The following is a 115,343-nucleotide window of genomic DNA, read 5'->3' on the forward strand; positions in this document are numbered from 1 at the left end:
TAATTGTTTTTAACCGTGCATCTTATTTCATGAAGTTAGTGTGGAAGTGCTAGTTGACATAAAAAATTACACAGGTAAAACAAAATCTAAATTAATTAGCACAACGTGTTAATTTAACCATATGGTTGGTGCCAGTTCCGGAATGGGATCACCCTCTGATTTTTGCACGATATTTTCAAATAGAACATCATTTGATGATTTCACTTCCGGAGTGAGCACATTCTTTTCAGTTTTCCTGAATACATTTAAAGTGTTTTTACCGTCACTTTCCTTATATGCAAAAACAATCTCATTACCAGCTTTGTTAAGCAAAATTTTAGGTTTTGTTGAGCCTACCGGTGCATTAAAAAGATTTTCCGCTAAAATTTTATTCATTTCATCAATTAAGTCTTTGTCGGTATATCCTTCTAACTTACCGCTCAAGAATTGGTTCAGTTTACCAATATCCAAATCTATGTAATCATTTTCATTTATGTTATGAGTTTTCTTTATATCCTGCCAAACCGTATTTAGTCTTGTTTCTACTTTTATCTTATTTTCAGCTTTTTCAGATGATACTGTGCTATTAGAATCCGTACTTTCATTAACGGCAGTTGAAGCATAAACACCGGTTAAGGATAATGTTATTGCCAAAGAAAATAACATTATTAAATTCTTCCTGTTTTTCACGATAAAATCCACCTTTCATATGATTATATTCATGAAATGGATAAATTCCATACTATATATCCTTTTCAGCTATTTTAGCACAAATTTAAAGTAGTGTAAATATTTTCAAATTACCCCAGGCAATATGATTGAACGTTTACGCAATAATATGTAATATAGTATCATGAAATCATTTTAACCATTTACTTAATATGAGATGTCCTGTATAATATCTTATTTGGAAGACAATGTTCTTATTTTTGTACAAATCTGTTTTCAAGTGCCATACATGATAACAACATTGACACAGTGAATTACGGAGGTAAAACTATGTATGACGTAGCAATTATTGGTTGTGGTATTTCCGGTATCTTTGCCGGCTATGAGTTAACAAAAAAGAATCCTGATTTAAAAGTTGTAATGATAGAACAGGGCAATGATATCTTTGGAAGAAATTGTCCTATAATTGCAAATAAAATAAAGGATTGCATACGTTGCAAAACTTGTGATATCATGCGGGGTTTCGGCGGTGCAGGTGCTTTTTCGGACGGTAAGTTTAATTTTACAACTGAATTCGGTGGATGGCTGAATGACTATCTTGATGATAAGGAAGTAATGGACCTGATTAACTACGTGGACAGTGTTAATGTCGATTTCGGTGCAACCAAAGAGATGTTTTCAACCTACACACCTGAAGCCAAGGCTATTGAAAAGAGAGCTCTTGAAAACGATCTGCATTTGCTTCAGGCGGCAGTAAAGCACCTTGGAACAGAGAACAACCTGGAAATACTGAAACGCCTTTACAAATATTTGCTGGAACGCCTTGAAATGCTTTGCAACACACAGGTATTAAATATTACGCCCTCAGAGAATGGTTATACAATAGAGCTTCACAATGAAAAAACCATAGAGTGCAAATATCTTATAGTTGCTCCCGGAAGATCGGGTGCCGAATGGTTTTCCAAGCAGTGCAAGCAGCTCAAGCTGGATATGATCAATAACCAGGTCGATATCGGTGTAAGAGTTGAGCTCCCTGCAAAGGTATTTGAGCACATTACCGATGTTGTATACGAATCAAAGCTTGTATACAGAACCAAACAGTATGGTGACCTGGTGCGTACATTCTGCATGAATCCTTACGGCCATGTGGTCTCGGAAAACGTTGACGGCATTGTAACTGTCAATGGACACAGCTATACGGATCCCAGCCTGAGAAGTGAAAATACCAATTTTGCGCTTTTAGTCAGCAACAGGTTTACCCATCCGTTTAATGAGCCCTATCAGTACGGTAAGAGGATAGCATCGCTGTCAAACATGCTGGGCGGAGGTGTGCTTGTCCAAAGGTTCGGGGACTTGATAAAAGGTGCCAGAACCAATGCCCACAGGCTTGGTCAAAGCTTTACACACCCCACATTGAATGCCACTCCCGGTGATCTCAGCCTTGTTCTTACCAAGAGACATCTGGATAATATTATTGAAATGATATACGCTCTGGACAAAATTGCTCCGGGTACTGCAAACTACGATACCTTGCTCTACGGCGTCGAAGTTAAGTTCTACAGCTCAAGACTGGAGCTCACCAACGAGCTGGAGACAAAACTTCCGAACATGTTTGCCATAGGTGACGGAGCAGGTGTCACACGCGGTCTGTCACAGGCCAGCGCCAGCGGGGTTCACGTTGCAAGAACCATCTCCGACAGAATAAGCAAATCATAAGTTGATAAATATATGAAGGGGCTGCTGCACAATGAATACATTTTATTTACCTTGGCAGCAGTTCCTCCTTTATCGTTAAAATGGTAAAACCTTACTGGTGCGCAAGGCCGGTATCCATCAATAGAGGCCTGAATAGAAGGAGTCGAAGAAAATTTTATAGTATTGCTGAAAATGGGCAAACTCCTCTTCTTCAGTTTTTATCAGCTCTTTGGAGTTTATGTATTCTTTGGCTTTTTTAAAAGCCAGATCACGCTTAGCTTTTGGAATGGAATAAAATATCTGCGGATCCACATAATCAAAAAACTTGGGAGCTATGAACCAGTTTCCCGCGGCAGAGCGGTTTAAAACCCTCCCTGAATCAAACAGTAAAGCCCTGATATTTTTACTCATTTTGCCCTCCTATGTAAGAATCATCCTTTCAGTTATATATAATTATAACCCTTACAATCTGCTAAAAGCATTAAAAAATAAACTGAATCAAAAGCATATATGACGCCGTGCCTGCAAATATACTCAGGAGAGTGTTCTTCTTCCACACATGCAGTACGGCTATTATCAGTATTGATATGAACTCAGGCAAACCGAAAGGACTTGAGGTAAATGATACACCCTTCAGACAGTACACTACCAGTAACCCTATAACGGCATAGGGCAATACCCTGCTCAGCCTTTGAACGTACTGGGGTGTCGCCCTGTCGGCCCTGAAAAATATAAACGGCAGGAACCGGGTGCACATGGTACCTAACATTAGCATTATAATTGTAATAAAGGTTTGAAATGGACTTAAAATCACAGGTTTTCTCCTTTATAAATCTTTTTATTTGAGAAAGTAAATATAATTAAAATCAGAATCATGGCTGGTATGATAAATTTATCAGGCCCAAAGATCAGCAGACAGGCAGCAGAACTCAACACCCCCACAACAGCCGGAAAATGATTTTTCTGTTCCTGCCACTGGTTTATAAAAATAACAACGAATAGTGCGGTTAATGCAAAATCCAGGCCTTTTGTGTTAAACTTTATGTAATTCCCCAGAAGAGCTCCCAATACAGAACCGGTGATCCAGTACCATCTGTTCAGAAATACTATAAAGAACATAAACCAGTTTTTGTCCACATCCTTCTCAGGTTTTGCAGAGCATAATATTGAAAAAGATTCGTCACACATGGCAAAAATCAGGTAGGGTTTAAATCTTCCTGTATTTTTGAACTTTTCCAGCATTGATATGCCATAGAAAATATGCCTTGCATTTACCATCAGGGTTATAAAAAGAGCATACAGGGGATTAAAGGTAGCCGTTAACAAGGTAATTCCAACGTATTGCATTGAACCTGCAAATACCAGGAAGCTCATCAAAAAAGTCCAGCCCGCCCCGTAACCGATAGATTTCATTAAAATCCCATAGGCTACTCCCAGAAACAAAAATCCTGCCAGAACCGGTAATGTATGCGGGAATGCAGCCTTTAGTGCTTTTACTTTTATATTCATTGTGCCCCCTTACATAATAGTATTTCTTATTTTAAAATTATGATCGGCTTTTGTCAATTGAACGTAGTGCAATCTAAATGGTGCAATCCACTTGCTGGCTGAAAATTCAAAAATAAAAGAGTAAATCCCCCCTAGCCGACTGCACAGAAAATAAGCTTCAATTCAACACAGCTCTTCCACGCAAGGCACCAGGTAAAATTTACTCCGATTAAATAATTAAATCTAATGGTTAAAATTTATTCCTATAAATTTGTTATTTTTCAAATATGGCTCTCAGCTTTTGAATTTCGGCCTTTGGCTTACGGTCGGCCGTGAGAAGTCCGTTGGTTTCCTGCTCTACATCAGTGAGCTGGGTATAGCAGTAACCTGCTGTATACTCCAGTTTTTCAATAGCTTTTACAAGTCCGTCCACTCTTTTCAGGAACTGCTCTTCACCCGCCACCTTGCCGTTATAGCCCCAGGATTTGTCGTTGCCGTCCTCAAAGGCAACTCCTCCGAATTCTGAAATTATAACCGGCTGTCCTTCATAGCGATGACCCCTGCTGTACAACATCTTACCCACGGCAGTCCAGGCCAGCAGTTCATCCTTGTTCAGGTATTTGTCATACAGCTTCCCGCCGTCTCCGACATAGTCATGAATACCGCAAATATCCGAGGTGACCATCTCCCAACCGTCATTGGTACTGACCAGCCTGGTTTTGTCCAGGGCCTTTGTAATATAATAAAGTGACCGGGCAAATGCCTGCTGCTCCTTATTATGTAAGATATCCCGTACTCCCCAGCTTTCATTGAAAGGAACCCATGTAATTATACAGGGATGATTATAGTCCCTTTCCACCGCTTCAATCCATTCCGGAATAAGGTTACCGATCTCCACATCGTCAAACTTGTATGCCGAAGGCATTTCCTCCCAAACCAGAAGCCCCAGAACATCGGCATAATAATAGAACTTTGCCGACTCGATTTTCTGATGTTTCCTTGCACCGTTAAACCCAAGAGCCTTTATAAGTTCAATGTCTTCAATTATTGCCTCATCCGAAGGAGGCGTCAGCAGTGTATCCGGCCAGTAGCCCTGATCCAGGACCAGCCTCTGGTATAAGGGAAGATTGTTCAGGAGTATTTTATCTCCCTGTACTTCTATCTTTCGCATTCCAAAGTAGGTCAAGACTTTATCCTGCTGCCTGCCGTCGGCACTCAGGCTTATTTCCAGGTCATACAAATTTGGATTTTCACAGCTCCAGAGGCGAAGATTATTATTAATGGGGTCCTCTTCTTCAACATCAATTGTAAACAGGGCAGACTTGCCTTTTACCGATATGGCTCCCTCTCTGATACAGCGGTTGCTGAACTTAAGGTTCCAGTCTATCCGCCCGCATGGGATATCCCCATCCATAAACAATTCCACATGGGCCTGCTTAAGATCAATATCAGGTGTAATCTTTACCCTGTTGATCCTTATTCCATCGACGGCTTCCAGCCAAACATCCTGCCATATGCCGGTCGTAGCGGTATACCAGCACCGATCTGTGGCAATGTTCCAGTGCTGCTTGCCCCTGGGGATATTTACATCATAAGGATCAAAGGCCCTTACCGCAATTGCCGCAGTCTGGCGGCCATCCTTCAAAGCAGCGGTATCCGTTTCCAGGTAATCGGTAATTTGGACCTGAAACGGGGTATGTCCCCCTTTGTGCTTAACAGCGAACTTTCCATTTATCCAAACAGTCGCTTCATAATCAACCGCACCGAAACAAAGCCAGAGATTCTTTCCCAGCATTTTTTCGGGAATTTCTACCGTACGCTTATACCACACTACAGGATGGGCCGAAATATCCCCTATTCCGCTGGCTTTGCTCTGATAGCAGAAGGGTACGTTTATTCTTTTCTCAAAGTGTTCTTTCAGCTGCCAATCCTCTTTCAAGCCCACAGCTTTGTCATCAAATGCAAATTCCCACTCTCCGTTAAGCAAAATAAAATTGTCTCTATAGAAATCAGGCCTTGGCCCTTTTGCATTTATTCCGGCACTGTATGCCATGCTTTCATTTTTCATTCCGACCTCCATAGCTTTCAGACTAAAGCCCTAAGCGGCCTCCAGCCCGATCTAATTGTATTTTTTAAAACTCAGGCACTCTAATAAGGATGGCCCCGAAATCTTCCCTTTTTCGGCAGCAGAGCACCATTTCTTTAATCAATAATATAAGATTAATATACTAATTTATATACTAGATCTATATTGTTTTGTGGAAACTTAAGTATTCGAATGATATCATTATTGTTTTATTCTCTTTCGGGTATGCCGCTTGTAATCCATGACCGTCATAATATATAATCATATTTAAAATGGCTTATTAATTATATGTTAACTTTTATACTATATTTAGGATATATATTTGGTATTTAATAAATAAAAAATAGAGGTGCGTTTATGAAAGGTCAACCTTTATATCTGCAAATTTCAAACGATATTATTAATGAAATATGTAACGGAAATATCAAGCCCGGTGAAAGAATCATGTCGGAAAGTGAACTGTCGGATAAATACAGGGTCAGCAGCATTACTGCCAAAAATGCTTTTATTCACCTTTGCAACCAGGGCTATATTGTCCGCATCAAGGGAAAGGGATCTTTTGTCAACACCGCCGAAAATCTGAATAAGCTCTCAAAATTCAGAAATTCCAGGCATGACAGGATAAGAGCCAGTATTAAAGCCGTGGGACTGATACTTCCCACAATGAAAACAGGGGTTGACCAGCAGCTTTTAAATGCCATTGAATATGAGATAGCCAGAACAGACTACATGCTGCTTGTGAAGATAACAAGAGAATCCCAGGAGCTTGAATCAGCAGCTATCCGACAATTTATCCTGAACGGTGTAAGCGGACTGATCATTTTCCCTGCTGAAACAGAATTGTATAATGAGGATATTCTGAAACTCAGCATCGAGCAATTCCCTTTCGTATTTGTGGACAGGTATTTAAAGGGTCTAAAGGCCAACACCGTAACCACAAATAACCTTGAAATAACCAAAGAAGCTGTAGATGGAATGATAAAAAGACGGGGCGGAAATATTGTATTTATATCCCCAAATAGCAGAAACAGCGTAACCTTTGACAGAATGAAGGGCTTTGAGGATGCGCTTCTGGATAATAATATTCCTATTAACCGGAACAATTACTGTATGGTGGATCTGAAAGTTGAAGCCTTCGGTGAAAAATATTCAATAATAAAGACCTTCCTGCATCAGTCACAGAATTTAAACGGCATTTTCTGTGCAAACCAGGAAATGGCCGGCATTGTCATGCAAATACTCGAGAATGAATATCCCGACAGAATCTCAAATTTGGAGCTTTGCTGTTTTGACGGCATAGAAAACAGGCATTTTAAACATATCCGTCAAAACATTAACGAAATAGCAGCAAACTGTGTAAACATACTTCTCGGGGCCATTGCCGGTGAAACGGACCATATTCAGACTGTTGTTGATGCGGAGTATATTATTTAGCACTATATGGCAAACGCACAAGCCTCAGAAGGAGAGTTCCTCTTATTAGATGCTTGTGCGTTCTTTAATATTAAGGAAATTATGGTATTTATAAATATTACAAGTTAAATTATCGGGGTTTACACTTTTTCAGGCTCGGGATATTCCACTCCAAAGGTTTCCACCGTAACCTTCTTCATTTTCTGCTCTTCCTTTGGCTTATCATTGTAGTCCCTCTTGACGCTGACAATTCTGTCGGCCTCTTCAATTCCTTCGATAACCTTTCCGAAGGCTGCATACTGGCCGTCAAGATGAGGAGCTTTGGCCACCATTACAAAAAACTGTGATCCGGCTGAATTGGGCGCCATGGTTCTGGCCATTGATAGAACACCCTTGTCGTGCTTCAGCTCATTTTTAAAACCGTTGGCCGAGAACTCGCCCTTTATGCTGTAATCAGGACCACCCATACCGCTTCCGTCCGGATCTCCTCCCTGAATCATGAAACCTGGAATGACTCTGTGGAATATTACGCCGTCATAGAATCCCTTGTTTATAAGAGATATAAAGTTATTGACCGTATTGGGTGCTATTTCAGGATAAAGTTCGGCTTTCATTATACTGCCGCTTTCCATTTCGATTGTTACTATAGGATTTTTACTCATTTTTTCATTCCTTTCAAAACTGCAGCAAACCTATGCTGGAAGTTTTAGCTATAATGTATTGTCAGTATTATTTTATAGTTTTCGAAGCTGATGTCAAGTATATTCATAGATTTTGTGATATACTCATTATGTTGACGTAAAACATTGGGTAATAATGTAATTTTTTAAAAATATCCGGGGTTATTTATGAATGGTATTGGTTCAAAATTTAAAGCATTAGACACTACATCAAAAAATGCATGGTTTTTTACTTTTGAAGGTGCAGTAGGAGCGGTTATTCTGAATCTGGCCAATCCTTTCTTTTCAATGTTTGCACGGCGAATGGGCGCCAGCGATTACCAGATAGGGCTCATTTCCTCGCTTCCGGCCCTGGTGGGCATACTGGCGCTGGTCCCGGGAAGTCTTCTTGTGGACCGGAGCAGCAGCAAAAAGCGAATAGTTTCACTGCTTATACTGCTTTTCGGGATAATGTACCCCCTTGCGGCTTTGTCCCCTTTACTGGGCAATTACAAAATACCGCTTTATATTACAATTATTGCTTTAATGAACTGGCCATTTTCGGTTTTCAATATATCCTGGCAGTCTTTTTTCTCGGATGTAATGGTATCCCAATTCAATTCAGCCTTTACGAAGAGGACAAGAGCTGCAACCGTTGTAGGCACAAGCACCTCCCTGGCAGCAGGGCTGTTACTTGCATATATACCTAAAAACGACGGCGAAAGAATCCTAATGTACCAGCTCTTTTTCTGTCTGTCACTTATCCTGGCATTAATTCAAAGCTGGCTGCTTAAGAGAGTTATAACACCTCCGGTTTTAAATTCCGGCGGGGATAAAGGTAACGGTTTTGCCATGGTAAGGGAGTGCCTGAACAACCTGCTGGTATATAAGGAGTTCCGGACCTTTATTATCCTGGCGTTTATATTTCATGTATCCTGGCATATGGGCTGGCCTTTATTTTTTATTTATCAGGTTGATGTAATCGGGATTAATGAAGCCTGGCTGAGCTATGTAAATGTGGCGGTTGGTTTTGCGGGAGTGCTGACATATACCTTCTGGGGAAAAGAAATTGAAAAAAGAGGGGCACGTTTAATTCTTATTTTCGGTACCCTGGGTTTGTCAATCAATGCTTTAACAATTGTTTTGGTCAGGACACCCTACTTGCTGCTGTTTCAAAGTACTATGACCGGACTTACCTTTTCAGCCTTCACTCTGGCTATTTTCGCAAATCTCATTGAAGTTGTGCCTCAAAAGAATAAAACAATCAATATTGCAGTTTATACAACTTTTATCAACCTGTCGCAGTTTATCTCCCCACTTATTGGCGTATGGTTCTACAAGCATACTTCGATCATAACTGCCCTGGTATTTGTCGGGGTTTTCAGGCTGCTGGCAGGTGCTTTATTCATTGCAAGATATTTATCCGGAAGGAAAAAATCCTCCCAGCCAGGTGTACAGCAGGAACAGCCCGTTTTGCATAACACCGGGCCCCATAAATAAATATTATCCGGCGGCATGGGACATATCGCCTTCCATAAGCACTTTTGCTGTAAACTTTCCGGTCTGGGCTTCTCGGTGCCGGGGTGCATTGTCTATTTCAACTGCACACAGGCTTGTACCGTGTATAAAGGGCTGTTTCCATAGATCTTCAATGGGAATGCCCTTAAAAATTGACATTATGGTCTTAACAATGATGGCATGGGTAACTATCAGAATGCTGCAGTCCCTGTTCTCACTGATAATTCTGTCCAGTACTGCTTCGATCCGTTCTCTGACCTGAAAGAAATCCTCCCCTGTGACAGCTTTATACTGGTGGGGTCTGTTCCAAAAGGCCTCCAATCCCGCCTTGTCAGACTCACCGAATTCATCTTTTGCCTTCCCTTCCCACTCCCCCAGGTTGATTTCTCTGAGGTTATCGTCAGTAATTATGTCAATTTTCCTATTACCTCTGATAAGTTCTGCGGTATGTACGGCTCTTTGGCTTGAGCTTGAGTATATCACCCTGATGTCCACGCTTTCAAGACGCTTTCCCAGGGCTTTGGCATTTTCAATGCCCTTTAAAGTCAGGCCGGAGTTTTTCCAGCCCTGCATTCTCCCCTCAACATTCCATTCGGTTTCACCATGTCTTGTAATATACAAATTAAGCATTTTACCTCCCAACCTCAGTGCTGCAGCTATGATAAAGCATAATAAGCTACTGCTAATAGTGATAGGACAATTATACCATCCGGACTGGCGGTTTTATTCCAGGTCCAGGGACAGCTGGATATCAGCCTTGTCTTCTTCTTTCATATAGCAGCCGATTGCCGGGATATTCTTTGTGCGGTAGTAATCCAAATCAGACAGCTGCATTTCTTCCAGAGTCTTTATATGAATCAGAGTACTTCCCTTTTTGGAGGTCAGCACCTGTACGCCCTGTGAAGCCCTTGTGGATTTAGGGTTAATACCTTCCGTATTGAATACCAGAACCTTTTTAATGCTGCTGGTTGCTATAAGGTCCATGTCTTCGGTCATAAACATCATCCTGACGAGCGGCGAACCGTCACAGTATGCATTGGCAAGCTTCTTTCTGTTGGTTTTTGTAGCATAACTGGACATTTCTATCTTGGCGCCTTTTCCGTTTTCATAGAAGAACAGCATATACCCTTCATAGTTATCTGTTGCCGTAACATAGATAATTTTTTCATCATTTTCCAGGCCCAACAGATTTGTAAGATATTCTCCGAGGCTGCTGGCTTTACAGTCCGGAACATCATAAATCTTGGTCTTGTAGACATTGAACTTGTTTGAGAACAGCAGCAGGTCAGCTTTGTTATGGGTATCAATTTCCTGAACAATTGCATCGTCGTCCTTGAGTTTGTGCTCCGGATTTGCCCTGAGCGAAACCAGCGCGATTTTCTTCAGATAATTCTGTTCGGTAAGGAAAATCTTCAGATTGTAATCCTCGACCAAGTGCTCTGTGGTTATCTCCTCCACATGCTCCTCATGAATTATCTCTGTTCTCCTTGGCTGACCGAACTTTTTTGTAATGTCTTTAAGCTGCTTCTGAATTATTTTTTTGATTTTGCTTTCATTGCCGTATATATCCTTTAATTCTGCAATTTCCTTCACCAGATTGTCAGCCTCGCCGACCCTGTTCAGGATATATTCCTTGTTAAGGTTCCTAAGCCTGATTTCTGCTATATATTCGGCCTGAATATCATCTATCTGGAAACCGCTCATCAAGTTGGGTATGACAAGTGCTTCCTGTTCGGTGCCTCTTATTATGGCTATTGCCTTGTCAATATCCATTAATATCTTTTTAAGACCCATAAGCAGGTGGAGCTTGTCGCTCTTCCTGCCTATGTCAAACAAGGTCTGACGCTTGATGCAATCAACTCTGAAAGCAAGCCATTCGTTTAAAATAGTTCTGATCCCCATTACCCTGGGTTTACCGTTAATAAGGATATTGAAATTGCAGTTAAAGCTGTCCTGCAGCGGAGTGAACTTGTAAAGCTTGTTCATCAAAGCGTCGGGATCGGTATTTTTTCTTATGTCGACCGTAAGCTTGAGACCGCTTAAATCTGTTTCATCTCTCACGTCGGTGATTTCTTTTATTTTCCCTGCCTTGATCAGATCAATTATCTGGTCCATAATGGCTTCGACAGTTGTGGTATATGGAATTTCCAGTATTTCTATGCAGTTGTTTTCCTTGTCATATTTGTACTTTGCACGGACCTTGAAGCTGCCTCTGCCATTGGCATAGATATCCCTTATTTCCTTTTCGGAATATATCAGCTGTCCTCCCGATGAAAAATCAGGAGCCCTGAGATAGTCCTCCAGAACCGACTCGGCATCGTCAATCAAAGCAGAGGTGGCTTCACATATTTCCTGGAGATTAAAGCTGCATATATTGCTGGCCATACCGACGGCAATACCCTGATTTGCATTTACAAGAATATTGGGATAGGTAGTTGGTAAAAGTACGGGTTCTTTCATGGTGCCATCGTAATTATCCATGAATTCCACTGTATTTTTATCAATGTCCTTGAATATTTCTTCACAGAGCTTGTCCAGCTTTGCCTCGGTATAACGGGGTGCTGCAAACTTCATATCCCTGGAATACTGCTTTCCGAAATTACCCTTTGAATCCACAAAAGGATGAAGCAGAGCATTATTGCCCCTGGTCAATCTGACCATTGTTTCATATATGGCCATATCTCCATGAGGATTGAGCTTCATGGTCTGTCCGACAATGTTTGAAGATTTGGTTTTGCTGCCGGTCAGAAGCCCCATTTTATACATGGTATAGAGCAGCTTTCTGTGTGAGGGCTTGAAGCCGTCGATTTCAGGTATGGCTCTGGAAACAATAACGCTCATCGCATACGGCATGTAGTTATTTTCAAGCGTTGAAACTATATCCTGTTCAACCAGATTTTTGTGAGTAGACATTCATATCCTCTTTTCCGTAAAGTTCAAGTTATAAGAATTTCATTATACTTAATATTTAACTTCCAGTTTAATAATTTATTAATCAGCTTACATCTATCATATCAAGATATTTGTTGCCGTTTTCCTCAATAAATATCTTTCTTCCCGGCAGGTTGTCTCCAAGCAATACGTCAAACATCCGGGCCGTAAGCTCCACATCGGCCGGCATAACCTTTATAAGCCTGCGGGTTTCGGGATTCATGGTAGTCAGCCACATCATGTCGGGCTCATTTTCACCGAGTCCTTTTGAGCGCTGAATTGTATACTTTTTGCCTTCAAGCCTGGATAAGATTTCGGCCTTTTCCTTCTCTGAATATGCGAAGTAGCTTTTATCCCTGCAGATTACTTCAAATAAGGGCGATTCGGCTATAAATACCTTTCCTTCCTGAAGAAGTGTGGGCACAAGCCTGTACAGCATTGTGAGAATCAGTGTTCTTATCTGGAAACCGTCCACATCGGCATCGGTACATATGATAACTTTGTTCCACCTGAGATTTTCCAAGTCGAAAGTATTCAGTTCCTTGTTGTGCTTTGACTTTATCTCCACACCACAACCCAGCACCTTCAGCAGGTCTATAATAATTTCATTTTTGAATATACTGTCATATTCGGCTTTCAGGCAGTTGAGAATCTTACCTCTTACCGGCATTATGGCCTGGAACTCAGCATCCCTTCCCAGCTTGCACGCACCAAGGGCAGAGTCCCCCTCCACGATGTAGATTTCTCTTTTTAAAAGATCCTTTGTTCTGCAGTCTACAAATTTTTTGACGCGGTTGGAGATGTCCACGCTGCCGCTTAATTTTTTCTTTATATTTATTCTGGTCTTTTCGGCGGTTTCCCTGCTTCGCTTGTTGACCAGTATCTGTTCCACTATTTTATCGCTTTCAATCTTGTTTTCAATGAAATAAATCTCAAGCTGCTGTTTCAGGAAGTCGGTCATTGTTTCCTGAATGAATCTGTTGGTAATTGATTTTTTAGTCTGATTTTCATAGCTGGTAACGGTAGAGAAGGAATTGACAACCAGAATGAGACTGTCTTCGATATCTGCGAAGGTGATTTTAGCCTCATCCTTATTATATTTTCCCCTGTTTTTAATGCACTTGTCTATTTCATACACCAGAGCATTTTTTACGGCCTTGTCAGGAGCGCCTCCATATTCCAGAAAGCTGGAGTTGTGGTAGTACTCCAGAAGATTTGTGTGGTTGTTGAAGCAGAAAGCAATCTGCATCTTTACCTTGTATTCGGGTTTGTCCTCCCTGTCCCGGCCTTTTGTGGATGTTTCATAGAATTGAATTTCGGTGAAACCATCTTCCCTGGTTATTTCCTTTATGTAATCCACAATACCATTTTCATAGCAGTACACAAAGGTTTCACCTGATTCTTCATCCTTCAGTATAAAGCGCAATCCTGCATTTACAACTGCCTGCTTTTTCAAAACTGTCTGGAAGTATTCCAGAGGTATGCTTATATCTGTAAAAACCTGAATATCAGGCTTCCATTTTTGAATTGTAGAGGTCTGCTCGTATTTGCATTTTTCCTTGCTCAGACCGCCTATATTTTCACCCTTTTCAAAGTGGAGCTGGTACTTGTATCCATCTCTGAATACAGTCACATCAAAATATTCGGAGCTGTATTGGGTGGCACATGCACCAAGTCCGTTCAAGCCAAGGCTGTATTCGTAGTTTTCACCTGAGTTGTTCTGATATTTTCCTCCTGCGTACAACTCGCAGTATACCAGTTCCCAGTTGTAGCGCTCTTCCTTGGTATTGTAGTCGACAGGCAGACCTCTTCCCCAGTCCTGTACCATAATGGAATGGTCTGTAAACCTGGTTACCTCGATGACATTTCCATGCCCTTCCCGCGCCTCATCGATTGAATTGGACAGGATTTCAAAGAAAGAATGCTGACAACCGTCCAGACCATCCGATCCGAATATTACACCCGGACGCAGTCTCACCCTGTCCGCACCTTTTAAGGATGAAATACTTTCATTGCCATATTCAGTCTTTCTTGTATCTTTTGTCATTAGTAACTCCTCCGTTTTTTGTTGTTCCCTAAACATTATTTCTCAAACTAGTGTTCTCTGTCAAGTCATTTCGATGTATCCTCGAAGTATCATGCTTCTATAACACCCTGATTTACCCCGGATATTAAAAATACCGCAAATTCAGCTTGGTGAATTTGCGGCCTTTATAATATCAATATGCCATTAAATATAAAAAATATTCGTCATCTTTATCCAGCCATATATCATATACCCTGCACACTGCTTATTTTCTTCTAATACCCAATCCGTCCGCAACAAGCATCAAATTGTCGATATCACCTTTGGTAAGCCTGCCGTGTATATCCGGGGGCATGTTTACCACCATGATGTTGTCCTGCTTTACCAGCTGGGTATAGCTTTTTATTATATATCCGGCATCAATAAGGGGCTTGCTTTCGTATATGTCCGAATAGAACCAGCTAAAGCCTTCCCTTGAGCAGATCGTCGCCTCAAACGGCATATAGTACGTATTGCCTCCAAAGGTATAAAGCTTTGGATCGTCCTCCCTGCCGATGTATGGGTCCCATAATCTGAAATCGGAAGGAAAATTCCTGATGGGATCCAATAATTGATAGTTTTCAGGTAAATACCGCTGATCCGGGTCACCAAGCCTGTCATAATGATCTCCTATCGTATGGTTTATACCAACCTGGCATTTGGGCTGGAGCCGTTTTATGAGATCGTATACCCTGTCAAACTGCCATTGCCTGTGGAATTTGTCCCATGCCCCGTCAAACCACAACTCCACTATTTCCCCATATCTCCCGTCAAGCAGCTCAGTAAGCTGATCGCACATATACTGTATGTATCCGTTGTCAAAATCCTTCTCATATGTAGGTTCGTGCCTGTCCCACAGGGAATAGTACAGGCCCAGTTTTATTCCATACTTGCTGCATGCATTTACCACTTCCCGTATCACATCTGTCCTGTTGCCGGAGTTTGCCACACTATAATCGGTATATTTACTGTCCCACAGACAAAATCCGTCATGATGCTTGGTAATGAGAATCACATAATTCATACCTGCCTCATATGCCACCCTCACCCACTGATCAGCGTCTATTGCCGACGGATTGTAGACTGCTGCGGGAATGTTCCCCTCAGACCATTCAACATTTGCAAAAGTGTTTATTCCAAAGTGGAGGAACATTCCGAATTTTCTTTCAATCTGTTCCTTCTGAGCCTCTGAGGGCTTTGTATCCGGTATCATCGAGATGTATTCAGCCATGAACAATTACCTCCCTTAACTTTTAACCTATAATTTTAAAGACAGTACTTCCTTGTCAGGGACGGTTTTATCCCTTTACCGCACCTGACATTATTCCGGAAACAATATACCTCTGCATTAATAAATATAATACAAATATGGGGACCATGGCAACAAGTTTTCTGTTCGGGCCTCAATAAGGAGGATTTCAATTTTCCAGGAAAATGTATGACAATAAATTATAATTATATTATAATATTACTGAAACAGAGGAGCCATACTTTAATAAATCAGACAAGCTCCCGTTTTGAATACTTTTATGGAGGATGACCTCATGAAGTTAAGAATTACCAGGAAAGATCTGGAGGACCTGACCCTCGAACAAAAACAAAATCTCTGCGACCTTTGGATTCCGCATATTTATGATACCGCAGTTGCAAATGTATGTGTGGACGCCGCTGAAGAGAGATATGAACAAATTATTTACGTGATAGGCGGAATAAAATTACTGAAGCATCACGATATGCTTCTGAACGATTTGAAGTTCATGCCGGATGAAACCTTTAAAGTCAAGGAAGAGGAGACATATTCGGATAATATTGCCTCGGACAGGATTGACGGCATTGATTCCGAGCCGGCTCCCGAAGAGGAATTTAACTTTGATGAGGATTTCAATTTTGAATTTCAACGTCCTGATTCCTATTCCAAGCAGGATTGCCTGCCTCTTCTGGATATCGGTCAGATGATTGATATCCTTGAAAGAAAGAATTTCGGTGAGGGTGACTTTTTCCTATCGGCCTCAATCGGTGATTATGTGCTTGAAATGGGAAAGAACGGTTTTTCAGGCTCTGTTCCTTATGATGAAAATAACAAATCCGGTGAGCTCTGTGATATTCTCTGGGAATCTATAAAAGCCATTTTATAAATCTGAGTAAAAGCTTAACAAGGGAGTGTCTAATTTCCAGACACTCCCTTGTAATTTTGGATCAATCTTTATCAACGCTGACGTTTCCAACACCTGTACTCAGTTTAACGGAAGGGCCTCCTCCGTTAATATCCCCTTTGAAGTGGAACTTGTCATCCTTGCTGCTTATAAAGCTGCCTTCCAGTATACCCACGCCGGTGCTCGCATCCAGTGACATTTCTGTCTCTGCAGGAACTCTGAAATCAACATTTCCCATTCCTGTGGATGCATCAAATACGCTTAAATCATCCAATTTCCCCCGAAAATCAACATTTCCTGCACCGGTGCTCAGCTTGCAGTCTCCCTTTGCTCCCGAGTTGTGTATATCAATATTGCCGGCTCCGGTACTGATATCAAATTGGGCATTCATACCCTTCAGGTCGATGTTGCCGGCTCCGGTGTCAGCTTTTACCTTATCCACCCCGGCTTCGGCCTGGATATTGCCAGCACCGGTACTAAGGTTTAAACCCTTGATGCTTTCCGGTACTTTTATGTCATAGTTTATTGTTATCTGATAGGTTTTATAGTTGTCCTTCTGCCAGTCCCAGAAATTTTCGCCATCCTTTGTTTTTATCACAACTAAAACTTCTTTTCCGTTTTGCTCCAGTGAAATAACCATGTTTTCAAGTATTATTTTCTTGCTTTCCTCTGAAGTTCCCCTTACCTTTTTATTGGCTTTAATGCTGATTTGTGAACTGTCGTTTTTTCTAATATCTATATTTCCTGCATTGGTTTCGACCTTAAACTCTTCACCTTCAATTTTATCCTGTGAAATATTCTGTGTATAAGTTGATTCCGAACCAATGCCGCTGAAAATGTTGTTATTTTTCTTGTCGCTTTGGCTTGATTTGTACAGTTCATATTCCTTTCCGTTGATTCTCACTCCGCAGCCTGCAGAGACTATAAGCACCACCGAAATCATTGTCAATGCTATAAATGAAAAATATCTTTTTTTCAATATTTTCAACTCCCATTTTAATAATATACTTAGAATACGCAGTAATTAATAAAATGTCTTAAAATAAGGGAATTATTTTCGGATATTTTTAAATCTCGTTGTTTAAGGAACGATTAATCAGTCCTCCGGCATATTTCCAGATAAAATAGATCATAAAAGTCTGAACCGGCAGAAAAACGGCGCTCTTAACCAATCTCGCTGTTAAAATGGCATAAGCACCCTTGTTGTATAGCATTACCAACCATAATGTATTAAGTACAAGACTGCAGATTACTATAACTGACAACACTGCAAAAAACGTTCTCTTAATGGTTATTTTCTTTTTATAAAAAAATACACCGTAAAGAAAGCCTGATACAAACGCAGTGAAAGTAAAGCCCGGGAAGAAGGCTCCTTTTGGAAATATCAGCATTCCCAGTACATCTGCAACCGCAGCACCCAATCCGGCCATTACAGGCCCGAATAAAATAGCCGAAACCGCAATTGGAATAAATTCAAAGGAAATTCTTACAAAAGTGTTTTCAATGGATAGGAATCTTGTCAGGATAACTTCAAGGGCAATAAAAAGCCCCAACAACAGAATGTTTCTGATTTTGTTGTGCATCATCGGCACTACCTCCTTTATAATGTGCGAGTGCATTTTTTATTTTTTAGCATTAACAGCCCAAAAATAAAAAACGCCTCATTTTTTGTGTCCCGTTCCGGGGTTACAGTGCAATAAGAATACACTGTAAAAAGCCACATAAAAGAGGTTTCTCTTTTTGTGGCAGCGGAATGCGAAATCTGCACCGCAAACACTGAAGTGTTTTTCGTCCAAAAGGCAACTTCCCGTCCCTTTGGCACTTAACGCGCAAAATTCTACTCTGCCAATTTTTTTAACCAATAACATACAACAACGTATAAACGAATAATATATTTTATCGGCTCTTTAATTTTATATTAATATATACCATATGGCAATATGTACAATTATAAAAATATACGATATCATATTTTCCCTATATAAAAAAAGGCTGTCTCATTTTGAGACAGCCTCCTCTTATCAGGTATATATGAATACTTGATTTCTTAAAAATCTTCCTTGCTGCTATTTCTTGGTAGCGGTAGCAGTTGCAGATGCTGTTGAAGTAGCAGTTGCCGTCCCCGGGGAGGGAGTTGCAAGTCCCGGTGATTTTGTAGCCATTCCAGGTGAGGAAGTAGCGACACCAGGGCTGATGGGAGTAGTTGTCGGTGTTGAAGTTACTGTCGATGTACTGGTTCCGGGCTCCTCCTTTTTCGCACAGGCTCCAAGGCTAAGAACCAAAGCAATTGCTATAAATAGAGCAAACAATTTTTTCATTTCCTTAAAATATCCTCCTTTAAATTAAAAATATTTAAAATGTTGTATTCATATTATTAGTAGAATTGCTAAATATATGCAGGTTTTTCCATAAAAAAAAATAAAAGCGGCAATAAAGCCGTTTTTATTTTTTATACACATTCGATTGGATTGAGAACCCTATTTCAGATCGAAGACTAGCATTGTAACTTTTCCCCCGTTATCCAGGGGCCGGTCGGTATATACTCTGATATTGCTGTAACCTTGATTCGGGCCCACTCTGATGTTCGAAACCGGCTGTGGATTTAATTTGCCGGAATAGTCATTAAAGTATACCGCCACAGTGCTGCTGAACTGGTAAATTACGTTATTCATCTTTATCCGCTTTGAATCCACCGCCTGAACATACCACCACTGTTCCTCGGGATTTGTTATATGATTGTAGTCCACAATGACATCATTATTCATTTTCATACTTAACACAGTACCGACTTCGGCGTTTGGAATCTCACTTTTTGATGTATAGGTATACTTGCTGCTGCCCGAGAGCAGTTCGTATTTGTATGATCCGCCTGTACCTGTGGGCTTCTCAATACTTTGGACCACCATATCCTTATCCTGCTCATTGAATATGTCATATGCACATATTACATTGACATCGTTGAAGTCGCCTGTGTATCCCAAATACTTTATTTTCCCCGACAGCAGTCTTCCATTTGGTATGTCGCTCCACCTTACCAGATTAACTGCATAGTCTGTGTAATTAAAGATTTTCACATTATCAGTAACATAATTATCACCGATCTTTCTATTACTTATATCTACCTGAAAAGCCGAACTGATATCATATGTCATATTCAACAAAGCAACCGTATCATCATTTATCAGTGAATACTGTACAAGCCTCCACTTGAATGCATATGGGTCGATGTTCACCTTGTAGGTTTTACGCGAGCCGTCCACATGAAGCAATTCTACCGTATAGTATTGCTTGTTGTAATCCTCAGCTTTTTTCGAAACCATTGTGGAGCAATTTAAGACGAAGGCATAGTCCTCATTATTTTCGTCAACTTGGAAATAGGCATCGAGAACCTTTCCATCATAACCCAACAGGGCCGTCACACCATCGCCTGTGTTAAAGGAACCCGGGGATGAATTAAATCTGTTCAGGTTGGCGTACTGCCCCAGTTCATAATCCACACTGTTGATCTGCAGGGTTTTTGGTGAATACTTGCTTGGGAGGATACTTGTTATTTCGCCCTCCACCTTGTTATCAACCACAAGATAGTAAATCAGCACATTGAGCTTGTTGTATACCTCATAAACTACATCCTTGTCCTTGATATCTTTTAAAGCAATGATTTCACCAACATTCTTTGTAGCCGGTGATGCAGTGTTATTATATGTATCCCTCAGGATAGGAATATCATCTCTAAAGGTTATGTTACCGAGTTTTTTTGTATCAGGGTTGAAATTCAATGCAACCTCCGGCTTGCCATAGACCCAGTTATTCTGATCGTCCATCAGACCTGCCGAATCCACCAGAGTTATATCCTGGTCCTGTGCACTGGCTTTTTTAATATTGGTATTAAGCATTCTTGTAATCATAATCACAACAGCATTTGCAGGAATAGTGCTATTGCTGGAGTAACTGTAACCGGTTGTAATTCCGAGACCTTTTGCCTTATCCATATATCCGTTGGGCCAGGCTCCGATTAAATCGGCCTGGGTATAACCCAATGCCTTTACAACTGCAGTACACAGCTGTGCAAAGGTTATGGCTTCCTGCGGTTTGAATTTGCCGTCGGAATATGCCGATAAGTAACCCAGCTTGGCCGCAGCATTAATATACCCGCTGTATTCCGACTTTGACGAGACATCCGGGAAAGTAGTGGAACCTTCCATGGATTGAGCCAGTTCATTGTTTCCGGTGGAGTTGACCATTATTTTTGAAAACAACTCTCTGGTCATCTTTCCGTCGGTTCCTACATCAGAAGCTTTTATGACTCCCCAAAGCTCCAGCTTTGCAATGGCATCATCATATTCCGACCGGCTTTTTTCAGCTGCGGCAAATACAGCTATGGTTGAAAACATAAGTATGAAAGCCATGGCCATGGAAATTATTTTTACTAGTACCTTTTTGAAATTAAATTTAAGCATCTCAATACCTCCGCATCCCCATGTCATAATAAATATTTACTAAGATCACGAGGAAAATTTTAATTTTATTCAAACCTAAGCGCCTCTATGGGATTCAGCCTGGCAGCCTTATATGCCGGGAACAGTCCGAATATTATTCCTACTCCCAGCGATATCCCAAAGGAGAGCATCATCCAAAACGGTGAGTAAACAGGTGTGGTTATTTTCAGACCGCCTATTATGAAACGTATACAGAACAAGCCTATCAATATACCCAGCACCCCTCCTATTCCTGTTATCATAATGGCTTCTATGAGAAACTGTACCATTATGTTTTTCCTCTTGGCGCCTATGGCTTTCCTTATGCCAATTTCTCTGGTTCTTTCAGTAACAGAAACCAGCATTATATTCATTATTCCTATACCGCCCACAATCAATGAAATAGCAGCTATTCCCCCAAGCACTATCATAAGGGTATCGGTTATGGAATTGAGTGTGGATAACATTTGAGCCTGGTTTCTAACCGAAAAGGCATTGGAATTTCCGAATTTGTCGGTCAGATATGCAGTTAATTTCGCCATTGCCGGGTCAACAGTGGCGGAATCAGCCGCCTGTACCGTAAAGTTCGATATCCTGGCATTTCGCCCGAGTCTCTGGGCTACTGTAACCGGAATGATTACCTGGTCATCGTCGGAAGAATCCTGACCACCGTCTATTTCCTGCAGCAGCCCTACCACCTTGAATATCTGCCCGTTTATTTTTATTTGCTGTCCTATGGGGTTTTGTCCCTCAAACAGGTCGTTGGCCACAGCACTTCCAATCACCGCTGTTTTCAGTTTATAGTCATTATCAAAGGATAAAATGAACCGTCCCGACTGGACATGCCTGTTTCTTATGTATTCATAGTCTTCGTTTGATCCGATAACGGTGGTATCTCTGCTCTTACTTCCGGCTTTAAGTGTCATATTGCCATTGACAATGGGCGCAATCATGCTTATATCCCCGCTGTTTTCCTCTGCAAAGGTCTTTAGTTCTTCATAGGTTATATTCCTGTTGCTGCCCCTGCCCGTTATGTTTATGGTGATAATATTGCTTCCCAGACCTTCAATGGAATCTGTTATGCTCTTTGTGCTCCCCTGGGCAAATGCAACCGCTGTTATAACAGAGCCTACTCCGATTATGACACCCAGCATTGTAAGGAAGGATCGGACTTTGTTGCCGGCTATGCTTTTCAATGCCATCTTATAGGCCTGAAAAAACCCCATTTACACCGCCTCCTTATCTTCTGTGATCATCCCGTCCTGGATTCTTACTATTCTGCCGGCCTGCGCCGCAACATTGTTGTCGTGTGTTATGAGCACTATGGTATTCCCGTTCTCATGAAGCTGGTGCAGCGTTCTCATCACATCAGTTCCTGACTTGGAATCGAGATTTCCTGTTGGCTCGTCTGCCAGAATGAGAGGAGGGCTACTTACCAGCGCACGTGCAATGGCAACTCTCTGCTGCTGGCCTCCCGATAATTCGTTGGGAGTATGGTGGGTCCTGTCCCCCAGTCCCACCAATTCCAGAGCCTCTATGCTCTTTCTTACCCTTTCCTTATGTCCCACCCCCTGGTATATCAGAGGCAGCTCCACATTTTCAACAGCCGTAAGCTTTTTTAGCAAATTGAAGCCTTGAAATATAAACCCTATTTTATTATTTCTTATTTCGGCAAGCTGGTTGTCACTGAGTTTACTGACCTCATGCCCATCCAGATAATAACTTCCCGAGGTGGGCACATCCAGGCAGCCCAGCATATTCATCAGCGTGGACTTGCCTGAACCGGACGGACCCACAATTGCAACAAATTCGTGTTTCGCAATGTGCAGCGAGACATTGTTAAGTGCATAAACCGAGTTCTCACCCATCTCGTAGATTTTACACATATTTGTTATTTGAATCATTTTAACCCCCATGAGCCACAAATAGTTATGGAATTTGGTCTCTCCTCTACCGCTAAGCGGATAAAGGAGGTTAATTACCGCTGTCCCTGTGAACTTGACTGCCTGTTTGAGCCTCCGGAGGTTCTGTTGTTTTGTGTGCCTCCCGGATAGCCGCTGGCACCGCCTGCAGGCATTACTCTGGTCATGCCTCCTCCTCCGAAGCCTCCGCCCAAACCTCCCAGGCTAAAGCCGTTCTGCTGGGAATTTGTGCCGGTGGTGGAATTGGCAACAAGCGGCGGAAGTACAACCACATCACCTTCTGTCAATCCACTTTTGATTTCAACATATTCATCGTTATTCATACCAAGTTCAACAGCCTTCATAACAGTACCTGCATAATATTCCTGATTTGCAGCTAATGCACCTGTCATCTGCCTTCTTTCGGATGTACCGGCATTGTTCTGACTATTCCTGCCCTGGTTTGAATTGTCATTGTTTGAATCGGCCGTACCGGCAGCAGCCTTTCTGTCGGCTCCGCCGGTTGTTGCGCTGTTTCCGTTTCCATTTTGTCCCCAGTTGCCACGAATTTTTCCGTTCCCGGTTTGCTGCTGATTTGCTCCCTCTGTTCCAATTACTCTGACAAATGCCCTGTCACCCATTTTTGTCACTGCTTCAAGGGGTACCATGAGCGTATTTTCAGCCTGGCTTAATATTATGTTTGCGTTGGCATTCATTCCTGCCAGCAGACTTTCTGTTTCGTTTATCTTTATCTTGACGTCATATGTAGCAACACCGTTGGTAGAATTACCTTCCATCGCTTTATAGAAAACTTCCCCCGAGAGAGGTTTTTGTTTGGTTTCTTCAAGTGCGTCGATAGTAATCGAGACCTGCTGGCCTACCTTGACTTTTGAAATATCAAGTTCGTCCACCGATATGGTAAACTGCATTTGTTCAAAATCCCTTATGCTGATAAGGACATCTCCCGATTTTACACTGTCTCCTGCAACAGCCGTTTCCCCGGTCACTGTCCCGCCGATAGACGAATATATCTTATAGTCCTCCAGCTGTTTTTTCGCAGCCTCCAGCTGATTTTGAAGATCCTGGACCTTGAGATCATTTGTCTGAGCCGTAACCTCCAGATCATCATTTTCTATTCTGATCAAAACATCGCCTTTTTTAACATATTGATTCTCCTTGACGTTAACCGCTGCAAAAGTTCCATTTGAAGCCGCTTTCAGAGCCTGCTTGCTTGAATATTCAAACCTTGAAATCTCATTGCTTCTCTTGGCTCCGTCGGGGGTGGAAATTTCAACGCTGGCTGTGTTGGAATCGGTAATCCTTCCGGGATTTTTTACGGTAACTTCAACATTTCTGACTGTGCCTCCGTCTGAAGCTGTGTAAGTATAATCGTCTATGGAGGTTACTTCCCCCTCAACGGTATCAAATATCTCCTGAATGGAAACCTGGGCTTTTTGTCCGGTTTTGATGTCTTTAATGTCTGTTGTGCTTATGGGAACAGTTAATGTAAGCTTTGAAGTATCCGTTATTGTAAACAGTGTCATATTACTGCTTGCATTTTCCCCTGTTTTTGCTGCTATATCTGTGATCTTTCCATCAAAAGGCGCCGTAACGGTTAAATTTGAATAGCTTTTCTGGTTACTGCTGACACTTAATTGTGCCTGGCTTATTTGATTCTCTATCTTTTGAATGTTAAGCTTGGCATCGGTATCATCAATTTCAAAGAGTAAATCTCCGTTTTTTACTTTATCGCCTTCCTTAAAATAGGCTTTCGTGATTTTTCCCTGGACATTCGACATGACATCCGATGTGTTGGAAGATGTCACAGTTCCCGAACCCGACAGCGAGACTTCCATATTGCCTCTTACGACCTGGGTAGTCCTTTTGGCCGACGCCGAAGTACTGTTGGCCGCCCTGTACTTTGTAACATAAAAAAATCCTATGACTATTGAAATAATAACCAAAGCAACAATAGAAAGTGTTATGAATCTCTTTCTGTTCCACTTTATGCCTTTTTGCATGATTCCACCTCTTCAATTTGTTTTGTAATGAAATGGGTAATTATACCTTTGTACTAATAACAATAGTATTAAATTTTTATGTCAAACCTGTGTTTGAATTGTGAACAAAATGTAAAGTGTCTAAGTTAACGCTTTGTGCCGGTTGGTGATAAACTTTGCCGTTAGGAATTTATTGATTATACCGTTACTTTCGCACTAACTTAAATCAATGGTTGCACACAAAGCGCTTGCTTGAAATAGTACGGTGAAAAACAGCTCAAAAAAAGACCTGCTAGTATTTGAGCAAGCCTTTTAAAGTATCCTGTTTTAATTCTGTCTGTAATCAATGATCCTTTTGCTTTTCTTCTCACTTCTGGGAAGACTTCCAATTCCGCTGACTTCAGCTATGATATGAATTCCTATCCTCTTTTTGAACAGGTCGACTATATTGTATTCAATATCTTCACGCTCGGTATCCCCGTCGGAATTGTATTCCGCCTTTAAGGTCATGACATCCTTTCCGTTCACATGGTCGATAATGATCTGGTATTCACTGCTGACACCCTCAACTTCCCTGAGTATCTCGTCGATCTGACCGGGGTAGATATTCACTCCCTTGACCTTTACCATATCATCGGTACGGCCGACAATCCTGTCGATACGCGGATAGGAAAGCCCACAGGCACATTTACCTGGAATTATCCTGGTGAGGTCCCTGGTTCTGTACCTCAGCAGCGGAGCACCTTCTTTTCTCAAGGTAGTGATGACCAGCTCACCTACTTCTCCCTCCGGAAGTACTTCACCTGTAACTGAATCTATTATTTCAAAGTAAAGGAAATCATCGAAATAGTGCATTCCTTCATGGCAGTCACAATCTATTGCAATACCCGGACCATATATTTCGGTGAGGCCATATATGTCATATATTTCAATACCAAGTTCATTCCTGATGCGCTGCCTCATTTTTTCTCCCCAGCGTTCGGAACCTATGACACCTTTTTTCAGCTTAATTTCTGAACGAAGCCCTCTCTTTTCGACCTCCTCGGCCAAAACCAGAGCGTATGATGAGGTGCCGATTATTACGGTGGATTTAAGGTCCATCATCATCTGGAGCTGTTTGTCGGTATTTCCGGGTCCCATCGGCACCGCCATTGCACCCAGTTTTTCGCAGCCGGCCTGAAATCCTATGCCCGCAGTCCACAATCCATAGCCCGGTGTTATTTGAATCCGGTCCAAAGGGGTGATGCCGGCAATTTCAAAACATCTGGCCATCATTTCAGCCCAAGCGGCAACATCCTGTGCCGTATATGGAATTATAATGGGTTTTCCCGTGGTTCCCGAGGAAGAATGAATCCTGACAATCTTTTCATCCGGAACCGACTGCAGCCCCAGCGGGTATGCCTGCCTCAATTCCTCCTTTGTGGTAAAAGGGAGTTTTGCAATCATCTCCATGGAAGTGATTTCATTTACATCAATACCACTCTTTTGAAATTTTTCACTGTAAAAAGGACTGTTGGCAGATACGTTTACAAGCATTTCCTTAAAAAGCTCAAATTGACCCCGACTCATCTCGACTCATCTCTTCTTTCTATTATTTTTTATTTAATTATATAAATTTTCTCTTTATTTGTCCATTGAGGCTGTTAATTAAAATTTTGCTTTACCTTTAGTTTTTTTATGTCAACTGGTACTTCCGCACTAACTTCATAAAATAAGAGTGCACCCAAAAGAATTACGTAAATTGTATCGCCTCATTTAAATCGATTTTTGCCGTCGCTCAAACTCGACATCCTGTCTCGATTTGAAGCTCAAAGCAGCGTCCTGCTGCTTTGCCGGCAAAACCGCTTTACCTTCGTCGGCAATTTAACGTAATTCTTTTTAACCGTGTATCTTTTTTATGAAGTTGTCCTCGCGTACCAATTGATTTCAAATAGAGCTATCTGTAAAGTAAAACAAAATTTCAACATCACTACACGTTAATTCTTTTTGCGTTCATTGAGGCTGTTTATTAATAAACAAATACAGTTAAGAAGCTGATTTATATTACTCGAGTACAACACACATAACCAGGATGCTTAGTTGACTCTATAATTTGCCGTTAAATATGTTATGCATTTTATCGGTACGCGAGTACAACTTCAAGCAATGGATTTGCATGGTAAAAGTGCTTACTGAAATCCGTAGGTGAAAAACAAGTATTTTTGCCGGCAAATTGACACGAGGTCAATTTGAGCAGCAACCGAGACCTGGATGGTCGAGTCGCTGCGACGGCTTCAAAATACTTGTTTTGAACCCTACCATTTCAAGTAAGCGCTTTGTGTGCAATCCATTGCTTGAAGTTAGTACGGGAGTACCGGTATACCCAATAACACCTTTTACCGGTAAAGTTGAGCAACCATTTATATGTGTCTGTACCGAAGTATTATAAACTGCAAATTCCAACAACTGTTTTGTTTATTTAATAACCCCCGAAATGTTCTTTTCTTATCCTGCTGTAATAATCAACAACATTTCTTTCATATTCGCTTTCCATCAGCTCCGATGACAAAAGGAAATCAGCGGTGGACTGATTCATGGCCACAGGTATATCATAGAGAACGGCGATTCTCAGCAATGCCTTGACATCGGGGTCATGGGGCTGTGAAGTGAGCGGATCCCAGAAGAAAATCATAAAATCCACTTCACCGTTGGCTATACATGCACCAATTTGCTGATCTCCGCCCAGAGGTCCGCTCTTATAGCGTTTAACAGGCAAGCCTGTGTTTTCTGATATGAGCTGGGCGGTTGTTCCGGTTCCGCACAAAAACTGTCTGCCCAGAATATCCGCTTTGCTTTTTACCCAGTTGATCAAATCCTGTTTTCTGTTATCGTGTGCTACAAGCGCTATGTGCTTCTGCTTTCCCAATCTGTTTCCGCTCATAAATGTCTCCGTTTCCGACATGATAAATGCCTCAATTTTTAATGTGTTTATTATATCTTAAGAACAATTTGATTTTTCCTTTATGATACAGTCATACCCGAGTTTAAACGCTTTTTGATTTAATTCCCTGAATTTCTGAGGTACATTTTCAATAATAGCCTGTTCTATGGTTTCCCTGCTGAAAGGCATTTGGCCTGCTGCCGCAGCAGCACCCAGCAGAACAACATTTACAGCTTTAACGCTGCCCGCCTCATTTGCAATGGCATACCCGTCAATAAAATGAATACGCCCGACATTATCCCTTATATAATCGGTTATTTTATTGATATCATATTGTGATGTTCCCAGAGATGCCGAAACAGGCTTGATTATCTGTGTATTTACTATACAGCAGCCGCCTTTCTTCAGCCTCGGCAAGCTGCGGGCAGCCTCTGACAATTCAAAAGCTATAATCATGTCCGCGCTTGCCATGGGAATTATTGAACCGGCTTTTTCACTGCCAACCCTTACATGGCTTACCACGCAGCCCCCTCTCTGGGACATTCCGATGGTTTCGGAGGTTCTTGCAAAGCTTCCCTGCCCGATGGCCGCAGCCGCAATCAGACGGGATGCCAGTACGGTTCCCTGGCCTCCAACCCCGGCTATCAATATATCATACTTCTGATCGATGTTTGCTTTATTATCCATTTTGAGAACCTCCTATGGCATTAAAAGGACATACGTTTATGCATAAGCCGCAGCCGTAACAAAGCGAAGGCTCAATAACCACATTCCCGTCTGCGGTAGATATAGCCGGACACCCTATTTCAGTGATACATTTTTTGCATTTCCTGCAATTTTCCCCGACTGTATTTTTTACAACAGGCTTGAACAGTGCAATACATGGAGCTTCAAATATGATAACCGAAGGTCCTTTGAAGTCTGCCGCCTCTTTTATAAGTTCCACTGAATTTTTAAAGTCCAGGGGGTTTCCCCTGACTATGTGCTTGACACCGCAGGCCTTTACAACTCCATAAATATCAATTTTCTCGGATATGCTGTCCATCATTGTCCTGCCAATGCCCGGATGGGGCTGATGGCCTGTCATTGCTGTTGTGCTGTTGTCAAGTATAACTATAGTGATGTCTGTTTTGTTGTATACGGCATTTACAATTCCGGGAATCCCCGTGTGGAAAAAGGTCGAATCCCCTATAAAGGCAATACACTGTGTGCCGGGCTCTGTTCTCTTTATACCCTGTGCTACCGTGATGCCGGCTCCCATACATAAACAGGTATCCACCATTTCCAGCGGCTTTGCATTTCCAAGAGTATAACAGCCGATATCGCCGGTAAAAACCGCCTTCTGCCCCTTCATAGCCATCTTGACGGCATAGAAGGAAGCTCTGTGGGGACAGCCCGCACACAATACCGGCTGTCTTACAGGCAGTTCCGGCAAAGCCGCTTTTGGTGCAGCGTCGGTCTGTAGCCCGAGAAATTTGGCAAGTGCTTCATAAACCAACTCGAAAGTGTACTCTCCTGCGAAAGGAAGATTTCCTGATTTTTTCCCAAGTATTTTTGTGTTTTTGCCTGTTGAAGCACACAGCAAGCTAAGTTCCTCTTCCAAGACCGGATCAAGCTCTTCAAAAACCAGCACCTGCTCAAGCCCCGAAAGAAATTCCTCAGCCTTTGCCCCGGGAAGAGGATACGGTGTACCCACCTTGAATACCTTTACGCCGGCCTGAAGTCTGTCCAGTGCTTCAACCGCATAGGTATAGGCGACACCGGACGCAGCAATGCCCAGCTTTCCGTCTCCGCAGACTTTGTTGAAGTCCAGTCCGGAAAAAATCTCTCCCAGCTTGTGCTGCAGCTGTTCTATGTGAAGGTGCTTCCTATAGGCAAGGCTTGGGAATATGACCCATTTAGGATCCTTTACAAAACCCTCCGGCTTATGCTCTGCTCTACTGTCATCAATATCTATTGTCGCACAGGCATGACATACCCTGGTGGTTGGTCTTAGAAAGACCGGAAGTTCCACAAGCTCGGACAGTTCGAAGGCATACCGTACCATTTCAAAAGCTTCCTCCGGTGTTGCCGGATCAAGCACTGGAAGATTTGAAAACCTTGCAAAATGTCTGGTGTCCTGCTCTGTCTGAGAAGAAAAAGGGCCTGGATCATCTGCAACCAGAACAACCATTCCGCCCTTAACACCTATATATGCCAGACTCATCAGAGGGTCTGATGCTACATTCAGCCCTACCTGCTTCATGGTCACCATTGTTCTGGCTCCGCTGTAAGCCGCTCCTGCGGCAATTTCCATGGCGGACTTTTCATTGACCGACCATTCAACATATATGTCGCCCGGATTATTATGTGCTACCGTCTCCAACACTTCAGTGGAAGGTGTTCCGGGATATCCTGTAACTACATTGACTCCTGCTTTTATAGCTCCAAGGGCAATTGCTTCATTACCCATAAGTAATTTTTTTCCCATTTGACCTCCTAAGGCCTGAAAAAATGGCCTTAATATATAAATTAACCCGTTATTTATCAATACATATAAAATTTATTAACAGACATACTGTTAAAGAATATGTATGAATCTCTGTGTAAAAAATTATAACATAGATTTTATATATTTGGACAAAAAACTACATTGCCAATATCAAATAAATCTATAGTGTTTGTATGGAAAATTATATATAATATAACTATGGAAAATACATTCTGTATTTCAGGAGGATTTGTTATGAAAATGGTTGTTGCAATAGTGAAGCCTGAAGCCTTTGAGGATGTCAAGCAAGCCTTGTTTGATGCCGAGATACACAAAATGACCGTGAGCCATGTTAAAGGCTGCGGGCAGCAAATGGGTTATACCGAAAGTTACCGCGGTACAGTTACCGAGGTTAATCTTCTTAACAAGGTAAAATTTGAAATCTCAGTGAATGATGAATTTGTTAAGCCGACAATTGACGCAATAATGAAAGCTGCAAGAACCGGTAATATCGGTGACGGAAAAATATTTGTCCTCCCAATTGAAGAATGCTTTAGAATCAGAACCGGAGAAGAAGGTCATGATGCCATAGGCTGAGAATTACTATTAATGTAATAGAATACCAGAATTAGATGTGGCTGTTGCAAAACGTATATGCAAAGTATTTCATAGTGAGTGTCGTAAAATGAAAGTAAATTCATTTTACGACACTCACTTTTTATTGCCGGGAATGAAATACTTTCCACTTTCTCTGTGACAAAATTTAAAAATTTCTGTAACATTGTTAATACTTTTTCGCTGTTTACGTATTAACTATTGTAACATTAATATAAACTGCGCAGTTTATTGCATATTCTCAAGAAAAGGAGGAACAGATGGAAATTGCACATAACAATACCTATATTCATCAAAAAGATTCTTTAAATACAGTAACTACAGTAAAAAAAGATATTTCGTCAGACCAATTCGGCGTGATCTTTGATATGTACTATAAACGTGTATATAAATATATCTGCTTCAGAATAAATAATCAGCACATGGCGGAAGACTTGTGCAGTCAGGCTTTTGAAAAGGTTATTACCAGGTACGGTACATTCTCTCCTGAAAAATCAACTTTTGAAGTATGGCTGTTTGCAATTGTACGAAACATCGTTGCAGATTACCACCGTAAAAATAAGAAAGGGTTCCATCTTTCCCTGGATTCCATTTTGGATCTGGTTTCTCCGTGTCCGTCACCGGAGGATGGAATCATAACCGAAGAAGGAAACAAAAAGCTGTTTCTTGCGTTAAGGAAGCTCAGCGAAAAGGAAAGAAATATCATTTCAATGAAATTTGCTGCAAGCCTCAAAAATTCCGAAATTGCGGAATTAATGGGGATAAGCCATTCCAACGTCGGTGTAGTGCTGTACAGGAGTTTGAAAAAACTTCAGAAACTGTTGTATACAGGAGGTTATGAAAATGAGAAATAAGCATAATATCAATCAATTCAAAGAATTGTGCGGTTTACTTGAAAATATTGAAGTAAACGATGAATTGCACAAGGACAGGATTTTCAATCAAATAAAATTTAAAATGGAAACCGGTACATTACAGAAAAATTATATCGAGAAGGGTGAGTTTTATATGAAAAGAAATATTAAAAAAACAATAGCAATTGCTGCAGCCTTGGTTTGTTTGATCAGTGTTTTTTCAGTTACTTCGTATGGTCAGGGGATAATAAGGTCCATAGTGGGTCTCTTTCATGTGGGCAATATTACAATTACACAATATGATAAAGAACTGCCGGATGCATCAAATATCAAAAGTACCGATGATGGAGAACGCAGAACCGGAGTGCCGGAAAGTGCCACCATTGAAGAAGCCCGTGACGCTATGGGTATTGATTTTGCAGTACCTGCCTGGCTGCCGGAGGGCTACAAATACTCCAACAGCGTAATACACAGTAAAAACGGAGTTGAATTACAATATACAAAAGATAAAAATTTAATTTCTCTGCTGATCTCAAAAGGAGAGAACGGAATATCCACAACAGGAGATGTCAGAAAGAAAGCACTTGGCGGAACTACCGTATATTTTGCCAACGGAATAGTACTATGGGAAGGTCAGGACGGACTGACTTATGAAATGTATCAGATGACAGATAAGGACTTTGACCTGGATACTCTTGAAAAAATCATAGGAGCAATGTCTGCCGAACCCGGCAGCAATAGCAGCCTTTACCCAAAAAACTAAACATAAATAACACATAACAGCAAATTGCGGTTTATACTGTATAAAGTGCGCTTCCTTCAACAGGAAAGCGCACTTTATTTCTGAATTGCTTAAATCCATTTTGTTTAATCCTGTTACAGCTATCTATTTCTTGAAATAATCCCCTCTGATAATTATATCTGAAAGTTCCATACCCTGAAGGGCCAGTTTTTCATCACTTTCATCAGGATTTCCGACCAGGGTCCGGTCTCTCAAAACGGCATAGCTCTTGTTGGTTTTTAATAGATTCCTGCCCATTGCGGTATTGATGTAGTTGTCTTCGTCCACTCCCATCAAATATGCCAGTGTAGGCATGATATCCACCTGGCCTCCGACGGTACTGATTTCTTTCGGACTTATATTTTTATTATATAGTATCAGAGGCAGTAATTTATCATTATTCAACCACCAATCCTCCGTGTTTTTCATTGATTTGATTTCGTCGGGAAAATATTTATGTATTCCTTCATGATCACCTGTTATTGCTACAATAGTATTGTCCAGTATTCCGTCCTTGTCCAGCCTGTCCAGCAGCAGACCAATATGTTTGTCAGTATACCTGATGCACTGCAAATACCCGCCCAGCCTTGACCTGCCAAGCTCCCCCTCCAGATTGAGTTCTTTATACTGTTCGGGAAGCTCAAAGGGTGAATGGCTGGAAAGTGTAACCATGAAGGTAAAAAATGGCTGGCTTTGCTTTATGATCATTGGTTCGATCTGCTCAAAAAACAAACGGTCACTTATGCCCATGTTTATTTTCTCTGTTATGTTATAGCTGGTGGAGTCATAGCACCTGTCATAGCCCATGGAAGTCAAAGCAGGCTTCCAGTTCCAAAAGGCTCCATCCACAGGATGAAATGTCGAAGTATAATAACCTATCCCCTTTAATAGTTTAGGAAGGGAATTGTATTCTGTAAATGCATTATTTATAAAGGTTGTCCCAAGTTGAATCGGATATACCGAAGCGTTGACCATCAAATGGCTGTCGGAACTGTTTCCCCCTCCGACCTGTTCGTGGATCCCGCTGAAATAAAGACTGTTTTTTAACAGTTTATTCAGTGTGGGCGTAATTTCCTGACCGTTCACCTTCTGATTTACAACAAAGTTTTCCAGGGATTCAACCTGAATCAGAAGCAGGTTTTTCCCTTTAAACATACCCTTGTACTCATTATCGGGCAGTTTTTCATTCTTTTGCTCATACCAGGCTGAAATCCTGTCTCTGTCAGCCCCACTGAGGCTTAACGTACTTTTTTCGGTAAAAAAGTTATATGAACTGTAAATATTATAGCCTAACGGGGATAAGCTTCTTATGGTGGTTACGGGATTGAACCTGTTAAATATGGATGTAATGGGCAAGGGCTTGGCTGCCCGGTTATTAACCTGCGGGGCAATATATAAAACACCAAATACCGATACAAAAAGTATAAATACTGAAAACACTACATTCCTGCTTACATTTCTATATAAATTCTTTTTAGCAAAAAATGCAATCAGCAAAAATGGGATATCCAGAACAAATACCAGGTCAATTAAATGTATGAGCGGGAAAAAGCTGTTTATGGAATCCCCCAGATTACCTCCGGCCTTCAGCATGTGAAGTGTAGGCAAGGTATTAAAGCCTCTCAGATACCATAAATCCACCAGCAGCAGGAAGGATACCAGGAAATTCACAATGATTGAGACTAAAAATCTTCCCCTGTTTTTAAACAGGAAAATAACACATATACATGCCAGTGAAAAGGCCATATAGTAAACCGGACGGAATCTGTAGAGTTGAAACACCGCATTAAAGGCTTCTCTCATCAGGGGAAGCTGATGGGTTTGGTCGAATATAAGGCCTATTAACAGTACATTCTTCACAAATATGGACAGTAAAGTATATAACGGGATAAAGTCCTTCGGAATCAGATTTGTTAGAATATTTCTCAGAATATTTTTATTTTTAACCGGCCTGCCGGTGTTAAGATTTATTTCCATGGATTTCACTTCGCCCTCAAATAAAATATGCACAAAACCCATTGTAAACTTATGAGCCTTTATTGTAAAGACATTATAACGCATTCCCGAAAAACATACAAAAAGAATGTTTTATTTCTAACACTTAAGCTGCACATAACAATATGACACTCAATATTATGTTAATATAGGATAATTCGGAGGCTTAATAATGCTATACTATCAGAATCCTTTTGACCAGCCTTACAGAGTCGTATACAGGATTACAATAAATACCCGGACTCACACGCTTACTTTATTCAGAGATAATAATGTTTTTAGAACATATCCCGTTGCAGTTGGAAAATCTTCCACTCCAACCCCCAGAGGAACCTTCAGGATAATTAACCGGGTCGTAAATCCCGGAGGCCCGTTTGGAGTGAGATGGCTTGGTTTGAATGTGCCCAACGGAGACTATGGTATCCATGGAACAAATAACCCTTCTTCAATTGGCAAAAATATTTCAAACGGCTGTATAAGAATGTATAATAACAACGTGATTGAATTGAGCAATCTTGTTTCAATCGGTACGGTTGTTAATATAATATAATTGGATTAACTTTAAAAAACTTAAGTTCATGATTTTTCATTTGCCTTAACGATTTCAACGTTAGTTTCTGATTTCTAAACTATTTTCGTTGTCCAGTTTTCCACATTCCATACTTCAGTTACCCAATCCTCATAAAATTCGGGTTCGTGGCATACCAGAAGAATCGTACCCTTGAATTCCTTTAAAGCACGTTTGAGCTCATCTTTTGCATCCACGTCAAGGTGATTTGTAGGCTCATCGAGTATGAGCCAGTTCACATCCTTCAGCATAAGCTTGCACAGACGCACTTTTGCATTTTCACCGCCGCTCAAAACCATCATCTGGCTGGTGATGTGCTCGGTGGTCAGGCCGCATTTGGCCAGCGCACCCCGCACCTCCGCGTTTGACATGCCCGGATAGTCATTCCATACCTCATCCAGTGCCGTATTTGAATTATACCTCTCCGACTCCTGCTCAAAATACCCGGAATACAGGTAATCATCCAGTCTTACTTCACCGGCAAAAGGTTTCTGAATCCCCAGCAGCGTTTTTAACAAAGTGGATTTGCCCAAACCGTTGACGCCTTTTATTGCCACCTTTTGCCCACGTTCGAGAGATATGTTCAAAGTGCCGGTGAGGGCGGATTCATATCCAATTACAAGGTTATGTGTCTGGAATACATACCGTCCGGGAGCCCTGGCTTCTCTGAACTTGAATACAGGCTTTACCTTCTCCTTCACCTTCTCGATGATCTCCATTTTGTCCAGTTTCTTCTGTCTGCTCTTGGCCATGTTTGTGGTGGCAACTCTCGCCTTGTTCCTGGCAATGAAGTCCTCAAGCTTTTCTATTTCTTTCTGCTGTTTTTCATAGGCCTGCATGGTCTGCTGCTTTGACAGCTGATACATCCTCTGGAATTCGTCGTAATTTCCTGAATATCTTGTGAGCACTGCATTTTCAACGTGGTAAATTACGTTTACAACGTCGTTAAGGAACGGGATATCATGGGATACAAGTATAAACGCATTTTCATATTCCTTCAGATAGTTTTTAAGCCAGTTTATATGATTTTCATCCAGGAAGTTGGTAGGCTCGTCCAGAATCAGTATCATGGGATTTTGCAGCAGCAGCTTGGTCAGCAGAACCTTGGCCCTCTGACCTCCGCTGAGATTTCCCACATCGTTTTCAAGACCTATGTCTCCCAGGCCGAGACCATTTGCCACCTCTTCTATCTTGGAGTCCAGAATGTAGAAGCCGTTGTGTTCAAGCACATTCTGAATGTCTCCTACATCCTCCATCATGGCATTTATTTCACTTTCGGGAACATCCCCCATTTTTTCATACAACTCAAGCATTTCCCTTTCCAGATCAAACATGTATTGAAAGGCTTCTCTCAATGCCTCCCGGATGGTTTTACCCGGCGTCAGCACAGTGTGCTGGTCCAGATATCCGGTGGTTATTCTGTTGCACCATTCGACCCTGCCTTCGTCAGGCATAAGTTTCCCCGTTATAATATTTAAAAAGGTTGATTTACCTTCCCCATTTGCCCCTACAAGCCCCACATGCTCTCCCTTCAGAAGTCTGAAAGAGGCATCTTCCAGGATTTTTCTGGCTCCGAAGCCATGGCTTACGTTTTCTACGGTCAATATACTCATTTATTTGCCTCCGCAATATATACAAATGATTAGTTGTTTTTAGACAAAATCTTATCAGAATCAAATAGGACATATTTAATCATCAAATAGTATAATGTATAAGCCGTAACAATGTCAAAAGAAAAGTGAACGTTGACAATACATTTCACATGTAATAAAATTATTACATGTGAAATGTATTTATTTCTTAGCATATTTACTATTTATATTAAAATGAAATTATTTATCTGGAGGTAGTCCAATGGCAAGTTTTCTATTGTTGATAATTGCTGCTGTAGTTTTTCTGACTATAATTGCCGCAGCAATCGTTATTGTTGTGGTAGTTACAAGATCAAAAACTCAAAATCAACTGAACGATTTAAATGCCTATAAATCTATGGCCAATAATTTAACGCTGTCCAACCAGGAAGTGCGGGAAGAGCTGGCAGAATTAAAAGAAAAGATAAATTCCATAGAAAAGCTGCTTAAGGAAGTTGAATAAGATGTCATCGGCCAGTGAATCCACAGGTACTTCCGGCAATGATTTGATTAAAGTTTTTGAATCTCTGTCCCACCCATTAAGAATCAAAATTATGGGTATTTTATTTCAGAACAGGCAGTATGTAAGCGAGCTTGCCAGAACGGTCAATATCAGCAGGCCTCTTCTCTACATGCACTTGCGCAAGTTGGAGGCAGCAAATTTAATAAGAGGAAATCATGAAATTTCAGAAGACGGTAAGGCAATGAAATATTATGAAATAAGTAATTTTGACATGCACATTACCCCCGGATTACTGTCCGAAATTGCCCAAAGTGTGACAATTACTCAAGAGAGTAAAACTTAAATTCCTGAATATAAAAAAATTAAAGCCAGCTAATCCTGACTGGGATTAAACTGGCTCTTTTTCTGGAATTAGACTAACAGTTAACCTCTTGATCTTTTGATCTACATTTATTCAGGTGTATTGGTCTCTGCGGGTTTAACCTCCTGCGCTATTGCCGGATTCTTTTTCAGCAGATCCAGTACATTCATTCCTGTCAAAGCTTCAACTGTCTCGGGGAGTTGAGATATGATATCGGTGACATAACCGGAAACCTTGGCAGCACCTTTGGCCTCTCCACCATTACCATTATCAACAATAACAATCTTTTCAGTTTTTGCAAGAGGACTTGCAATAGCCTGCGCAATATCAGGCAATTTCTCAATGATCATCTGGGTTACGGCTGCATCATTGTACATCTTGAAGGCTTCTGCCTTCTTTGCCATAGCAACGGCCTCAGCTTCACCCTTTGCTCTGATGATTTCAACCTCTGCCATACCTTCGGCCCTCTTTGCCTTTGCTTTGGCTTCACCTTCCATTTCTATAGCCTTCGCTCTTGCTTCGGCAGATGCAACTTCCCTGTACTTGCTGGCGTCAGCTACCTTTGCAGCCTGATAGTTTTCAGCATCAGCCTGTTTCTTTATAGTGGCTTCCAGTTCTTTTTCCCTTCTGAGTGCTTCCTGTTCGGCAAGTTCTATTTCCTTCTGCTTCTGGATTATTTGAACCTGCATGGCTGTTTCAGCAACCTGCTGCTTCACTATGTTTGATTTGATATCATATGCCAGATCGGCATCTGCTTTAGCAGTCTGCTGATCCTTGTTATAGGACTGAACCTTCAGTTCCTTCTCTTTTATTGCTTCGGCTATCTGGGTTTCAGCCTGGATTCTTGCAGCCTCACCTTCTTTGTTAGCTTCGGCAGTTTTAATTTTAGTCTCTTTTGTTGCGTTTGCTTCGGCTATCTGTGCATCTCTTTTTACTTCGGCGATCCTTGGTTTTCCGAGGGCTTCCAAATATCCGTTCTTATCAGATATATCCTTGATTGTCAAAACCTTGAGCTCAAGACCCATATTCTGCAATTCGGTTGCTGCAACCCCCTGAACATGTGATGCAAAGGTTTCCCTGTCCTTATATATCTCTTCAACTGTCATTCTTGAAACAATTTCACGCAGTTTACCTTCAAGTACCTGCTGAGTGGTTTTAGCGATAATACCCAACATGTAATCCAGGCCCTTTGAGGTATTGAACTGTTCAGCAGCCGACAGGATGGAGTCCTTATCCGACTTGACTTTTACAACTGCCACACCGTCAGCAACTATACCAACACCCTGTGAGGTTAATGCACCGTCAATTCTGATATCAATCTGCATATTTTCCAGAGATATGACATCAGTTCTTTCCAGCATGGGGATTACAACTCCGCCTCCGCCTGTAATGACTCTTCTGCCTCTAAAACCTGTAACAACCAATGCCTTGTCCTGTGGCACCTTCTTGTACATTGAAATAAATGTAAACAGTAAAATAAAGAGAACCACAATTATCAATGCTGGTATTAAATATACTGAATAATCCATTTTTGACACTCCTTTTGTTTATTTATATATTAACTCTCTCACAGACACTATAATACACCGTTATTATGGATTCATTTTCGTACTGCCGATGCATTTAATTTCCGCCGGGAGTTTCTATAACACAATATATATTACATTAGATCAATTTATCTTTTGCCTAAATTTCCTGCATTTCGCTTACATAAAAGGTATTGTTCTCAATCCTGCAGATGATTACCCTCTGTCCCTGGCTTACGGCTTTATCTTCGATATGCCTGGCAGGTCCGGTACACTTTAAGGAATTGACAGTATACTGAATGGTGCCAAAGCCTTCTTCCAAAATATTGGTCGTAACTTCAGCCTGTATCCCTATCAACTGCTCTCTTGATACGTTGGAGGTGTTTTCGCTTTTGTAGACAGGCTTTACAACAAAGTTATAAAGGATGGCAGAAATAAATATGGCCGATATCAGTGCTGCGGCAAAAACAATTGCCGAACTCCAGCTGGAAAGCTTGACTCCCATTATTCCAAATCCGCCGAAAACCGTAAGAAAGGATACGGCCACCAAAGGGTTAATCAATACCGAAAACCAGGATAATATGGTATGGGACCCTCCTGTGTTTTCAGGAGCACCATGATCTCCATGCATGTCACCGCCGTGGTGTCCCGGGCTGTGGTCTACCTGTCCCATGCTGCCGGCATCCGAATGGATATGCCCTATTTCAGCATGGCCTATATCCACATGACCGTGATGTCCGAAATGTCCGTCCACGCCGGAGCCCACATCCCCTCCTCCGTGAAAGGCACCTGATATACCGCTGATCACCAGAGATACAAAGGTGTAAAAAACCCCTACCAAAAATACTACTATATAAAAGTAATACATACCGCCTTCACCCCCATCATTTACCAATTGTATAAATTTTCCTCTGAATTCATTGATTTAATTATAACTGAATCACTTGCTTTTCACAAATAGCAATATGAACTTATTTAGAATGAACTCAACTGTTTTAAGCATTTGCATTTGCTTTGTGTACAGGTGCAGTTCAAAGCTTTTATTTAGTGTTGTTATTGCCATTTCTCTCGTTTTTGCGCTGCTGCCAGAATTTGAGACATACGTTTAGACTATAAACCGGTGTTGTTTCCGGCCTTATTTTGAAAAAGGCATTAACGAAGTAGTTAATGCCCCTTTTTAAGTATTTATTGTTTAAATCATTTTTCCGATCAGCTTATTTCTGATGATTTTCTCAGACTTTGCCCTGTTATTTTTACTGAGTGTTTGTGCAGCTAAATCAAATGCTTTATTTATGATTGCATCACTCATTTGAAACTCCTTAGCTGCAAGTTCCATAACAATTTTGTCATGTTTGGGACTGTAGAGTCCGTTTTTCTTTTCCAGCTTTTTATATTGCTGCTGGCAAAATTCATATATTTCCAAACATTTTTTAGAATCCAACAAAGCTACACACTCCTTTCAATAATTTTATACCACCATTTAATGCTTCATAAACATTATACTTTAAAATTATTAATAATTTGTGTAGATTTTATGAAGATTATATTACTTTTCATGCAAATTATTTAAGAAGTTATTAATAGCCGGTCCAATAACAACTTAATAACATCATATTGGAATTATATATTTGAATGTTTTTAATAAAATTTACACATATTTATATTGACCCAAGTAAATTTTTGAAAGGATTGATATAATGCAAAATCATAAAAAGCAGGACAGTATATCAGTTAATATAATAAGTGAGCAGAACGAGGTAAAACCAGCGGCCCAAAAACCGTCCGGCAATGCCGGAAAGGATCCCTTCTGTGTCTACGATCATAAGAGACATGCTGTGGGTTCAATAATTGTCAACGAAGACGGCACACAGTCAGTATGCTGCGAGGACGGTTCCTGGAGAAACAAATAACCACATTGCGCAAAGCTTCAAGTGGTTCCCAATGGCAACAATATTGGAATACAAGTGTTTTGGCTGGGCAGAATGCCCGGACAGCCCGTCACGGGCAGTTCAAAAGACCCCTGCGGTTTGCCGGCTAAAACACTTGTATTCCACTAAAATTTCATGTATACACCTTCTCATTTGCCGTTCTGCATCCAGTCACAGGCCTCTTCAATGACACCGGCCAGCTTCTCCAGTCCGGAAGCATCCTCAGTATCAAATCTTCCTATTAAAGGACTGTCTATATCCAAAACCCCGACGACCTTACCCTCGCACCTCAATGGAATAACTATTTCGGAATTCGAGGCCGAGTCACAGGCTATATGCCCGGGGAACCGGTGCACATCCTCAACCAGCTGGGTCTTGTTTTCCGATACCGCCGTTCCGCATACACCTTTTCCTGCTGCAATACGGACACAGGCCACTTTCCCCTGAAACGGGCCCAATATCAGCTCATCATTTTTCAAAAGGTAAAAACCGACCCAGTTGATATTGTCCAGGACTTCATTGAGAAGTGCCGACGCATTTGCCAGATTGGCAGTCATATCATGCTCGCCTTCAAGCAATGCTTTCATCTGGGAGTGGAGCAACTTATACATTTCAGCCTTTTCTTCGGGACATGATACATTAATATCTTTCATATTGTGAATTCCTTTTTTGATTGAGACTGTCATCAGGTTCAGCCTTTTTTGCCTGTTTCCTGTCATTTTGCGTATTAAAAATATTTTCCGAGTTTATGAATTTCTCAAGTTCCAGGCTGTTCTTAAGTCTCAAAGCTTCGGCCTTCAGTTCGATCTCAGCCTTTAGCTGCTGTCTTTTCAGCAGGTAATCCTTAACCTCATGAAACAATCTTGGCCCGAATATAAGCACCAGCGCAACTACAGGAATAAGAATATCTTTACCCATATATGATAAATCCTCCGTATATCCACATTAACATACAAATCTTATTTGCCCAATAATACTATTAATTATAGCACATATAACATGTACATAACCAGCGGATTTTGGTAATAATTTATCCGAATATCAAGTTTTAGGGACGTTTTATATAAACAACCTTATTTGATTTCCGATCTCTCCCGATACAAGTCCTCCGTGGTAGCAGACCACTCTTTCAATATCATAGTCCAATAAGGTCTCAAGTGATTTTCTTGCCTGAACCATATCATAGGTATGTACCGGATTGGGTCCCGCAAGCTTTCCATCGCCGGCATTCAGTGCATCACCTGCAATAAGGGTTTTGTATTTTTCAAGATATATGCTGATATGCCCGGGAGTATGTCCTGCAGTATGGATAATCTTCAGATCGCCGCAGCAGGGCAGCACCTGCCCGTGATTAAGTGTATCCGTCACTTTTGGCTTATTGCTTGAAAACATTTCATCATATTCTTTTCTCTGTTCAGGGGTCAATTGAGCCAGTTCCTGTCTCTTTTTCTCCAGCATTTCCTTCGTAAATTTGATTGGCATCCGTTCGGCCTGGATATACGGCTTTTCAAGTTCATGTGAATATACATGGATTTTACTTTCTTCCGGTCTATCGTTATTTACAGTATTAACAATTTGCGCCAGGCTCCCGATATGATCCATGTCCTGATGTGTAATAATTATTTTCGTGAGCTTCTCAGGCTGGAGCCCCTCCTTCTTTATGAGTTCCATTATGCTTTGAGTCTGACCGGGCAGTCCTGCATCAATTAGTACAACCTCCTTTTCATCCCATAATAAAACAGGATAAATAAATCCCATATTTGGAACATTGGGTTCCAATTCAAGCACGGCAAAACCTTCTTCTACTTTCATAATAAACGAGGCTTAGCCTCTCCACCTCCATTTTGTATTTATTGATTTTTATGATAATCCATCAGAAAAATTTTTGTTTCATCAAACCATTTAAGTGATGCCTCAAGAGAAGTTATCCCATATCTTAAGGCTGCCAGCCAGAAAGGGTACTGCGGCTTTTTCTTCGCATCTTCACTGCCCATATAGTAGGAGTGAATCTGGTCCAGCTGTTTGTACTTAAGCTCGTTCCTTACCTTTGCCTCCTCAAGCATTGCCAGGATATCTTCGAGTTCCATCCTGTTGCCAAAGGATAATTTTAAAAGCAGTTCAGATCTTTCAGGCTGGTATTCCACCGGTTCAACCAGCCAGGCTCTCAAAACTGCAGCTCCTTTATCGGTGATATGGTAGCTTTTCCTTCTCACAGCTTCATCGGGGGAATCCCTTGCAATAAGTCCTGAACTCTCCAGCCGTGATAATACCGGATAGAGATGTCCGAAATTTTCATTCCAGAAGTAGGATATACTCTTGTCGCAGAATTTCTTGATGTCGTAGCCCGACATTGGCCCCAACAGGCTGAGCACTCCAAGCACAGCGTACATCGTTTTATTTTTCATAAGTTCTCCTTAAACAAAATGTATCAGAGTGATATAATAAAAGTATATCACTCTGATACATTTTGTCAATAACATAAAAATATCTCGCATGTATTTAAATTTGTATTAGTTTTGTGCCACGCCTTTATAATCAAACATTTTTTCCAGGACCGAATAAGCATTTTTATTTTTTGCTTTTGCTATCTCATCCTTCTTATACTCAACCCTGACAGCCAAATAATAATCTTTTTCGGGAAAGCCCAGATCAAGCAGAAATTTGATTTTTTCGGTGGGCAGGGCATATATATGCGTATCGCTTTGTCCCTCCAATTTCGACATTACTTCGGGGTTATCGCCCACATCCAGTCCATGGCTTTTTGCCACATCATCCAAAGGTTCAAAAACTCCCTGCTCTTTATATATTTGCAGAGTATTCCCATCCACAAGCACAATCTGGGCACCATCCGAGGAGAATTCAAGATCAACCCTGGGTCCCATCAGAGGCACAAAACCCAAAGCCTTCTTACTGTCATTATTGACATCCTTGATAACTGTCTCAAAATATTTATTGACATCCTCCTGTGCCTTCTCTTCGATCTCCCTTCCGTCGGTAACATATCCGATCTGAATATCAGGCTCGGTACCGCCGCTTGAAAGTATAATAATCGCCACTGCAGTAACAAGAAGAAGTACGCCCACTATCACATAATTCCTGTAATAATACCAAAAATTTGAAAGCTTGCTTGCCATTTACCCGTTCCTCTCTTTTCATGTAAATATTTGACCGGTATTCATTTCCTTGATTTATCTTAATTTACATTATATAGGCCGGCAGTACATCAATGTCAATACTATTTTTAAATGCCGGTATATCTGTTGAATTTTTAGCACTTTGAGCATATACTCAGAGCCCATGGATTGCCTGCATTAAATTGGCTTTTTTGTCCCTGTACATAAAAACTGCCGACAGGATTATCACCAGTCCTGATACCGACAGTATAATAAACGGATGTATCCTGTCAATTGTCAGCCCGGTAATAATAATTCCAAGCGGCGCTATTCCATTGGCCAAAGTCCCCAGTATTCCTGTTAATCTCCCCCTCAGTTCTTCGGGAGTCAATCTCTGAAGTGCCACCAATATGGGAGTGTTGATTGCAACTAATACCACTCCCAAGCCAAGCAGAAGAATGCTGTTATAGGCAACCAATACGACTGTAAGGTTCAGCACAGGAAGCCCCAAAACCGGCAGACCTACCATTATAACAATTATTCCGATCAGCGCAAGCTGGGCAGCAAGTTCCTTTGTTGTCTTCCGGCTTTCTTTCCTGCTTCCGAGTATAATCGAGCAGACAATCATTCCAGTGAAATAGCAGCCTTCAAATATTCCGAAATGTGTAGAATTCATTTTCAGTACAGTGTTGATGATATATGGATAAACGACGTTGAGACATGCATTGAGAAATAAATTTATGATCAGGACATACTTAAGCAATGAACAAATTATTTTTTGTTGTTTCAAAAAACTAATTATTTCGCTTATTTCCTGTTTGAGGTTTTTTAAGTTCTTCATATCCGGAATTGCAGATGAATCTTTCTTTTGATTGAAGTGAAAATTTATGAAAAATTCCAGGGCAGCTGAAATGAAAAAAGATGCGGCATTCAAGATTAAAAATAAATAAATGCTCACCATTCCAAATATCACTCCTGCAATTATAGGAGATATAACACCTGCAATAGCCCCTGCCGTCGATGTAAAGGAATTAATTTTTACAAGGCTCCGGTCATCCACCAGATCTGGAAGCGAGGACAGCAGGGATGTGTCATAAAAAACATTTATTGCAGACAGCAGAAAGCTGACAATGTAAATCTGGAGAATCTTGAACCCGGCCATTTCCGAATAACCCAGCAGCCCGGCAACTATCAGTCCGCTTAATATATCAAAAGCAATGGTGAGCTTTTTCCGGTCCATCCTATCCGCCAGCACACCGGCAAAGGGGCCCAGGACTATTCTCGGCAGCATTCCGATCAGAACGTTCAATGCAAAGGAAGCACCTGAGCCTGTCATTTTCAGTATGAACAACGATAGTGCGAAATTATAAATACTTGTTCCAAGCAGTGAAATAGTTTTGGATGTCAAATATAAAGTTATATTTAACTTTTCTGCATATGTATTCTTTTTATTTTTCCCACCCTGTACATTTTCCAAGTAATCCATATGAATATCTCCTCAATAATATTATTTTTGATAATCGTCACATCCTGAAATATTCAGGTATTTCAGAGATTAGGTTTAATTTAATTTAACTCATGTTTCATGATAATCCCAAAAACCAGTATTGTCAATAAATTTGTTTAATATAATTAAACTTTAATAATCCGGCTTTAACCTGACTATTGTATATCTTCTAGAAATATACTATAATTCTATTAAGCAAGATAATTCAGTAACAGGATTGATCATAAAGTTAAATTTTGTTTAACAAACGATTTGAAAGGATGGATGTTTTGATAAATAAAGCAGGAGAGAAGATTAAAGCCCTTAGAAAAGCACATAAAATGACTCAATCTGAATTGGCCGGCAATGAATTGACCAAAAGTATGTTAAGCCAGATTGAAAACAATATTTCAAATCCATCCTTTAAAACACTTCAGTACCTTGCTGACAGGCTAGGAAAACCTGTCAGCTATTTTCTTGAGGAAAATTACGTTGAAAGCGGCAAGCAGGACCGGTCTGTTTATGAGGATACGGTTATATTAACCGAAATCAACCGATTAATAGACTCAGATCAGCTTGAGCTTGCCCAAAAGCAGCTGGCTGATGTTCCTGAAAATAATTTGACAGGTTTTTTTAATAAAAAGACATATGCAGACCTTTTATTAAAGTTGGGAAGTAAATTAAACAGCTCAGGCCGTATTGAGGAAAGCAGGGCCTGTCTGAATAAATCCATTAAACAATATGTCTCCGCCAATCTTTACGTGGAAGCCGCAAAGGCCTATGTCGAGCTGGCTTTCAGCTTCTACCGGCAGTTCGATTACCAGGAATGCCTTAAACTGTCCGAAAAGGCTTTTGAGTTATATGACAAGGAAATAAATAAAGAACCCTTGTTTGAAATCGAATTGTATTATTATAAAATATTGGTGCTTTTTGCAGTGGGAGATATGAAAAGTGCATCCGATGCAATCAGCAAAACAATAGAGCTTTCCTCCCGGACGTCCGTTTACTTCAAGACCGGAGAATTGTACAGGCTCAATGCAATTTTTAATTATCTGAGTTCCGACCGGGAGCTGTATAGAATAAACCTCGATAAATCAAAACAATATGCCGAGTTTACAGAAGATAATGTTTGCATTGCAAAGATATACACTGTTGAAGCATATTTTTCACTGGAAGAAAATAATTGGGAAAGAGCCCTGGAATATTCGGAAAAAATCAAATTCTGCCTGGGACGTGAAACATACATATACCACCTTGTCAGAGGCAGGGCACTATTTCAGGCAGGCAGCTGCCGTCAGGCATATGAAAGCATAGTAAAGGTAGACTATCCATCCGGCGAGACACACAGGTTTGACTATCTGAACATGTGGTCGGCCAAAGTATATGAAGGGCTGATACTTAACAAACTCGGCAGGTATGCCGAAGCCGTTGAGGCAGTTAAATACGGGATTGAGAAAATGTCCATTTTCAAGGAATCAAAATTTCTGTTGAACGCATATAAGGCGTTAAGCGATATTTATTCAGAAGCAGGTGACTTCAAAAACGCCTTTACCGCTTTAAAAATTGCCAACGAGCTCCAGGAGAAGGTAAATAACGGCAGCATTTTGTTTTAAATCACATACCGTCCAACGCATTAAAGGCTCATAACCTGTTTATCGTGTTATGAGCCTTTGCATATTAAAATTGCTGTTATATTCCTGCATTTCTTGTTAATTAGCCGCTGCCTCCGAATGTGCTTTGATAAGTTCAACGGCATTATAGAGCAATTCAGCAGCTTCGGCGCGGGTAATCTCGTCTTTGGGATAGAAATTCCCCTCTTCATCAAGCTCTGCGACACCATATATCAACGCTCTTTGAATGACCCCGCCATACTGCTCCGACATCTGGCCGGCATCCTTTATTTCAGGCGGCATGATTTTCGGCAAAGGCAGTTTGTAATGCCTTTCCATAGCAGTAACCAGGGTGTTTGTGAACTGTTCTTTTGTCCAAAACCGGTTCATTTCTATGTCTTTATCTACTTCTACTCCATTAACGGAAGCAGTGATCAGAGCATTTGCATACCACGCATCATTATCGGCCTTGGTAAAATAATCAGTGGCTTTTGGTTCTTTTGCAAAACGTACCAGGTTAAGGTTCAAGTCCAGAGTTTTTACCAGCATGTGCAGTGCCTGGACTGTTGTCACCCTTGAATTTGGTGAAAATATACCTTCACTGGTACCTGCTACAATTCCCCTCTCCTGCAGTGAAATTATCTTATCCTTTGCAGGTACGTCGGACAAATCCTTAAATGGTATTGAAACTGCTACTGCACTGAGTGTAACCGAGAGTGAAAGAACTGCTGCGGATGAAAGTGTAATTATTTTCTTTTTAAATGTCATGAAATCACCTCTTATTATCTTGTTATAAGGACTATGCAATATTAGACAATATATAAAAGAAAAATGTTCCATTTCAGAGCTCTAATATATATCTCAAATTTATCTCAGATTTATTTCAGTATGATTACTTTCACATAATAATTCACATAATAATCAGTATGCTCCCTCCTGCCTGGTAAAACTTTGCCGCAATATTCACTGTACCCGTTGTATGATAAATCAACTATTTTCCAAACATTATTCATTTGATATAAGTAAATTCTAATATTAAATAAATACTGTTTAAATTTATCCAACTATCAATTATAATAAAGGAATATGCTTATGCTTTGCATACAATAATATGATACACGCAGGTGGATTTTATGAACAAAGGATTAAAAAGATTATTAATCGGCAGACCATTAAAAAATGAAGAGATTCAAGGAGAAAAATTTGGTGTCTTGTGGGGACTGCCCATACTCTCCAGCGACGCAATTTCCTCTGTTGCCTATGCAGGGCAGGAAATTCTGCTGGTTTTACTTCCCATTGCCGGTTTTCTGGCCTTTAAATACATGGCCTACATTTCTCTGGCAATTATTGTGCTTTTAGGTATTTTGACTCTTTCATACCGCCAGACAATCGACTGTTACCCCAATGGCGGCGGTGCTTATGTGGTTGCCAAAGAAAATATAGGTTTGATTGCAGGAGTTACAGCCGGTTCATCACTGTGCATCAGCTATATACTGACAGTGGCTGTAAGTATTGCATCCGGTGTCCAGCAAATTGTATCTGCATTTCCTGTTTTGAAGCCATATACCTCCTACCTGTGCGTGCTTGTAATAATACTCATGACGCTGGGTAATCTGAGAGGTATAAAGGAATCTGCCAAGCTTTTCAGCCTTCCTACTTATTTCTTTATTTTTTCAATCCTTTTAATGCTTGTTGTAGGCGTTATAAAGATTTTTGCAGGATATAAGCCGGAGCCCCTCGTTTTGGATGAAAGCAGCTTTCAGCCTGTAACACTGTTTTTAATCCTCAGCGCATTTACAAACGGCTGTGCTGCACTTACAGGCGTCGAGGCCGTGAGCAACTCAGTACCAAACTTCAAAGCACCCTCCACTAAAAACGCAAAAGCGGTGCTGGCTCTTTTGTCAACCCTGGTTTTAATTGTTTTCGGAGGAACATCTATTATTGTCAATTACTATCCGATAAATCCCGAGAAGGGTGCAATGCTGGTCCAGATAGCCCAGATGATTTTCGGAAGAAATATATTCTTTTACACCATAACCGTTCTTTCCTTCGCCATTCTGGTACTGGCCGCCAATACCGCATATTTCGGGTTTCCAAATCTTATATCGGTAATGGCAAGAGAGGGTTATGTCCCAAGGCAGCTGAGTATGAGAGGGGACAGATTAAGTTTTTCAAATGGAATTATCTCTTTGTCAGCTATAGCAGCCCTGCTTATTTTAATATTTAATGCCAATGTAACAAGACTTATTGGTCTATATGCCATTGGAGTTTTTATATCATTTACTCTGTCCCAGGCCGGCATGTTTTTCAGATGGATCAAAAACAAGGGTGACAATTGGGTCGTTAAAGCGGCAATAAACGGGTTTGGGGCATTTGTGACCTTTGTAATAGTAATCGTTATTGCAATAACAAAGTTCACCATGGGAGCCTGGATCGTTGTAATTGTTATCCCCGTTATGATCTTCCTGATGCTGAAAGTAAAGACCCATTACATGGCTCTGCATAAGCAGTTAAAAATCAGCCCTGAAGAATTGAAGGATGTCAGTATCCCCAGAGATGTTTATACAAATAGAGTTATTGTGCCCATTGCAAGTATAAACAGGGCCAGTATACGTGCATTGAGATATGCCAGAACAATCTCAGACAATGTAGTGGCTTTTAATGTCTCTATTGATGAGGAACAGGGCAAAAAAGTACGTGAAAAATACAACATGCTGGACACCGATATACCTTTAATTGTCAAATACTCACCTTTCAGGAGGGTAGTTGAACCTCTTCTGATGTTTATAGAATCTGCCGAATACGATTATCAGAAGGGAGATATCATTACCGTTATTCTGCCGCAGTTTGTGGTAAAGAGGTGGTGGAACAACGCTCTTCACAATCATACAAGAGCTATAATAGAAAGGCAGCTCATCAGGCATAAACATATTGTTATCTGTACCATGCCTCTTCAAATGAAGGATGATGACAGGGTCCTTAAATCACATAAATATAAATAGATGAAAAGAGCTGGATGACCCTTTATTGCGCATCCAGCTCTTTTTATCTGTCAATCCCTGCCCTTTATCTCAACAGCGGTCCTTATCAAGTCTACAAACTCAGAATCTTCCTTGTTTAAATCCATATCACCCATTTCATCCTTTAACACCTTATATACGTCTTCAAGGCTTGTATTGCTTGCCCAGGAACTGCCCTTGAGAATTTCAGCGGTCTGGGCCACCATTGTAATAAATTTGAATCTTGGAGTCGCATTATAAAAACTGTCACGGATTAAGGAAGACTTTATATTTTTGCTTATTTCAGTTACTCTGTCTGTGTCGGGGTTCTTATATCTTAACTTAACCGTACCGATATATTCCTGCACCGAATTCTTAAGCTTCACCTCATATAATGCCGTAACTGCATGCCCCGCTCCGATCTCTCCCGCATCTACACTGTTGTTTCTGAAATCCTTATCTTCCAGCGCTCTGTTTTCATAGCCTATAAGCCTGTAACTTTCAATACTGTTTTTATCGAATTCAATCTGTGCCTTTGCGTCTTTAGCTATGACCTCCAATGTACCTGCCAGTTGATCTATAAAGACCTTCCCGGCCTCATCAAGTGTATCGATATAAGCATAATTACCATCGCCTTTGTCGGCAAGTGTCTCCAGGAATATGTCATTAAAATTGTCCATTCCGAAGCCAAGCGTTGTTAAAGTTATTCCTTTTGCTTTATAATCCTCAACCATTTTCAGAATATCTTCCGCTTTTGTTATACCCTGGTTTGCCACACCGTCGGTGCAAAGAATTATTCTGTTATTGCCATTTTCCATAAAGCTGTTGTAAGCCATATCGTAACCTAATATCAAACCTTCGGCGGCATTGGTGGAACCCTCCGGTTCCAGCTTATCAATAGCCCCAAGTATACGTTTTTTGTCATCTCCCGAAGTCGGCTCCAACAGCTTTCTTCCGTTTGTTCCATAAATCACTATACCGATTTTATCATTTTTGCCCATCTGATCCACCAATATTTTAAGACTCTTCTTGACAAGTGTAAGCCTGTTATCCATTCCCATGGAGCCGGAGACATCAATAACAAAGGTCAGTGCCGTTCTTTTCAGATTGGCAGCAGAAACCTCCTTACCCTGTATTCCGACCTCCAGAACATGATATCCCCTGTTAAAAGCAGAAGGAGCCATCTCTGTAAAAATTGAAAAGGTGTCTCCTGATGAGACGGGATAATCCCGGTTAAAATAGTTTATAAACTCTTCGACCCTGATAGCGTCCTTAGGCGGCAAAGAACCTGAATTAATGTACTTTCTGGCTATGGAATAGGAAGCCGTATCCACATCCAGAGAAAATGTTGACTGTGGCTGCTCCATTACATCTTTGAACGGATTCACTCCATAGTCCTTAAAATATGTACCTCTGTATTTTTTATCCTGTGACTGTACCGCTTTGCCTGATTCAGTTACATTATCGGCAGTTTGGGATCCGCCGTCTCTTATGTTTCCAGAATCTTCATCGATGGAATAAGTATCTTCCGAAGGCCTTATATAACCATTTAAGGTTTCATTGTTATTGCCTGCAGTAGCTTCTGCCGTGTCTGCCCGGTTTGAATTTCCGCAGCTGCCCAAAAGGACCGTACAAATTAAAATAAGTAATAACCATAAAGTTCCCGATCTTCTCATGCCATTTAATAAACTTTTCATTTTTAAGCCCCCCTTATCTATATCTCTGCTGTTTTTAAATTCAATTTCATTATATGTTGGGCTTATTTCTTTTCTAATTCAATGTTGTAACAAAATTGTAACATTATAATACAATGACACATTAAAAATTGCCGGACAGATCATGCCAGATGCAATATCAAAGTGGCTATAGTTCCTCCTTTTTCAGCAGTATCCAAAAAAATTCTCCCATTGTGCTTCTCAATGATTTCCCTGGATATTGAAAGTCCAAGACCGCTGCCTGCGGCCCCTTTAATATTCTGAGATCTATAGAAACGGTCAAATACTTTTTCCAGATCTTCTTCCGGTATTCCTATTCCCTCATCTGTTATTGTGATGATTGCGTTGGTATCATCTGCTGTAAGCTGTATTATTACTGAGGTACCGGTTGGTGAATACTTAATGGAATTATCCAATAGATTAACCATAACCTGAATTAATTTATCCTTATCCCCATTGATATAAATGTTCGGGAATATTTTACATACCAGTTCTATCTGGTGCCCTGCAGCTCTTTCCTTCATCCGGTCTGCAATTTCATCAATTAAAAAGGACAAATTAACTTTTTCAAAGGTAAATTTCTCTTTGAAAGAATCCATCCTGGACATCTGCAGAAGATCATTAACCATGTTTGTCAGCCGTGAAGTTTCATTATTAAGGTGATATATGACTTTATCCAGCCCCGGTTCCCCAATCACCTCATCCGCCAGGTACTCGGTGTACCCTTTAATTGCAGCCAGTGGTGTCCGCAGCTCATGTGATACATTGGAAACAAATTGCTTTTGACGATCAATATGCTCCTTGAGCTGCATACCCATATCATTGATACTCCTGCTCAGCTGTCCCAATTCATCATTCCGCTCAATGCTCAGCATTTCAAAGTCCCTTTTGGCATACTTTTCGGTTGTTGTCACAAGCTTTTTTATGGGCACCGCCAGTCTCCGGGATATAAAAACACTGAGGACCACAATAATCATACAGAATATTCCCGCACCAACGCATAAAAATAAAACAACCTTATTTAAAACCAGGTTCAGCAGGTCAAGTTTGTAATTGATTACTACAATACCCAGAGTTCTTCCATTCATTTCAACAGGAGAAGAAATATAATATATATTATTTTGTATATAATTAACGGTTTCGCCCTTCTGAGCGGGAATAAGGACATTTTTTTCATATTCCCCCATATTAAAATCAGGATGCTCAAAGACATCAACCAGTCCGCTCAGCAGCTGCAAATCATTATTGTATATCAGGAGCTGCCCTATTCCGGAGCTCAGATTGGCCGCTGTCATTTTGGCATTTTGTTCATTCAGTTCTTTTTTGCTGTTTTTTTCAAATAAAAATACCTGTTTTATATATTCCTGTACGGTGCTGTTTTGTTGTATCAGCTGCTGCTCAACGGTGTTGATCCAATAAGACTCTATACTTTTCAAAACGAAAATTCCTACTATGAGCAGCACCACCACAGAGGTCAGGGAATAATACAGAACCAGCCGCGTGCTAAACTTCATATTAACCTCCATGAGCCATATTATGGCTTTGAGCCGCATAGCGGCCACATTCTAACCTCCGAAACGGTAGCCCAATCCAAAAACCGTCACAATATGCGCCGGGCTGCCGCTGTCATCTTCAATCTTTTTTCTCAGCCGGGCAATACATATGTCGACCACGCGGCTGTCACCCATGTAGTCATAGCCCCAAACCTTTTGCAGCAGTTCATCCCGGCTGAAGGTTTTCCTCATGTTCCGGGCCATCAGCTCCAGAAGCTGATATTCCTTGGCTGTCAGTACAATTTCCTCTTCATTCTTATAGACAGCCATATTGGCAATATCCAGCTTTAACTCCAGGTGTGTTATTGACTCGGCTTCTTCCTCCTTATTGGCTCTTCGCAGCAGTGCTTTGATCCTGGCCAGCAGCTCCATTATCTCAAAGGGCTTAGTGACATAATCGTCTGCTCCCAGCTCCAATCCCAGAACCTTGTCTATTGTTTCGTGCCTGGCAGTGACCATAATAGTGGGAATTCTTTTATTAGTGTTTAGCTGTTTGCAGACCTGATGACCACTCATGTCAGGCAGCATTATATCCAGTAAAATAAGGTCCGGTTTAAAGGCTTCCGCCATTGCCAAAGCCGTTTTGCCGTCAGCTGCCGTGGCAACCTCATATTTTTCCCGTTTCAGTACCAGCTCCACCAGATCTCTCAGGGAAGGTTCGTCATCTACTACCAATATCTTTTTCATATATGTACCTCAAATTTGTTTACTTTTTAAGCTTCCTTATTATTATGAAGCCCAGGACACCGGCAACTATTAAAATGATTATATTAAATATCAGCTTATAGTTTATATTTATTTCTTCCGAGTTCCCTGAAGACGAAACTTTGTCGGTATTCTCAATATTTAAAAGGTCATAGCCCTCTGTCAGTATTTGATCCTTATAATTTGAGATATCATAACTTTTCGGGGTATTTATTTCATTACTGCCATACTTCAAAGTATAATTCTTTGTTTCAGAGCCTTTGAAAACCAGCTCATCAACCAGATATTCCACCTCAACACCCGTTACTTCCACAGGCTTGTCGTCTTTATTTTGTATAGTTATTTCAGCTTCATTTTCTACACTCAAATAAGACTCAAGAGGAATTGTTAAATCCCGGTACTGTACGTTATTAAATTCAAGATTATAGAGTGTTTTTGTCACGCTGCCGTTGAAGGTTGCATTTCTTTTGAAGGTACTTCCGGTTTTAAGTGAGACCTTATTAAGCTTAAGATTTTTCATATTTTTTAATTTGATAACAGTTGTATTTCCTTTTTCTTCGGCAATATATTCTGGAGCCAGTGTTTCAATAAAGTATTCCTTATTCTGCAATGTCCTGTCATAGTTTAGTGTAACAGTTGAAAACTCCACCCTCTCCAGATTGTTGAAAAGTTTGAAACGGTAGCAGGTATACTTCTTACTGCCGCTGAAGTTTATGTTCAGTTTACTGTTCCCGTCCACATTATAAATAATATCATCCTGAACTTTTTCCCAATGGGTGTTATCGTAACTTCCCCAAAGCTCAAGCTGCTTGGCAAAGTTTGTGCTGCCGCTGGAAATTTCCATGGACGTGGCTGCAACATCTGACGGCACATTGTCCCTCAGGACATAATCATAATAAAAACAATCCTCTTTGACAAAGGAATTGACCAGTTCCAGCTCATAGCTCTTATGCACACTTTCCTTGCTTTCCTTGAAACTGTTTATAAAATATGGCACAGGCTCGTTATTATTATCAAAAACCATTATATCCGCCATGTTTTCAGATAGATTATTATAAACTTCAGCCGTCAGTCTAACAGCCTTATAATTCTTTTCCCCATGATTTTTTACATCCGCGTTGTATGAAAAATCAGCCGCATATACAAACATTGAACTGAATACAATGAATATTGCAATATTAAGTATCATTCTTTTTTTCATCAGGCATTACCTCACCAACAAAATTAATCTTCCTGCTAAAGTATTGATAGACAAAGGAAATGGCCAGGAGAGTCAAACCAAATATAAAGTATGAAACGATTCTATAGCCCTGTGTCAGGAAGGACAAATCAATAACAAACAATTTTGCCACTGCCATAATGCAAAAACCCAGACCAAATCTCCTTATTAACACATACTTCTTAATGAATCCGAAAATAATCCAAGAAAGTGCGGTCACTAAATAGACAACACTTATTAATGCATTATTAAATCCAAGATTAAACTGCATTATCAGATTTTGAGTCAATATGACAATAAAATATAATGAGATAATAAGAGGATATAATTCAATTCCGATTTTCCGTTTGGCCACCAGCTTCATTATGAACTCACGTACCGCCAATAGGGATAACAGCGAGATTACGGCTATTTCAACCGTCCCGAGGATACACGTTCCTCTCGAAGCATTGCTCAGAGAACCTGCAACCGGTGAAAAGAAACTCAGGATAAATAATGAGGCAACTCCTATTAAATAGAGTACGGAAGATATGACCTCAGTCACTTTATCCTTAATAATATTGATTTTAGGTATAAGGTATGCAATTATAAAGCCGGCTAAAATCATCGCAGAATTGATCAGATAATCCAGACTAAAATCACTGCCCATTAAAGGCTTATACAAGTAGTCTTTCAACTCAACTCCCAATAAATATAAAGAGAAAAACCATATATTTATCAGGGTAATATATTTATAAACTTTAGCTGACCCGGCCGAGATCTCATTTTTATAAATCAATGCGCTTAGAATTACAAGACTTCCGGCCGTTACAGCCAGATATTTATATACAAACAGCAAGCTGTGATAATTTGGTATATCAAATAATATAAAGGCGGCAAGACACAGGAAGGTAATTACCGTTCCCGCTCTCTTAAAGCCTTTTACATTCCTGATTATGCCGTATGTAAGCAGAGCTGTGCCTTCAATCAGCCACCCCAGTGAGAACCAGGTTTTATCAAATTGGAAGGGGATTATCAGCGCAACAAAGGTAAGACCGGTAATGTAAAACAGAGCTCTTGCCTTTCTCTCTTTTTCCATAAAGCTTTCAGAAAATCTTCCCATGGCAATATATACGACTGCAAAAGTGACAGCAAGAGCGCCGGTAAAATCTTCAAGCCCGGTGATGTAAAATACCGTGTAAAGCAAAATGCTGCTTATAACAGTGTTTTTTGCCAGCAGCACAATGTCTGAGGTCCTGAAACTGAGCTTATACCTGTATGCACCGGCAACAGGTATGAGGGTATATATTATAAAAGCCAGAACAATATAGGCTATTGAAATCAGATCATCCGCTGAAAATCCTGCGTTGCCTGTATGTCCGCCAAACATGATGGCCAATATATAGATTGAACCGATAACATTAAGCCAGAAGCCCATATATGCAGTTACAAGCCACCTCTTGTTTACCGAAATAACCAATGCCAGCAGGTTGAGCAGAACAAAATATACCATCGCACCGTAAACAATGTTCTTATCCCCTTCAATGGAAAGTATGGGCAGATACCCCCCAATAATTGCAAAGCAGGATATGGTCTGGGAGCCATATCTCTGGGACAGTACAAAAGCACCTGCAGTTACCAGAACGGTTAATCCCAGAGCAGGGAACATACTCAGCAGATTAAAGTTGAAATAGCTCAGGGCCAGTCCTACGTATAAAATTGCAATCCCCCCGCTTGTAAGCCCGATTGAAAAAATGTTGGTTTTCTTACGGTTGAAGAATTCACCGGCCATCAGCATTACCAGGCCTATAACAAAGGTAAAAATACTTTTCAGAATGTCCGGCAACCTGAAATATGTAAACTGGGAAGCTGCTATTATTCCTATTATCAAAAGAAAAATTCCCAGTTTATTTATGATATTCAGTCCGATAAAGGATTCTATGTTGTTCTGTTTTATCCGGCCTTTAATCTCTTCTTCGGTCAGCCGTTCCTGCTGCAGCTTCTGGAATCCGGCAGCCCGGCTTTCATTCAAGGCTTTTGAATTCCTTAATATTTCCTCCCTGGCAGCCCTGACCCTTTCTTCAAGCAATTTTCTAAGTTCATATATCCTGGGATATATCTCATCCTGGAGATTCACCCTGTTGGCCTGCAAAATACCAGCCATTTCATCTATCCGTTTCTTTTCGGTCATTTCAAAGTAAGTAAGTCTGTTTAATTCACCTTCGATATTGGATTTAAAATAAACCTCCAACTTTTTATTTGTTGAGTTGAGAATCTGGATCTTTTCGTTGTATAACTGTTCATAAACAGCATTCCTGAGATTTTTGTTTTCTTCGGACAGCCTTTGATTGTCTGCTTTTTCCCTATTAAAAAACTCTTTTAATTGGGAAATTTCCGCTTCCAGTTTTTGGTTTTCACCCAATAAATCCGTGGCTTCAATTGATGAAATTTCCTTCTCAAGGTCTGACACCATCTCTTTATGCCTGGCTAATATACCTTTAAGGTTATTCACCTCTAACACAAACTTCGCCTCCTTTCGATTATACATACCAAATTTTATCATAATTATATCAAATTTGTAACCAGCTGCATAAAGAGTATATTTTTCTACACAAAAATACACCGGCTTTTAACTTACTTTACGGAATAACTCTGTAGCAGCCCCTGCTTTTCATCCCAGAGTTTTTTTGAAAGATCCACATAATATTTGTGCGGATTTTCAAACCTTTTTACTTCGTCCCATATGGTATCCAACTGGGCTTGGCAAAACTCCTTTATCTGCTGTGTATTGGGGCTTTCATACACACATTTGCCCTTCTCAAAAACGGGCACCAACAGCTTTTGAGCTCTGAAACCGGTCAAGGTTTTTCTCTTCCAGGTATATTCAGGGTCGAATATTTCATAGGGCTCATTTTCATCAATCACTTCGTCATGCATTGTCAGCACATCTGCAATAGCCTTGCTGCTCTCTTTGTCATACAACCTGTAAACCTGCTTGAAACATGGATTGGTCACCTTTCCCACATTCTCGCTCAACTTGATCTTGGGTATGATAATTCCGTCTTCCTCAATGGCAACCAGTTTGTAGACCCCTCCAAAAACCGGTTCGGATCTGGAAGTGATCAATCTCTCTCCGACACCGAACAAATCAACCTTTGCTCCTTCGATCAAAATATCTCTGATTATAAACTCATCCAGGGAGTTTGAAGCCACTATTTTGCAATCGTGGAAACCTGCCGCGTCCAGCATTTTTCTGGCGGCTTTTGACAGATAGGTAATATCCCCCGAATCTATCCTTATGCCTTTTGGTCTGAATCCCCTGGGCACGATTTCTTCATTGAATACCCTAATGGCATTGGGAACCCCTGATTTCAGCGTATTGTAGGTATCCACCAGAAGAGTGCAGTTGTCGGGGTAGGTCCGCGCATACATACGGAATGACTCAAGCTCATCCGGAAACATCTGGATCCAGCTGTGCGCCATTGTACCGATTGCAGGAATGTTGAATTCCTTTTCTGCTATGGTGCAGGCCGTTCCTACGCAGCCGCCGATGTAGGCGGCCCTGGCACCATAAATGGCACCGTCATAGCCCTGTGCTCTCCTGGAACCGAACTCCATAACTTCCCTGCCCTGCGCAGCCCTTACGATTCTGTTTGCCTTTGTGGCAATAAGACTCTGATGATTGACGGTAAGTAAAATCATGGTCTCAATAAATTGGGCTTCTATTACAGGCCCTCTCACAATAACCACAGGTTCACCCGGAAATATGGGTGTTCCTTCGGGCACAGCCCACACATCGCAGCTGAACTTAAAATTCATCAGGTATTCAAGAAAGTCTTCACCAAATTGTTTTCTTCTCAAATATTCTATATCGGACTGGCTGAATTTAAGATTTTCAAGGTAACGGATGACCTGCTCGACTCCTGCCATAATTGCAAAACCGCCATTGTCAGGCACCTTTCTGAAAAACATATCAAAGTATGCTATCTTATCCTTCCAGCCGTTTTGAAAGTAACCATTGGCCATTGTTATTTCGTAGAAATCGGTAAGCATTGTCAAGTTCATATTATTCATATAGATATCTCCTTTATATAAGTGCGGCAATAATTTCGATCCCGTTAATATGCATATTATAGAGGGCCATTAAATTGGTCAGATCACCGTTATGAATGCCCAGATCATAGGTATCAACTGCGTTTATGGGAACGATGATACGTGAACTTCTGTTTTGCTTGTTAAACCAGGTTTTCAAGGTGATTGAGAACTGCTGTACACAGATGTCGGTACAGTCGCCGGTGACTATAAATGTATTTATGTCCGGATTTTGCCCAAGCCAGTTTTGAAATTCCTCTTCCAAAAAGCCATTGGTAGAGTTCTTCGGGATGAGCTTGTAACCTCCCGCATTTTTAATTTCATCAACCACCTCTGCCTCGGAAGTATCTTTCAGACAATGAACAGGATAAGCTTCAAACTCAGGTGATATCCCGGTATGATTATCGGCAAAAGCCAGTTTGGAAATCCCCAGTTCATCACATTTTACAGATAAGCTTACAATCTCAGGTATCAGCTCCTCCACCCTTTTGCTCATTAAGGCTCCGCTCCTGGCAAAACCGTTTATCATGTCTATCATTACCAGCACAGTATGAGTTGAAGGCAGTTTCTCCAGTTCTATTGCTCCTGCCTCCTCAAACATTTTGTATAAATCATACAGAGTTTTGGAGCTATCTCTTGCAAAATCCTCCATACTTGTATATTTCATAGGCACAACCCCCTTAAAATTCATTAATCTGTTCTTTCAACTACTCTTTAACAATTTTCCTTACGGATTATTCTTTTATTCATTTTCCTTGTTCCAGTCGGTATTGAATCTGTAAAGTTTAGATGGTCTGTGTCCTGCATCTTTTGTGTATTGGTTCGTTTCAATCACCATATGGGCGGTTTTCCTTCTAAAATTGGCCTTTAACAGTTCAGTATCAAGAATCACCTCATACACCTGCTGGAGCTGTGTGAGTGTGAAAAGCTCCGGCATCAAATTGAAGGCTATATCGGTATACTCTATTTTGGATCTGAGCCTTTCCAGGGCATATTCGATTATTCCGGCATGGTCAAAGGCAATTCCGCTGCATTCTTCTATACTTCCATAAGTTCTTACAGTTCTTCCGCTGACGGTTTTTACTTTTTTTATTACAGCCTCCAGATCCTTTTCGCCCTCACAGGCAAGTTTTAACTTATAGAGCCTTTGCTGTTCATATCCGGTGCCTGTCAAAGTCCTGTGCTCCTGAAACAATTTACACTGCACCGAAAACCATTTGGCATCGGCTGCGTCATCGTTTGCTACCACTTCCAGTGTGCTGCTGTCAGCCAATGCCATATAGGATGTACTTATGATTCTGGCTCTGGGGTCCCTGTCCGCCTCCCCCCAGGTATACAGCTGTTCCATATAGATACTGTCTATATTGGTTTCCTCTTTTAATTCTCTCACAGCCGCCTGTTCAAGACTTTCATCCATTTTTACAAAACCGCCCGGCAAGGCCCACTGACCGATAAACGGGTGCTCGCCCCTTTTGATCAGCAGGAGCTTAAGCTCTTTATCGGGAAGAGTCCTGTAATTCCTTTTCTTCGCGTCGGTAACAGTAAATATAAGCATATCTACCGTAACCGATGGCCTTTCGTATTTGTACGGATTATAGGCTGCAAGGAATTCTTTTTCTGTCTGCCCGTGCGAATTTACTTTTTCATTAGAAGCCATTACATCCACCTATTTTTCTATTATTTTATTTGCCTTTGTTCTTACCATTCTGTTATTATCATATTGTTAATAACATTATATTCCAAACATGGTCTATTGTCAATCTTCCCCCTTCCAGTATGCAGCTTTTCATTATATAATTTCTATTAGGGATCGTATATATTAAAAATGATCAAATATCAGCCTTCAGGAGTGCAGCATGTATTATATTGTTTTTGATCTGGAACTTAATCAGGACTTCTCTTCATCACAGAATAAATATGCCAATAGAGCCTCCGCACCCTTTGAGATCATTCAGATAGGTGCTGTTAAACTGGACCGGGAGTTCGATACCGTTAATACCTTTAACCGGTATGTAAAACCTGCGTTTTATGAGAAAATAAATCCATTTATAACAGGATTGACAGGAATAACCACCGAACAGCTTCAGACAGAAGAAACATTTCCTGAAGTATACAGGCAGTTTAAAGAATTTACAGGCGGGACCGGCTCTGTTTTCTGTGTATGGGGTTCCTCGGATGTGAAGGTATTATTCGGAAATGCGGGAATCCATGGCTTGAGCACCGGGTTTTTGCCAAAAAAATATATTAATATTCAGCCATATGCCTCCTTATATTTCAACTTTCCGGTAAAAAACCTGCTAAGACTTGAACACGCGGTTCAAGCCCTGAACATTCCCATTGATTATACCTTTCACAATGCCTTTCATGATGCTTACTACACCGCCGAAATATTTAAGAAAATCTACAATTCCTTTATACAGCCAAAGTTTTATGACCCCTCTGTTATACCTGACAGGCCTCCGAGACAGCCTAAGAGGTCCATCGATATTGAAGGCCTTGTAATGCAATTTGAAAAAATGTATGACAGAGAGCTCACCCATGAAGAGAAAGGCATGATATTACTTGCGTTTAAAATGGGAAAAACAGGCCAGTTCCTAAAATAACTTACTTACCCATTTAAATAAGCATACATTTTTGCAATTTTACTCAACATGATTTATACTATTTAAAAGAGTTATTTATGGGGGCATGCCAATGATTGATTTACACATTCATACAACCTCCTCGGACGGCTCCGAGGAACCTGAAGAAATTCTTAAGAAAGCCGGTCAATTGGGGTTGGAGTATATCTCCATCACTGATCACGATTCTATTGGTGCGTACCAAAAGCTGAGCAGGAATAATACAAGAAATCTTTTCAAAGGCAAAATCATACCCGGCTGTGAGTTCACTGCGGTACACAATGGAAAACCCATTGAAATACTGGGTTACGGTATTGATTTAGATATAATAGAAGCCGCCGGTATTGTTTCAGATGAAAAATTCCTTCAAAGAGAAAACGGATATCTGAAAAAATTGATGGAAGTGTGTGAAGACCTTAATCTTACGTATAGCAAAGAGCTGTCTATAAAGGGTACGAAATATTTTGCATCACAGGTGCTGCATTCAGATTTGAGAAAGTATCCCGAAAATGAAAAATATATGGGAAAAGATATCTGGGAGAATTTGAATGCCTTTTACAGGACTTGTGTCACCAATGAAAGCAGTCCTTTTTTCCTGGATCAGCTAAAAGACTGCCTATCGGCCGGGGAAACTGCAGGCCTGATCAAAGCTGCAGGCGGGAAGGCATTTCTGGCTCATCCCTATGTATATTTTGAAACGGATTATAAAGAATTTCTGGACTCCATAGTAATGCTCAACGTTCTCGATGGTATAGAATGCTACCACTCTCTCCATTCAGCCGACAGGACAAGGTATCTTCTCGAATACTGCCGTGAGCACAATTTGTACTCTTCGGGAGGAAGTGACTATCACGGCAGACTTAAACCCACCGTTAACCTTGGAGAAAGCATCAGAGGGGTAAAAATACCTTACGATATATTGGCACCATGGCTTCCGTCAAATTTAATATAAAGCGTTTAATGCTTGTTGTTCGCCTTCAACCTCCATTTGGCTTTCATCCGGTGTTTCAACAGCAAAATTCCCATTATAATTGCGGTATTCATAGGTTTCGCTTGAGCTGTAAAGATACCTTCCGAAATAATCCGAATCCAGATACTCACTGTGGGTCAGAGTTATCCTGTTTATAAGGTGATTGTTTTTATTTATACTGATTTCCAGATAAGTATCTACAGGTTCAAATTCATAATCTTCTTTATTTGCATGCAGAAATGCATTTCCTTTCAGCAGAATTGTATTGTCTTTTTTATTTTCTTGAATGGTCAGCCCGCAATACAATATGTCGGAAATTTCAAAGCTGCCTGCGTCATAATTCAGTATCCAGTACCTATACTCCTGCTCTGAAATTAATTTCTTTTCCCACCGGTCCTTAAAGAAATTCTTTGAATATATATAGTTATTATATAGATAATACTCACTGATACCGGTATCTGAACCATTCGCAGAGTCCCTTCCATTCCCCTTTATAGTCATTATCATTTTTTCCTTATCAACCTTGCTCACTGTTGACGCTTTACCGGTCACCGGATAATCCCCGTAATCCGATATGGATTCCTTTGAGTATTCCACTTCATATCTGCCAGCCGCTTTTGATGCGGCAACAGCCTTATCAAGAACAGCTTTAACCCTGTTATAATCGCTGGACTTTTGAATATATACGCTTTTCTGTTCAGCATCCCATGCATATTTCATATCCAGCAGCTGCGCTGTGGATTTTGCAGGTATGTAATATATGTTTTTATATAAAACAGGCGCAGCATTGAGTACTCCCGAGGACTTACCCACTGCTGCTCTGGTGCTGTCAACCGTCATTTTGATCTGTTTTTTGCCGGTATTGATTATCAGGTTCTTTTGGTTTTTGTCCAGTTGGATGTGCTTGTTGTCATTGGGAATCCCCAGCTTGACCAGCAGTTCTTTACCGTTTAACAATATCTGACCGTTGACAGCAATCGGATTGCTGCTGAACCTGACCCGCTGCCCGCCGACAAACACTTTAACATTTGCACTTTCCGCAATGTTGACGGCAGCATATGAATAACTGTTAACACCCAGGCAAATTAACAATGCCGACAATAATCCCGCTATAATTTTCTTCATGCATTTCTTCATAAAATTCCCCTTAATTTCTTACCTGCACCCGTTTTTGTGCCCTGTAATTTTTGGATTTATAAAGTTTCCGGTGTGTTAATTATAGCATTATTTGCCTGGAAAAGCCAAAGGTTCGAAGTGTCACATAGTTAATTTAACGCGTTATGCCAGTTGGTTGATAAATATGCCCGTTAAAAATTGCCTGTTTATACCGGCACTTCCATACTAACTTCAAGCAATGGATTGCACACAAAGTGCTTACTTGAAATAGTACGGTTCACAACAAGTATTTTATTGCCGTCGCAGCGACTCGACCATCCGTGTCTCGCGTGCTGCTCAAAGTGACATCCTATCACTTTGCCGGCTAAAACACTTGTTTTTCACCTACAAATTTCAGCAAGCACTTTTATCATGCTGTCCATTGCTTGAAGTTGTACTCGCGTACCGATATAATCATATAAGAATTTAACTATGAGGCTGAGATGATTTAACCGGCACAACGAGTTAATTTAATGTATCGTGTCAACTTCTTTTAGTAGGTGTTTCTGCTGAATACTTCCCTCTGAACATCCTTGGGCAAATCAACAAATCTTGCGCTGAAGCCTCCGACCCTGACAAACAGGTCCTTGTATTTTTCAGGCTCTTCCATGGCTCTTTCCAGATCGGCCTTGTTAATAACCGTAATCATTGCCTGGTTTCCGCCTTTTTTGAAATATGTTTTGAGAAGAACCTCGAACTGTTCTCTGTTTCTTTCAAACATATCCTTCCCGAACCTCATGTTGTGAACTGCTCCTGCATGAATTCCGTGGTCAGGCTTGGTAATTGAGTTTATCATTGCTGTTACGCCTTTTTTGTCATTTCCCCCTGCAGGAGTATTGGCATTTGCCATGGCCCCGCCGGCTCTCCGTCCGTCGGCTGAGGCTCCGCCCCATCTGCCGAGAGTTGTATTCATTCCGTTATTGATAATTACGGCAAGATAGGAGTGCAGATTTGTCCTGTTTTTCTGATCCCTGATTGTGTTGCAGACGAAATTGTGCACTCTTACCAGCATTTCATCGGCTTTGGCATCATCGTTTCCGAATTTCGGGCAGTCAACCATCATTTTATGTTCTTTCTCATACCCGTAGAAATTATTGTCCAGTACTTCCAGAAGCTTCTCCGGAGTCAGAACCTTTTTGTCATAGACCAGTTCCCTTATTGAGGTGAGGCTGTCGGCAGTATTCACATTTCCGTAAGTTTCAAGGGTCCCTCCAAGGTATCTGATTCCACCCGAGAATATGCCCTTTCCTTTTTCCATACAATCGTCATAAAGCATGCTCATATAAAGATAGGATGCACTGGCGCCAAGGACCCTGTACTCCAATTCCTCGTGATCGGCCAAAACCTCTATAAAATATGTCACCTGCTTTTTATATGCCTCAAACAGCTGGTCAAAGGTTTTGAATTCTTTCAGTTCTCCGGTTCTCAGTCCCGATTCAAAGCCTGTGACAGGGTCCATACCATTGTGCAGCGCTACCTCGAGGGCTTTCAGAAGATTTATGGAGCCGCTGGGAGTACCGTAACTGCGGTGATTCAGAACATATTCCCCGCAGCCGAAAGGAACATAGTGTTCGGCCTCCTCAACAGGTACCTCAAAAGCCCTGCTCACTGCCGGAATGTTGACGTCATCATTGTACAGCAGGGGGAAGGTACAGCCGCTTCCTATAACGTCAATGGCCTTTTCCATAACCTTGGGATTCATTCCTTCATAAAAGCGGAGTGTCAGCTGCGGCAGTATGTTATTTATTCTCCTTGAGGCTTCCATGGCAAGAACCGCAAACCTGTCGGCATTTTCTTCATTCGGTCTTCCCTTCCCTCCAAGGATTACTCTGCCGTCAACATCGACTATGAGATCTCCGATCAGTCTCCATATGGACATTACCATCTTCAGGGCCTCATCCTCCTTTATTCTTCCGCTGTCAATATCCCTGGCGCAGAAGTCACCCAGGTAAACATCCATCCGCCCGAATTCCAGTGAACCGCATACTGTTGAGTAGAGCCAGGCCAGCTGAATTGCCTCTCTGAAAGAATCAGGCTTGTCTTTTGATATATTCTCCAGCACATCTGCCATTATCTTTAATTCAGTCTTTCGTGAACTGTCATCCGTCGCATGGGCCATTTCGAAAGCCTGTGCCTTGTAAAATCTGCATATTTCAATAAAATGCTCCAGAACCAACAGCATGCCCTCATACAGCTTGACATTTCCGCCCCCGGCAGCCGCCTTATCCCTGTATTCCCCAGCCTCGGCAATAAGCCCCGGTATACCAAGCCTCATAAGCTTTTCATAATCGATATAAACACCCGCCATCCTGTAAAGAGGTGTTGCTATTTCAGGCTCATACAGGAAAGGAAACTCTGCAATCTTCTCCTTGCAAAGCACCTTGTTCATATCCTCTGTAAAGGCAGCTTCTATCTTTCTTGTGGTAGTCTCCTTTCTCCAGAAAAGCAGCATATCCATTATTTTCTCTCTTTGTCCAGGAGTGATATTTCCTTTTTCAATAGCATCGACAATTGCAAATTCATTACAGAAATATCCAAAGCCTCCGAATTGCGGACTGAAACCCAGTGTTCCGTACTTCACCCTTCCTGCAAACAGGTCATTTTCTTTGATTTCGGTCAGTATTGCAGGAAACTGGGCTTTTATGCACATGGCTTCGCGTATTGATATATCGTCGTTTTTATACTTCCTGTAAGTTTCTGTAAAATTGATTTCCATAGAAAAATCAGATTTAGCCATATTGATTACCTCCATTTTTTAAAATTGTCTTATGATACTTTAATATTAATGCTTTACGGCATTTTCTTCTTGTATTGATTTGATAAATACTTTGTGCTATATTGACTATAAGAACATTAAGGAGAATAAATATGCCGGTACAGAAATTAAGTTTAAGTGATTATTTACGATCAGGGATGGAGTCAAGCGGAAGCTTTTTTACCTCTACAAAATTTATATCTACCGAGCATTATCATGATTTTTTTGAATTCTGTTTTATAACAGAAGGAAAAATATATCATTCCTTTAACGGAAACAGGGAAATCCTGCAGCAGGGAAACCTGATATTTATCAGACCTGAAGATATCCACTCCTTTGAAGTAATTGACAGTGAATATTTTCAGTTTATAAACCTGGCGGTTTCACCTGAAACAATTTATGACATGTTTAAATATTTGGGAAACGGTTTTAAACCTGAGCGGTTTATAAAAGCACCAAATCCCATAAAGACTGAAATCCCCAAGTCGGAAACAGAATCCCTCAAATCAAAGTTTGAGCATTTTATTCTTATGCCCCGTTATGATGAAGGAAAAATCAATTCCGATCTGAGAGCCGTTCTGGTAGAAGTTTTTACTCATTACTTCCCCATGAAATTGTGGGAGAACAAGACCTCGGTGCCCATATGGCTGGACTGGCTTTATAAGGAAATGCAAAAAAAGGAAAACTTTGTGGGCGGTATAGCCGTAATGCAGAAAATCGCCTGCAAATCACCCGAGCACCTCTGCCGGGAATTTAAAAAGCATTTTAACAAAACCCCTACGGAGTTTATTAATGATACAAGATTGAATTATGCCAGAAATCTGCTTGTTTTCAGTGACGAGAAGATCATTGATATCGCTTATTCTTCAGGTTTTCAGAATTTAAGCCACTTTTGCCATGAGTTTAAAAGGAAGTTTTTGATACCCCCTACGTCATACAGGAAACTCTACCAGAAAGTTATCGGAACCGAGCAGGCATAAAAAGTCCCGGAACCGGTATTTTTGAATACCGTCCGGGACTTGATTCCTATCAGCTCTTTCTCAACAGCTCCAGTACTTCTTCGGCATGCCCCTCGGGAGATACCTTTGGAAATACCTTTTGGATCACCATTTCTTCATCAATTATAAAGGTAGACCTTATAATACCCATATAGGTTTTTCCGTACATTTTCTTTTCTCCCCAGGCCCCGTAGGCTTCGGATATTTTGTGATCTTCGTCACTCAGGAGATAAAAAGGAAGGTTGTATTTATTCCTGAATTTATCATGGGATTTTTCACCATCCGGGCTGATTCCCACAACTACCGCACCTGCCTCGAGAATATAATCATAGACATCTCTGAAGCCGCAGGCTTCTTTGGTACAACCTGGAGTATCATCCTTGGGATAGAAATATAAAACGATCTTTTTGCCTTTGAAATCAGAGAGACTGACTTCTTTATGTTCAGCTGTTTTCAGCACAAAATCCACAGCTCTTTCTCCTGCTTTGAGCATTTGCATACACCTCCGCCAAATAATTTTCTTTTCATTTCTATTGAATATATGTACCACCCATAAGCAACAGTAAACAAAATGTGGACATTCAATAATTTCAGACAAAGATTTTTATAAATGAAATTAAGACTGTAAACAATCAAGTTATCAGAATTGAAAATGATTTAAAGCCCAAAGTTGAAACAGCTCTTGAAGGGTACAAAATCATTTATGAAAAGCTGGACTCTCTGGACAAAAAAGTTGAAATTATCACAATTTAAATACATGTAAAACATTTAATAGTGCTCCCGTACTAACATCAAAAAATGGATAGCTCACAAAGTACATGCTTGAAATTTATACGGCTCATCACAAGTATTTTTGCCGTCGCAGAACACTCAACATCCTGTTTCGGGGTTCTGCTCAAATCGGCGTCCTGCCGATTTGCCAGCAAAAACACTTGCGTTTCGCCTGTAATTTCAGGCATGTACTTTTAACAGAGCTTTCTATTTTTTGAAGTTGCACTCGCGCACTATGATGAATTGTAATACATGTAATGCAATTGTCGTTCTGCAACGGCTCTTTTGCTTTACATATGCTTTTTTACTTTCCTAAAACAACTTGGACAGTACAGCTATCCTTACCGTCCAGCAGTTGTTCCAGCGCCGCTTTAGGGATTTTTGCAGACTTGCCTCCGTCTGTATCAAAACTTATAGCACTTCCATCTATTTTAATCCCCGCAATTTTATAATCCTCATAATCCAGACCCTGCGGGTTGGAGTAAACCAATTCCACTCTCTTTCCCAGGAAGAAAGCATGTGCCGCCGCTGTTCCATTGCTGTCAAACTGCTCCTTTACCAGCTTTGGAGCCAGAACAAGATCTCCGCATTCACCTCTGAAGCCGAACATTTCGGTAAGTACGGTCATCAGCAGCCAGCTTGCGGAACCTGACAGATAGTGATACATTCCCCTGCCTTCATGGGATATGTACTCTGGTATACCCGGATATATCCCCGCCTTTTCGGTATTGTTGGGAAGTGCATAAATTGTTTTGAACACTTCATAGGCTTCCTTTATATACCCTCTTTTGTACAAACCGTTCATAAACATTACAACCATGTGGTTGAAGGTTCCGCCTGTCTCCTTTTCACCGTAGACAACCGCATAACCTCTTCCGAAGTTCAGTGTATTGGGTCCCAAAGGTGTTGTAAGTCTAAAGCCCCCCGTATCAGGGTCTTTCAAAATTGCTTTTGCAGCTTTGAAGGCCTTTTTGATCTGCTCATCTGTTGCAGCCCCCGACATAATGGCAAAGGTCTGTGCTGTCAGATTCATTCGTGTGCAGTCTTCATGGTCTCCGTCCACCCTGTTGCCGTCATTGTTGTAATAGCCGTTAAAGAAGCCGTAACCTGTCTTCGATTCAATCCATTCATTTTCCCTGACATGCTTGAGTATCCAGTTGCCCATTTCTGTCAGATCTGCTGCCAGCAAATGGATTTCTACCTCTGTCTTTTCCCCTGAGAAACCGTTATTGACGGCATAAAAATATTTTTCAAGCCTCTTCCGCTTGTCGGCTGCCGAATTGTAATCAACCCTGCCGTTCAAGCCTGTCAGCGCAATTAACTCTTTAAACAACGGAATAGTCTCTGTCTTTTTAACTTTTTTGTATTGCAGCAGGAGTTGGGCAATGGTTATGAGATTCCAACCATAGAAGGCTGAGAACGGAACTGTTTCGCCCTTTTCATTTGCCATATCCAGCAGGTCGTTCCAATCTGCGTCTTCCAGCTTCAGGTTGTTGTGATCCCCCACATTATGGAAACAGGTAAGGTGCTGAACCAATACATGTTCAAGCAGGCTGCCGCAGTAAACGTCTCCCGACACGGTTTTCTGCTGTGTTCCGTCAGCCGGCTTCCAGCTGTTGTCTCTTGCCTTTGCCCTGCTTATCTGATGGTCCTTCCAATATGGCAATTCTGTAAAGAATACCTCCACATCGCCTGTTTGATCTGCATAAAGCCTGGTTGTGTAATACGGCCATATTCCATGATCCATCCATACTCTCGAAATCTTGTTCCGGTCTGCTGCAAACCTGCCCAGGCCTTTTTCTATGATCGTCGCATTGCTGCCGTCCAATCTTACTCCGCCGAAGCTTGCTGTAAGCGTATCCTTCATCTCTTCAGGACTTTGGAGCAGCAATGCCAGGCAGTCCTGCCACAGGTCCCGCCAGCCTCTTCCGCCTCTGCCGTAGTCAAAATGCGGCAGGAAGGAATTTCCGTAAATTTTTCTCAATATAGGCTGCAAAGCCACCCAACGCATCCATTTGTTGAAACTCTCATGGCCTGTTTTGAAGGAAATCCTTTCAACTCTTCCTTTCCAGTAGTTCATGTTTTCTTCAAGAGCTCCGGCAACTTTTTCGGCACTGCCGTATCTTTCTAAGCAGCGTAATACTTCTGATTTTTCCTGAGTTACTCCTTCGATTAAAATATAACCCCTGGTTTCTCCCGGAGCCAGAACAGCTGCTTCAAACCTCATGGCGCCGATTGCCTCCATACCGTCGCGCCTGTTGGGGGGAACCTGATAAGGGGGAATATTGGCAACCACCGCCCGCGGCCATTCAAAGCTGCCTCCCTCTCCAATGAATTCAGTGACTGTCGGGAACTGGCCTACAGGTTTTTCCTTATTTTCTCCTATGGCCAAAGCAAAATAAATAGTGCTGTTAGGCTTATGACCCCTTTCATCATGCATGATAGCAGGCTTTACTTCAAGACCATAATCATTCATTTCAATTCTGTGGGCCAGTGAAGTCCAGTGATTGTGATCACGCTGACTGTCGGCAGATCTGCCGTACAGAGGCAGGGCTGTAGTAGGAGTCAATGTAATGGCTTCACCGGAAATGTTAGTGACTTTTACCCACATTATTTCAACTGCATCATCCGTTACAGGAGCAAAACTGATAATCTCGGATTTTATTCCCGCCTCCCGGTCTTCTCTTATCAATGTATGCGCAAGAAAAGTACCTTTTATTGTAACATCGGTTTTTTCATTTTCGGTAAAAAGCTCTGAAAGCTGCTTTGCAGAATTTCCGGTAAGAGAGTATGCACCTGTCCTGTCACTGTAAACCCAAAAGTTTCTTGCCGACCTGGTATTGTATAAGTCAGTCATTACCAAAGGTAATCTGAGAAAGCTGTGCTGTCCTGTGGTCGCATCACCGTGCAGTGTTGGTGTAACCGACCCCATTATTCCCGCTTCATTGCATATGGGGAAGTAAAGCTGATTAAGGGTATGTGGATTTTTCCATTCAAATGACCCCTTATCATCAGTGTAAACCCATTTTACATTTTTAATGTTGTTAGACATTTTGTTCCCTCCGCTTATTAATAGTGTTAATTCAATACGTTGCCATTTTGTTGATCAACAGGTTAATTTATTTTAAAATTAATACAGCCAAATTTTTTCAAAATACATGACCATTCATCTTTAGTCTGCCGGCTTGTATTTTCAAGCATGAGCTGCCGCCCTTCAAGGCCGATACCTGTCCCCTTTGAGATTCCAAGGTTATGGTAGGGCATTATCTCAATACCCTCCAGCAGAGGATATTTTTTTGAAAGTTCTGCAATCCCCTTCAAATGGTCCTCGGTATCATTAACCGACGGAATCAGCGGACACCGCAGAATTATCCAGGCATTTTTTTTATATAGAAAATCCAGATTTGATAAAATAAGCTCATTGGAAACACCGGTAAGTTTCTTGTGCCTGGCACTATCCGTATCCTTGTAATCAAAAAGGAAAGTATCAACATAGGGAAGAATTTTTTTATAGTTCTTTTCGGGTGCATAACCGCAGGTTTCAATACATGTATGGATACCAGCCTCCCTGCATTTTTTCAAAAGCTCCGATGCGGCCTCCGGCTGAAGCATGGGTTCCCCTCCGGACAATGTCACACCCCCGCCCGACATTGTATAGAAATCCATATCGCTTTTAACTTCATCAAAAATTGCCTCAACGTCAAGCTTTTGACCAAATATGCTCAATGCCTCATAGTAACATGCTTCAACGCACTTTCCGCATGCGATGCACAAACCGAATTTAACCATATGCCGGTCCTGTTCAATCTGATGAGCACCTGTAGGACACACACCTACACATGCCATGCAGTCCACACACTTATCCCTGTTAAAAAAAAGCTGCGGTTCACTGCTCCAGGATTCAGGGTTATGACACCACCCGCATCTTAAGGGACATCCTTTAAAGAAAACTGTTGTGCGGATACCCGGACCGTCATGTATTGATGCACGTAAAATACTGATAATTGTTGCCTTGCCGGAAAAAGACAAATATGTCACCACCTCAATAGTATAATTGTTTGAATATTGATATAGAGTTCAGGAAATGTATCCAATCAAGCAAATGAACGTTCCTTGTGATACTATTATTCTAACTGTTAACCTTGTAAAGTTCTTGTGTAGAATTGATATATGATTTGTACTGTATTGATTATTTATGATAATGCAACAAATACAAAAACCCCATTTGCCATAGCAAACGGGGTTTTTGCGATATTTAATTTCTAATATTGATTTGAAATAATATTACTTTCTGCTTGCTTTAAAGCTGTCCAGCTGTTTGTGGCATTCGGCCAGAATCTTATCCAGGCCTGCATCTTTTTGCTTTTGAATGTATTCATCCACAGCCCTGTCAATATTCTCAGCCTTTACAAGCCCATAGATCAAAGGTCTTCCAAACTCCTGGAATATCTGATCCCTTCTGGATATTTCATTTTTTATGCTGTCAGTGTTATAAAAAATACCGTCTACAGGATTATCAATATTCACAGGATTCTTTGCATAATCCGCTTCCCTCTGCCAGAAACCTTCACCGTAAGTTGCGTCAGGTCTCATAAACTGTGGCTTCCATAAAGTCCACTGACCTGGCCAGTCCATATAGTTGCTGTTTGCAGATGTCATGCCGTTTGGATATTTTGCCGTTTTTCCGTCCAACACATATGTCTTGCCTTCTATCCCATAAAATACCATATCGTAAAATTCCTGATTTGTTTCCATCATATTCATCCACATAAGCGCTCTTTCAGGATTTTTAGCATTTCTGTTAACACACATGGTGTTTCCTAAGGGTGTACGGTTGAAAAATTTGTTTTCAGGATATAATTCAGAGTAATCCTTCGTAAAAGCAGGATCTTTGAACGGTTCGGTTGCCAGGGACCATTCATGGGTGATAACCCTGCACAAGGTCTTTCCGTTGTCCCATTTATCCTGTTCATACATCTTGTCTGTCATTTCATCTTTTGAAATGATTCCGTCTTCTACCCATTTTCTTATGATTTTAACCGTATCCCTGAAGGTTTCTGTCTGCTCAATGGGAATAAGCTTTGAAACGTCTCCGTTAACATCATAATAAAAATTGTGGAATTCAGCATCCATCAATCCGTCTCTGAGCAAAGTTACCTGGAATACCTGGTTCAGGTTGTTCTGTCCCAGAGCCAGTATTGTCTGATCGGGGTAAGCCTTCTTGAACTCATGCACCACCGTGTCAATATCCTCAATGGTTTTAACAGAATTCTGTTCGATCTTTATCCCGGCCTTTTCAGCCGCATCAAATCTCCAGTCAAACCAGGGACGCAGACTCCCCGATAAAGTCCAGGGAAGGGCTACAACCTTATCTCCCACAGTTGCAGGTCTGAGGGTTCCTGTTTCCTGATATTTTTTGTACAGATCAGGTGCATATTTGGGCAGCAGCTGTGAAATGTCCATGTACGCGCCCTTGTTCTGCATCTGGGTGTAAGCCTGCCAGGGTCCGTCATAGTTCATATCCCAGTCATCACCCGAAGCTGCCATAACCATCAGCTTGTCCTTGTAATCACCAAAGGCTATCCAGTTTACTTCATAAGTACAGTTCAACTTATCTTTGAACTTTTCTGCCAGAGCGTTCCATACCTCATCTGCCGCAGATTTCTTGTCTCCCGGAAAATAAAATCTGAGATTGACAGGTTCCAAAGTCTCTGCAGTACTGCCTCCCGCATCAGAACCGGTTACCGAAGAAGTCTGACTTCCGCTGTTCCGGGCAGTCCCCCCGGAACCTCCGCATCCTGCAAGCATACTGCTGAAAATCATAAGTGCAACCGTCACAGCCAACATTTTTACCAATACCTTTTTCATAAATATCGCTCCCCTTCTTTATATTACTATAAGGCATACGCCAATACAGTCAACCCTTAACCGCTCCGACCATGATCCCTTTTACAAAATATCTCTGCACAAAAGGATACAGCAATATGATCGGACCTATTGTTACAATTGTTACGGCCATTTTTATTCCCTCTGCAGGTATGGTCGCTGAAACCTGCTGCATCATCGCCGCATTGGGAGATGATTGAAGGAAGGTGACATTGGAGACAATGGTGCGGAGCAACAGCTGCAGCGGCTGTTTCGCAGTTTCATCCACCAGCATGAGCCCAAGCCACCAGTCATTCCAGTAACCCAGTGCTGCAAACAGCCCGACCGTTGCAAGTGCAGGCTTGGCCAGGGGCAGCATTATTTTTACGAAAATTGTGAACTCTCCGGCCCCGTCTATTTTTGCAGATTCATGCATTTCATCCGGTATGGACTGGAAGAAATTCCTTAAAAGCAGAATATACCACGCATACGCCAGATATGGGATGATAAGGGCAATGATTTTATCCTTCAGGTGCAGATAATTTACACAGACTATATACCATGGAACCATGCCTCCGCTGAACAGCATTGTTATTATGGTATAAATTGAAAGAAACCTTCTGCACTTCAGTTCCTTTCTTGACAAAACATATCCTGCCATGGCATTTATCAATAAATTAAAGAAAGTACCTGCAACCGTAACAAATATTGTAACCTTGTACGCATTTAATATTCTGTTGGCATCCAGAAACAGTATTTTATAGGATATAAAGCTTATGGATTTCGGAAACAAAGTAAAGCCGTATTTAAGAATATCCTTTTCAGGGGACAGTGACCCGCTGATTACCATAAGGAACGGCAGCAGACAGAACATTGAAAACAATGTTACCAATACATATGAAGCAATAGAAAAAACACTGATTTTACCCTTTCGCATGTTAAGCCTCCTTTTTAGAATATCGCTGAATCCTTATCCATTTTACGGGCCCATAAATTAGATGAAATGACCAGTACAAAGGATATGATTGATTGAACAAAACCTGCAGCCGATGCCATGCCTATGTCTCCGGTCTGCTTAAGGCCCCGGTATACGAAAGTGTCTATAACATCCGATGAGGAAAAAATCTGTGAAGCATCTCCAACTATTGCATAAAACATTCCAAAATCAGCATTCATGATTTTTCCCACCTGAAGCAATGTCAGAATAATTATGGTAGGTCTGAGAAGAGGCAGCGTGATATATTTGATTTCATGCCATTTGGATGCACCGTCTATCTGAGCCGCCTCATAATAGGAGCTGTCTATACCGGTCAGTGTGGCAAGATACATAATGGCTCCATAGCCCGATATTTTCCACCTGTTGATCATTACCAGTATAAACGGCCAGGCTGCCGGTTTACTGTACCACTCAACTCTGGGGATTCCAAGAGAGGCCAGCAGTCCGTTAATTGTGCCATTATCGGTACTGAAAAAATTGTAGGCAAACACTCCGACAACTATCCACGACACAAAATAAGGAAGGATTGTAATGGACTGTGTTACTTTTTTAAACCGTTTATTTCCTATTTCATTCAGCAACAGTGCAAGGCTTACCTCAAAAAATACTCCAAACGCAATAAATAAACCGTTTAAAACAATTGTATTTCTAAAAGCCCTTAACGCCGAATCCGAGCTGAACAGAAAAATGAAGTTATTATAGATAGGCTGGGTCCAATCGCTCCCCCATATCCCCTGCTTGAAATTTACATCCTTAAAAGCCAGGATAAGCCCCGAAAGCGGCAGATAATTAAACAATAGAAGAAGCAGCATTGCAGGTAAAAACATCATATACAAAGATTTATGTTTTGCAATATCTTTTAATATTACCTTAAAAGCATTACCCCTTTTGTCATATACATTTTGAACCTTCATAATAAATACCCCTTAATTTTTAAATTGTTCGGGAAATACTTTAAGCAAATACGTATCCGCTTGGAACATTTTTATCATAGTATCAAGCCGTACTTTTTTATAGTCAAAACTTTTAACTTTCAGTATTAAAACTCCAAAAGTGCAGGTATAATATTTCAAAATAAGGTATAAAAATCACAACTGGAGCCTGTAGCCAGGCATCATCAGGACCGGAATACTTGCTAAAACCCGCCGTGTATTATAAAATAAAGTTGTCCAAAAATATTCAAGTGATCCATTCAAGAGAATTCTGATTTTAAGAGGTACGTGTCAAATAAAAATTTAGTTTAAATATTTTAATATTATTTCCATTTGGAGGCTATAATGCGATTTACGAAATTATTTCAGAGAGGAATTTTTTCTACCAGAAAGTATTATACCAAGGTGCTTTTATCATTTATAATAATGGCTTTCCTTATAGTTTTGTCAACTTCCCTGGTTTTTTCCTCAATGTACATGAATACCATTTATAAACAGCTTTCCATTGACTCGGTAAACGATATGGAAAAGCTGACTTCGGAATTCGATAATGTGTTCAAGCAATTTAAGGACACAAATATTTACCTGAATCAGGTGCCTGATATCAATGCATTTTTATATTCCTATTCGATTGATGATTACATGACCTTGAACAGGGCCGATATGATATCCCGCCAGATTAAAAACCTGAACAGCTACATTCATTCCATAATGCTCTACAACAAGGATGTCAAATACACACTTATGTCCGGAAATCTCAATATTGACCGGGACCAGTTTACAAGCGGTGCTTTAAACTCTCCGGATACAAAGAGCAGTCTCAACATGGTAATCAGCTCTGTTTCCGATGACAGTACCCGGAATAACCAAAAGGAAAAAACCATTTCAATACTGTTTAACGACTCTGACAAAAAGAATATTTCCTCCGACAGCACTATAGTAATGACGGTTGACAGAGCTGAACTGGAAAAGAAATTGCTGGGAAAAGCAGACGGGACCACTATTGTCACCGACAACAGCGGCCAGGTATTATTTTCCTCTGATCCTTCCCAGAATAATCCGGTTGGACAGCAAGCCTACTTTTCCAGAATAACAGCTTCTGAAAACCAGCCCGGCAGTTTCAGGATAAATATAGACAATAACAATAAAATTGTTTCGTACGCTAAAAGCATACAAACAGGTTTCTATATTATCAACATTCTGAATACCGATAATTATACGGGAATCATATTAAAAAATGAGATAACCGTTTTATCAATAAGCATAGGCATTCTGCTGGTATTTCTTTTAGCAGGTTATTTTATATCAAGAAACATATACTCCCCAATAAAAAAAGTGACCGCTCAGTTTTCGGGTTCCAAATATGTTGATCCCGGCGACACTCACTATGCTGAAATTGCTACCATTTCGCAGGTTTTCAACAATGCACTCAAACAAATTGACGAGCTTGAAATGAAAAGCGATGACAACAACCTTAAACTTAAGGAAGAGTTTTTAAGAAGGCTGTTGAGAGGTAATATTTCTGAAGAAGCCATCCTTTCCGAAGCAGGGTTGTACAAATTCGACATAGAGTTCTCAAATCTAATTATGTGTTGTATGAGAATTGACAACCATGCAAATATGGGCTGGAATAAAAAACTTGCTTATGAATCCGCCATATCAAGCATTTTCCCTGAGGTTCTCAATAAGGCTTTCAAATATGAAGTAGTCAATATGTATGAAGGCGAATTTGCCTTGCTTATCAACTTCCGGAATACTTCCGAAAATAGTCTGAACCTTGTCATTGAAGCTATGGACACCATACGCGATATTACAAAAAGAACGCTCCAGTTAACCCTGTCAATAGGAATCAGCGGAGTTTCAAACAGTATTCCTGAATGCAGCAGCTGCTATGCCAAGGCCGTTGAGCTTGTAAAGCACAGATTCATACTTGGAGGAGACCATACGATTTATCAGAGGCTTTTGGATGATATTATAACCACTAATGTCAATTACCCGGATGAAATGAATGACAAACTCTTAAAGGCAATCAGAATGAATAAAAAGGAGGATTTCGTCAATAATCTCAGGGATATCATTGAATTTTTAAAGGGTTACCCCTATTCAAAATCCATATCCATGTTATTTCAGGTAATAAGCGAATGCATCAAAACAATAGATCAGACCTCCCAGCAGGACAGTAAAAAATACTATTTGGGTCTGGATGATATAAATACCATCATCGGTTCTCTTGAAACCCTGGAACAGGCAATGGAGTGGCTCATAAACATTTTTGACAACTATCAGGAAATGATGGATAAAATTAATCTTCTTAAAAATGACAAGCATTACAAGCTGGTTGAAAAAATGCAGACATATATAAGGGAAAATTACAGGGATTGCAATATGAATGTAGAAAGTCTGGCTGATATTGCAGGGTATACCTCTTATTATTTCTCAAAGGTATTCAAGGATATAACAGGTCTCGCCGTAATAGACTACATCCGACAGGTGAGAATAAATACGGCAAAGGAACTGCTGTGCGTGGATGAAATAAAAATAAGCGATATTCCCTGTATGGTAGGTTTCTCAAATCCAAGCTACTTCTATTCTATTTTCAAAAAGGATGTAGGATTAACCCCCTCTGCATATAAAGAATATATACTCAGCAAGAATAAATCAAAATAATATGTTTATGTTTATGCAGCCTATGGCTCAAGCTAAGAAAAAATGGTTAATTTGAAGGCAAAAAAGAACCTGTCAAAAAATATTTATTTTCTTTTAACAGGTTCTTTTCTGACCGGAATATTTGATTTAATAGCTTATCTTTACAGTTTTGATTTCAAAGGGGCCAAAGGCCAAATCAAAAGTACTCCCCGCTTCTATTGCTTCCAAATTTTCTTCCAGCATGTTGGTAAGCTCAATTGCCTTTGGCTTCATACCAAGGGCTATCCTTGAACGGGTAAAGGTGCCCTCGGCTTCATACAATCTCATAATAAAGGCCTTTTGGTTGTCCTCGCACGGCTTTACGGTCTCGATTATTATATTTGAACTGTCTGCCCGGGCCAGGGAGTCAAGTTCAGCGGCACCAGGTATCACGAGAGGTTTGTAATTCAGGCCGTACGCCGGCAATATGACATTGTCGGCGCTGAAATCACCTGTATGTGGTAAAAAGGAATATACACATTCATGAATTCCCGCATCTCCTCTGGGATCAGGTCTGCATCCGCCCTTGTGCAAGGACAGCCTCATATCCGAACCCTCAACCGATATACCGTATTTGCAGTCATTTAGTATGGATACTCCATACCTCGTTTCAGAAATATCCGTAAACTTGTGGTTTACAACCTCAAACATAGCCTGTTCATAGCTGTTGTTGCGGGTAGTAGGCTTCTGGCAATGGCCGAACTGGATTTCATGCCTGGCCGTGTTGCTCACTATAGTGGTGTCAAAATCAACCTTCAGGAAGCGGTGCTTGTCGTTCCAGTCAATAACTGTCTCAAAATCCACCCTTGGAGTGGTGGAATAGAATATCATATCCTGTCTGACGGTTGATTTGCCGGTAAGTTTATAGGTACTCCGTATACGAAACTGGATTTTTCCGTCTGCAGCAATTTTTCTGTCAATCAGTCCGGCATCAGCCTGGAACTTCATCTGACAATCGGCATCAATATCCCAGTTATCCCAGGCAGTGGGCACATCCTCCGCAATCAAAAACGTGTTCAGCGGATAACCAGCCCCTCTCAGCTCCCGGTTTACACGTGTGTCAATAAATGAGCTGATTATACCGTCCTCATCAAAGGTCACTCTGGCAAACGGTGTAGTTAACACATTCCCTTTCAGTTCAAAAGGAGATTTATCCTCTACTGCTGCCGGGGCTGCTGCATTACCGGCCGGTTCAAAAGCCAGAACTCTGCTGCCCAGTGAGGGCAGTTTTATGTTTGCCACACACAGTTGTTCTTCCCCTCTCAAATTCTGAACCTGCTGAGTTTTGATATCCTTATCAGTTGCAGCTTTATCACCGAACCCGGCCAGATATATCATGCCCGGCCTTTCAAAACCTAGTGTATTTACTACTGTTACCGCATTTTTATCGGCTTTGGCTCCGGCAGTTATATCAATAAGTTCCTGGGCTTTCTCAAGGAGCCGCCCCATTTCCCGGTAACAGTCGTCATGTGCTCTTGGAATGCACGTTCCAGGCAAAATATCATGAAACTGGTTGACCAGCAAGGTTTCCATCAGGGGTCTGATATCTGTATCCGCTGCTGTTTTTTCTTCCGAGACCGCCCTGTGCACTGTAAGGAATTCAAGATCATGCAGAGCTGTTTCAGCTTTTCTGTTGTTCCGCTTGATTGTATGCTGGTTTGTCAATGTCCCCCTGTGCAGTTCAAGATACAGTTCACCCTTATATACAGGAGGGTTTACAGCCTCCTGCTCAAGCTTCTCCATAAAGCTTCCCACACTCATATGCTCAGCCCTTGGACAGCCTTCCAGGTCACGAACCCTTTTTGCCATTTCAATCATTTCAAACTGCGGGCCGCCTCCTCCGTCGCCATATCCATAGGCTATAAGACGGCTTTTTGCTACATTCTTATTTTTTAAATAATTGTCACTGCCCCTGCCGTCGATGCTCTCCAACAAAGCCTTTGGCTCAGGCCAGCAATGAGTGATGTTGAAGTGGGTAAACACCTCTGTGCCGTCGATACCTTTCCAGTAAAAGGTTTCATAGGGAAATTTGTTGGTATCGTTCCAGGACATTTTAGTTGTGAGGAAATAGTCAACCCTGCTGCCCTTCATAATCTGAGGGATTGCGGCACTGTAACCGAAGGTGTCGGGCAGCCAAAAGCAGTTTGAGGTATAGTCAAAATATTTCTGTGTGTATTTTTGTCCCCACAGGAACTGGCGGATCATTGATTCACCGGAGGTTATATTACAGTCACATTCCACCCAGACCGCCCCATTGGGTTCATATCTGCCCTCCCGTACTTTTTCCGCAAGCTTTTCAAATAATCCCGGGTAATTTTTTCTGATCATTTCAGTGTGGTATGCCGAACTCTGAATGAAACGGTACTCGGGAAACTGATTCATAAGACTGATCTCATTTGAGAAGGTCCTTGCACATTTTTTTACTGTTTCAGGTATATGCCACAGCCATGCCGTATCCATGTGGGAATGCCCCACCAAGCCTGCAAACGGCGCCGACTTCGAGTTTTTGGCTTCCAGCAGCGGTTTCATTATTTCCCTTGCTTTTGCCAGAGCCGGTCTCCATACTGATTCCTCTGCATTTTCAACCGAGTAATATACGGTTTTGTGCACCTCGGTCAAACAGTTAATTATATCGGCACGTCTGAAGCTTAAGGCATCAAGCTTTTCCGCCATCTGGTTAAAGGTTCTCAAATCGTATATGAAATCGGCTATATCCTGATTTTTAATACAAAGCCAGATTGCTTTATATTCATAGCGGTAATCACTTCTGACATTGGTTTCAAAGGGCTGAGTTCCCAATATGTAGTGGCCTGCGTAAAATTCCACGGCAAAATCAACTACTTCCTTCCTGAAGTCTCCATCTACCAGTAAATCACAATAGTGGTTGCCATGACCTGTCTGTACTATCTTTGTGGCAAAAGTACCCGAGGGTATGCCGTCAACCCACAGCATTGCCTCATACCCGCCCACTTCAGGTCTTATATAAATATTTTGGCCTTTATACTCCTGCGGAATATGTACTTTTCCCTTGAACCAGCAATACACTCCTTCACTTCCCCAGGTATCGCCCTTTTTTATGTCTTTATATAGTCCCTCTTCCTGAGGTATGCTGTGATGCTGCTCCATGGTTTCATAATATCTTGCTTCTGCTTCTGCAATATTGGAAAATATGTAGGGTTCCAGGGTTTGCTCATACCTTGCAAGCTTTTGCAGCATCCGGTTTATTTGTATATCATTCATTTTAAACTTCAGCTCCTTTATTTCAGGTTCTTTTTCTTTCATTTATTACTTTAACCCGTTGCCGGATTATAATATAGTGATGTTATTCATAATTCCCGGCCTGTTCATGATTTTCAAAATACAGATACAAATCTCCCAGGGGCTCATAATGTCTTTGACCCTCAGGTGTTCCGGATAAGGCCATACAGGCCAGTCTTTCGGCCTTGTCGATTTCTCCCCCGGCAATCAATTTCCTGATTTCAGGCAGATATTTCAGGGCATCCGGGTTATTTCTGTCCCTTGGTCCGCCATACCATTCACTGTCTTCGTTAAGTTGAATCCGTTCAGCAGCTATACCGCCAAATACCATTCCCCCCAGCCTTCCATTTCCCATAGCCAGAGCTTCATTCCATCCTGCCTGTATGTCTGCGGGCTGACCATACCAGAGTTTCAGCACATTATTTGTACCCATCAGGAAATTCTCCTCAAAAATCATTTTATTTTTCCCAGGAACATGAATGCCGGCATTTTCTATTACCCACCATATCCGAAAACCTTGAACTCTGAAACGCTCAGCGGTTTTAGAGCTACATTGGTTATAACAAGTTTGACATACCTTGCTTTCTGTTTATTAAAGCAAAGGATGACCTTGCCGTCTATAAAGGACAGTTTCTCTTCATCGGACACATTATATTTTTCCTCCCAATGCTTACCGTCCGTACTGAATAATAGCACAAAGCTTCTGGGAGTATTAAGCCTTACACTTGTATCTTCCATACGTGAATTGAATTGTAGTTTTGCTATCTCATATACAGACTTCAGATCTGCCTGAAGATACATGCCTTTTACCTGTGTTTCGGAGGACTCCCAGAAATATCCTTTTCCTTTTGTTATATTATCACACATTTCCTGATTGGAGTTAGTGATAAATTGAAACTGCTCTCCCACTATTTCCTGAAATCCTTCTGATCCCAGGGAAAACTGCAGGTCAAGGCTGTCGCTGTCCTTGCGCCTGAAAACCACAGATAACGGAGCTGCTTCGTTTACCTCTCTATTTTCCTTGATAACAAGCTTATTCCAGCCATTTTTTAAAGGCAGGGCGGCGAGAGCTATCTGTTTGCCTTCCGATATGAGAGTATTGTTCAGATATAACTCTTTCCTGTTTTTATTTCTTATCTGAACCTCCATGAGATCAGGATTTAGCAGCAGGTCTGTTCTGTCTGACGGAGAATGGATATATAGGCAATAATAGCAATACGGTTCATTTTTGCCCGAATCACTGTCCAATAAATCCAAAACTCTCCAAAACCCGGCTCCGGCTTCCTCAAACCTGTTGATTTCAGGGCTCATACTCTCCGGCTCCAAATTGTTTTTTGAACTCAGAACAAGTGCTTTAGTTACCTTGCCGTCATAGATCCCTTCATGCAGAATATTCTCAAATTCATCGGACATTTTACAGTTTACTATAAGTCCCATATTGGAGAAAAAACCGGCTTGCAAGTCTTTCAAGCTTACGGTTTGCATAGGACATATCAATCTGCCCCAGTATGACCTTCACTGTGTTGATATGAGTCTCAGCCAGGCCGTAAAGCGGAGTTTTTGTTTCCTGTTCACTCCTGAGTATTGATACTGTTTTACGGTCCTCTCCCTGAAAATTCCACATTCTCCAGTTCAAATCAGCGTTCTTTAACAGGCCTTTGACCTTCCGGTCATCTTTAATCAGGAAAGGCCTTTTGCATATCACTGTCTCCTGGCCTGCTTCAAGACCGTACAAATCCCCGGCATGAATGCCGTCAGTCAAAGCATTGTCCTTGCCGGCTTTTATCAGCTGGTACAGAGGTTTCTCAACTACTTCGATATATCCTTTGAGACTGTCAGGCAGTGTAGCCTCATCAAAATTACACAACAGGATTTGCTCTGCGTTATATGGCATTATTTCATCCAGGTAATCCAGCCTGCAGCTTCCGTCTGCCACCAGGAGTTTTACTTCCCGCAGCGACCTTATTTGGTCTCTGTTTTTAACCTCTGCCAGTGTAAAGTCTATTCCCATGTTTTCAAAGCTGCGGTGCATATCCGAATCCTTCTTCGAAACCAGGACACATTCATGGGCTTCGGTTTTACCGGTTTGAGCAGCATATGCAATCAAATTCGAGAGAAGTACCAGGGCGGCAGGTTCCTCTGCAGCCCATTTTAAAAGCGGAATGGTACTTACCAGCTGCCTTGCTTTCCCATTCTTGACATCAAGTATCAGAGGAATACCTTTTCCTGTACAAAACAGATTAAATGCACTTACACATAAATTATCCTGGAAAGTATTATTGCAAAGGTATCCGTTACCCCAATTGGACAGGTCCTCTTCCTCCAGATTTTCCATAAGCGTCCTGTCATCTACATTTAAAAACGCATTTTCAGCCGAACCATGCGAAAGCCATGATTTGAACCCATGCTTTTCGGGCAAAAGATCCAGTACAGAGCAGCATGCCCAGGTCAAGCCGGCCGCAGCCTCTTCCGTACACTCCTCAAGCAGATAAATGTCTATCCCTTGAGTAAGTCCGTCAACTGTTTCTATTCCCGATTTCTCAAAAAATTCATTGGCATCCAGCCTTGAACCTCCCAATATTCCTACTTTTCCGAAACCACCCATAAAACTGAAAATGTGGTTTTTATTATATACTTTTATACTGCAGACATCCTCAAAGACAATATTATCACGGAATTTCATTAAAATCCTGAGAGATAACCTCTCAATAGAATCTGCAGCCGGAAGATCAAATTCAATATCCAACTCCTCATAGCCGGCGGGATTTACCAGGACACTTTTATTTCCGCTCCCGAGGATTTCTCCTTTCTGTTCCATTTGCCATTCCAGTATGTATTCCTTCTCTTCAAAAGAATCATTGAAAACCGATATTTTTTTAGCTCCTGCTTCTCCGTTATAATAACGGGACCTGCCCTCTTCAAAGAAAAACCTTTCAGGAAGGTATGCCTGCCTCACCCATTCAAATACCGTATTGGGAATATATTCAGGCAGACTGTCGTCGTAGGCGGCGTTCAAGGTTGAAATATAAGGGCCGGTCCTTGTTGGTTTGACACCCGGCAGGGACAAATCCGGATAATTTATGATCCTTTCCTTAAAGGGCAGTGGTTTCAGGCCATACCATACCAGATTAAACACACATACCTGTGCGGCCCATTTTCTTTCATGCTTCAGGTTTTCAAAAAGTTCCCGGCCAATGGCTTCAAGCCTCCCGTCAAAGGACAGGTAGGTTTTTTCACCGTACTGATTGCATACACAATCCGGTGTTGCATAATAAAGACTTCCCATCTCTCCTATTGTAACAGGCTTGTTTACATTTTCAGGACCCTTTTTACCCGGGTAGTGCAGAGAATAAACATCAAGCCTCCCGCCCATATCCTGGCTTCCATCTCCGCTGACCGGACGTGTGGGGTCAAGACTCCCGGCATATTCAGCCAGTAAAAACAATCTTTCGTTCAGCTCGTTTTCGTCTTTTACCCCGTCATCCGCCGACACTCTGTACGCCATTATGCATTCGTTTTCAACACTCCAGATAATGATGCTGGGATGGTTTCTGTCACGTTCTATCATTCTTTTAATATGTTTCTTGCCATTTTCCACAAATTCCATTGAGTAGTGGAATTCACAATGGGACGCCCAGATGGATGTCTCATCTACAATCATCATTCCCATCTCATCGGCCATATCAAGGAAGAATTCAGGATAAACCTGTGCGTGGAGCCTTATGCAATTCACATTGGCGTCCCTGGCCATTTTATACCAGAGCCTTGCATACTCCTCATTCTGATATGCAAAACCCATATAGTGCCAGGAATCATTTCTTAAATTTATTGGAGTTCCATTCAGGTAAAACTGTTTTCCTCTGACCTCAAAGCTTTTGAAGCCAAATCTTGCAGTTTTGACATCTACTATCTCATTGCCGCTATGGAGAATAACATCTATGTAATATAACTCGGGGGAATCAGGCCACCACTGCCTTATCTCATCCTTTATGCCGGAATAGTCAAAAATGAATTCAACTGAATTCCCATTGACGGGCAAACCGCAGGCCAGCTTAAAACTCCTGTCACCCGACCACTCCCTCAGGACCATACCAACGGTGAAATCTTCTCCCCTGTCGGCGGCCAGATCTGCATCAACCCTTAATATATTGCTGTTGACGTCTGTCCTGACAAAAATATCCGTAATATGGTCATGCGGATATACATTCAAATATACATCCTGCCATATGCCGCCCATGGTCTTGCCCCAGAATGAACCGGTAGGATATTCTATCCTGTTTTTACCCGCTTCATTTTTATACCTGAAGGCGTCAAGCTTCTTCACACCTACTACCAGGGTATTGCTCCCGCCGTATTTTACATGATCCTGGACAGGAAATTCATGCGGCAAAAACCCATCTGCGTCGGTTGAGATCAGTTTACCGTTAATATAAAACTCACTGTAAAAAAGTACCGCATTAAATTTCAGGGTAATTACTTTTCCCCGCCATTCTTCATCAATAAACATTTCTGTTTTATACCAGCCGCTTTGGGCGTTTTCCCATGCTTTGGGGTATTCGGGATATAAATTGAATTCTCCGCCCCTGAGGAATATTTCTTCTTCCCCACAGGTCAGCTTTTCAGGACCTGCAAAAGTATTTATATTCCAGGGAGACGGAACCTTGATCTGAGTTTTGTCCCATTTCCGGGGTATCCGGTCCAATGTCCCGTTCCCGGGGCAAAAATCCCATAAACCGTTCAGACATATCTGTTTTCTGTTATTCATGCTATCAACCTCCTGGGTCATGTTATGGTTAAAGCCGTATAGCGGCCAATATTCGTTTACTCCCATATAAGCTTATATTCAATTTCACAATCCTGTAATATTTCCATCACTGTCGCAGCAGGGAATTTTTATTTTTACACTTGTTCCCATTCCCGGCCGGCTGGTTATGGACAATCCGTATTCATCACCGCAAAAAAGGTTTATCCTTTTCATTACATTGTATAAGCCAAAGCTCTTCCTATCCTTTCCGGAATCACTCATTATTTTATCAATGGTTTCCTGCTCCATACCATCACCGTTATCATTGACCTCAAATATTAAAAGATTTTCTGCCTTTTGTCCCTTAACAGTTATGAGACCTTTTTTCTCCGAATTCCTTAACCCGTGTAAAAGTGAATTTTCAACTACAGGCTGCAGGATCAGCTTAATACAGTTATATGAACAAATGTTTTCATCCACATCTATCCGGTAATCAAGATCCAGCTTGTAAATTTTCCGTATCAGATTTATATAGGCCGTAATGATATAAATTTCATCGGACACTTTGATAAAAATATTCCCTTTGCTGAGACTTGCCTTATAAAAGCCGATAAGATTTTCGGTTATTTCATATGCATCCAGATTTCCGCATTTTTTAGAGATCCATCTTATAGCCGTCAAACTGTTATAAAGCAGGTGGGGATTGATTTGTTCCTGTAACAGCTCATACTCTATTTTTTGGGAATACAGTTTAACCTTATATTCGGTTTCAATCAAATGATTAATTCGTCCTAGCATTTCATTAAACTGCTGATCCAGCTCTCCGATTTCATCATTTCCCCGTATCTCCTGCAATGGGAGCGTAGTATCCTTTTTAATCCTGTGGATTTTTGTTGTAAGATGCTTTAACCTCTTTGTGATGGTTTTGGACAATGTCAGCATTATCAGCAGCGAACCTGCAAATGACAAAAGGCTTATTGTCAGAGTGGTTACGACAATTTCGTTTGTTTTGGTTTCCACCGTATTCCCTGAATCCACCAGAACCATTTTCCAGCCTGATATTACCGAGGTTTCGTAATATACACCAGCATCTGCGCCATTCACCTTCAGATGTCCTACTCCCTTTTCACCTTTTTGAATTATATTATTGAGTGCAGTCCTGAAAGCTTCCGATCCATCTGCCAGCTGCCCGCTGCTGCAGACAAGGCTGCCCTCCTGATCCATAAGAATGGCCGAGCAGCCTTCCCGCGGAGTAATGCTGTGCAGTATATCTCCAATGGAGTCTAAGGGTATGGCAAGGCTGATAACACCCAGATTCTCCATTGTATCAAAATTATAGAACTGCCTGTTCAGGGAAATGACTTTTATTGGAGTATCACTATTCTGAACGTATTTATTTTCGGTGTATGTGGGTCTCCAGAAAAAAGAACTCTTACTGTCCTTTGCTCTTCTATACCACTGCTCGCCATCCAGCTGTTTAAAATTCAATATTCGGATATTATCATAATTATTATTCATAAATATGCTGTTTATGGAATTGTTATTTGAATAAAAGGTCAGAAATAACCCAACACCGTTTTTCAAACTGTAGCTCGAATATTTCAGATTGGAATATTTATACTCATTTAAAAGCGGCAGCACTTTTTGACTGAAGTTCGTATACATTTCCAGAAGATCACCGTATTCATTATATTTAACCGATAAAATTCTCTGCATATTGCGGTCGCTGAACAATATATCGCTCCTGTTGACCACACCCTCCATATAAAAATCCACAATGTCTCTCATTTGGCGGACGGATGAAGATAAAAAACTTTTCTCCGTTTCCACAAGATTCTGGTTTGATATGAGATACAATTTTGTACCCAGGATAATAACAGGTACAAGTGTAATTATTATATTGATTGTATATAGTTTTTTCCTGATTTCAAGATCATAGAGAAAATTGGATAACAGCTTGTATAAAAAAGTCAAAATGTATTTAAAAAAACGCAAGGTATCCTTCACCGCCTTTTCCCTTCTCTGTATTCCTTTGGTGTCACTCCTGCACAGCTTTTAAACAATGAATTAAAATATGCAGTATGTTTATACCCCACCTCCTCAACTATTTCATATAATTTCATATTTGTATTCAACAAAAGTTTTTTGGCCTTCTCCATACGGACCCGTACTATATATTGAGGAATTGTCTCGCCTGTTTCATGCTGAAAAAGAGAATTCAAATAGTTGGGACTGAAAAAAACCCTGTCTGCTATGTTCTGAACCGTAAGTTCCTGATCAAGGTACTCCTCAATATACTTCCTTACCTCTTCAACAACTTTTCTGCTTTTTAAACTGTTTTTGTCGGCAATCCAGGTTTGAGCCGAAAATAGTATGTTCTTGACCCATTGCTGGATATCCAGAATGGTTTCAAACTCTATCAGTTTTTTCCAAACCACACTTCTCTGAGTAAATATCTCCTCAAAATCCAAATTTATTTCAGCCATCACCAGTTGAATGCATATAATTATGCTGTAGGTCAGGTCTTTTACAGAATGCTCCGACATGGTGCAGTCTTTACCGGAAAAGTACTTCGCCATAAAGCTCATAACCTGGTTAGGCTGATTTGACAGTAATATCATACGTATATCCGACTTCAGCGTGTCCAGATCAATTGCTGCTGCCTCCTCGCCTTCCTTTAATTCATCGATATTAAGCAAATGTCCCTTGCCTACGAAAAATTTATGTCTCATCGCATTGAGGCATTCCTTGTACTGCAAATGGGTTTCGGTAATTCTGCCGAATGCTTTCCCCAATACCAGCGTCATTTCCGGAAGCCCGGAGCATCTGATCTGCTCCATTATTTTCCGGGACAATTGTACGGCAGTATTATCTCCGTTGATTAAAAAACCGTATACCGTAACGTTAAAAAGTATAATGAAATGAATAGCATCAACCTGGATGACAATAATTTCTTCCATTGAACTTGAATAATTTGAAAAGCACTTTTCCACAATATTTGAGACCTTTATTTCAATCAGCTGCTTTTGTTCCATGGATAAGTTACGAAGGACTTCAAGATCATCAATTTCCATGACCAGCACCTGATATATTCCTTTTTTGATAGGAATATTAAAATATTTCATCTGATTCCATAAGGCTTCCTCATCATGACTCCCTTCAAGTATAAAGCTTCTGATAAATCTCTCTTTCAGGATCGGAAAACTCTCCTGAAGCCTCTTTTTGATTTCTTCCTTTTCTTTGGCCAGCTCCGTTTCCTCATTCATTTTTGCTATGAGTGTACCAAAAACATTGGAGATTTCATCATTCTGCAAGGGTTTGGTAATATATGCCGCAACATCAAGCTTCAATGCCTCCCTTGCATATTCAAATTCACTGTAACAGCTCATGATAACCACCTTGACGCAGGGATTGATTTCTTTAGCTGCTTTGATAAATTCCATCCCGGTCATTTTAGGCATTTGAATATCGGTAAGAATAATATCAGGCTTGTATTCCTGCATTTTCTCAATAGCATCAATTGCATTGGAGAAGGTTTCAGTAACTTTAACAAAAAGCTCATCCCAGTTAACGATGGATAAGGCATCATCCCTGTCATAAAAATTATCATCAACGATTATCATCTTGTACATATTCCTGTCAGCTCCCAGTTTTATGGCTAAAGGGAATACCGCAAAACCAAAACAATTGAAATATATGCAAAAATGTCATAGTGCTCCCATAATGACTTTAATAAATGGATTGCTGACATAGTACAAGCCTGAAATTTGTATGACTCATCACAAGTATTCCAAAATACTTTGTGTTTCACCTACATTTTCAGGCATATACTATTTAATGGAACTGCCCATTTATTGAAGCTGTACTTGAGTACTATAATCAGTATTCATTTATTACAATTGCTCTATTTTGATACGGTCCCCCGGATTTTTATTACCTGGCAGATAGTATCTTATATCTCTCTCCGACCTCAGCCATAGCCTTCTTATAATCTCCGGATTTCATGTATTCATCATAAACACTGTTCCAGTTCTTTTCAAAGGTTTGGTCATCTTTTGAAAGCACTAGTTTTCCATTATTTACCTCCCAACCTTTTGACCAGAAATAATTATTGAATTTGTTGGCTTCCTCCCCAAACGCATACAGTAAAGATCCATCAGTGGAAATCATATCTGAACCGGCGACCCTCTTGATCTCTTTTATGAAATCATATTGTGACGGATAGGAAAGCTCATAGCGGCTGGGATTAACTCCTCCGTTTGCAATAAAACCCCGTACTGCAGAACTTGTATAGAAGGTCTTGGCAGGATCCCAAAGTCCGTAATATCCCGCATCTATACCGCTTGCAGTTTTATTGTTCAACTGCTTGGACTTTATAACGTTCCAGAGTTCTTCATCCTTAAATACCTTTTTGCCGTCTTTCATGTCCCAGACTCCGCCGTCTTTACCCCACATGATTATATCCTGTGCCTCATCACTGTATAACCAGTCCAGGTACTTTATGAGCTTGTCAACATCCTTGTAGTCTTTTCTGATAAGTAATCCCTGTCCTGACCCCGGATACATACCGTCACAATAAGGGGGCAGATCTTCTTTATACCTTGGTGGAGTTATATATCTTACCCTGGTATTAAGGGTGCTTTCAAGTTTTTTTACAGAGTCAATTTCATTTGGTTCTCCGCCTGTCCAGGTTGCATATTTCCCCAAGGCTATCTTGTCACCCAGCTTTTCTCTTTGCTTGCCCAGCAAATAGACATCTCTGTCTAATAAACCGTCTCTCAACCAGGTATTCAAGGTTTTATGCATATCCTTTGCAAAGGGTGCTCCGTAAAAGCCATTTACTTCTCCCTGATACTGTCTGAAGAAGTCAAATCCGAAAGAGGCACCGATTACAAATTGCGGGTCGGTTCCACCGAACGGGATAACCGTTGAACCGTCGGATGTTTTCAGGTTCAATGCCTTTATATCTTTCAGAAGCTTTTCAAAGTCGGCTATTGTTTTGATCTCCGGTTCAATTTTCAAATCCTCCGGAGTTAAACGTACTGATTTATTTTTATCGTTAAATTCCTTTTCAAGTTCATTTACAGGTTTAAACTTATATCCCAGCTTCGCAAGTATGTCCTCTCTGATTGCAATATAGTTGGTCGAAGCATGTGCATCGGTATACATATCCTTATTTGCTTCTATTTGTGCAGGATCGGACCAGTCGGGCGTCGGACTTGTGGGCCAGTATATATTTTTCTTGGTCTGCTGGGTTTTTATCAGTTCAATAGTCTTTGGAGTCAGGTATTTGCTGATATTGGGTACCTTTGATTTGTCACTTAAAATATCAGTAAAATCAACAAATTTGTCTGCAAATTTTGCTATAGAATCAACTCCGCCTGCCGGAAACTCAAATACATCGGGCAGTGTGTTGGATGCTACACAAAGGTTCAGCTTGTCACTCCAGTTTTGGCTTGATTCATAGGAGCGTTCCTTAACATTTATTTTCCACCCTTTTGCTTCAATAAGTGGTGTTACAACATCTTCCTTCGGCTCCACAAAAGGCTCATACCATTGATTGAACATTGTCAGTTCAAGAGTTTGCATTTCTACAGGCTTGTCACCTGCTGCAGATCCATTTGAAGAATTGACGACAGTACTTGCTGTGCTTTCGGCTGCTTCGTTCCCACCGCAGCCGGCTATTATTCCTGCGATAAGGAATACCACCAATAAAACAGACACCATTCTCTTAACACTGTTTACCATAAAATCCTCCTTATAAAATATATTTATATTAGCAAAATACCGTTTTGACTGATTCCGGCATTTTAACTTCAAATATGCTTTTACTAGCCCTTGACTCCGCCTATCATGATTCCTTTAACAAAATATTTCTGCAAAAAGGGATATACAAACAGGATGGGGAATACCGTAAAGCACAGTGTAGCCATTGTGATGGACTGGGTTGTAAACGTGTTTGTGTTGGCGCTGGTGGTACCATACTGGGCATTTCTAAGCAAAGTGGTTGTCTGGGTTCCCTGTATGATTTGCTGCAGCACTGCCTGAACCGGCTGGAGCTTTGCCGTATTTACATACAGGACGGCATCAAACCAGGAATTCCAATGACCCACTGCCACCAGTAATGCAATGGTTGCAATAATCGGAGTAGAAACCGGAATGACAATCCTGGTAAATATCTGAAAATCGTTGGCACCATCTATTCTTGCAGATTCTTCGATACTTTCAGGCAACTGCTTGAAATAAGTCATCATAACCAGGAAATTGAAGGTGCTGAACATTCCGGGAAAAATGTATACCCAGAAGGAATTCATCAGACCCAGCTTTGTAATCAGAATATAGCTGGGAAGGAGGCCGCCGCCGAAATACATGGGAATCAGAAAGAAAACCGTCAGAAAGTATCTTCCCTTTAGTCTCTTTTTTGAACATGCATAAGCTGCCGCACCTGTTATTACAAGGTGGAACATGGTTCCGACAACTGTTCTTGCTACGGATACCAACAGTGATTGAATCAGGAGACTGTTGTTGAATATGGCCCAGTAATTATTCAAAGTCGGACTGACAGGTAAAATATAAACTGTTCTTCCTATCATAGCTGAGCCTGTACTGAGGGATTTGGCGAAAATATTCAGGAAAGGATAAATCATTAAGACTGAAAACATAATCATTATAGCAGCCAGGACAGTTTGAAAAATCCACTCACTTCTATGCTTTTTAACCTGTAACATATGTAACCTCCTAGAATATTCCTGAATCATTGACCTTATTGGCGATCTTGTTTGCAATAAAGACAAAGGTCATGTTAATAACCGACAAAACCAGGCCCACAGAAGATGCAAAAGAATAGTTCATCCGCCGTATTCCTTCTCTGAAAATCCATATGTCCAGAACCTCTGAAGCATCTGCATTACCGGGATTACCAAGATTATACGTCCCATCAAACCCGGGTGACAGACCCGCACCCGACAATAGAGAACCTGCTTGTAAAATAAGGAGTACCGCAACTGTCGGCATAATTCCGGGAATGGTGATATGAAGGATTCTTTTCAGCCGGCTTGCCCCGTCAACAATTGCAGCTTCGTATTGCTCCTGGTCTATACTCACAATAGCTGCAAGATAAATTATTGAACCCCATCCGATCTCTTTCCAGATGGCAATTAAAACCGAAACAATCCAGAAGAGCTTTGGATCTGCTAAAAAGTCTACGGATGAACCGCCGAATATACCGATTAATTTATTCACCGCTCCGGTATTTATGTCCAGGATTTCATACATGATACCGGAAACAACAATCCAGGAAATAAAATGTGGAAGATATGAGGTTGTCTGAATGAATTTTTTTAATTTAATACTACTCATTTCATTAATAAACACAGCAAGTATAATAGGTAATGGAAAACCAAGGCAAAAACCTAATGCACTGATGCCCAAAGTATTTTTTATAACTCTTGGCAGATCCGTACTTTCAAAGATACTTCTGAAATTGTCCAATCCTACAAATGTACTGTGGAAAAAACCTTTCATAGGATCAAAATTTTGAAAGGCCATTATTATACCCGGCATAGGAAAATAATTAAATATCAATACCGTCAGGAACGCAGGTATTACAAATAAATACAGCCATCTGTTTTCCCATATATACAGCAGGGACTTCTTACCTTTATTCTTTTTGCTGGCAACCGTCATTTCAGACACATAGTGTCCCTCCCTCTAATTGAAAGTTTTGTAAAATGTTCTGTTTCAATGTGTTGAATAAACTACGCAGTTTAATTCTAACAACTGCAGTTTTTTTTAATATATATCTATTTAACTAAAAGCATCACATTTTAACTGCATGCAACGGTTGATCAAAAATGGTTGACAGAACCTTCTAAATTTTCTAAAAATTAAAATCAATACATTACAATTATGTCAATAAAATACAAGACCTCCGGAAAAGTATGTATTACTGTTTAGTCATATAAATTAATCAGGAGGAGTTAATATTATGGGTAAAAAGTTTCTCTATGTATTGATTGTTGTATTTGTAATGTCATTTGCAATAAGCAGCGGTATTCCTGTTTCGGTCAGGGCACAGCCGGCAGCATCGGGCCAATTGCAAATGGTAGGATTAAAGTCCGCAGCTACAAACAAATTTGTCTGCGCAGAGAGCGGCGGTACGGTGCCTATGCTGATAAACAGAGACGGAGTTGGCGGTGATTGGGAAAAATTCCAGAAGGAAGACCTTGGTAACGGACTGTTTTCTTTGAAATCCATGGCAAACAGCAAGTATGTAACTGTCGACACTGCTGCCAAAACCCTTATGCCAAGCAGTACTACCACAGGGGATGCCCAGAAGTTCACCATGGAGGACAGGGGCAGCGGTAAATACGCAATAAAAGCTGTAATTAACAATATGTACCTGTCCAATGATATTGCAGCCGGCAATCAGCTTCACGCCGACGCTGTAACAATAGGTCCCAATGAGGAATTTATCTGGTTCAATCTTGATCCTATCCCTTCAGCCACCTCTGATGTAGGCGTTACCATGGGGTTTACCACCACTACCTTAAACGGGGGTACACCTGAATACGCCGGAAATACCATTTATAATCTGCCATTATACATGTCGTCCTCTGATACTTCTCAATGGTGGGATAATATAGTTGAAGAAATTGCCTACAGCGGTGCAGATTTTGTGGCGCCCACCATAAGAGGTTATCTGGACTCGGTTCCGGACTACAATAACAACGGCGATCCGAGAAAACTTGCCGATATGGTTGCAGCAATGAACAGAAGAGGTGTGGCGGATAAATTCAAAATCTCCTTTCTGGATGATACTGCGGCTTCAATGGCTGATCACAAAAACCGGGACAATGGCGGAGGAGGTTATGATCCCAAATTTGACATCGGGGATACCGGCAATTACAAATATATTTGGGACTACAATATGCGGGCATTTTTTAATGCAATACCGGACAATATGAGGTACAAAATTGACGGCAGGCCTGCAATATGGGAATGGGGCATCGGTGATTATGCTTTTACCAATTACGGTAACGGAAATACCAAAGCCTTGCTGATGTACATAAGAGAAAAATGCCAGGCTGAGTTTGGCTTTAATCCGTACATCATAGTGGATCAGTCATGGGTAAAATGTGATCCCTCCGTTAACGACCCGTCAGTTATTGACGGTATTCATGGCTGGTTCATCCTGGGACCGGGTTATAGTACCGAAAACTTCAACGGAAACTCGTTCGGGGCGCTTTGTCCGGCTTTCAGAGTGGTAAACGGAAGTGCCTCCATGTTTCTTGATTCAAATCACGGCAAGACTTTCGATACAAACCTTTCGCTTACTGCAGGTAAAAAATGCCTCTCCACCCTGGTTGAGGGCTTCTCTGATTGGGAAGAGAATTGTTCGGTATGGCGCAGCAAAGATACGACATATTACGATTATCCCAACCAGCGCATAAACACACTCAGGAAATATACAAAAAATCCTTTCCCAGATGACCTGAAGGTTGAAGCAGAAGCCTGTGACAGTTATAATGATACAACCACAGGTAACTCCGGAAACTCATTCAGGGACGGCAATATTGATATACAGCGCACCTCCGATGTCAACGGAGGCTGGAATGTGTACAATACCTCGGCCGGTGAATGGCTTCAGTGGCAGGAAATTCCCCTGCAGGGGACAGTGACACTGAAAGCGCGTATTTCTACAAATACCCAAAATGCCAGGCTGCGTTTTGTAATAGACGGAACAGCAGGTCCTACCATAACACTTCCCGACACCGGCGGTTTACAGAACTGGCAGACTGTCGCTGCAGGCACTTTCACTTTTGAACAGGGAAGCTACCATACGGTAAAAATTGAATTTATCAGCGGAAATATCGGTCTGAACTACTGGACTAATTAAAAGAGTTTTATTACAGGGATGGTTAAACACCATCCCTGTAATATTTCCTATTTATCTTCAAAGCATTTATTTACTTCCTGGCTGCTAAAAATGCCTTGACCTGCTTGTTCAATTCTTCAGCAATCTTATCGGAACCTGCGTTCTTCAGTTTTGCATTCATCTCATCCACCGCTTTGTCAACATCTCTTTCAACTCCTGCCACCAGTGGTTTGCCTAATTCCGCCAATATCTGGTCCCTCTTTGCCAGTTCGGTTTTTATGTTTGTATCGTCAAAGCTCAAACCGTCGATTGGTGACTGGATATGGTTGGCAGTACTTGCAAACTCAGCTTCCCTGGTCCAGAAGCCTTCACTGTACTGTGCCGTAGGTCTCATGAACTGTGGTTTCCACAGAGCCCACTGTCCTCCCCATTCCATATAATTGCTGGTTGCACTTGTCATACCTGAAGGGAAGTCGGCAGCCTCTCCATTCAAAACATAAGTTTTGTCTTTGATTCCATACATGACCATATCATACAATTCCTGATTGCCGTTTATAAGTTCAAAGAACATCATGGTTCTTTCAGGATTTTTGGAATTTTTGCTGATTGCCATCAGATTACCCGTAGGAGAACGGTTGTAATATTTCTTCTCGGGATATAATTGTGAACTTTCAATAGCAGCGTTTGTATCTGTAAATGCCGGTTTTGCATAAGCCCACTCATGTGATGTAACCGTGTAAGGAATCATACCTTTGTTCCAGTACTGTGATGCCTCGGTTTTATCCACCATGGCATCCTTTGATATCAACCCGCTGTCGAACTGTCTCTTTATATGCTGCATGGACTCCTTGAAGAAAGGTGTCTGTTCTATAGGAACAACAGTAGAATTGGGATCGTTCATATTTATAGTCATTCCGTGGAAGTTCAAATCAAAATATTCATCCCTTACAAAATACGGAAGAATATTTGATGCAATATTGTTCATATTGGGAATAACCATTTTTAATTCCGGCATGGCCTTATGTAAGGTATCAATGAGTTTGTCCAGATCCTCTATCGTTTTGACGGAATCTTTTGGGATATCTGCTATGCCTGCCTTTTTAAGAAGGTCGGTTCTCCACACTATGAACGGATGTTCATTTCCCTTTAAGGTCCATGGAACAGCCTTGATGTTTCCGTTAACTGTCACGGCACTTAAGGAACCTGAGCTTTGCAGTTCGCTGTACAATTTGGGAGCATATTTCGGGAAAAGTTCATTCAAATCCATATATGCGCCTTTTGTCACCATTTGGTTATAGGCCATCCAGCCGCCGTCATAATTGGCATCCCAGTCATTTCCAGCCACAGACATCACCATCAGCTTATTGACATAATCACCGGCAGGTATAAAATTAATCTCAAATTTGGCATTCAATTCTTTCTGAAATTTTTCGCTGATCGCATTCCAAACTTCATCTGTGGCTGATTTCTTATCATTCATGAAATAGAATTTTAAGGTTACAGGTTCCAGTTCTGAACTCTGTGCCGCTGTTGAAACCGCCGCTCCGGTACTGCTGCCTGCCTGGGCTGTTGTCCCGGACTCAGTTCCGGCACTGCCGCAGGCTGCAGCAACACATGCTGTCATTACAACTGCAAGCATCATTGCAATGATTTTAAAACCTTTCTTTTTCATAAAATGTCTCCTTTTAAATTATTTATTACCAAACAGCGTCCGGAATGATTTAAATATCCCGCAGCTGAATTAGTCACCCCTTTACTGCGCCTACCATTATTCCTTTAACAAAAAATCTTTGAACAAATGGATAGAGGAAAATGATAGGCCCGATAGTTACAATACTGACAGCCATTTTTACTCCTTCCGAGGGAATCTGATTGACAATCCTCTGGAGTTCGGCACTGTTTGACATCTGGGACTTTATAAATTCCACATTTGTAACCACTATTCTGAGCATCATCTGCAGAGGTTGTCTATCCTGATCGTTTATCAGCATTAAACCAAGCCACCAGTCATTCCAATAGCCCAGGGCTATAAAAAGTCCAACCGTTGCCAGGGCAGGCTTCGACAGCGGCAATATTATCCTGAAAAATATTGTCACTTCCCTTGCACCGTCTATTTTGGCAGACTCGTTCAATTCCTCCGGTATTGTTTTCATAAAATTTCTCATGAGGAATATATACCAGGCATTGGCCAGATAGGGAACAATCAACGCTATCATTTTGTCGCTCAAATGGAGATATTTCACACACACAATATACCAGGGCACCATTCCGCCGCTGAACAAAATAGTAAGCAGTGTATATATTGAAACTATGTTTTTATATTTCAGTGATTTCCTTGACAGGCTGTATCCCGCCATTGTATTTATCAACAGGCCGAATATGGTCCCTGTAACTGTGACTGTTATGGATATTGCATAGGCATTGACGATTCTGTCAGATGTCATAAACAGAACTTTATAGGCCATGAAACTCACATTTCTCGGGAAAAGTCCATAGCCGTATTTTAAAGTATCGGCTTCCTGACTCAGCGAGCCGCTGATTACCATAATAAACGGAAGCAGACAGAATAAAGCAAATATGAGAGCTGCAGCATAGCAAAACACTTTAAGTAAACTTATTTTTTTTAATGTCATTTTTCAAATCCCACCTTTTTAAAATAATGCCGAATCCTTATCTGCTTTTCTGGCAGCCATATTGCTTAAAACAACCAGGACAAAAGAGAGCACCGATTGTACAAAACCCGCCGCCGATGCCATACCGATGTCTGAAGAAACTCTGAGGCTCCTGTAAACAAAAGTATCTATAACATCTGTGGTTGAATATAAGGTTGCGGCATCACCGACCACAGAAAAAAACATTCCGAAATCCGCATTAAAAATTCTGCCTATAGCCAGCAGGGTTAACACGATTACTGTCGGTCTCAGCAGGGGCAGGCTGATGAACCTGATTTGCTGCCATCTGGAAGCACCGTCTATTTCGGCAGCTTCATAATATGAGGAATCTATTCCCGATAACGTGGCCAGATATACAATAGTCCCATATCCCGTCAGTTTCCACCTGTTGATCAGTACCAATATTATTGGCCAGATGGATGCATTTGTTATGAAATCTATTTTGGGCAGTCCCAATACCGAAAGAAAATTATTCAGCGCTGCATGATCCGAAGTAAGTATATTGTATGTAAAAACTCCCACAACGATCCACGACACAAAATAGGGCAGAAAAGTAAGTGTTTGCGTTATCTTTTTAAATATTTTCGAATTGATTTCATTAAATATCAAAGCAAATCCCACTTCAAATACCAGCCCCACCGAGATGAAAAGTGCATTCAGCAGTACGGTATTTCTTATTGCCCTTATTCCATATTCGGAGCCGAACAAGAACAGGAAATTATTGAATACAGGTTTTGTCCAGGGGCTGTGGAATATTCCCATTTCAAAGTTGAATTCCTTAAAAGCGAGCACAAGTCCAAAGAGCGGCATATAGCAAAAGAGGAAAAGCAGTACAACTGCGGGGACCAGCATCATATACAGGGCCTTGTTGACATATAATTCCTTTAAAACACCCAATAAACCTGTCGAAGCAACAGCTACTCCTCTATTACGTGATAAATTATTTTGCATCGGATTTTATTTATCCCCTTCCATAAATTTTTAAAACACAGCCTTATAAGTTAAGCCGGATATGTGTGCAAACAAACTCAGTTTAACTTGCATCTATACTTTAACCCCTTGCAGCCTTATAATATAGTCAATATTTTCGATTTTTAATTTGTTTTTTCACTAATGCCCACTATGAATTCAGGATATTTAGTATGATTATTCCTTATTTGACCCATAACCACTTCCGGCTACTTGTTGTGACAGTAACTTTATTTTATACTTGAAATAGAAATTTATTTTTGACCTTCATTTTACTTCCGCTTTTTTAATCAAAATATATCCGGAGAAGAATTTTATGATTCATATAAGAAATTTATTTTTAAAAGGCCTGTCTAAAAATGCTTACTACAAAAAACAATACTTTGTAAGGCTGCTTATAACTTTTACTGTTCTGTCCTTTGTGATTGTTATATCCACCACCTCGGTATTTACCGGCATGTATATAAAAAATGTCAGTAATCAGCTGTATGTGGACTATAATTACAGTCTTTCCAGACTGGCAAATGAATTTGATAATATTTTCATACAACTGACCCAGGAATCCGTGAGCTTAAAGCAGAATTCAGATATAAACAATTATCTCTACGGCATTGATAAAGACTATGATTCAATAAGCAGAGCAGATATTTTTCTCAGCACCATGAAAAATCTCAATAATTATCTGGATTCGATTATTTTGTATAACAGGTCCAGCGATTTTGTAATATCTTCAGGTATTCTTCTTCTGCCCAACAGATTGAATGTTGATATCAACACCTTAACCAAAGGTCAATTTGCAAAATTTAACACAAAAAGCGATTTAAATATGGTATCATCCTTGATGAATCCCGATGTCCTTAAAAACAAGAAGCCTTTAAAAACAGTATCACTTATTTTTTCGGACAATTTTGACGGTGATTCCCTTAATAACGGAATTATAATGACCATCGACCCTATTGAAATCAATAAAAAATTAATGGAAAACTATGACGGTATTACATTGATAACCGACGATAAAGGAAATATTGTATTTTATCCTTATAATTATGAAGTAGAAGACAATATCAGCAGCCAGGAGTATTTTAAAAAGATAGTAACTTCTGAGGACACAAAAAACTACTTTACAATGAAGGTAGACAATGATGATAAAATTATAACCTACACTAAAAGTTACAAAACCGGATTTAATATTATTAATATGCGGTCACTGTCGGGGTACTCCGATATTCTGAGGGCCCAGTGGATTTCAATAGCGGTTATCGGTTTTATAATAATACTGTTTTTCAGTATTGCCAGCTATTTTTTATCAAGAAAGATGTATAATCCCATCAGGTCGGTGACAGAGCTGTTTTCTCATTCAGGCTTTATTTCAGCCGGTAATTGTAAAAATGAAATGGATTTGATCTCAAATGTATATCATAATGCCATTAACCGTTTAAATGAAATTGAGGTTAAGTCCAGGGACAACTGCGGCAGATTGAAGGAAGAATTTTTAAAAATTGTATTAAAATCCTGTGTGATACCGGATTCCATTAAAAATGAAATGAAAGATTATGATTTTAATGTGGAGTTTTCAAATCTCATACATGTTTGTATTGTCATCGACAACCGGAATACCATTGATGATGAGGAGATGTTTATACTGGAAACAACTCTCTGCAAGACCATCCCGGAATTATTACTGTCGGATTTCAATATGGAAATTGTAAATTTCATGAATGGAGAAATCGCCTTACTGCTCAATTTCAAAAATAATACCAATAACAGCTTTGAAACCCTGGTAAATAATATGGATAAACTCCGCAATATTTGCAGGGAAACTCTGAAGATTACTTTGACAATAGGAATAGGAGGTGCCGTAAACAGCCTTGAGGAGTGTTTCAAAGCCTACAAAAAAGCCGATGAGATGACCAGGCACAGATTTGTTCTGGGCTTTGATAAGACAATCTACGACAAGTATCTTGATGAGGTACTCACCTCAAACATAAGATATCCTGTTGAACTGGAGGATCAGATAATTTCGGCAATAAAGCTCAACAGAAAAGATCTGTTTGAAGCACATATCAAGGATTTGACAGCCCTGTTATGTTTTTATCCCTACTCGGAAACCGTAACTTTTTTATTGCAGATCATTACAGCCTGTCTAAAAACCTTCAACCAGGTCTCAATTCAGGATAACCAGAAATACAGCATAAGATTGGATGAATTCAGCAATATATTATCTAAATTTCAGACAGTTAACCAGGCCGGGGAATGGCTGCTCACGGTATTCGAAAATTATCAGCAAATGATTGTGGGCATTATGCAGCTGAAATCCAATAAGCACTTTGACCAGATACTCAAGGCACAGGAATATATAAAGAATAACTATACCGATATCAACCTGTCGGCCGACTCCATATCCGAAGTTATCGGTTATTCCCCCTATTATTTTACAAAAGTTTTCAAGGATATAACCGGTATGAATGTTAATGACTACATCCGGCAGATTCGAATTGACAATGTAAAGCAGCTGCTGAGCAATACCGATTATAAGATTAACCAGATTGCCGGAATGACCGGTTTCACCAATGCCAGTCATTTTTTTGCCGTATTTAAAAAGGATGTGGGGCTGACTCCTCTGGCATATAGAGAATATGCCCTTGAGAATAAAAAAAGTATTAACTTTTCATAAATGTTATTTATATTATCAGCATAGCTGATATATCAGAAAAAAATGAAAAATGGAATATTTTGTTTCACTCCTTAATACTATATACCAATAGGTTGTACAAATAACCTGCTGCGGTTATGGCAACCAATACTATTAAATATATTTGGTATTAGGGAGGTAAGCTATGGACAGTATAAAAAAATTTCTTGCGGGCTTCTTGAATAAAATAGCTTATGAGGCACTAAGGTATCAGCTGGCAATCTGTCTGGCCGGAATTACCGGTGTTATAACACATGCCTATGCCACTAATAACAAATATCTGCTTCCTTATACGATAATTCTGTCCCTGTCTGCCGCATTAGGCATAGGCTTTTTCTGCATTTATATATTCCGGCTGCATAATCCCGTATATAAAATTTATTTAAAAACCGATTTTAAATACGTAATACTAAAAAAGTACTGTACTTATCAATATAAAAGTTATACAACCATGGAGTATAAAAAGAGAATCAAACTCAAAGTAACCGGAAAAAATATTGACAGGTATTATGATAAATACAATTGGACCGGTTACGGAAAAGTCAGCATTACAAGCAACGTGAAAGACCATAAGATTTTAATGACTGCAAAGAGAGATGCTTTTCAGCAGCTTGAGGTTTATTTCAGCAAGAGCTATAAGAAAGGTGACATAATAGAATTTTGTCTTACCTATATGTTTGAAGATGTGGAAAACAAGGCCATACCCATACTCTCAACCACAATTGTGGAACCTACAAGCGATTTAAACCTGAAGGTTATACTTCCCAAAACATTCGGGATTACCAAGGCATCCTTCGAAGCTTTTCCCTGTATAGACAGCCGGCTGCCCCTGGTTAGCGGAGAGCTGTTTTTTGATGACAGCACCGTTGAAGATAATACGACAACAGCTGTCGAATGGTCGGTCCCGGAGCCTTTAATGCTGTTGGTCTATTCAATCAAATGGGATATGCCAAAAAATGATTTATAATTAAAAAAGCACTTATAATGTAACGAATATTGGGGAAAGATTATATAATGTACTAAAGCAAAAATTTTGCTAGAAACGAAGGGTGAGATTATGAACGATTAGTATTCGAAATCCATAAAAATCCAGAAGAGTTTTATAAAATAAAACTTTCTGGATTTTTAACTTATTTTTAATTTATTCTTCAATGAATTTTACCAGTTCATCATTGAATTTGTCGCGCTCATCATAGAAAGTCGCATGGCCGCTATACCTGAAGGGTAATAATCTAGAGTTTTTAATGCCTTGTTTTTGTATTTCTCCCAGCTGGAAGGGTACAACCCTGTCATGGATGCCATGAATGATCAAAGTCGGAACATTTATTGTCTCCAGGTCATAAAACAGCACTTCGTTCAGCCAGGTATTGGCTATAGCTGCCGTAGACCAGCTGGCCGCCTGCAGGCCCATCTGGAAGAACCATTCCGAAAGTGCCCCGGTTATACGCTGGTAAAAAAATATATCCCCGAAATCCTGAAGCATCTTTGGCCTGTCATTGTAGGTTCCTTTAATGATTTGAAGAACTACGTCCTTTTCTATTCCGTATGGAAAATTCTGCCGCTTTACAAGACTGGGGGCTGCCGCATCAAACAGTGCAAGCTTGGTTACTCCATGTCCATTATGACGGGCCATGTATCTTATTGCAATGGCTCCTCCGGTGGAATGTCCCCCCAGTGTGAAGTTTTGTAATCCCAGTGCGTCAACCACACCTTTGACATCATCAGCCAGCGTGTTATAATCATATCCGCTCCAGGGCTTATCCGAGAAGCCAAAGCCTCTTGTATCTATACCGATGCATCTGAAGCCCAGCTTTGGGAGCTGGTTGAACTGGTATTCAAACAGTCTGTTGCTTCCCGGCCAGCCGTGCAAAAACAGGATTGTCTTATTCCCCGCAGGGTTAAGGTCTTCAACATAGATCTTTACATTTGTATCAACAGTAACATAGTATCCCACAAATACCTCCTGTACAAAAACTCATTCATTGCATGAATTTATTATCTCAAGTATATAATTATGAATACTATAGTTGATTTATAACTGTTTATACGCATTCTTCAATAATAAAGCATCCTTCTCCACCACCGGCCCTTCCGAAATCACACAGCCTTTGACCTTGAAATCCTTTAAGGCTTTCAGGCAGTCCACATAGTTAAAGTCACTTTCAAACAGACGTATATGATTCCTCTCGCCCTTTTCATTGTATTGTATGCCCCCCATATGGATGTGGAGATCGTCCAGTGCGTCTCTGCCAAGCTGATCCAGAATGTTTTGTAAAATTCCGGCAAAATCATTGTAATTTTTCAGGCATCCGTTTCCCCTGGCATGAATGTGTGAGAAATCGATGCATAATTTGCAGGTCCTCACTTCCTTGCATAGGCCGATCAATTCCTCAAGCGTGCCAAACTGCGTTCCCTTCCCGGTGGTTTCAAGCCTGTAGTCTATTCCTTTGTATGGAAGTTTCGACAGGTTTTCCTTTATGGTATTGAATGTCTCCTCTTTCGAATCATTCAAATAATAGCCGGGATGGAAGACCAGACTTCTCCCCTCAACCTTTGCCAGGCCCTCCATGGCATTTTTTATCCTTTCCAGGGACTGCTCCTGCTTTTCTTTTTCATCTGCATTTAAATTTATATAATGTGATGCATGTGCCGACAAATAAAAATTATTTTCCAGTTTAGCCCTTAAGATACTCTCCTTATTGTTATCCGTTACATTGACATTTCTCACAAAAAGAAGTTCCATGGCATCCAGACCTATTGACTCTAAAAAATAAATTCCGACGGCGTAACTCATGTTCCTTAACCCGCTGTATATCGGCAAACCTGATATTCCAAACAATAATTTATCCATATTAATTATCCATGTACTTTTGATTAACTGCATAAAAAACATACCATAGATTATTGTATCTATATTGCCGGTTAATATTACAGCTGCCTGAGAATACCAAAAATTCAAAAAAGTATCCCCAAATAAACAAATTTAGCTTTTTTATTCCTGCCAATCAGTCATTTTTTAACGCGTCATCGAAAGCCACTGTGGACGGGCTGAAGTTAATGTTTTTAACAAAGCTGCAGGCCTCAGTCGCACCAAATATCCTGTCCATACCGCTGTCCTCCCATTCGACGGACAGCGGGCCCTGATAACCGGCGCCGTTTAGAACACGTATTATCTTGTCAAAATCAACATCTCCATGTCCCAGGGAAACAAAGTTCCAGCCCCTTCTCATATCACCGAAGGTCAGATGTGAACCGAGTATTCCGCTTCTTCCGTCCAGATTCACCGAAGTATCCTTCATATGTACATGATATACCCTGTCAATGAAGTCACTTAAGAAAATTGTGGGATTTACGCCCTGCCAGATGAGATGGCTGGGATCAAAGTTGATCCCCAGTGTGGGCCTGTAATTGAAAGCTTTTAAGAGCCTTTCGGTGGTATAATAATCAAAGGCTATTTCTGTGGGGTGCACCTCAAGGGCAAATTTTACGCCACACTCATCAAAGACGTCAAAAATGGGTGTCCAGAGCTCCACCTGCTCGGTATATGCATCGGCTATCATTTGTTCACTGGTCTGCGGGAAGGAATACCAGTACTTCCATACCGCCGAACCCATAAAGCCGGTGACAACATCACAGCCCATAGCTTTTGCAGCCCTGGCAGTATATTTCATCTCCTCAATGGCCCATGCTCTTATTTTTTCAGGCTGTCCTGCAAATTCCGCCGGAGCAAAGCCGTCAAGCCTCGGATCCCATAAATCACCTACACACTGTCCCGTTAAATGTGCTCCCAGTGCCTTGCAGATCAAACCATGCTTTTTGAGGGTCTCCTTTATTTCCTTTACATAACCTTCGTCACTTGCTGCCCTGCGGCAATTTATCTGTCCCCAGGTGGCTAGTTCCAAACCGTCATAGCCCATTTCCCTTGCCGTTCTGCACATCTCTTCCAGTGGCAGGTCGGCCCACTGTCCTGTAAATAATGTTACCGGTCGTCCCATTACAAGTCCTCCTTATAAATAAAATTTTTATAGTTGATTGCCAATACATTGTTGATAGTTTTAAAAATCCACCCATACATTTCCGTTGGCCGAGCTTTTAAGGCAGGCCTCAATAAACCTCACTCCGTCAACCCCGTCAACCACCGTAGGATATTCAATCATTTCTTCTGTAAATACACCGTTTCTCTGGGCGTTCAAACAATCAATATAGTTGGAATAGAAATTGCCCATAGCCTCAAACCAGCCCTCTGTGTGTCCGCTGGGCAGTCTGGTGTATTTGGCTGCGGCCTGTTTTATGGCCCCATGCCCCCTGTGTATCTCAAGCAGGGAGCCGTCCTGTTTTGCCATGTGGAAAACCTCCGGCTGCTCCTGGAACCAGGATATACTGCCCTTGCTGCCATAAATCCGTATTCTGAGTCCGTTGTCATGTCCTATGGCTATCTGTGATGCCCAGTAAACCCCGGTTGCACCGTTTTCAAATTCCAGCATCACAGTTGAATTATCGTCCAGAGTTCTTCCCGGGACCACTTTATCCATTCTGGCAAGCAATCTCTTTATTTTTAAGCCGGTCATACGGTAGACAGTATTTTCTATATGTGTACCAATATCACCCAAAGCATTGGTATTGCCCGATTGAGCCGGATCGGTCCTCCATTCCCCCTGTTTGTTGCCTTTTATATCTTCAAACGCCAGCCAGCCCTGAGGATATTCACCCATAACCGTACGGACCTGGCCTATCTCGCCCGCTGCTATGATTTCTCTGATATTCATTGCAGTTACATGTCCTGAGTATACATAAGTGACCATAAACAACAGTTTTTTCTCATTTGCAAGCTTCTCCAATTCCAGTGCCTGTTCAAGAGTGACTGTGAGCGGCTTTTCACAAACTACCGGGATGCCGGCCTTCAAGAAAGCCCTGCACGCTTCATAGTGGGCATAGTTGGTAGTCACTATGACTACAAAATCCATACCGTCTTCCCGGCCGGCTTCCTTTGCGGCCATTTCCCCATAGTTTTTATAAAGCCGTTCCTTTTCAATTCCCAGGGCCTCACCCATAGCGAAAGTATTTTCAAAGGAGCGGGAAAAACAACCTGCAACAATCCTTGCTTTTCCGTCCAAACCTATGGCTTTTCTGTGCGCATCACCAATGAATGCACCCGGTCCCCCGCCTACCATTCCATAATTCAAAACCTTGCCCATATACACTCTCCTTTTTCAATTATTTTTATTTTTCACGCTTTTGTATCATTTGCAGGCCCACAGCTACCAGCAGGATCAAACCCTTTACGGTATCATTCAGCAAAGCGTTCATACCAAGAGCCGTGATAATCTTGTCAATGATGGTAAATGCCATTGTACCGAAAATAATGCCGGCGATCCTGCCTTTTCCGCCTGACATGCTGATCCCGCCTATTACTACCGAGGCTATGGCATAGAGCTCGAAATTCTTCCCTGAAGTGGCCGGATCAAAGGAAGTGTCCTTGGCTATTTTCAAAAAGGCTGCAAGTCCTACCAGAGCACCGCTTATTGCAAATACCTTTATCCTTGTCCATATGACGTTGACACCGGCCAGTTTGGCTGCCCTCTCATTGCTTCCTATTGCGTATATATTTTTTCCGAATTTCATACAGGTTGTCATATAAATCATTGCGGCAGCTACTATCCAGAATACCACGGCCAGTTGGGGAATTGTAAGAATATTTCCGTTACCAAAGCCGAAAAGGCTCTTATAACTTTCCATTCCGGCTTCTACACGGTATCTGGTCTCTCCCATTTCATTCATCATATACTGGGAAACAGATCTGAAAATAAGCATGGAAGCCAGCGTGACAATAAATGACGGCATTTTGAATCTGCCTACCAGCACACCGTTCAAAGCTCCGCACAACAATCCCGCCGCTATGGCAAACAGCAGAGTCACAAAAATACTGCCGGTAACGTTATATATAATAATGGTCAGACCTCCGATAAAGACAAAGGAGGACCCAACCGACAGGTCTATATCTCCTGTCATAATGACCAGACCCATTCCCAGAGAGATAGTACCCAAAATGGCACTGTGCAGAAAAATATTGGTAATGCTGGTCCAGGAGGTTTCACTGCCGTTAATGATTAAAAAGGCAATAAATATCACAAGAAATATAATCACATAATTGTAATTGCTCCACAGACCCTTAAATCTCTTATTTACAGGCTGTGCAACCACAGCATTCGCTTGCATGGGACTTTCACCTTGATTGGACATTTTCCACCTCCGTATTTATTCCAGTTGCATTTATAGCATTTGTAGCATGAAGCATGACCGTTTCTTCATTGATTTCCTGACGCTTCAGTGCTACAGATATCCTTCCATGATAAAAAACAACACACCTGTCTGCAATTTTTTGGATTTCCGGAATCTCAAGAGTATTGATGATTATTGTCTTTCCGGCCTTGGATAAGTTCAGGATAAGCCGGTATATCTCACTTTTTGCACCTACATCTATTCCCTGGGTGGGATTGTCAAAAAGTATTATATCAGCCCGGGTGTTCAGCCATCTGGCAAGAATCACCTTTTGCTGGTTTCCGCCGGAAAGGCTGGTTATAGGGTCATTATGGCTATTGGCCTTGATATTTAATGTATCCTTTAAATCAGAATACTTTTTAATTTCTTTGTTTTTAAATATATGCTGCTGCCGGTTGTTGATGGTATGTTCGGATATATATGTGTTCTCGAGGATTGTCATGTCCTGGAGTATGGAGTTTTCTTTCCTGTTGGCAGCAACCATGGCCACTTTGTTCTTCATGGCGTTTTGTATGCTGTTGTTTTTTATTTCTTTTCCATGGACAAACAGCTGTCCACCCTGCGGCTCCAATACACCAAAAACCGTCTGGAGCACTTCCGAGCTGCCAGCCCCCTGTAAGCCCGTAAACCCAACGATCTCACCGCTTCTTATGGAGAAATCCACATCATAAAAACCCTTCCCGGAAAAACTTTTCAATTCCAGAATGGTATCTCCCAGTTTGCGTTCCTCGTACATTTCCTGATTTGAATAACTTTCGCCAACCATATATCTGGTTATTGCTTCGGGTGAAATCTCCCGGATGTTCCCGCTTTTAATAAATTTACCGTTTCTGAGTACGGTATATTTATCTGAAATTTTAAAAATTTCAGGCATTTTATGTGATATAAATATGAATGATTTTCCAATAGCCTTTAACCGGCCTACAATTTCAAACAAATTTTTTATTTCGGCATTATTCAGTGCAGTTGTAGGTTCATCCAGGATAAACAGCTCGGCATCCCGGTGCAGTGTCTTGGCAATTTCCAGCAGCTGTTTCTTTCCCGTGTCAAGATTATCCGCAAGTTCCAGCGGGTCAATATCCACCCCCAGGTCATGCATCAGCTTGAAGGTTTCCGAAATCATTTCTTTTTTCTTCAGCTTTCCAAAACTATTCACCGGTTCTTTCCCCAGAAACAGGTTTTCATAAACCCTTAAATTATTGAATATGTTCAGTTCCTGATGTACGAAGGCAATTCCGGCGCTTTCGGCTCCCTTTATGCTGTTGTGTACAAGTTCTTTACCGTTGAATATGATATTCCCGCTGTCACTGGCATGTACTCCGGCCAGAATATTCATCAGCGTTGATTTGCCGGCCCCATTTTCTCCGATCAGAGCATGGACCTCTCCCCTGCCGACCTCCAGTGTCACATTGTCCAAAACGGTAACACCGAAAAAGGACTTTGAAATATTGGTCATTTTCAGTAATTCCATAGAACCTCCTTCCTCAATAATTGCCACAAAGTACATGCCTGAAATTTTCAGGACTCATAATAAGTTTTTACCCGAAATTCCAGGCCTGTACCCTGATGAAGTTTTTATTGAAGTATAAACCTTCCAGAATTATTTTTCATCATAGGTTCCAAATGCTTTGTAATCGCCGACATTTGAGGAATCAACAACGTGTACCGGTATGATGTAATTTGGATCTATATTTTTTCCGCCGTTCAGTGAGTCCACAAGCACCTGGACAGCTTCCTGGATCATTGCGGGATCATATGTCACAGAAAAGATATCAAATGTCGCCGGGCGGGTTATTGTCTTGTGTTTGTCCTTGAGTACCGCGTACATTTCAGCAAGTCCTGATGAAGCCGAAAGTCCCTTGAGTTGTTTCATAAACTCGGCCTTCTTTCCCGCATCCAGGGCAGAACCGTTTATTGATTCCAATACACCCATGGCTATTTCATCATCATGTGTGTATATCCAGATTTTTTTGGAAGTGTCGCATTGTGAGCTTCCGAACCAGGATTCAAACAGTTCTTTTCCGGTGTCTCGGCTCCAGCCTGTGGCTGCTGATTTTACAACTACCTTGTTTATTTCATCCTCGGTCCAGCCCTGTTCGGTCAGATATTTCCTGAAACCCTTTGAACGGAGCTCGGGTACGGATGAATTATCTCCAATCATTTCATACACATAATCGTCTTTGCCAAGACCGTCTTTTATAAATCTCTTTGCAGTTTCATATCCGATACCCTCATTATCTCCCTTTACATTTGCCACTACCTGGGGGTCGATAATGCCGCTGGAAATAACACGGTCAAACTGTACAAAAGGAACCTTTGCGGTAGCGATTTTTTCAAGGGTGGATTGAAGTCCGTTATCATATGGCAGTATTACAATACCTGCAAGCTTGCCGGTATTGGTCAAAAGATCGTCAACCTGCTGGATCTGATCTTCAACATCTTTTGCAGAATAAACTTTTACCGAAAACTTTTCTTTGACAGCCTGATCTTCATTTAATTTATTTACCTTCTCCTGGGCGTATGTAAGTACCGCTCCCGTCCAACCGTGGTCGGCACTCGGCACCATAACAGCTATTTCCTTTACCGATGACTTCTGGGAGCATCCGGCAAAACCCAGTATGGAGGTGGCGGTTAAAGCTGCTGTCAATAACGTTGCAATTAGACGTCCTTTTTTCATACTCTTTCTCTCCTTTAAAACATTTTTTCAGTTGCCTGATAGCTCAAGTATAGCATCGCCGCTTTGTCCGAAAGGTATGTTATCATTACAATACACGTCTTTACGCAACCTCTTTCAAATCATTCCGGTATTGTCAGCTGCCTTTGGTATCTTTTGTTTTCTTAAAGGTGTCAATCTGCTTCTGCATTTCCGAAATAACCTTCTGTGAACCTGCCTGTCTCATTTTATCGACAAATTCACCGTACACCTGCTGCCAATCCTCCGAGGTACCAAGTCTCAGAGTATTGAGATATTGTTCCACCACCAGGTCGATCTTGGACATTTCAAGCACCATCATCCTTGTGTCAAGTTCAAACCCTGTCAACGGTGAAACTATGGCATTTTTATTATATTGCTCCAGCTGTTCAAATTCACCGGGGGTTTTTTCGTAATTTAAAAAAACATTTCCCAGGGTGTATTGGGACAGCTCATAAAGCGGCTTCCCCGATGCATCGGTTATCCTGTCCACCTGTCCGCTCCCCTTACTTATGAAGTGCCTGCCTTCGAAACCATTGACCAGCAGTTTGTAGGGTGCTTCACCCTTTCCGGTATTCAGCAGGTTTACTATTTCAAGGGCACGCTGAGGATTTTTTGTGGTTCTCGGAAGAGCAACCGCATTCCTGCTGCATTCAAATGAAATATATTTATAATTCTGAAGGGGTTCGTATACAGCTTCGTATTCGGTGGCAATCCTGTCGGCCACCACCCCGTGTTCCCCGTATTCATCCAGAAAAAGCACACTGCCGTTCCTCTTCCCGTCATAACTTTTGGGATTCAGCACCTCTTCAATGTTTTCACGTATGTATCCCTTCTCATACCAGTCATGAATGGTTTTAAAGAAAAGCCTGTACGAATCCAGCTCATATTTATTGTATACTTTCAAATCATTGTCAAAAATTTTGATTACGAAGGGGGAATTTGGTCCGTATATACCCTCCAGGCCCTTGTCCGCAATCTTTGATATGGTTTCGCTGGAAATACCGGTACCCAGGTTTTTTTCAGCTTTCAGGCTGGACAAATATTTTTCCAGGACCTCGTAGCACTCCTCATTTGTATAGTAATTGGCCCGGTTTACGGCACCGATTTCCTGGATGTTTCCATAGGTATTCATATGCTTTTTACTGGATACCACTGCATAATCTTTCCTGTATAACATCCCCATCAGCGGAATGCTGTAAATCTTGCCTTCACGTTTTTGCACCCGCCATATGTTTTCAGGTATTTCGGCCAGAAGCTCCTGCCCATATGTGCTCAATAAATAGTCCAGAGCCATAAAGGAACCTTTTTTTACTTCTTCGGTGTAATTGAATATGTCATTTCCTATCCAGGCTAAATCCAAATGCTCATTGGTGGCCATTTTCATATCCCACTTTTCCTTGTAAATATCGTATGGGACAATATCAAATTCAACGGTTGTATCAGGATAATACTCCTGCAGTTTTTTATTGAACTCGGAAAATACGCTTTCGGAATTTTTTGATTTCTCACCATAGATCATCCATTTCAGCACAATCTTTTCATTCGTGGTATATTCATTATTTGTCTGTACACTACTTGTCTTTTGTGTACAGGAGATATTTACCATGAACGATATTGTAATAAATAAAAATACCAGAAGTTTTATATACAATACTTTATGTTTCATTTTACAGACCATATTAACCTCCATGAGCCATATTTATGGCTTTGAGCCGCTTAGCGGCCACAAAACTGCAATGAAATTTATTCACAGGTTATCCGTTGTTTTGGGCAGAGGCAGGATCAGGGTTACCGTTGTACCGATGTTTTCTTCACTCTCTATTTCAAGTCCTGCCTCGTCTCCCATAAGCAATTTGATCCTTTGATTGACATTGCGTATCCCGATATGGTCTTCCTGGAGAATATATTTTTCACTCATATCCCTGTTGAGCCGTTCAACTTCTTCCCTGCTCATACCAATGCCGTTGTCTTTTACACGTATGACTATTTTGTCTTCAAGCTTGTCAACGCTGATGGTTATAACTCCGAGTTTTCTCAAAGGCTTGATTCCATGATAAACCGCATTTTCAATAATGGGCTGCAGGCTTACCTTGACAATCTGGTAACCGGCCGCTTTCTCATCCACTTCCCAGAGCACCTGAAGCTTGTCCTCGTACCTGAGCTGAAGTATTTTGATATAGAGTTTTGTATTTTTGATTTCCTCCTCTATACTGACCAGCTGCTGATCGCTCTCCAGACTTATTCTGAGCATTTCGGACAGGTTTAGTATTATCTGTGATACCTCATTATCCCCCCTGCAGATTTCCACTGCCCTCCACCGTATATTTTCCAGGGTATTATAAAGGAAATGGGGGCTTATCTGGGCCTGCAGTGCAGTCAGCTGAGCCTTGTCTATGATGTTTGTATAGCTTTTCATCTCTGCCTGCATCTGTTTGTTGGAATATAGATTTCTTACAATGTTAAGTGCTATTTCGTGGGTTTCATCCTTTCTGAGTCCTATATCCACAGAATAGCTCTCTTCGTATATGTCCGGGTGCTTCAACAAATTCAGAATATTTTTTACCGGAGTATAACAATACAGTGCAATGATGAACGATGCCACTATAGAAATTAAAATACAGGCCAGAAACAGCTTAAAATAGAAGCCCCTGGTGCTTTTGTTGTATTCGTCATATGCATTTAACGGCACTGTGGATATATATTTCCAATTGAATTCGTTGGAGGATGCCACCGTCACCAGTAATTCCTGATCCCCGTCATGAATTATCTGATAACCGTCAATGTCCTGAAATT

General features: G+C 41.0%; 90 protein-coding genes and 1 riboswitch (1 of these 91 running past the window's edge). Of the genes, 20 read left to right on the forward strand and 70 right to left on the reverse strand.

The window, feature by feature from the left end; genetic code table 11:
- Positions 1–108 precede the first annotated feature (108 nt).
- Complete coding sequence (locus CTER_RS02305; RefSeq protein ID WP_004623514.1) at positions 109–669, reverse strand: hypothetical protein; 561 nt, start codon at positions 667–669, stop codon at positions 109–111.
- A gap of 309 nt (positions 670–978) precedes the next feature.
- On the opposite strand from CTER_RS02305, the gene CTER_RS02310 reads away from it, so the two are divergent.
- Complete coding sequence (locus CTER_RS02310; RefSeq protein ID WP_004623498.1) at positions 979–2,364, forward strand: NAD(P)/FAD-dependent oxidoreductase; 1,386 nt, start codon at positions 979–981, stop codon at positions 2,362–2,364.
- A gap of 117 nt (positions 2,365–2,481) precedes the next feature.
- Here CTER_RS02310 and CTER_RS02315 read toward each other — a convergent pair whose 3' ends face one another.
- The 4 genes from CTER_RS02315 to CTER_RS02330 form a co-directional block, all read right to left on the reverse strand.
- Complete coding sequence (locus CTER_RS02315) at positions 2,482–2,754, reverse strand: hypothetical protein (protein WP_004623548.1); 273 nt, start codon at positions 2,752–2,754, stop codon at positions 2,482–2,484.
- Between the two features lie 70 nt (positions 2,755–2,824).
- Positions 2,825–3,157 (reverse strand): branched-chain amino acid transporter permease, encoded by a 333-nt coding sequence (locus CTER_RS02320; protein WP_004623545.1) that lies wholly within the window; start codon positions 3,155–3,157, stop codon positions 2,825–2,827.
- A complete protein-coding gene (locus CTER_RS02325) occupies positions 3,154–3,852 on the reverse strand; it encodes an AzlC family ABC transporter permease (protein WP_004623559.1) in 699 nt (232 codons plus the stop codon). The genes CTER_RS02320 and CTER_RS02325 overlap by 4 nt, the downstream gene beginning before the upstream one ends.
- 253 nt (positions 3,853–4,105) lie before the next feature.
- Complete coding sequence (locus tag CTER_RS02330) at positions 4,106–5,899, reverse strand: glycoside hydrolase family 2 protein (protein WP_004623594.1); 1,794 nt, start codon at positions 5,897–5,899, stop codon at positions 4,106–4,108.
- A gap of 375 nt (positions 5,900–6,274) precedes the next feature.
- On the opposite strand from CTER_RS02330, the gene CTER_RS02335 reads away from it, so the two are divergent.
- The gene (locus tag CTER_RS02335; RefSeq protein ID WP_004623575.1) at positions 6,275–7,351 is read left to right on the forward strand and encodes a substrate-binding domain-containing protein; all 1,077 of its coding nucleotides are present in this window, start codon (positions 6,275–6,277) and stop codon (positions 7,349–7,351) included.
- A 119-nt stretch (positions 7,352–7,470) separates the two neighbouring features.
- Here the strand turns inward: CTER_RS02335 and CTER_RS02340 are convergent, their stop codons facing one another.
- Positions 7,471–7,992 carry a peptidylprolyl isomerase gene (locus CTER_RS02340; RefSeq protein ID WP_004623518.1) on the reverse strand — a complete coding sequence of 174 codons (522 nt, stop codon included), beginning with the start codon at positions 7,990–7,992 and terminating at the stop codon, positions 7,471–7,473.
- Between the two features lie 186 nt (positions 7,993–8,178).
- Between CTER_RS02340 and CTER_RS02345 the strand changes: the two genes are divergently transcribed.
- Positions 8,179–9,489, forward strand: a complete 1,311-nt coding sequence (locus CTER_RS02345) for an MFS transporter (protein WP_004623506.1) — start codon at positions 8,179–8,181, stop codon at positions 9,487–9,489.
- Between the two features lie 3 nt (positions 9,490–9,492).
- Here CTER_RS02345 and CTER_RS02350 read toward each other — a convergent pair whose 3' ends face one another.
- From CTER_RS02350 to CTER_RS02365, 4 genes are all read right to left on the reverse strand, one after another.
- Positions 9,493–10,137 (reverse strand): histidine phosphatase family protein, encoded by a 645-nt coding sequence (locus tag CTER_RS02350; RefSeq protein WP_004623530.1) that lies wholly within the window; start codon positions 10,135–10,137, stop codon positions 9,493–9,495.
- A 93-nt stretch (positions 10,138–10,230) separates the two neighbouring features.
- A complete protein-coding gene (locus CTER_RS02355) occupies positions 10,231–12,420 on the reverse strand; it encodes a DNA gyrase/topoisomerase IV subunit A (protein WP_004623486.1) in 2,190 nt (729 codons plus the stop codon).
- An 82-nt stretch (positions 12,421–12,502) separates the two neighbouring features.
- The gene (locus CTER_RS02360; RefSeq protein ID WP_004623611.1) at positions 12,503–14,485 is read right to left on the reverse strand and encodes a DNA gyrase/topoisomerase IV subunit B; all 1,983 of its coding nucleotides are present in this window, start codon (positions 14,483–14,485) and stop codon (positions 12,503–12,505) included.
- 244 nt (positions 14,486–14,729) lie between these two features.
- Positions 14,730–15,734: an alpha-L-fucosidase gene (locus tag CTER_RS02365; RefSeq protein ID WP_004623577.1), complete on the reverse strand. Its 1,005-nt coding sequence runs from the start codon at positions 15,732–15,734 to the stop codon at positions 14,730–14,732.
- Between the two features lie 313 nt (positions 15,735–16,047).
- Between CTER_RS02365 and CTER_RS02370 the strand changes: the two genes are divergently transcribed.
- The gene (locus CTER_RS02370; protein WP_004623508.1) at positions 16,048–16,638 is read left to right on the forward strand and encodes a hypothetical protein; all 591 of its coding nucleotides are present in this window, start codon (positions 16,048–16,050) and stop codon (positions 16,636–16,638) included.
- 61 nt (positions 16,639–16,699) lie between these two features.
- Here the strand turns inward: CTER_RS02370 and CTER_RS02375 are convergent, their stop codons facing one another.
- The 11 genes from CTER_RS02375 to iorA form a co-directional block, all read right to left on the reverse strand.
- Entirely contained in the window at positions 16,700–17,635 is a 936-nt protein-coding gene (locus tag CTER_RS02375; protein ID WP_004623521.1) for a DUF4097 family beta strand repeat-containing protein, read from the reverse strand.
- Between the two features lie 88 nt (positions 17,636–17,723).
- A complete protein-coding gene (locus CTER_RS02380; RefSeq protein WP_004623535.1) occupies positions 17,724–18,242 on the reverse strand; it encodes a folate family ECF transporter S component in 519 nt (172 codons plus the stop codon).
- A 158-nt stretch (positions 18,243–18,400) separates the two neighbouring features.
- A riboswitch (THF riboswitch) is annotated at positions 18,401–18,503 on the reverse strand.
- Between the two features lie 219 nt (positions 18,504–18,722).
- On the reverse strand, positions 18,723–18,974 hold the full coding sequence (locus CTER_RS28100; protein WP_004623602.1) for a hypothetical protein: 252 nt from the start codon (positions 18,972–18,974) through the stop codon (positions 18,723–18,725).
- Between the two features lie 159 nt (positions 18,975–19,133).
- Positions 19,134–21,113: an S-layer homology domain-containing protein gene (locus tag CTER_RS02390; protein ID WP_004623558.1), complete on the reverse strand. Its 1,980-nt coding sequence runs from the start codon at positions 21,111–21,113 to the stop codon at positions 19,134–19,136.
- 65 nt (positions 21,114–21,178) lie between these two features.
- Positions 21,179–22,357 (reverse strand): ABC transporter permease, encoded by a 1,179-nt coding sequence (locus CTER_RS02395; RefSeq protein WP_004623610.1) that lies wholly within the window; start codon positions 22,355–22,357, stop codon positions 21,179–21,181.
- Positions 22,358–23,035, reverse strand: coding sequence for an ABC transporter ATP-binding protein (locus CTER_RS02400; protein WP_004623582.1), 678 nt, complete (start codon positions 23,033–23,035; stop codon positions 22,358–22,360).
- A 74-nt stretch (positions 23,036–23,109) separates the two neighbouring features.
- Positions 23,110–25,053: an efflux RND transporter periplasmic adaptor subunit gene (locus tag CTER_RS02405; protein WP_004623574.1), complete on the reverse strand. Its 1,944-nt coding sequence runs from the start codon at positions 25,051–25,053 to the stop codon at positions 23,110–23,112.
- A 306-nt stretch (positions 25,054–25,359) separates the two neighbouring features.
- Complete coding sequence (locus CTER_RS02410; protein ID WP_004623472.1) at positions 25,360–26,601, reverse strand: phenylacetate--CoA ligase family protein; 1,242 nt, start codon at positions 26,599–26,601, stop codon at positions 25,360–25,362.
- 889 nt (positions 26,602–27,490) lie between these two features.
- Positions 27,491–27,952, reverse strand: coding sequence for a methylglyoxal synthase (locus tag CTER_RS02415; protein WP_027628178.1), 462 nt, complete (start codon positions 27,950–27,952; stop codon positions 27,491–27,493).
- 57 nt (positions 27,953–28,009) lie between these two features.
- The gene (locus tag CTER_RS02420; protein ID WP_004623566.1) at positions 28,010–28,639 is read right to left on the reverse strand and encodes an indolepyruvate oxidoreductase subunit beta; all 630 of its coding nucleotides are present in this window, start codon (positions 28,637–28,639) and stop codon (positions 28,010–28,012) included.
- Positions 28,632–30,422 (reverse strand): indolepyruvate ferredoxin oxidoreductase subunit alpha, encoded by a 1,791-nt coding sequence (gene iorA, locus CTER_RS02425; protein WP_004623571.1) that lies wholly within the window; start codon positions 30,420–30,422, stop codon positions 28,632–28,634. Before iorA ends, CTER_RS02420 begins: the two co-directional genes overlap by 8 nt.
- A gap of 255 nt (positions 30,423–30,677) precedes the next feature.
- Here iorA and CTER_RS02430 point away from each other — a divergent pair, with 255 nt between their 5' ends.
- The 3 genes from CTER_RS02430 to CTER_RS02440 all read left to right on the forward strand — a co-directional run bounded on the left by CTER_RS02430 (position 30,678) and on the right by CTER_RS02440 (position 32,654).
- Positions 30,678–31,019 (forward strand): P-II family nitrogen regulator, encoded by a 342-nt coding sequence (locus CTER_RS02430; protein WP_004623500.1) that lies wholly within the window; start codon positions 30,678–30,680, stop codon positions 31,017–31,019.
- 278 nt (positions 31,020–31,297) lie between these two features.
- Positions 31,298–31,891, forward strand: coding sequence for a sigma-70 family RNA polymerase sigma factor (locus CTER_RS02435; protein ID WP_004623607.1), 594 nt, complete (start codon positions 31,298–31,300; stop codon positions 31,889–31,891).
- A complete protein-coding gene (locus CTER_RS02440) occupies positions 31,881–32,654 on the forward strand; it encodes a hypothetical protein (protein WP_004623573.1) in 774 nt (257 codons plus the stop codon). The genes CTER_RS02435 and CTER_RS02440 overlap by 11 nt, the downstream gene beginning before the upstream one ends.
- Positions 32,655–32,777: 123 nt before the next feature.
- Here the strand turns inward: CTER_RS02440 and CTER_RS02445 are convergent, their stop codons facing one another.
- A complete protein-coding gene (locus tag CTER_RS02445) occupies positions 32,778–34,649 on the reverse strand; it encodes an LTA synthase family protein (RefSeq protein WP_040760092.1) in 1,872 nt (623 codons plus the stop codon).
- A 190-nt stretch (positions 34,650–34,839) separates the two neighbouring features.
- On the opposite strand from CTER_RS02445, the gene CTER_RS02450 reads away from it, so the two are divergent.
- Complete coding sequence (locus CTER_RS02450; RefSeq protein WP_004623565.1) at positions 34,840–35,217, forward strand: L,D-transpeptidase; 378 nt, start codon at positions 34,840–34,842, stop codon at positions 35,215–35,217.
- A 74-nt stretch (positions 35,218–35,291) separates the two neighbouring features.
- Here the strand turns inward: CTER_RS02450 and CTER_RS02455 are convergent, their stop codons facing one another.
- Entirely contained in the window at positions 35,292–36,848 is a 1,557-nt protein-coding gene (locus CTER_RS02455; protein ID WP_004623583.1) for an ABC-F family ATP-binding cassette domain-containing protein, read from the reverse strand.
- A gap of 241 nt (positions 36,849–37,089) precedes the next feature.
- Between CTER_RS02455 and CTER_RS02460 the strand changes: the two genes are divergently transcribed.
- Together CTER_RS02460 and CTER_RS02465 are read left to right on the forward strand one after the other, a co-directional pair.
- Positions 37,090–37,329, forward strand: a complete 240-nt coding sequence (locus CTER_RS02460) for a hypothetical protein (protein WP_004623599.1) — start codon at positions 37,090–37,092, stop codon at positions 37,327–37,329.
- Position 37,330: 1 nt separating this feature from the next.
- Positions 37,331–37,672 carry an ArsR/SmtB family transcription factor gene (locus CTER_RS02465; RefSeq protein WP_004623538.1) on the forward strand — a complete coding sequence of 114 codons (342 nt, stop codon included), beginning with the start codon at positions 37,331–37,333 and terminating at the stop codon, positions 37,670–37,672.
- A gap of 107 nt (positions 37,673–37,779) precedes the next feature.
- On the opposite strand, the gene CTER_RS02470 is transcribed toward CTER_RS02465, so the two are convergent.
- From CTER_RS02470 to CTER_RS02480, 3 genes are all read right to left on the reverse strand, one after another.
- Positions 37,780–39,219, reverse strand: coding sequence for a flotillin family protein (locus CTER_RS02470; RefSeq protein WP_004623461.1), 1,440 nt, complete (start codon positions 39,217–39,219; stop codon positions 37,780–37,782).
- 157 nt (positions 39,220–39,376) lie between these two features.
- Entirely contained in the window at positions 39,377–40,084 is a 708-nt protein-coding gene (locus CTER_RS02475; RefSeq protein WP_004623563.1) for an NfeD family membrane protein, read from the reverse strand.
- A gap of 324 nt (positions 40,085–40,408) precedes the next feature.
- Positions 40,409–40,660, reverse strand: coding sequence for a hypothetical protein (locus CTER_RS02480; RefSeq protein ID WP_004623569.1), 252 nt, complete (start codon positions 40,658–40,660; stop codon positions 40,409–40,411).
- A gap of 253 nt (positions 40,661–40,913) precedes the next feature.
- Here CTER_RS02480 and CTER_RS02485 point away from each other — a divergent pair, with 253 nt between their 5' ends.
- Entirely contained in the window at positions 40,914–41,126 is a 213-nt protein-coding gene (locus tag CTER_RS02485) for a hypothetical protein (protein WP_004623544.1), read from the forward strand.
- Between the two features lie 167 nt (positions 41,127–41,293).
- Here CTER_RS02485 and CTER_RS02490 read toward each other — a convergent pair whose 3' ends face one another.
- The 6 genes from CTER_RS02490 to CTER_RS02515 form a co-directional block, all read right to left on the reverse strand.
- Entirely contained in the window at positions 41,294–41,797 is a 504-nt protein-coding gene (locus CTER_RS02490) for a GAF domain-containing protein (RefSeq protein WP_004623494.1), read from the reverse strand.
- Complete coding sequence (locus tag CTER_RS02495; protein WP_004623510.1) at positions 41,784–42,062, reverse strand: hypothetical protein; 279 nt, start codon at positions 42,060–42,062, stop codon at positions 41,784–41,786. The genes CTER_RS02490 and CTER_RS02495 overlap by 14 nt, the downstream gene beginning before the upstream one ends.
- Positions 42,063–42,203: 141 nt before the next feature.
- Positions 42,204–42,932: an MBL fold metallo-hydrolase gene (locus CTER_RS02500; protein ID WP_004623553.1), complete on the reverse strand. Its 729-nt coding sequence runs from the start codon at positions 42,930–42,932 to the stop codon at positions 42,204–42,206.
- Positions 42,933–42,994: 62 nt separating this feature from the next.
- Entirely contained in the window at positions 42,995–43,549 is a 555-nt protein-coding gene (locus CTER_RS02505; protein WP_004623539.1) for a PadR family transcriptional regulator, read from the reverse strand.
- Between the two features lie 105 nt (positions 43,550–43,654).
- Positions 43,655–44,278, reverse strand: a complete 624-nt coding sequence (locus tag CTER_RS02510) for a hypothetical protein (protein ID WP_004623524.1) — start codon at positions 44,276–44,278, stop codon at positions 43,655–43,657.
- Between the two features lie 154 nt (positions 44,279–44,432).
- Entirely contained in the window at positions 44,433–45,743 is a 1,311-nt protein-coding gene (locus tag CTER_RS02515; protein WP_004623589.1) for an MFS transporter, read from the reverse strand.
- A gap of 290 nt (positions 45,744–46,033) precedes the next feature.
- Here CTER_RS02515 and CTER_RS02520 point away from each other — a divergent pair, with 290 nt between their 5' ends.
- Positions 46,034–47,356, forward strand: coding sequence for a helix-turn-helix domain-containing protein (locus CTER_RS02520; protein ID WP_004623536.1), 1,323 nt, complete (start codon positions 46,034–46,036; stop codon positions 47,354–47,356).
- 96 nt (positions 47,357–47,452) lie between these two features.
- Here CTER_RS02520 and CTER_RS02525 read toward each other — a convergent pair whose 3' ends face one another.
- The gene (locus CTER_RS02525; protein WP_004623504.1) at positions 47,453–48,121 is read right to left on the reverse strand and encodes an S-layer homology domain-containing protein; all 669 of its coding nucleotides are present in this window, start codon (positions 48,119–48,121) and stop codon (positions 47,453–47,455) included.
- 365 nt (positions 48,122–48,486) lie between these two features.
- On the opposite strand from CTER_RS02525, the gene CTER_RS02530 reads away from it, so the two are divergent.
- On the forward strand, positions 48,487–50,355 hold the full coding sequence (locus CTER_RS02530; RefSeq protein WP_004623468.1) for an APC family permease: 1,869 nt from the start codon (positions 48,487–48,489) through the stop codon (positions 50,353–50,355).
- Positions 50,356–50,405: 50 nt separating this feature from the next.
- On the opposite strand, the gene CTER_RS02535 is transcribed toward CTER_RS02530, so the two are convergent.
- From CTER_RS02535 to CTER_RS02570, 8 genes are all read right to left on the reverse strand, one after another.
- Complete coding sequence (locus tag CTER_RS02535; RefSeq protein ID WP_004623526.1) at positions 50,406–52,049, reverse strand: vWA domain-containing protein; 1,644 nt, start codon at positions 52,047–52,049, stop codon at positions 50,406–50,408.
- 140 nt (positions 52,050–52,189) lie between these two features.
- The gene (locus CTER_RS02540) at positions 52,190–53,581 is read right to left on the reverse strand and encodes a sensor histidine kinase (RefSeq protein WP_004623516.1); all 1,392 of its coding nucleotides are present in this window, start codon (positions 53,579–53,581) and stop codon (positions 52,190–52,192) included.
- A 51-nt stretch (positions 53,582–53,632) separates the two neighbouring features.
- Positions 53,633–54,307, reverse strand: a complete 675-nt coding sequence (locus CTER_RS02545) for a response regulator transcription factor (RefSeq protein WP_004623525.1) — start codon at positions 54,305–54,307, stop codon at positions 53,633–53,635.
- A 19-nt stretch (positions 54,308–54,326) separates the two neighbouring features.
- Positions 54,327–55,526, reverse strand: coding sequence for a hypothetical protein (locus CTER_RS02550; RefSeq protein ID WP_004623568.1), 1,200 nt, complete (start codon positions 55,524–55,526; stop codon positions 54,327–54,329).
- Positions 55,504–58,044: a DUF2339 domain-containing protein gene (locus CTER_RS02555; RefSeq protein WP_004623474.1), complete on the reverse strand. Its 2,541-nt coding sequence runs from the start codon at positions 58,042–58,044 to the stop codon at positions 55,504–55,506. Before CTER_RS02555 ends, CTER_RS02550 begins: the two co-directional genes overlap by 23 nt.
- A 113-nt stretch (positions 58,045–58,157) precedes the next feature.
- Positions 58,158–59,597: a nicotinate phosphoribosyltransferase gene (locus CTER_RS02560; protein WP_004623585.1), complete on the reverse strand. Its 1,440-nt coding sequence runs from the start codon at positions 59,595–59,597 to the stop codon at positions 58,158–58,160.
- A 13-nt stretch (positions 59,598–59,610) separates the two neighbouring features.
- Positions 59,611–60,282, reverse strand: a complete 672-nt coding sequence (locus CTER_RS02565; RefSeq protein WP_004623542.1) for a cysteine hydrolase family protein — start codon at positions 60,280–60,282, stop codon at positions 59,611–59,613.
- 75 nt (positions 60,283–60,357) lie between these two features.
- Positions 60,358–61,272, reverse strand: coding sequence for an NUDIX hydrolase (locus CTER_RS02570; RefSeq protein ID WP_004623442.1), 915 nt, complete (start codon positions 61,270–61,272; stop codon positions 60,358–60,360).
- A 199-nt stretch (positions 61,273–61,471) separates the two neighbouring features.
- Here CTER_RS02570 and CTER_RS02575 point away from each other — a divergent pair, with 199 nt between their 5' ends.
- Positions 61,472–62,218, forward strand: a complete 747-nt coding sequence (locus CTER_RS02575; protein WP_004623446.1) for a 3'-5' exonuclease — start codon at positions 61,472–61,474, stop codon at positions 62,216–62,218.
- A 91-nt stretch (positions 62,219–62,309) separates the two neighbouring features.
- Positions 62,310–63,188: a PHP domain-containing protein gene (locus tag CTER_RS02580; protein WP_004623458.1), complete on the forward strand. Its 879-nt coding sequence runs from the start codon at positions 62,310–62,312 to the stop codon at positions 63,186–63,188.
- Here the strand turns inward: CTER_RS02580 and CTER_RS02585 are convergent.
- Complete coding sequence (locus CTER_RS02585; RefSeq protein ID WP_004623435.1) at positions 63,180–64,343, reverse strand: copper amine oxidase N-terminal domain-containing protein; 1,164 nt, start codon at positions 64,341–64,343, stop codon at positions 63,180–63,182. The two genes, CTER_RS02580 and CTER_RS02585, sit on opposite strands and share 9 nt — an antisense overlap.
- Positions 64,344–64,854: 511 nt before the next feature.
- Entirely contained in the window at positions 64,855–67,098 is a 2,244-nt protein-coding gene (locus CTER_RS02590; RefSeq protein ID WP_004623430.1) for a pyruvate formate lyase family protein, read from the reverse strand.
- 131 nt (positions 67,099–67,229) lie between these two features.
- On the opposite strand from CTER_RS02590, the gene CTER_RS02595 reads away from it, so the two are divergent.
- Positions 67,230–68,096, forward strand: a complete 867-nt coding sequence (locus CTER_RS02595) for a helix-turn-helix domain-containing protein (RefSeq protein ID WP_004623463.1) — start codon at positions 67,230–67,232, stop codon at positions 68,094–68,096.
- 49 nt (positions 68,097–68,145) lie between these two features.
- Here the strand turns inward: CTER_RS02595 and bcp are convergent, their stop codons facing one another.
- From bcp to CTER_RS02625, 6 genes are all read right to left on the reverse strand, one after another.
- Entirely contained in the window at positions 68,146–68,607 is a 462-nt protein-coding gene (gene bcp, locus CTER_RS02600) for a thioredoxin-dependent thiol peroxidase (protein WP_004623453.1), read from the reverse strand.
- Positions 68,608–69,189: 582 nt separating this feature from the next.
- A complete protein-coding gene (locus CTER_RS02605) occupies positions 69,190–71,937 on the reverse strand; it encodes a GH36-type glycosyl hydrolase domain-containing protein (RefSeq protein ID WP_004623534.1) in 2,748 nt (915 codons plus the stop codon).
- A 62-nt stretch (positions 71,938–71,999) separates the two neighbouring features.
- On the reverse strand, positions 72,000–72,914 hold the full coding sequence (locus tag CTER_RS02610) for a glycyl-radical enzyme activating protein (RefSeq protein ID WP_004623603.1): 915 nt from the start codon (positions 72,912–72,914) through the stop codon (positions 72,000–72,002).
- Positions 72,915–73,169: 255 nt separating this feature from the next.
- A complete protein-coding gene (locus tag CTER_RS02615; RefSeq protein ID WP_004623483.1) occupies positions 73,170–74,753 on the reverse strand; it encodes a DUF3502 domain-containing protein in 1,584 nt (527 codons plus the stop codon).
- A gap of 49 nt (positions 74,754–74,802) precedes the next feature.
- Entirely contained in the window at positions 74,803–75,687 is an 885-nt protein-coding gene (locus CTER_RS02620) for a carbohydrate ABC transporter permease (RefSeq protein WP_004623537.1), read from the reverse strand.
- Positions 75,688–75,701: 14 nt separating this feature from the next.
- Positions 75,702–76,661, reverse strand: a complete 960-nt coding sequence (locus CTER_RS02625) for an ABC transporter permease (protein WP_004623560.1) — start codon at positions 76,659–76,661, stop codon at positions 75,702–75,704.
- Between the two features lie 363 nt (positions 76,662–77,024).
- On the opposite strand from CTER_RS02625, the gene CTER_RS02630 reads away from it, so the two are divergent.
- A complete protein-coding gene (locus CTER_RS02630; RefSeq protein ID WP_004623457.1) occupies positions 77,025–79,346 on the forward strand; it encodes a helix-turn-helix domain-containing protein in 2,322 nt (773 codons plus the stop codon).
- Between the two features lie 126 nt (positions 79,347–79,472).
- Here CTER_RS02630 and CTER_RS02635 read toward each other — a convergent pair whose 3' ends face one another.
- The 9 genes from CTER_RS02635 to CTER_RS02675 form a co-directional block, all read right to left on the reverse strand.
- Entirely contained in the window at positions 79,473–82,646 is a 3,174-nt protein-coding gene (locus tag CTER_RS02635; protein ID WP_040760073.1) for an alpha-mannosidase, read from the reverse strand.
- A 40-nt stretch (positions 82,647–82,686) separates the two neighbouring features.
- A complete protein-coding gene (locus CTER_RS02640) occupies positions 82,687–83,055 on the reverse strand; it encodes a glycoside hydrolase N-terminal domain-containing protein (protein ID WP_004623475.1) in 369 nt (122 codons plus the stop codon).
- 62 nt (positions 83,056–83,117) lie between these two features.
- Positions 83,118–84,059 (reverse strand): discoidin domain-containing protein, encoded by a 942-nt coding sequence (locus CTER_RS02645; protein ID WP_004623512.1) that lies wholly within the window; start codon positions 84,057–84,059, stop codon positions 83,118–83,120.
- A complete protein-coding gene (locus tag CTER_RS02650; protein WP_004623479.1) occupies positions 84,037–87,387 on the reverse strand; it encodes a glycoside hydrolase family 2 protein in 3,351 nt (1,116 codons plus the stop codon). The genes CTER_RS02645 and CTER_RS02650 overlap by 23 nt, the downstream gene beginning before the upstream one ends.
- A gap of 84 nt (positions 87,388–87,471) precedes the next feature.
- The gene (locus CTER_RS02655; RefSeq protein ID WP_004623439.1) at positions 87,472–89,373 is read right to left on the reverse strand and encodes a sensor histidine kinase; all 1,902 of its coding nucleotides are present in this window, start codon (positions 89,371–89,373) and stop codon (positions 87,472–87,474) included.
- Positions 89,370–90,998 carry a response regulator transcription factor gene (locus tag CTER_RS02660; RefSeq protein WP_004623429.1) on the reverse strand — a complete coding sequence of 543 codons (1,629 nt, stop codon included), beginning with the start codon at positions 90,996–90,998 and terminating at the stop codon, positions 89,370–89,372. Before CTER_RS02660 ends, CTER_RS02655 begins: the two co-directional genes overlap by 4 nt.
- Before the next feature lie 301 nt (positions 90,999–91,299).
- Entirely contained in the window at positions 91,300–93,114 is a 1,815-nt protein-coding gene (locus CTER_RS02665) for a type 2 periplasmic-binding domain-containing protein (RefSeq protein WP_004623606.1), read from the reverse strand.
- Between the two features lie 83 nt (positions 93,115–93,197).
- Positions 93,198–94,094 (reverse strand): carbohydrate ABC transporter permease, encoded by an 897-nt coding sequence (locus tag CTER_RS02670; RefSeq protein ID WP_004623533.1) that lies wholly within the window; start codon positions 94,092–94,094, stop codon positions 93,198–93,200.
- 10 nt (positions 94,095–94,104) lie between these two features.
- On the reverse strand, positions 94,105–95,052 hold the full coding sequence (locus CTER_RS02675) for an ABC transporter permease (RefSeq protein ID WP_040760102.1): 948 nt from the start codon (positions 95,050–95,052) through the stop codon (positions 94,105–94,107).
- Positions 95,053–95,353: 301 nt separating this feature from the next.
- On the opposite strand from CTER_RS02675, the gene CTER_RS02680 reads away from it, so the two are divergent.
- Entirely contained in the window at positions 95,354–97,264 is a 1,911-nt protein-coding gene (locus CTER_RS02680; RefSeq protein WP_004623579.1) for a DUF5010 domain-containing protein, read from the forward strand.
- Between the two features lie 70 nt (positions 97,265–97,334).
- On the opposite strand, the gene CTER_RS28670 is transcribed toward CTER_RS02680, so the two are convergent.
- From CTER_RS28670 to CTER_RS02695, 3 genes are all read right to left on the reverse strand, one after another.
- On the reverse strand, positions 97,335–98,915 hold the full coding sequence (locus CTER_RS28670) for an extracellular solute-binding protein (protein ID WP_004623570.1): 1,581 nt from the start codon (positions 98,913–98,915) through the stop codon (positions 97,335–97,337).
- Positions 98,916–98,988: 73 nt separating this feature from the next.
- Positions 98,989–99,876: a carbohydrate ABC transporter permease gene (locus CTER_RS02690; RefSeq protein ID WP_004623564.1), complete on the reverse strand. Its 888-nt coding sequence runs from the start codon at positions 99,874–99,876 to the stop codon at positions 98,989–98,991.
- A gap of 18 nt (positions 99,877–99,894) precedes the next feature.
- A complete protein-coding gene (locus CTER_RS02695) occupies positions 99,895–100,866 on the reverse strand; it encodes an ABC transporter permease (protein WP_004623562.1) in 972 nt (323 codons plus the stop codon).
- Positions 100,867–101,200: 334 nt separating this feature from the next.
- Here CTER_RS02695 and CTER_RS02700 point away from each other — a divergent pair, with 334 nt between their 5' ends.
- Both CTER_RS02700 and CTER_RS02705 read left to right on the forward strand, forming a co-directional pair.
- Positions 101,201–103,558, forward strand: coding sequence for a helix-turn-helix domain-containing protein (locus CTER_RS02700; protein ID WP_004623434.1), 2,358 nt, complete (start codon positions 101,201–101,203; stop codon positions 103,556–103,558).
- 163 nt (positions 103,559–103,721) lie between these two features.
- A complete protein-coding gene (locus tag CTER_RS02705; protein ID WP_004623531.1) occupies positions 103,722–104,543 on the forward strand; it encodes a hypothetical protein in 822 nt (273 codons plus the stop codon).
- 174 nt (positions 104,544–104,717) lie between these two features.
- Here the strand turns inward: CTER_RS02705 and CTER_RS02710 are convergent, their stop codons facing one another.
- The 9 genes from CTER_RS02710 to CTER_RS02750 form a co-directional block, all read right to left on the reverse strand.
- Complete coding sequence (locus tag CTER_RS02710) at positions 104,718–105,530, reverse strand: alpha/beta fold hydrolase (protein WP_004623550.1); 813 nt, start codon at positions 105,528–105,530, stop codon at positions 104,718–104,720.
- A gap of 78 nt (positions 105,531–105,608) precedes the next feature.
- Complete coding sequence (locus tag CTER_RS02715; RefSeq protein WP_040760108.1) at positions 105,609–106,427, reverse strand: TIM barrel protein; 819 nt, start codon at positions 106,425–106,427, stop codon at positions 105,609–105,611.
- Between the two features lie 154 nt (positions 106,428–106,581).
- On the reverse strand, positions 106,582–107,571 hold the full coding sequence (locus tag CTER_RS02720) for a sugar phosphate isomerase/epimerase family protein (RefSeq protein WP_004623490.1): 990 nt from the start codon (positions 107,569–107,571) through the stop codon (positions 106,582–106,584).
- 60 nt (positions 107,572–107,631) lie between these two features.
- Positions 107,632–108,771, reverse strand: a complete 1,140-nt coding sequence (locus CTER_RS02725) for a Gfo/Idh/MocA family protein (RefSeq protein ID WP_004623482.1) — start codon at positions 108,769–108,771, stop codon at positions 107,632–107,634.
- A gap of 25 nt (positions 108,772–108,796) precedes the next feature.
- Positions 108,797–109,816, reverse strand: coding sequence for an ABC transporter permease (locus tag CTER_RS02730; RefSeq protein ID WP_004623438.1), 1,020 nt, complete (start codon positions 109,814–109,816; stop codon positions 108,797–108,799).
- Entirely contained in the window at positions 109,800–111,326 is a 1,527-nt protein-coding gene (locus tag CTER_RS02735; protein ID WP_004623576.1) for a sugar ABC transporter ATP-binding protein, read from the reverse strand. The genes CTER_RS02730 and CTER_RS02735 overlap by 17 nt, the downstream gene beginning before the upstream one ends.
- Before the next feature lie 129 nt (positions 111,327–111,455).
- Positions 111,456–112,532 carry a substrate-binding domain-containing protein gene (locus CTER_RS02740; RefSeq protein WP_004623431.1) on the reverse strand — a complete coding sequence of 359 codons (1,077 nt, stop codon included), beginning with the start codon at positions 112,530–112,532 and terminating at the stop codon, positions 111,456–111,458.
- 133 nt (positions 112,533–112,665) lie between these two features.
- Positions 112,666–114,228 carry an ABC transporter substrate-binding protein gene (locus CTER_RS02745; RefSeq protein WP_004623592.1) on the reverse strand — a complete coding sequence of 521 codons (1,563 nt, stop codon included), beginning with the start codon at positions 114,226–114,228 and terminating at the stop codon, positions 112,666–112,668.
- A gap of 69 nt (positions 114,229–114,297) precedes the next feature.
- Positions 114,298–115,343, reverse strand: the 3' portion of a protein-coding gene (locus CTER_RS02750; protein WP_083908904.1) for a sensor histidine kinase. It continues 790 nt past the right edge of the window; the window shows 1,046 of its 1,836 coding nt (coding positions 791–1,836); the start codon falls outside the window, past its right edge; its stop codon occupies positions 114,298–114,300.

Origin of the sequence: Ruminiclostridium cellobioparum subsp. termitidis CT1112 (assembly GCF_000350485.1) — a bacterium.
Taxonomy (GTDB): domain Bacteria; phylum Bacillota; class Clostridia; order Acetivibrionales; family DSM-1351; genus Ruminiclostridium; species Ruminiclostridium termitidis.

Coding starts and splice junctions, on each gene's coding strand:
- CTER_RS02310 (WP_004623498.1), top strand. CDS start 979: ATGTATGACGTAGCAATTATTGGTTGTGGTATTTCCGGTATCTTTGCC.
- CTER_RS02315 (WP_004623548.1), bottom strand. CDS start 2,754: ATGAGTAAAAATATCAGGGCTTTACTGTTTGATTCAGGGAGGGTTTTA.
- CTER_RS02325 (WP_004623559.1), bottom strand. CDS start 3,852: ATGAATATAAAAGTAAAAGCACTAAAGGCTGCATTCCCGCATACATTA.
- CTER_RS02330 (WP_004623594.1), bottom strand. CDS start 5,899: ATGAAAAATGAAAGCATGGCATACAGTGCCGGAATAAATGCAAAAGGG.
- CTER_RS02335 (WP_004623575.1), top strand. CDS start 6,275: ATGAAAGGTCAACCTTTATATCTGCAAATTTCAAACGATATTATTAAT.
- CTER_RS02340 (WP_004623518.1), bottom strand. CDS start 7,992: ATGAGTAAAAATCCTATAGTAACAATCGAAATGGAAAGCGGCAGTATA.
- CTER_RS02345 (WP_004623506.1), top strand. CDS start 8,179: ATGAATGGTATTGGTTCAAAATTTAAAGCATTAGACACTACATCAAAA.
- CTER_RS02350 (WP_004623530.1), bottom strand. CDS start 10,137: ATGCTTAATTTGTATATTACAAGACATGGTGAAACCGAATGGAATGTT.
- CTER_RS02355 (WP_004623486.1), bottom strand. CDS start 12,420: ATGTCTACTCACAAAAATCTGGTTGAACAGGATATAGTTTCAACGCTT.
- CTER_RS02360 (WP_004623611.1), bottom strand. CDS start 14,485: ATGACAAAAGATACAAGAAAGACTGAATATGGCAATGAAAGTATTTCA.
- CTER_RS02365 (WP_004623577.1), bottom strand. CDS start 15,734: ATGGCTGAATACATCTCGATGATACCGGATACAAAGCCCTCAGAGGCT.
- CTER_RS02370 (WP_004623508.1), top strand. CDS start 16,048: ATGAAGTTAAGAATTACCAGGAAAGATCTGGAGGACCTGACCCTCGAA.
- CTER_RS02380 (WP_004623535.1), bottom strand. CDS start 18,242: ATGATGCACAACAAAATCAGAAACATTCTGTTGTTGGGGCTTTTTATT.
- CTER_RS28100 (WP_004623602.1), bottom strand. CDS start 18,974: ATGAAAAAATTGTTTGCTCTATTTATAGCAATTGCTTTGGTTCTTAGC.
- CTER_RS02390 (WP_004623558.1), bottom strand. CDS start 21,113: ATGCTTAAATTTAATTTCAAAAAGGTACTAGTAAAAATAATTTCCATG.
- CTER_RS02395 (WP_004623610.1), bottom strand. CDS start 22,357: ATGGGGTTTTTTCAGGCCTATAAGATGGCATTGAAAAGCATAGCCGGC.
- CTER_RS02400 (WP_004623582.1), bottom strand. CDS start 23,035: ATGATTCAAATAACAAATATGTGTAAAATCTACGAGATGGGTGAGAAC.
- CTER_RS02405 (WP_004623574.1), bottom strand. CDS start 25,053: ATGCAAAAAGGCATAAAGTGGAACAGAAAGAGATTCATAACACTTTCT.
- CTER_RS02410 (WP_004623472.1), bottom strand. CDS start 26,601: ATGAGTCGGGGTCAATTTGAGCTTTTTAAGGAAATGCTTGTAAACGTA.
- CTER_RS02415 (WP_027628178.1), bottom strand. CDS start 27,952: ATGAGCGGAAACAGATTGGGAAAGCAGAAGCACATAGCGCTTGTAGCA.
- CTER_RS02420 (WP_004623566.1), bottom strand. CDS start 28,639: ATGGATAATAAAGCAAACATCGATCAGAAGTATGATATATTGATAGCC.
- iorA (WP_004623571.1), bottom strand. CDS start 30,422: ATGGGAAAAAAATTACTTATGGGTAATGAAGCAATTGCCCTTGGAGCT.
- CTER_RS02430 (WP_004623500.1), top strand. CDS start 30,678: ATGAAAATGGTTGTTGCAATAGTGAAGCCTGAAGCCTTTGAGGATGTC.
- CTER_RS02435 (WP_004623607.1), top strand. CDS start 31,298: ATGGAAATTGCACATAACAATACCTATATTCATCAAAAAGATTCTTTA.
- CTER_RS02440 (WP_004623573.1), top strand. CDS start 31,881: ATGAGAAATAAGCATAATATCAATCAATTCAAAGAATTGTGCGGTTTA.
- CTER_RS02445 (WP_040760092.1), bottom strand. CDS start 34,649: ATGGAAATAAATCTTAACACCGGCAGGCCGGTTAAAAATAAAAATATT.
- CTER_RS02450 (WP_004623565.1), top strand. CDS start 34,840: ATGCTATACTATCAGAATCCTTTTGACCAGCCTTACAGAGTCGTATAC.
- CTER_RS02455 (WP_004623583.1), bottom strand. CDS start 36,848: ATGAGTATATTGACCGTAGAAAACGTAAGCCATGGCTTCGGAGCCAGA.
- CTER_RS02460 (WP_004623599.1), top strand. CDS start 37,090: ATGGCAAGTTTTCTATTGTTGATAATTGCTGCTGTAGTTTTTCTGACT.
- CTER_RS02465 (WP_004623538.1), top strand. CDS start 37,331: ATGTCATCGGCCAGTGAATCCACAGGTACTTCCGGCAATGATTTGATT.
- CTER_RS02470 (WP_004623461.1), bottom strand. CDS start 39,219: ATGGATTATTCAGTATATTTAATACCAGCATTGATAATTGTGGTTCTC.
- CTER_RS02475 (WP_004623563.1), bottom strand. CDS start 40,084: ATGTATTACTTTTATATAGTAGTATTTTTGGTAGGGGTTTTTTACACC.
- CTER_RS02485 (WP_004623544.1), top strand. CDS start 40,914: ATGCAAAATCATAAAAAGCAGGACAGTATATCAGTTAATATAATAAGT.
- CTER_RS02490 (WP_004623494.1), bottom strand. CDS start 41,797: ATGAAAGATATTAATGTATCATGTCCCGAAGAAAAGGCTGAAATGTAT.
- CTER_RS02495 (WP_004623510.1), bottom strand. CDS start 42,062: ATGGGTAAAGATATTCTTATTCCTGTAGTTGCGCTGGTGCTTATATTC.
- CTER_RS02505 (WP_004623539.1), bottom strand. CDS start 43,549: ATGAAAAATAAAACGATGTACGCTGTGCTTGGAGTGCTCAGCCTGTTG.
- CTER_RS02510 (WP_004623524.1), bottom strand. CDS start 44,278: ATGGCAAGCAAGCTTTCAAATTTTTGGTATTATTACAGGAATTATGTG.
- CTER_RS02515 (WP_004623589.1), bottom strand. CDS start 45,743: ATGGATTACTTGGAAAATGTACAGGGTGGGAAAAATAAAAAGAATACA.
- CTER_RS02525 (WP_004623504.1), bottom strand. CDS start 48,121: ATGACATTTAAAAAGAAAATAATTACACTTTCATCCGCAGCAGTTCTT.
- CTER_RS02530 (WP_004623468.1), top strand. CDS start 48,487: ATGAACAAAGGATTAAAAAGATTATTAATCGGCAGACCATTAAAAAAT.
- CTER_RS02535 (WP_004623526.1), bottom strand. CDS start 52,049: ATGAAAAGTTTATTAAATGGCATGAGAAGATCGGGAACTTTATGGTTA.
- CTER_RS02540 (WP_004623516.1), bottom strand. CDS start 53,581: ATGAAGTTTAGCACGCGGCTGGTTCTGTATTATTCCCTGACCTCTGTG.
- CTER_RS02545 (WP_004623525.1), bottom strand. CDS start 54,307: ATGAAAAAGATATTGGTAGTAGATGACGAACCTTCCCTGAGAGATCTG.
- CTER_RS02550 (WP_004623568.1), bottom strand. CDS start 55,526: ATGAAAAAAAGAATGATACTTAATATTGCAATATTCATTGTATTCAGT.
- CTER_RS02560 (WP_004623585.1), bottom strand. CDS start 59,597: ATGAATAATATGAACTTGACAATGCTTACCGATTTCTACGAAATAACA.
- CTER_RS02565 (WP_004623542.1), bottom strand. CDS start 60,282: ATGAAATATACAAGTATGGAGGATTTTGCAAGAGATAGCTCCAAAACT.
- CTER_RS02570 (WP_004623442.1), bottom strand. CDS start 61,272: ATGGCTTCTAATGAAAAAGTAAATTCGCACGGGCAGACAGAAAAAGAA.
- CTER_RS02575 (WP_004623446.1), top strand. CDS start 61,472: ATGTATTATATTGTTTTTGATCTGGAACTTAATCAGGACTTCTCTTCA.
- CTER_RS02580 (WP_004623458.1), top strand. CDS start 62,310: ATGATTGATTTACACATTCATACAACCTCCTCGGACGGCTCCGAGGAA.
- CTER_RS02585 (WP_004623435.1), bottom strand. CDS start 64,343: ATGAAGAAATGCATGAAGAAAATTATAGCGGGATTATTGTCGGCATTG.
- CTER_RS02590 (WP_004623430.1), bottom strand. CDS start 67,098: ATGGCTAAATCTGATTTTTCTATGGAAATCAATTTTACAGAAACTTAC.
- CTER_RS02595 (WP_004623463.1), top strand. CDS start 67,230: ATGCCGGTACAGAAATTAAGTTTAAGTGATTATTTACGATCAGGGATG.
- bcp (WP_004623453.1), bottom strand. CDS start 68,607: ATGCTCAAAGCAGGAGAAAGAGCTGTGGATTTTGTGCTGAAAACAGCT.
- CTER_RS02605 (WP_004623534.1), bottom strand. CDS start 71,937: ATGTCTAACAACATTAAAAATGTAAAATGGGTTTACACTGATGATAAG.
- CTER_RS02615 (WP_004623483.1), bottom strand. CDS start 74,753: ATGAAAAAGGTATTGGTAAAAATGTTGGCTGTGACGGTTGCACTTATG.
- CTER_RS02620 (WP_004623537.1), bottom strand. CDS start 75,687: ATGCGAAAGGGTAAAATCAGTGTTTTTTCTATTGCTTCATATGTATTG.
- CTER_RS02625 (WP_004623560.1), bottom strand. CDS start 76,661: ATGAAGGTTCAAAATGTATATGACAAAAGGGGTAATGCTTTTAAGGTA.
- CTER_RS02630 (WP_004623457.1), top strand. CDS start 77,025: ATGCGATTTACGAAATTATTTCAGAGAGGAATTTTTTCTACCAGAAAG.
- CTER_RS02635 (WP_040760073.1), bottom strand. CDS start 82,646: ATGAAAGAAAAAGAACCTGAAATAAAGGAGCTGAAGTTTAAAATGAAT.
- CTER_RS02640 (WP_004623475.1), bottom strand. CDS start 83,055: ATGGGTACAAATAATGTGCTGAAACTCTGGTATGGTCAGCCCGCAGAC.
- CTER_RS02645 (WP_004623512.1), bottom strand. CDS start 84,059: ATGGGACTTATAGTAAACTGTAAAATGTCCGATGAATTTGAGAATATT.
- CTER_RS02650 (WP_004623479.1), bottom strand. CDS start 87,387: ATGAATAACAGAAAACAGATATGTCTGAACGGTTTATGGGATTTTTGC.
- CTER_RS02660 (WP_004623429.1), bottom strand. CDS start 90,998: ATGTACAAGATGATAATCGTTGATGATAATTTTTATGACAGGGATGAT.
- CTER_RS02665 (WP_004623606.1), bottom strand. CDS start 93,114: ATGGTAAACAGTGTTAAGAGAATGGTGTCTGTTTTATTGGTGGTATTC.
- CTER_RS02670 (WP_004623533.1), bottom strand. CDS start 94,094: ATGTTACAGGTTAAAAAGCATAGAAGTGAGTGGATTTTTCAAACTGTC.
- CTER_RS02675 (WP_040760102.1), bottom strand. CDS start 95,052: ATGACGGTTGCCAGCAAAAAGAATAAAGGTAAGAAGTCCCTGCTGTAT.
- CTER_RS02680 (WP_004623579.1), top strand. CDS start 95,354: ATGGGTAAAAAGTTTCTCTATGTATTGATTGTTGTATTTGTAATGTCA.
- CTER_RS28670 (WP_004623570.1), bottom strand. CDS start 98,915: ATGAAAAAGAAAGGTTTTAAAATCATTGCAATGATGCTTGCAGTTGTA.
- CTER_RS02690 (WP_004623564.1), bottom strand. CDS start 99,876: ATGACATTAAAAAAAATAAGTTTACTTAAAGTGTTTTGCTATGCTGCA.
- CTER_RS02695 (WP_004623562.1), bottom strand. CDS start 100,866: ATGCAAAATAATTTATCACGTAATAGAGGAGTAGCTGTTGCTTCGACA.
- CTER_RS02700 (WP_004623434.1), top strand. CDS start 101,201: ATGATTCATATAAGAAATTTATTTTTAAAAGGCCTGTCTAAAAATGCT.
- CTER_RS02705 (WP_004623531.1), top strand. CDS start 103,722: ATGGACAGTATAAAAAAATTTCTTGCGGGCTTCTTGAATAAAATAGCT.
- CTER_RS02715 (WP_040760108.1), bottom strand. CDS start 106,427: ATGGATAAATTATTGTTTGGAATATCAGGTTTGCCGATATACAGCGGG.
- CTER_RS02720 (WP_004623490.1), bottom strand. CDS start 107,571: ATGGGACGACCGGTAACATTATTTACAGGACAGTGGGCCGACCTGCCA.
- CTER_RS02725 (WP_004623482.1), bottom strand. CDS start 108,771: ATGGGCAAGGTTTTGAATTATGGAATGGTAGGCGGGGGACCGGGTGCA.
- CTER_RS02730 (WP_004623438.1), bottom strand. CDS start 109,816: ATGTCCAATCAAGGTGAAAGTCCCATGCAAGCGAATGCTGTGGTTGCA.
- CTER_RS02735 (WP_004623576.1), bottom strand. CDS start 111,326: ATGGAATTACTGAAAATGACCAATATTTCAAAGTCCTTTTTCGGTGTT.
- CTER_RS02740 (WP_004623431.1), bottom strand. CDS start 112,532: ATGAAAAAAGGACGTCTAATTGCAACGTTATTGACAGCAGCTTTAACC.
- CTER_RS02745 (WP_004623592.1), bottom strand. CDS start 114,228: ATGGTCTGTAAAATGAAACATAAAGTATTGTATATAAAACTTCTGGTA.